Origin of the sequence: Pseudomonas sp. EL_65y_Pfl1_R83 (genome assembly GCF_963970695.1) — a bacterium.
Taxonomy (GTDB): Bacteria; Pseudomonadota; Gammaproteobacteria; order Pseudomonadales; family Pseudomonadaceae; genus Aquipseudomonas; species Aquipseudomonas tritici.
In genome coordinates this window covers 1-108,695 of record NZ_CAXAQI010000006.1, presented here as the reverse complement: position 1 = coordinate 108,695, position 108,695 = coordinate 1, and the positions used below count along the sequence as shown (strand labels likewise).

Here is a 108,695-nt window from a genome sequence, read left to right as displayed (position 1 = left end):
TCTAATCGAAGGCGATTGCAGCCACCCGGACATCGAGGTGCAAACCTGGGTGGAAGATGAGCTGGTGGTGTTTTGTGCGCCGCAGCATCACCTGGCCACGCGTGGCGTGGCGACCATGGCAGAGTTGACTCATGAAGCCTGGATTTTGCGCGAACAAGGCTCTGGCACGCGCTTGACGTTTGACCAGGCCATGCGCCATCACCGCAGCGCGCTGAATATCCGCCTGGAGCTGGAACACACTGAGGCCATCAAACGGGCGGTGGAGTCAGGGTTGGGGATTGGCTGTATTTCGCGGCTGGCGCTGCGCGACGCGTTCCGACGTGGCAGTTTGGTACCGGTGGAAACCCCGGACCTGGACCTGGCCCGGCAGTTCTACTTCATCTGGCATAAACAGAAGTACCAGACCTCAGCGATGCGCGAGTTCCTGGAACTTTGCCGGGCCTTTACCGCTGGAGTCCAGCGCAGCGACGAGATCGTGCTGCCGAGCATTGCCTAAGCCTTAGATCAGGATCACAGCCCACACCAGCGTGATCATGGTCAGCGCGACAAACTGCGCAGCGCTGCCCATGTCCTTGGCGTTTTTCGACAGCGGGTGGCGATCCAGGGAGATGCGGTCGATGGCGGCTTCAACCGCCGAGTTGAGCAGCTCGACGATCAAGGCCAGCAGGCACACGGCGATCAACAACGCGCGTTCGACGCGGCTGACATTCAGGAAAAAGCTCAGCGGGATCAGGATGACGTTCAGCAACACCAACTGGCGGAATGCTGCCTCGCCGGTGAAGGCCGCGCGCAGGCCATCCAGGGAATAGCCCCCTGCATTAAAGATACGCTTGATACCGGTTTGACCCTTAAAAGGCGACATAGACGTAGGCAACTGAACCAAAGAAGTGGGGAAACTAGATCACGCCAAGTCAAAAAAGCGTGAACCGCTGAACGCTTAATGCTGCGAGATTGACTCAAGTTGTTGTAGGAGCAATGCCGCCTGGGTGCGCGTACGCACGCCCAGCTTGCGGAAGATCGCCGTGACATGGGCCTTGATAGTCGCTTCCGATACGCTCAGCTCGTAGGCAATCTGCTTGTTCAACAAACCTTCGCAAACCATGGTCAGCACACGAAACTGCTGCGGCGTCAGGCTGGCCAGTCCATCGCGGGCGGCCTTGGCTTCGTCGGACACGTTAATTTCTTCAAACGCTTGCGGCGGCCAGGACACATCGCCGTCAAGCACGGTGCGCACGGCTTTCTGGATATCTTCCATGGCACTGGACTTGGGGATGAAACCACTGGCGCCAAACTCCTTGGAGCGCACCACCACATCGGCGTCTTCCTGGGCCGAAACCATCACCACGGGGATCTGCGGGTATTGCCCGCGCAACAGCACCAGCCCGGAAAAACCATAGGCACCGGGCATATTCAGGTCGAGCAGCACCAAGTCCCAGTCGGACTTTTCGGCAAGGCGGGCTTCCAGCTCGGCAATGCTGGCCACTTCGACCAGCCGCACGTCCGGGCCAAGGCCCAGGGTCACGGCTTGATGCAGCGCACTGCGAAACAGCGGGTGGTCATCGGCTATCAGGATTTCGTATGTGGCCATTGATTAAATGATCCTGTTTTTTATGGGAGCCCTGATGGGTTCAGGGCTCGCCAGTACACAAGGCGGCAGCCAGGCAGCTGTCGCCACAGGGCACGCTCGACGTCAAAAGCACCTGAAACGACGTCGAAAATTCACGGTTGCACCCCAATCGGCGCTCAGCATGCCCAGCGTAGCCTGGGGGGTCAAGCACTACGCCCACGGGCATTTTAGCGGCGTGCGGGTTGAGGGTGCCATCATGCAAACGTCGTCTGGCTATCCCGCGGGTATATAGGGAGCAAGACGAGTATGGACGATGTCCGTCGGGTCCAGGGGTAACTGGAATTTGGCCGCCAGGTAATGCGTGCTGAACACGTCGAGGTAGGCATCGAGTACTTCGCAGGCAGCCTGGTCATCGGCCAGTTCGAGGCACAGGGCGGCGACTTCGGCGGTGCAAAAATGATCATCACGCTTGGACCGGCGCAGTTTGTAGCGCGACAGTTGCTCCGGCGCCAGGCTGAGTACCGGCAAATGCTCAAGGTAGGGGCTTTTACGGAACATCTTGCGCGCTTCACTCCAAGTGCCATCCAGCAAGATGAACAACGGGCGCTTGCCCTCCTCCACCTTTACTTCACTGACAACACGCTCGGGCGTCACAAATTCACCGGGGAACACGATGTAGGGCTGCCACTGCGGATCGGCCAACAAGGTGAGCAAGTCCGGATCGACTTCAGTGCGCGACCAGGCGAATGCGGTGGTGTCGTCAATTACGTCGGCGATCAGCCAGCCGGTGTTGCTGGGCTTCATCGGTTCCACGTCATGCATCAGTAGGCACATGGCAGATCGGGCCTCGACTTTGGGGCGCCAGGCACACAGGCAGTATTGCGGAATAACCCGGCAACCGGGGCAGCGTTCGGCACGCGAACCACGATTGAGGAACGGCCGCACGGCGCGAGCCAGACGCTGGGTACGCAGGCGGGAGACGGCGTGGCTCATCGGATGCGCCGGTGAAACGGGTAAATCGACACGTTGGAAACTCGTGAAAGGCTTAAGTGGCCGCAGTTTACCAGCGATACGCCTGGCTGTAGTGGCAAGGGCTCACCTATAATTGCGCGCCACTGAACGCACAGCACAGTGGCTGGTCTATGCACCAGTAACCGAATCAGGAGAGTTTCATGCTGCGTTCCATGCTGCGTCTTGTCGCCCCATCCGTCGCCCTCGCGCTGGTATTGCCCGTGTGCGCCCAGGCGGCCTCGCTGCTGGAGGCCCAAATGAACAGGAAGCTGCAAAGCGTCGCGGCTGAGAGCAATAAGGACCTGCCCCGGGAAATCGACGAAAAAACCCTGGAAGTGGCCTACACCGTTGAAGGCATGCAACTGATCGATCACCTGAGCGTGATGTCCGACCGCGCCGAACAGATGCGCGCCAACCCCAAGGCTGTGTACTTCCAGCTTGGCCAAAGCGTGTGCCTGAACAAAGGCTACCGCGAGCTGATGGCCAAAGGTGCAGTGATGCGCTACGAAATCACCGAGAACAAGACCAACCGTCCTGTGGCGTCGGTCAAATTCGTTGAAGCAGATTGCCCGGCACCGGCTGCGGCGAAAAAGAAAAAGTAGCCGTTTTACCTCCGCGCGCCGCCGTCCGGCAGCGCGCACTCCCCCCGCGCCAACTCCTTCCAGGCAACTAAGCCCCCCTATTGAGTGACCAATAAGTGGTTGCCAGCCAAGGGTTTTTCGGCCCATGATCAAGTCACTCCAGCCATTTATTCACAGCACTGTTCATGCTGTTCTGTAACATTTTCAGGGCAAAAGAAGGTTGCCCCCTGCGGCAAGCAGCGACACATGCAGTGTCGTAGCCTCCGGCGAACCTCTCGTCGGCCACCCGGGCCCTGCAAGAAGGAGACGTTGAATGCCTTACGAACCGAATGACCGCCTGCTTCGACATTTTGAAGAGAACGGGGCCGACCTCACGCAGCAGGTCGAAGCTCAACTCCAACTGATCGCTCCCAACAGCCCAAATATCCCCCTGTATCGCGACATGATCCTCACCGTGCTGCGAATGGCCCAGGACGACCGCAACCGCTGGAACGCCAAGATCACCCTCCAAGCCATCCGCGAATTGGACCATGCCTTCCGCGCGCTCGAACAGTTCAAGGGTCGCCGCAAAGTGACAGTGTTCGGCTCGGCACGCACCCCAGTGGAAAGCCCGCTGTACGCCCTCGCCCGGGAAGTCGGCGCGGCGCTGGCAAGCTCGGACCTGATGGTGATCACCGGCGGTGGCGGCGGCATCATGGCCGCCGCCCATGAAGGCGCCGGCCTGGAACACAGCCTGGGGTTCAACATCACCCTGCCGTTTGAACAGCATGCCAACCCGACCATTGATGGCACTGAGAACCTGCTGTCCTTCCACTTCTTCTTTACCCGCAAGCTGTTCTTCGTCAAGGAAGCCGACGCATTGGTGTTGTGCCCAGGCGGTTTCGGCACGCTGGATGAAGCGTTGGAAGTGTTGACCCTGATCCAGACCGGCAAGAGCCCGCTGGTACCGGTAGTGCTGTTGGACGCGCCAGGCGGCGGGTTTTGGCAGGGTGCCCTGGATTTTATCCGCAGTCAGTTGGAAGCCAACCGCTATATCCTGCCTACCGACCTCAAGCTGGTACGCCTGGTGTACAGCGCCGAAGAGGCAGTGCAAGAGATCAACCAGTTTTATGCCAACTTCCACTCCACGCGCTGGTTGAAACGTGAGTTTGTAGTACGCATGAATCATCCGCTCAGTGAGCGGGCATTGGCCCATTTGCAGAGCGAGTTTGCCAGCTTGCGGCTGAGTGGGGACTTCCAGCAGCACGGGTATACCGGCGAAGAACATGACGAGCCAAGGTTCAGCCATTTGACGCGACTGGTGTTCAACTTCAACGGGCGCGACCAGGGCCGGCTACGGGAGCTGGTGGATTACATCAATTTACCGGAGAACTGGGCGCAGGCTCAGGGGAAGGCTCAGCAGCGGGTGGCGCCGGAGCCGGCGTGATTTTTTGAGCAAAAAAAAAGGCCCACTATTTTCATAGTGGGCCTTTCTTATGGCGGCTTAGGTATCTACACACTGTTGTAGTCAGCGGGCTTGTCGAATCGTCGCAGCGCCCGTTAACTAGACCAACTGCGTTCAGTCGTCCATATCCCGACCGCTCAACAAGCGACTGATCATCTCCATCGAAAACCCGCGATAACTCAGGAAGCGTCCCTGTTTCGCACGCTCTCTGGCATCAATCGGAAGATGGCCAGAAAACTTGCGCCGCCAGGTGTCTTCCAGCTGCGCCTGCCAGCTGATACCGCACTCACGCAGGGCAAGATCGATATCCGCACGCTGCAAGCCACGTTGGCTCAGTTCTTCGCGAATACGCGCAGGGCCATAGCCGGAGCGGGCTCGATAGGAGACAAAGCTTTCGAGGTAACGGGCTTCCGAAAGCAGTCCCTCTTCCGTCAAACGGTCGAGGGCAGTTTCGATCATCTCGGGTTCCCCGCCGCGCTGACGCAATTTACGCGTCAGCTCGACTCGACCATGCTCGCGTCGAGCGAGCAGGTCCATCGCGGTGCGCCGAACGGCGACGAGTGTATCCAGTACAACTGTCATCGTTTGCTTCAGATATCAGTGTCGGCTTCTTCCACTTCTTCAACCGGCTCACGGTTGGCGGCAGCTTTCACGTCTGGCGCAGGGGTCAGCAGCTTGTCGCGGATCTGCTTCTCAAGCGTGGCCGCGATGTCCGGGTTGTCTGCCAGGAACTTGGCCGAGTTGGCCTTGCCTTGACCGATCTTGCTGCCATTGTAGGCATACCAGGCACCGGATTTTTCGACGAAACCGTGCAGCACGCCTAGGTCGATCATTTCGCCGTTCAGGTAGATACCCTTGCCGTAGAGAATCTGGAATTCGGCCTGACGGAAAGGCGGGGCCACCTTGTTCTTCACGACTTTAACGCGAGTTTCGCTACCCACAACCTCGTCACCTTCTTTCACCGCGCCGGTACGGCGGATATCAAGACGGACCGAAGCGTAGAACTTCAACGCGTTACCACCGGTGGTGGTTTCTGGGCTGCCGAACATCACGCCGATCTTCATACGGATCTGGTTGATGAAGATCACCAGGCAGTTGGCGTTCTTGATGTTACCGGTGATTTTACGCAGCGCCTGGGACATCAGACGGGCCTGCAGGCCCACGTGCATGTCGCCCATTTCGCCTTCGATTTCAGCCTTGGGAACCAGGGCAGCCACGGAGTCGACCACGATCACGTCAATGGCGTTGGAGCGCACCAGCATGTCAGTGATTTCCAGGGCTTGCTCACCTGTGTCCGGCTGGGAAACCAGAAGGTCGTCCACGTTGACGCCCAGTTTGCCGGCGTATTCAGGGTCCAGTGCGTGCTCGGCGTCGACGAACGCACAGGTGGCGCCCATTTTCTGCGCCTGGGCAATCACCGACAGAGTCAGGGTAGTTTTACCGGAAGATTCAGGACCGTAGATTTCAACGATACGGCCTTTTGGCAGGCCGCCAATGCCGAGCGCAATGTCCAGACCCAGAGAGCCAGTGGAAATAGCCGGGATCGCCTGACGGTCGTGATCGCCCATACGCATTACGGCACCCTTGCCGAATTGACGTTCGATCTGACCCAGGGCCGCAGCCAAGGCTTTCTTCTTGTTGTCGTCCATTAAAGTCCTCACGTAATCAATAAGGCCGGGGCGGCCAACACCTGTATAAGTAGACAGTATTGTTCCACAAAGATCGGAGATCGCCTACCCCTGATTTTCTATTTCTGCTGCAGCTCGTCGCAACAAGCCCTCTAGCGCGGCTTTTACCGTTTGTCGGCGGACCTCGTCGCGGTTGCCGGTAAAGTGTTCGAGTTCGGCCGTGACGTCCTCTCCCACGCCAAAGGCCAGCCAGACGGTGCCCACCGGTTTGTCCGGCGAACCGCCATCCGGCCCCGCCACACCGCTGACCGCGACGGCAAATCGCGCCAGGCTCTTTTCCTGCGCGCCACGCACCATTGCTTCCACCACTTCCTGGCTGACGGCGCCAACTTTTGGAAACAACGTTTCCGGCACATTCAATTGCCGCGTCTTCTGCCGATTGGAATAAGTGACATAACCCGCCTCGAACCACGCCGAACTCCCCGGAATACGCGTGATAGCTTCCGCGATACCGCCGCCGGTGCAGGACTCGGCAGTGGTGATATGGGCGTTGAGCACCTGTAGACGGCGACCCAGTTCAGCAGCCAGTTGAGTGATTTCATTCACGGTCGTCTCCAGACGTAGGCGGGGGTTTGCTTACCCTACAGGAGCCAATCGCACGCGCAAGTGACGGACTGTCTCAAGAAGCTAGCGGGCGACGGCGCGCACGTACGCCTGACAGGCGCGCAAGGCGATCAGGGCGTTATCACCGTCGTCGGTGATGCCGATAATTCGCTGAGCATGCGCCGGGTCAAGTCGGGCTCGCGGGGCTGCATGAACCAGGCTGCCGGTGGCGGTGACGGCTGGCACTGAACAGTCACTGGATGCGTCGAGAAGGACTGACAACCGCACATCAGCAGTGGCCAGCCGGTCGCGCAAAACAGCCTGATGATGGTGTGCATCGCTTAACTCCCGAGCATGTTGTGTGTCGCTGGTGCTGAGTTGTTGCTCCAGGGCCAGCCGTCTGGCCTGTTCAGCCCTCTCTTGTTGCAGGGCTGCCTGCGTCTGTGTTGCCGACAAACGTTCAATCTGCGCCCCGTACCGCCAGGACTGCACTTGCCAGATAACGGCCATCAACAGGCACACGCCGATCAGTCGGCACACACTCAGGAAACGCACAAAACCTCCTTCGCCCGCGCCCACAGCCGCAAGCGATCCTCCAGCCCGTTGAGCCCGCCGTTGATACGCCGCGTGATGGTGGTGAACTGGTCCTTGTCGGCCAGTTCGTTCAGGCCATTGCTCTGCCAGAACCAGGCCGCCGACTCGACAGCCCATTGCGGCTGCTCCAGTAACGTCGGGGCCTGTAACAAACGCTCATCGCCGAACAGCGCCCGGCTGCAGGCCAAGTAATTGCGCCGCCCGGTGATCTGGATCAGGCCTCTGCCCCGGTACTTCTGGCCGTCGCCGTCCGCTTCGGGCGTATTGCCCAAACGCGCAGCCAACAGACCCGTGTCGTACTTGCTCAGATACTGCTCGCTGCCCAGTTCGCATACGTAGCGCAACGCCCCGGACTCGTGGCCGACTTGCGCGATAAATGCTGCCGCACGACGAGCGCTGTCAATCTCGTACCGGGCAAATGCAGCATTGAACGCAGGCAGAAAAAGGCTCGCCCCACGGAAGGCTCCAGGCAGGATTTGAATCAGTTGTGGCAGTGTAATCAGCATCCATCTCACCCTGAAGAAACGTCTATTCCGACAAACCGCCCGCGGTGATCGAACTGCGATACCCCGTCACTGGGTCACCCACATTAATCACCTGGGTGATCGACCAACGCCCCTGCATATACCCAGGCCAGGTCTCATCGAGCCGCAACAACCCTTCGGCAGCCAGCAAAGGATTGCCAGGGCAATCGATCACTAACTCCAAGCCCTCACGGCCGACCCGGCGCAATTCAGCCTCGGCGACGGCGCGGGCTTCCGCTTCATTCTGAAAGCGCTGGCGCAAGGTCTTGAAGGGTGCGATCCCGACTTCAACGACGTGTTGCTTGCCTGCGGCTGCATCCCACCACGTCACGCAGCTGCCCTGGTATTTCGACCGCGTTTTATCGTTGAGCGTGGCGGTGATAAAGGCTTGATCACCAGGGTGGTTGTCCCGGGTCACAGACAACTTCACTTCCGGCAATTGCTGAAGGGTCAGTGTCCGGGTTTTTCCGGCCTCGGCGAGCACATACAGTTCGTTGAACGGTTTAGTGATCGCACAGTAGCGCTTGGCCAGACGCGTGATGAATGCCATGTCGCTTTCATTGGATTGGTCGATATGAGGCACCGCAATGCTCTCCAGAGACGGCGCCACACGCGGCGAAAACCCATGCCGGCTGACCAGTTGGCGAAACAGCGCCCCTAGAGTGGTTGGCCCGTAGCTGGCTGATCGGCGCTGGCGGTAGCCGCTTGGGTCACTTTCGCTGAAGGGCGCCGCAGTGGCGATGATCATCAAGCGCATGGGAAACAGCACGGGTGTGCGCTGGCTAATGAGAAACTGGCCTTTTTCCACCAGCCCCGACTCTTTGTAACCGACGCGCAAGCCTATCTTGCCGCTCAAGCTCGGCAAGCCATCGAGCCCTTCGATATTGAGGGTCAGTTCGAGCCGATCAGACTGGATGCCCACCCCGTCGGTGTGGCTCCAACGCATGATGCGTTGGTTGAGCAATGCTGCGTTAGCGCCGTAGAACTCTACGATTGGCGTAAATCCCTGTGCCATAAACCCTCCTCAATCCCACGCCAGAACAGGCCGAACCGCTGCCGGCCGCGCTTGCATTTCCGGCACGATCACCCACACACCCGCTGGCAGTACGGGACCGTGCTCGGTCAGTGTGGGGTTCACGCGCCACAGGGTTTCTTCGGCCGCATCATCGCAACGCCCCAGCTCACGGTAGAGCAGCAGGTTGACCGAATCACCCGCGATACTTCGGACTCTACGCATTGACGAATTCCTCCAGCTCAAGGGTCCAAGTCATCACCATCGCGGTGCCGTCGTCGATCACATTGCTCTGGGTTTCGAGCACCGAATTGATCCGCCACAGGCCCCAGTTACGGCCAATGCCGTCCACCAGCGGCAGCGGCGCTCGCTCATTTTGCAGCGCGCGCAATTCGTCCAACCGCTGCATACCTACGCCGTACATGGCCATACCCTTGAATGTGAGTTTTTCCAGCTTCTGGCCGCTCTGCCGCGACTGCGACTTGCTGGCAATAATCGCCAGGTCGCTCCAGCCGCCGTCGCTGCTACGGCTAAGCGAGGAATAAGCGAAGCCCCGGGACAAACCAAAAATAAAATCGCCTAACACCATTTGTTGTCGCATCAATCACCTCCTGGATCGGCCAGTGCCGCGTTGCGTCGGATGCCCAGAGCGTCCGGAACCATGGGCATGCACTGAAATTGCAAGGCCTGGATCACTTGGTTGACGACCTGTTGGGCGTCGGCGGGGTTTACGCCGGTGATCTGGATACTGGGGGCGATAGTGACTTGGACGTCATCCGTGCGCGCCGAACTGAGTTCCTTGCTCACTGTATTGGGCGCAGGCAGGCGATCACTCTGGCCAAACAGCTTGTCACCCAGCCACGCGCCCGCATCACTGCCCAACAAGCCACCGATTGCACCACCGACAGCCGTACCGACGCCGGGAAAAACCAGCGTGCCGATGGCCGCCCCGGCGGACGCGCCTGCCCAGGCACCGCCGGCGGTACTCAGGCCTGAGCCGATGGCGTTGGCGTCGCCGTTGCGCACGCCCTGGATCACGGTCAGGGTGGCCTCGGCGGTTCTCAGTGGCGCGAGACGCCGAATGCCGACGGATTCGAGTTTGGCGACGGCATCGGTCAAGGCACCCGAGGGTACGTTTGGCTGCGTTGGCGTTGGCGTTGCGACGCTTGCCCCGGCAAAGGATTGAAAGCCTTGCGGGTTCGCCCCCGTTTGGACGCCCATGGACGAGCCGCCCAAAGCCTGGCGGCTTTGTTCGAGCAGGTTAAGTCCCCCAGCACTGCGCCCGCCGTTTTTTTTGCGACCTTTGTATTTCTTGGTAGCCGTGTCCAAGACCAGATCAATCGCTTTTTCTGCAACCTTGCTTGTCAGCGCGTCCCACAATTCGCCGCCGGCCGCCTTGACCGCGCTCATCACCGCACCGTCAGCGGGTTTCTTGGGCTCATCCTTCGGCGCGCTCGTGGCGACATCGGTCGCCTTGGGCACCAGAGCATCGCTGTTGATGAACAACGTACTGTTGAGCGTCTCCAACGTCTCGCGCAACCGCAGTTGTTCCTGGGTCAAGGCGCTGATATCCACACTGAGCGTGACCAACGCAGAGCGCAGCTCCACCTGCGGCTGCGATGCACCCTCCAGGCTTACAGGTGCCGCTGCGCTCGTGGAAAACGGCGCGAGCACATTGCCAAGGTCCGCGTCGCCGATCATCCAGCGGAAGTCCTCCTGGGCGAGCCTGATCCCATACTTAGTTTCTTGCATCCCGCTCTACTCCTGTTTAACGCCAAGGCGAGTGATCGCGATGTCGTAGCGGCGCAATGCTTTGGCGGCATCCCACTCCAGGATCTCCGCCTCATTTACCGAGTAAACCAGCGGCACCACATCGAGGATCACGTCGATGTCGCGTTGCGAAAGAAAGCCGCTGGTTGATTTAAAAAATCGTCGATGCGCTCCTGCAGTTCGGTCCAGTCGGGCACGGTCAGGCCGGCGAGATCGGGGATCATCAGGCCGCTGCAGTGAGCAGTGATGAACTCGGCGCGCTCTTTGTTGGTGGCGAGTTTTTTCATCACCTTGGTGGCGCGCAGGGCGGGCATTTCCAGGGACAGCTCGGTGAAAGTGCGGCCGGCAGCATCGAGGGGCAACAGCAGTTGAACGGGCTGGTCGTGGGGCGATTCAGACTGCTCGCCCAGGAAGAACGACGCAGGACGCGTCGACATCTCGTGGACGTATTGGGCGATGGTCACGTAGTCCGGGCGCTTGAGTTGATCAAGCTCTTTTTCCGACAGGCCGGTGGCGAGTTTCGCCAGTTCGAAGAACTGGTCGTCCTCGTTCTCACCGGCCCGGGCCAGCGCATCTTTTTGCGCGGCGTAGTACAGCGGCTTGAGTTGCACCTGCTCGATCGTCGCGCCGGTGTCGGCGGTGATCGGCGAGAGCAGGCGGTGTAGCGGTGGCATCCAGGCCATGGAGCAATTCCTTGTTCAAACATCGTTGAAAAATGCCGGATATCTCAGAGCGAACACGATCAATGTGGGAGCTGGCTTGCCTGCGATGACGTCAGCTCGGTACAACTGACAAACCGAGTCGCCTGTATCGCGGGCAAGCCCGGCTCCCACATGGCCCGTGCCCACTTCAGATCACGCTCGCGTTTAAGGCATCAGCACCGCGCGGCGGGCATCGCCCAGAATGTCGACGCCGTTGAGCACGAACTTCTGGGTGCGCACGTCGATGTCGATCACCGGGATACCGTTTTCCAGGCGGGTGTAGGTGCGGCAGGACAGCTCCAACGTAGTGGCAGGTTTTTCACCCATCTTCAGCGCAGTTTCGCCCAACGACTTCAACTTGCCGCCGACCGTGTGGTAAGTGAAATAGGTCTTGCCGTCCTGGTCCTGACCGGCTTCGCGCACGTTGAGCAGGATGTCATCACCCAGGCGAACGCCCAGGGCCAGCATGACTTCCGGGCCGGCGCCTTGCAGTTCCAGGGACGCGTTCAGCGCCTTGGCACTCTTGGCCATTTCCTCTGCGATAAAACGTCCGCCGGTCATCGGCTCCATGTCGAAGTCAATCTTCGGCGGAGAGAAAGAGGTGACCGTCGCGGACAACGGCAAACCTTGAAGGGTGGCCGCAATGGCCTGTCTGACTCGATTGGTAAACATTAGAGAACGTCCTCCAGGAACTGCTCGATGATTTCATCGCGGGCGTTGAGTTGATAAATCATGTGTTCGTTTGGCGCGTAGCGGCCGTAGTCGATGACGATGAACCAGGTGCCGTTCTTGTACTTCTCGACACTGTTCAGTTCGGGGTGCAAGTAGACGCTGCCGCCGGGGATGGTTTCATCGGCGACCAGGGTTTGCAGCCAGTCGTTGATGCGCTTGACCTCCTGATCCATGAAGGATTTGGTGAGGTTCTTGGCCATGGCTTTTTGACCAGCCTTGACCAGCTTGCGGCTGATGGCATCTTCCAGGCCGACGTAGCTGATGAACTTGCCGGTGATGGAACGGTTACCCAGCAGCGAGAAGCCGCCGAGAATAGTGCGGGCGTAGTAGCTCACGCCGTAGCGGTTGAGCAGGTCGCCCTCGGTGGAAGTGTCGAGGATGTTGTACTCGACCACGCGGGAAACGTCCTCGGCGAACGTCACCTGATTGCCTGGGCTTTCCCATTGCTTGACCTTGGCCAATGCGGCAATGGCGAGGGTCGATGGTGAGAGAAACACGTTTTTCTTGGCGGCCTTGGAGTACACCGATGGCATGTTGTGCACCAGCAAGCAACGGTCGAAACCCAGGTCGGCACCGCCCAGTTCGCCGCTGTAGGTCACCTGGTCGGCGACGCTTGCGTCCTTACCATCCAGCACCACACGCGCCTTGATGCGCTTGCCGAACGAGGCGAACTCACCGGCCACGGCCTTGACGCCGGTAAAGCCTGGAGCGCCAATGATGGTCAGGTCTTCCGGCACGCTGGCGAGGGCAGCCAGGCCGAGCTTGCGACCACTGACCGGCTCATCGCCGCCAATCACGTTGTTCTGGGTGTCGACCGGTGTGGCGCCCTCTTCCACGATCACCACATAGACCGGCACCTTCACCACTTTGAGGATCTGGTACACCGCGTGGAACAGCGTACCCGACTCGGTACCGGTCGGGTCCAGCAGCGCTTGGGTGGTAAAGCTGTTGATGCGGAACGGGGAATTTTTCGGGATCGACCCATGGGCCTTCGGCGCGGTGCCGACCAAGCCGATCACGTTGTCACCCAGGCCACCCATGGCCTCAGGGGATTCAGTCGCATTGACGGTGATGCCGTTGTGCTCGAAGTTCAAAACCTCAGCCATGATCAGTCAGCCTTCTTGGTGGTGGCCTTTTTGGCCGGGGTGGGGTTGAGGACGCTGGTCAGTTCCAGGCGGCCGGCGGTGCGCAGGGCGGAGGCTTCGACGTCCAGGAGGTCGAGTTCCTGACCGACGGAAGACCAATGGCCGGCGCCGGTGGGGAATGGGATGAGGACGGTGTAGGTTTGGCGGGTGGGCATATGCAGGATCTCCAGGCACAAAAAAGCCGCTCGAAGCGGCGGATATCAAGATCGGGAAAGAAAACGCCCCGTCAGTGCGGGGCGTTTATTCGGTGTGGTCTGCGATCCAGCGCGGTAACATTGGGCGATGTGCACTATCTGGGAAGTCAGACGATTGGGGCCAAGCACGCAATGCCTGCATATAGGCCAACAACTCAACGAACTGCTCACTGGATAATGTCGTATCCACACCCAACTCCTGCTGGTCACGGTGACGCTCGCGCAGCCATGTAACCGACGTCAGCTCAGCGTTCCGCCAAGCTCTTTCGGTGACTCGCTGGTCGTCAGATGAACGAACAGGAACACTCCAGATGCCATCCTCCGAGGCAATATGATCGGGAGAGGGGCGATCACTCTGCATGAGCAACCAGCCTTCCGGGCAAACGCCTCCTACCTGCTGAAAAGCACTCTTCACCTCTGCATAAACGTTCATGCAATCACCCCCTTCAATCGCCATACAAGGACACGGCAAGGCAGCGGCGATACGATAGTGGTTGCCGTTACCAAAAATGGAGCTCCGGATAAGGAGTTCGGATAGATCAGCCCGGTCATTCCGGTTTGAACAACAATCGAATTGCCCATTTGATTGGCCTGCACGCCATGACCGTAACGGTCAGGGCCGCCTATGCCGCTGTAATGATCCCCAAACTCAGGGTTTGCCCACTCTCCGTTGTAGAGAACTTGCGCAGTGCAAAACACGTGATAGCCAGGAAAGGGGTTCGCGGCGATGTAGCGACTATTAACCGCAACGCCTCCCGGGCTCGCCTTGCTGCCACCGCCCGGATAAATAACAGCGAAGTCAGCCATATTTGACAGATTGGATACCTCTAGCGCTAGCGCACTGATGTCTATCTGCCCCTGATTGACGGGAGCGTTCCATGCTTTGATACACCACATGACTGCCAGGTTGCGTGGCCGTGATGTACCCACCATCCAAGTCGGGTCGCTCGGCACGACAGTAGGTGTATCCCCTGTCAGTACAACCTTTACCCCAGGCCATACGCCCATAGTAGTAGGATCAAGCCCATATTCACCGACGCCCTGGGAGGCTGTGGGCGCATGCGAGGTGACCCCCTGACCGCTGGATGGCAGATCAGCGACTACTAGCGTTCCATGTTGATTGCTTCCGAGAGAGCGAGACGGGTCAGTGCCCCGACCGTGATCCCAACCTCGTAGGAACTCGCCACGCGACTCGGGGAGTCGGAAATAGCCGGCTGGCTCAACACCTGTGTTGTAAGCCGCTCCAAGATAAGCAGCCAAATCCGGGAAGGCCGCGATGCTTTGCAAACTACCATCCAGCTCCAAATAACCTGGAGGAACGGCGGCTTTTGGGAATGGAACAATCGAACCCACTGGAACCGCAGACTTCAATGCATCGAGTTCGCTGACAAGTGCTGCAATGTCGATGCTTCCATGATTAATTGGCGCATTCCAGGCTTTGATGCACCACATAACGGCCAAATTACGTGGGCGTGTTTCATCCGAGCCAGTGATGCCCGTCTTCATATCCGTTACTGCGCCGTTAACCCAAGCCGCAGCTGCACCACCTCCAGTTGGATTTGTACTGCCATAGGAGCCACCCGACCACATAGCGTGATCGTGCCTTTGCAAAGAATGAGCCTGGCCGCTACCGATCATACGACCCGTATCAACACCACGCCCATGGTCCCAGCCGCGCAAGAACTCTCCACGCGACTCCGGCAGTCGAAAATTCCCAGCTCCTTCGTCTCCTTTATTGAAAACCGCACCAAGAAACTTCGCCAAGTCCGGATATGCCGAAGCACTCTTCACGCTCCCATCAACTTCCAGGAACCCCGCCGGAACCTTATCAACAGGAAACGCAACCATCGCCCCCACCGGCAACGCCGAAGACTGAGCAATCAACGTCTCAATCTCAGCCTTGGAATACGTCCCCTTCCCCAGATAATCCATCACCCAAGCCCGAGTCGCCTTCACCACCGTGTCATCAATCAACAACGTCACGATCGCCGCATTACTCGTCTCAAAGATCGAGCGAATATAAAACTCTTTCCCCGACCCCGACGTCGCCAGCACCGGTTTATACGACTCCGGATACTTAACCACGGCATACAAAATCCCGGTATCCGTCCACAGCCCGGCTTCGCGCACATACCAGCCGCCCACATCCGACGGGATGGTGACTTCAGCCATCAACCAATTAGCGTTTTTCTCATCTTGAAACAGCGCGCTCAAAGGCCCGCGCCAAACTTCGCGTTTCAGCGCTTTTGCGCTGGCGTCAGGGTTATAGACGGCGCCGTTGCCGTCGCCGACGGAAATGTGCGCCAGTTTGATCGGTACGCCGGCAGCCTTGCAGGCGGTTTCGTAGGCGATCCCCGCGTCGGTGAGCAGGGTGTAATAGTCAGCCATTTAGTGCTCCTGTGGATAAAGGGTGGTGGTTTCGACGGTGTAGAGGCCGACCGCCATAAAGGCGCGCCCGGAGGCTTGTATCCCTGCCAGGACGTTGGGGTAAATCGTGGTGAGTTCGCCGCACAGCGTGGCGGCGCCGATGCTGTGGCGGCCAGAGGCGCTAAGGCCCACGGAGATCGAAAGGATGTCGCGCTCGCTTTTGGCGTCGGCCAGACGGCGGTCGAGCCGGGCGTCGATGGCTTCGCTGTAGGGCTGTTCGGTCCAGGCCCGTACGGCAAAGCTGTAGGGCACGGCTCTGGGGGTTTGCTCGTACCAGGCGCGCACTTCGGGGCTGAGTTGCAGGCCTTTGGCGGCGTTCTCCAGAGCTTGGCGGGTGCCGGCTTGGCGGGCGGTGGGCCAGGCGAGTTTGACGGTCAGGCGCTTCTCGGCTTCGGGGGCCGTGGTGCTCCATTCGTTCACCGCACGGTCCGCGGCCAGGTAGGGCAAGAACGCTGCAGGCGTACGATCCGGGTCCATCAGTTGAGGGAAAGGTGGCGTGACCCGCTCCAGTAAATGGCCAAAACCCAGGTCCAAGGCTTTTTCCAACGGTGAGCTATTGGCCGGCAACAGGCTCGCTTTGGGCTCACTCATAGCGTGCGCACCTCCACCTCGACGCCCGTGCAATACGGGGCCTGGAACGCCGAACTGATGATCGGCTCCAGCGGTTCGAGGATCTGCAGTTGCGCGGCACCTGCGCTGTGGATCGCGTAGTCGATCCAGCTCGGGTCAACCCGCCCTTCAAGGCGATGGCAGGAGTCGGCGTAGGTTTGCAGTAGTTGCTGCGCAGCGACTTGGGTCAACCCCGAATCGGGGCCGGCGTTGATCTTGGCCACGACGCGAATTTTGTAGGGCTGAATCTGCGCACCCTGGACGCTGACGAGGTCAGTCTCCGGGCGTACATCCGGCCGTGCGAAATGGCGACGAACACCGTCAAGCAAACCGGCGGACGGTGTGCCATCTCCGTCTCTTGAAAGCACGGTGACCATCACTTCGCCAGGGGCGGTGCGCCGACCATTGCCGTCCTTGACCTGAGCCGCATAGCCGTCCGGGTCGAAGGTGTAGCTGACGGTCACCACGCCGGGCGTGGCGCTTTGCACCTTGACCGAAGGCCGCTCGCCAAGGGTGAACACCTCACGGCGATACTGCATCCGCGACCCCGCCGCCGGGGCATGCGGTGCCAGGTAGTAACGCAGGCGGGCGTCGTCGTCGCTCTCCAGAATCGGCAGCACCGGCGGGAAAGCCGCTGGGTCGCCGGGGTCGAGTACTTGGCGCTCCAGGCCCATATCGGCCAGGCGCGCATCCAGGTTGCTGCCGGTCGCCCACCACGCCAACATCTGCTTGATGCGGGCGTTGTACTTGCGCTCATGGGTTTGCAGGCGCACGCAAAACGCCTCCAGGGCCAGGGTCAGCAGTTCGCTTTCGTTGTCGAGACTGACCTTGAGTTTGACGGCGCTTTGCGGCGCTCGGGTGGCCACGTAATCGACGACGAAGGCCTTGAATTCAGCCAACAAAGGTTCGAACTCATCGACCGCGATAATCGCCGGTTCCGCCAGTTGGTTCTGGCCAGGGATCAACATGCTCATGTCACGACCTCGAAAGATTGTTGGCGGTTTTTCCAGGTGCCGGCAAAACGCAGCAACAGGCCGGCGCCCTGGCGGGTGGCGACGATGACCTGGGGGTGAAAATCGGCGATGCCGTTCTGGGTGTTGTAGAACGCCTGAGCGGCGTGGCTTTGGGCGAGGATCAGCACGTCGTCGCCAAGGTTCTGGCCAAGCAGTTGTGGGACCAGCGACCCGTACAGCGGACGCTTCTGCCGCGTGCCCACGGGAGTGGTCAGCGCTCGGGTGGCGCGCTGCACGAACTGCAGCCAGTCATCGACGGCTGCCCCGGTGTTCCTATCGATTCCGATCATGGCAAATCCTTATGCGCTACTGATCACGCGGCCTTGGTGATCCACCACCGGGCCGCTCAAATGCACACCGGCAGCATCCAGCAATAAGCCGCAGGCGCCGAGTTGCAGGGTGATGCTCTGGGCATTCATCGTCAGGCTGGCGGCGCCGACCTTGACGTCGACCTGTTCGCGGGAGCCGCTGAACGTGGTTGGGCCGTTAACCCAGTTGAAGACGTGGCTGGCGTCGTCGTAATCGCTTTGGGTGCCGTCCTGATGGCGACGTCGCGTCAATGAGGTAACACCGGAAACAGGCGGAAAGAGACTACTGTTGAGGCCGAACAAGGCTACGGACTGCGCGCCCCCTTCCCCGCCGCCGTAGTTGAGCAGCAAGCATTGTTCACCCACTGACGGGATACGGGTTTCCGTTTGCGCCCCAGCGCTCGGGTTAAAAAACCGGATCGCCGGGCTGAGCAAATCTCCGTGGCTGACCTTGCAGGTATTGCTGGCGGCGTCGACCTCCTGACACACGCCAATGCGGCAGAAACTTTCTGCGCGTCGATACAAGTCTTCGAGCTGGGCTTCCATTTCCGCCAAACGCTCGACAATCGGCCCCAACTGCATGCGTAACAATGCGTCAAACATGGGCTACTCCTGCAGCGGGCGATATTGGTCCGGATCGTCGATGTCGGAGACTTCCCAGGTGCGAGCAAACAGCGGTTTGCCTGTGGGATCTTCGAGCAGCGACGGGCCGAGGTAGATGTTTTGGGTAAAGGACACGGTCCAGGTGTCGTAGTCCGTTTCCGCCCCGTTAAGACCAGAAGGCGCCGCGACAATCGTGGCGGGCAAATCGCACTGATCGGGCGGCAGGCCCCAACGGTTATCCAGGGCCAGGTCCATCAATTGGCTGGCCAGGTCGCAGGCGTCAAAGGGCGCGGACCCGCTGGCGACCATGGCCTTGAGTGAAACCGACAAAGCGTGTGCCTTGCGCCCGGCAAGGGAGCGCCCCCCCGGGCCGTTGCGCTCCACGCTGATCAAAATCCCGGTTCTATCTCCTGTTCCGGAGAAGTCCTGGTGGTTGCCTACTAGCAGTTGTGGGAAAGCGCTTTTCAGCGCGTCCGCAATCGCCACAGGCAGTTGGGAAGGTTTTTCGAGAAGTGTCATCTGCTTGCATCCTTGCAGCGGTTACTGCTGATCCGGGCGAGAGTTCGGGGGCTCGTTGACCCCAATGCGCTTGGCCGCCCAGCGTTCATAGAGCCCGATGGCCACGTCCGCGCCGGCCATGGCGGTCAGGCAACCTATGGCGCCGGCGGTCCAGATCGACATGCCGGCGGCGTAGCACAGCATCAACGCCGATACCCCGCAGACCATGCACGCCCCGGACCGCAGCGCCAGGCGCCGGATCAGCGACCAACCGCGGGCGCCCTCCTTGTCGGCGCGCCACATTTCGCCGGACACCCCACCCACCAGGGCCAGTGCGATCACCAGCCAGATAGGCATTTCCGCTAACACTTGCTGCTCGTTTGTCATGTCACGCCTCCTGGCTGAGCCTGCCGGCAAAGGGCCGGTTTCTGGGTAAATCCATTTACAGGTAGGCATTCCAAAAAGCCCGGTTGCCCGGGCTTTTCAGTAATGCGGTCCCGCTTCGAACTGTCGGCGCTACTGGCGCGGTACGGTTCTTTCATCAATTTTTTCCGACCACGATCCCTGTCTGCCGGATAACTGCTTCTGGTGCTTTACGCTGCACACCCGGGTCAGTTGCCAACCCTCTGAACCGTTGAGGCCGGTTCATCGCTGCCTGTTCTTGTAATGCGGTGAAACTAAAGAGCGTCGGCATCCTTGCCGGTGTTACCTGGCGTCCCTGCCATCGCTCAGATGGCATCCTTGCCGATGTTGCGTGCCGTCCTTGTCTTCCTTGGCAGCATCCTTGCCGCCTCCACCAGGCCTTGTTGGCTGGCTTGAGATGAAGAATATGCATGTATGCATATACAGTCAATGCACAAATGCATTTATTTTTACCATTAAAATGCATTAATGCATTTTCAGCCTTGCACACCGAGGGTTTGGGGATTTTCTACGGGCGAAAAAAAACCCGCGCATTGGCGGGCTTCGTCTTACGTGAGGAGGTTATCGGGCGTACATACCCCACCAGAACACATGACCGAGGATGCTGATCTGCTCATCCTGGATGTCCTGAAAGCTGTAGTCCTCATCCGGATGCTCATCACGGTTGAAACTGCGTAGGCGAATCCCGGAAGGCAGGCGATAGAGCTGTTTCACGCGCAGTTGGCCATTGTGATTGATGGCGTACAGGTCGCCATCGACGATATCACCAATGCCACTCTTGCCCGCATTCACCCCAACCGTCGCGCCATCACGCAACACCGGCAACATACTGTTGCCGCGCACCGTCACACACTTGGCCTGGTCGAACTGCACACCGTTATGCCGCAGGCTGCGCTTGCCAAATCGCAGGCTGGCCTTCTCGCTTTCCTCGATGACGAATCTTCCTGATCCAGCAGCCAATTCAACCTCGCGCAGAAAAGGGATCGACACCTCGTCATCATTAACGGGCGTGTCGTCGTCCCACAGGCTTATGTCCTTGAGTTCCGAATGCATCGGGTCGCGCCCGTCATCGTGCAAAGCCCCCACCGCCGCGCGGCCGCGCAGTTGGTCGGTGCTCACGCGGAAGTACCCGGCGATGCGCGAGATGTGCTTGTCCGACGGATCAACGATCTTGCCGCTGAGGATCCGGGACAACGTGGATTGAGGCACGCCGGTACGCCGGTGAAGCTCCGTGGGGGAGATCCGGTCGCGGTCCAGCAGCTCGCGTAAGACTATAGAAACGTTGCGTTTTTGCATAACGGGCATAGTGACGGGAGTTTTTGGGGCTGGCAAATGCTAATTTGCATTTTTATGCATAAATCATGCATTTACCAGGCCGACCTACCTATCTTGATGTGGACTGCGAACCCCCGACCTCGCGTGTTAATCTTGCGCCCATTGCAAAATCAGCTGGGCCGAGCGCCCCACCTTTGCCCCATCACTTTCAACGAATTTGCCTATAACCTAATGAGTAAAAACAGCTCCGATCTGTCCTCCCACACGCCGATTGTGTAGGGGTATGGGGGCAGTTTTGATGGATACGCCCGTGGTTGCTGGCCCTACCGCCCGCCCGCATCTGATTGCATAAATGCACAATTGGCATTGGATGGCATAGATTGGCGTACGGTTTGCCCCATTTTTGCCCCATGGATACCGCTAGGGTTCAGCCTATCCCTCGATCCGATGATGGATTAGACGTAGGGCGTCTGTACCCTCTGCTCTGCTTGAGCAGAAGGACAAGCGTTTCTCTTGTAGCAATTTCTAAGCATTCACATAGTTCAGGCATACCAAATCACACATCCTCGATTGCTCAGTCAAGGGGCTGCTTCTTGCGATCAACGCCACCAACCTTTTTCCAAGCTTCAAAACGATGGGTTGCCGCGCCGAAGCTAATCGCCATCTCCGCACCAACGGCATTCCTACTTTTACCAGCATCAAACAGCCGATAGCAGACCTCAACACCACGATCAGTTAGCTTGCCGTTTTCGAGCTTGTTCGCTGGCTCGTGATAATCGATCATCAGGTCATCAGATGGGCATGACAGCAGCGCCGAAAGGGGTTTGTGGTTCATAGCCGCTACCGGCACTCGCTCCCAGCGCAGCTTACTGATTGCTTTGAATTGGCTGATAGCGACTGACCCACGCTCGTTCCTAGCTTTAGATCCAGATCTAGTCAGTAGTGCCTCAACAGCCGGCCTAGCCGCTTCATATATTTGGAATGCGTTGTAATCAGCATCGAGCAGCACTAAAAGAACCGTATCAAAGGACTGCTTTAAATCGATCGAACCAACCCGAGCTCCTCGCATTCGAGGATTGGAGAAATACCGACCCTTGATTTGGATCTTGCGAGTCGACCCGTCTCTTGTTTCCGTCGCGTCATACCCCGCTTGCCTAGCTAACTCCAATTTAAGATTGAGGATTCGAGCAGCCTCATACTCCGCAACCTCACCCGTGACACCCAGCGGCTTGCCTGTGAGGTGATAATACCGCCGAGCAAGGACCTTAGCGTCGCTCAGGATCTGGTAAACCTCATCGGTTGCTTCCATGCTTTTTCCTAGGTCCGGACGATAGAAGGCGCAGGCTTCACTGCAAGCCGCGCCTCAGCTAGTCTGCTTATGACTTAGAAAACGACACTGTATACAGCGAGCTTTCGGCTTCAACAGATCGGCCCGCAGTGCCCACCGAGAAGGCCTCTCCCTTTTCGAATTTGGCATCGCCGTTCTTTGCAGCTTCCTGAGGATCAGTAATCAGCCAACCATAAAGGGTATGCGGCGCGGGCGTGTTACCCATGCAGACCTTCAGCGCGGCCTTGGTCCCGCTCGCATCTTTAACATCGGCGCTGACGCAATCACCGTCTGGAACGGTCAACACAAACTCGTGAGGACCAGCAGGGGTTTTAGCCATTACCTGCACTTTCCACAGGGTCGGGGTTTGGTCTGCCTGGGCAGCCAGTGAGACGCTGGCGAGGAGAGTGGCCGCCAAAAAGCTGCTGATGCAAGGGACTTTCATTCTTTCATTTCCTTCTTGGCTTACCGGCCTTCCCGGTGCCTTTACGTCCTCGGCCCCGGCTTTTGAGGACCGAGGCTTGGGGTGTAGCGGGCGACTTTTCCTACTGGTTCACGTTGTCCGCAGCGGTACGCCCCAAATCCGCGCGGGCAAACCATGCTTGGTGCATGGTATTGGTCAACTTCTTGCTATTTCATCCCAACCGCCTAGAACGATAGTTGTAGGCAAATTCGATAATTCCAATGTAACTATTGTTTGAACCACGCCGTTTTTAGCAACCATCTGCATGTTTTGCCCCGTAGGTTGCTTGTTCCACCGTGTATTTTTCTCCAGCACTTGAGGAAAGTTGCTTAATGAGGCCTTTGCACGAGAAGCCCATCATATTGAGATACTGCTTCGCCGACCTAACCGCCTGCTGGTTCCAATCAATGTTCATGCTGTCCACTGCTTTCGTAGCGTCAGAAACGTCGAAACCCTCTCCAGCATCAGATGAAAGCTGATGAATAAGCCCATTCCGTGAGAAGCCCGTCATGCTGAGATACTGCTTCGCTGATCTGACCGCATTATTTTGAGGCCCAGTCAAATCTCCAGCCCATGAGGGCCCAGCGGTAAAAAAAGTGACAGCCAATATTACTTTTAAAAAATTCATCGAAATATCTCCAGAACCTACGCAGCGCCTCTAACGGCCTTAAATTTTTGTCTTACGGTTCAACGTTTCCGTGACTACTGCGTGTCTTTGAGGAAGATGTGAGAGGAGGCCTGGCCGACGATGCTGACAGCGCGAATTCGCGCAAAGGCATCATTCCCGACGTGCAAAAGGCTCGTTCGCGAGCCACCCGTTCAAATTAAACTGTGTCACTCTCCATGTTCAAAACAATCACCTTGATCCAGCTCGTCATCATCATTGTTTCTTTGATAAGCGTCGTTGTTTGGATTGAGTTGGTTGGAGTGATTATCCATGCTTGAGTCATAAGCATCGTTGTTCGGGTTCATGCTGTCACTACGGTCATCATTAGGTGTTCTGCTCATTTTTTTGCTCCATTCGTAATGGCGTTTGCTGTGCGAAAAGCGTCCCTCTTTATGAGCTTAGCCCACACCTGCGGGCTTGTGGATGCAACGGACTTTCCGTTACTGGCTTTCACATATGTGGGGATGTGGATCTGGCGCCCAGGGTCTCGGCGCGCACGACAGCCATGGAGCCAATCAGCAGATTGAACGCACCGCGCTCCTCGACGCTGATCAGCGTCGGGTGCAGCGCCTCTAAGCGGGCATACAAGGCCGCCTGCTGCGCCTGCCCGGCCGCCAGGTCGGTGACCTGGCCCAGCGCTGCAATGGCCTGATGCATGGCGATCAGGTCGGTCAGACGGGAATGCTCGAAGCTGTTTGGCGAAGTCGGGGCGTTGCTCATCGACGGGGTTCCTTTGCAGATACGGAGGGGGTTGGTTCTACTGCCACTGCCAAGCAGATGCTGGGCTTGAGCGGGGTTTTCCATTGTGACTGTGACTGTCGGTAGCCGACTCGCTGAATCGGCTCTCGTCAGGCCCCCTAAGCAAGGCGTGCCGAATCACTCCTTGATCAGAACACCCCAGTTTATGTCGTCACGTTCTTCAACAACGATATTGATGCCGCAGAAAAGTTGTTCTCCAACGCGGGTGTAGCTGAAGAGACGCGTCTTAACGACACCTTTCACGCTGACATGCCCCTCCATGGCAGGGACATGCACGAAATCCCCAACGTTGGGTATGAGAGCGAAACCCGATTCACTTTCAAACTCTACGCCGACGACATCTCCGTCATCCGAAGGGCGCTGATGACCTGCGTGCAGTTGCTGATAGTCGATGCTGTACTTCACATTTCTCTCCTTGAATTGGGGTACACAACGTGCGTCCCTTTTACGGCCCCAGCCCAGCATGGGCTGGGCTTGGGCGGTACCGCGTTTTCCTTCCTATACGCGCTGGACGTCCAACTGTATGGCTAATGCGTTGGCCGCCTGCAATTCACCATGTAGTTTCAGGTTCGTGTTTGCGGTGATTTCAATGCCCTTGTCTCCGACAAAATCGACCCAACCCTCTTGCACAACTCCGTCGATGACCCGCTTAACTTGAAAACCTGGCTCCCCCGATGCATGCAAAGCAGCATCAATCGCGAGTGGGTCTGTACTATCGGTTCGAAATACCTTTTCAACTTCAACAACGGAAACACTGCAACCCGCTGCGACCACGCCTTCGGCCGCTGCGATGGTGATGTGTTTCTCGATGGCTCTGCGAGCTACTAAGTCCATGATCATCTCCTATACCAATGGTTGCCAGGTCTTACCTGGTGCAACTTTCAGAGGTATTAGCTTCTTCCCTTCAAACCAAATAACTCTCGATCTACGGGCCTACTTCGCGCTCGCTGTGCCCAGTAGCCCGCCATCTACCCCACAGGCCATCTCGCGCAAATCTCCAATCACCGACTGCCGGGGGAACGCTCGCCATTGAGCTTTTTCAGGTTTTTTTGTCACCTCGACGCCCAATGCAAAGGGCTCGGAAAAGTAGACACGCTCAATGTCGGTGACTTCATCGCGCTCGCAGTTGATCACCCTTGTCGCCCGGGAACTACTTATGGTGTGTTTGAGCGACTCAATGAACAAGGGCTGTTTGTAGTTATTGATCAGGTAGAACTGACGCAAATGCGGGTTGTTGTCGTACAGGGTGAGTGACTTGGCCGAAAAGTAGGTGATCACATCAGCCGTTTCGACCAGTTTGAACATTTCCGGTGGTTTGGCCGGAACCTGCGGCTGATGTGCACAACCACTCAACGCAACCACGCTTGCCAGTGCCAACAGCAACTTCATTGTGCTCCCCTCCGTGCCAGATCGGGCCGTTCCTGGCGGAGCAGCGCGTCGTCGACGCCCCCCTGAATGGAACACATCAGCAGCGACTTGCCGTCTTCATCACCGAGCATCACCACCTTCTCGGCGCTGCCAGGAGCAGGAGCGATACCCAAGGCAGCCGCTGGGTTCGGCTGCCAAGAGCCCGTAGCAGTCAATTTGATTTGCGGGTTGGAAATATAAAAGTCACCGGCCTTTCGCCAGCCAGCCTGAGGTGTCGCGGCCATTATTTTTTCGCGCGATTCTTCGATCTCAAATCCCCAGAAGTAGTAAGTGCCCTCCTCACCCAGATCGAAGTAATGGTCGTAGAACCCCGTAAGGTGCAAGCCGTTTTCGATCACCGGTTTGGAAAAGGTAATGGTAGCCTTGGCGCGATCGGCGCGATCCGGCACGATAATCCAGGCGAGAGCGTTGGCATCCCGTTCAACTTTGACCACCTTGCCCAACTCCGCACGATGCTCATACAGTGCGTTGAAAAATGAAGAGGTGCACTGCATTAGGCTTTCGGTGAGGGTGGCCGCATTTGCTGTGCTGGTCAGTGCAGTTAGCACAAGCGCGCTTAAAGCGGGGGCAAAATCCATTTTCATAAGAGTTCTCGGTAAAGGTTAAAAGTAGAAGGCATGCCAGACCAATAGTGGCCGAATGTGAGGGAGCCACGCCCCTCACGCGTTTAAATTTTGATGCGACTTTCGTAGTTGCTACCAATAGGTCACGCTGTAACCGATTTCCGTGCTATTCGTCGGTTTGAGGAATGTCGTCAACGCGAACCCAATCGGAGCCGTTCAAAACCCCGCATTTGGACCAAATCGTCCCGTCATCACAAAGAGCAACAAGCTCGGTTTCCTGCGATGGCTCGGAGTCCTCACCTTCGAATCCTGCGAAGCGGAGCGCCTGAATCTGAATTACTTTTCGCATGTCGTTTTCCTAGAATACTGTGCGGGCGTCTGGCACGATCTTGAATGACTGAAATGCCAGCCTTGCCTTGAATACAACGGCGTTTGGGAAATGGGATTTAACGCTTTGTCTGACCGATTCAATAGGCTCCTTGCACAACGGTCCGAGGATCACCTCTGCCAGTTGAACATCGCCACTAATTGGCCAGAAATGAAGCGACCCATCGGTTGAGGCATCTTTCAAATTTACGAAACGACGGTGTTCTTCCTCATACCGCCATCCTCCTGATTTTGTGCACAGCAACTGCTGTTGCAGTTCCTCGCTCAGTTCGTCTGGGATTGTTGTGGGGCCTAGCGCGGCGAGGATTCGTTCGTCCTGGTAACTGACCTGCTGAACCAGGCTGCGGCAAACGTTGAATCCCAGACAAATGCCTGTGTGCTTCTTGCCGTAGTGGCTCCACATTACAGGTTCCGACCAATCGCCAGCGAAGCACAGTAGGCCCATTGCAGAATGGCTTTCTTCTTTCCAGTTCCTGACGACCTTGCGCATTTTATGCTCTTTGAAATTCGCGCCGAGAAGCTCAAAGGGATCATTCAGGTCAGAAAAACGAGAAACTTTGACACGCCGTTTTTCTATGTTGCTGAGAGCGTGCTCAACGCTAGTAAGGTAGTACAAGCGGATCATCGAGTGATCGCTTGGTGGATGGCAGGCTACCGCACTACCCATATCTGATTTGTAGCCTGCGGCGATCCATTCGCCTCTGAACGATTCGTGGGTAGGCATGTTTCATTCCTTCGATTTAGCGGACGCGAAATAGGCGCCCTTCAACTGGCTTAGCCCCGACTGGCGGGCTTGTGGGCGCAGCGATAATTCCTGGGGGGCACGCTACCAGGAAGGGACTATGTAACCGCATTCGCGAAGCTCCTTTACTACCTCCCCTTTCCACCCCCCTGCCGGGTCTAAAGAGACATAGACCACACCACTGATATCATTAGGCGTCTCAATATGTCCCTTTACCAACGCACACACATTCTGTCTCCCGAGCTTGGCCATTAAATAGCCGTGCTCAAAGACCACATTTTGCCGAGCCCGATTGTTCGGTCGTACATTACTTTCGTGAGAGCCTCGACCCAAATCGCAGGGTGTATACAAAACGAGCGCGAAGTCAGCATCACCTGCATAGCGCTCTATCTTTTCTATGATTGTCATCCCTGCACTGGCTTGTTCGTGCAGAATGATCGCCATCAATCCCAAGCTTTCAACAAACCGACTTACTTCCTGCTTCGCCTCGTTGTCCCTGCCGTGAACGATGAAAACGTTTCGTTTATTTCTCTCAACAATTTTGTTCTGAGGAGTCGTGTGAGGCCACGATGAAAGCGGTTCTATCGAAGGAGCCATGACCGGGTTGGAAGCTTCGGACGACGTCAAAGCTTGACCCTGCTCAAGCGCATCCAGGAGAGGGGTAAACTGTTGCGAAAGATAGGTCCTGCGTTCGGCATAAGAAGCGAATTTTGGCTGAATGAAGCCCCAGAACGATTCAAGATCTCTGTGAAGTCTTAACCAAGACGGAAGTCTGCTACTTATCTCGCTATCGCCGAGCAACTTATGGCGAAGCTGTTGATATTCACCCGAATCGGCTGGCTTCCCGGTTGCATGAGCGATCAAGAGATTTTGCAAATAGCTAACCTCATCAAAGCGATTTTCCAAAAACTCTAAACTCATGATGCGCTTCCTTGTGATTCAAAAATTCCGCCGGCGCAGCCCCTCGCTTGATGATTCTTGGTCATCAATCGCGATCCCCCATTAGAGGTTTTGAATTCCGCCGCAGGGCTCATCAAATAATTCTCCTCACGATGTCACCAAGCCGCGCCGGGGCGCCTGCGCACAGCTTCTTCACGGCCTCAAGACTCTCAATCCCCAGTATTTCGCTGATGTGCCGCAAGTCGATGCCCCGACTCTTGAGCTTGACCGCAAGCGTCCGACGACCTGACTGCGCGCTGGCCCCCTCGATCCCTGCAAGACCGAACAACCGCGTATAGAGTCGGCTTAGTTGGTTCGCGCTGTAGTACGTCTTGCCGTCACGCCGCTGAGCGCTGATCTTCAACCCTTCGCCCGTACGCCCGGACACGAACAACGGCGACTCAGGATCAAGGCCACGAAAAGCCATAACCCTAGTTGAAACCCCATGACCGCGTGCAAGGCGTTCGGCAAGGTGCGCGTCTATGGCATTGGTCAACTTCTTGCTGGTCCAGCACAACGGCCTAGAACGATGGTTGTAGGCAATCTCTGCACGCACCTGAGAGTCGATCAGAACAGCGCCTGATTCTGTGAGGTAATCGCTCACGCGCAGGCGGCAAATTTCCGTCACGGTCATGCCGGTACCAAAGCATGTAAGCAGCAGCGCCGCATCGCGACCACCGTTCTCTTGGCTGCTCACTTTGGCGACTCTCACAGCGTGTTCAAGCTGTTCATCTTCGATAACAATCGCCTTGGGCATACTTCACTCTAAGTGCTAATTTAGCATCAATCCTAACATACCTGAAAGTGCGAAAGGCCGGAATTTCTCCCGACCCCTCAGCGTATTTCGTGTTCACGGAAAATGCCAGGGACACTCAGAACAGCCCTCCCAAAGCAGCCGGTTCCCAGTTCAAGATAACCAGCTCCCCGCTCACTTCAGCCCTACCCTGTCTTTGGTTGGCCGTGGTGTAGCGAATGTCCAGGGTCTCGAAGTGAAAGCCATTAAACACGCGTCGGATATCGGGATGGTCGTTGATACTGACCATCACCTTGCCCTTGCAGCGCCGCATGAAGTCGGCCATCCGTTCGTAGTTTTCAAACGGGAAGTCGACACCATAGCCGGCGGTCTGCCAGTAAGGCGGATCCATGTAGTGAAAGGTGTGTGCACGGTCGTAGCGCTCAGCACAGTCCAACCAAGGAAGGTTCTCAACGTAGGTGCCGGACAACCGCTGCCACGCAGCAGACAGGTTCTCCTCGATCCTCAGCAGATTGATGGCCGGGCCAGTAGTCGCGGTACCAAACGTCTGACCCGTCACCTTGCCGGCAAAAGCATGGTGCTGCAGATAGAAGAACCGCGCGGCACGCTGGATATCGGTGAGGGTTTCAGGGCGGGTCATCTTCTGCCATTCGAACACCTGGCGGGAACTGAGCGCCCATTTGAACTGGCGCACGAATTCTTCTAGGTGGTTCTGCACGACGCGGTACAGCGTCACCAGGTCGCCATTGATGTCGTTGAGGACTTCAACCGGAGCGGCCTGGGGACGCATGAAATAAAGCGCGGCGCCGCCGGCAAAAACTTCGACGTAGCATTCGTGGGGTGGGAAGAGCGGGATAAGGCGGTCGGCCAGGCGGCGTTTGCCGCCCATCCAAGGGACGATGGGTGTAGACATAGAAGCAAGACCTTTGCTGTATGAATAAACAGTGCTAGGCTCGCTCCGCTTTGTGCACGAAGCAGGAGCCTTGGCTGGACTTGCAGGGACGTTCTGCGGGAACAGCGTCCATGGCAGATGTTGACGCAGCTGCCATGGACGCTCTTTTGATTGAGTAGATGTATCTGGGCCGAGCGGTGTCAGGACTATCCTGCGGAGCTCTCAGTCGACGTAGCTCAATTCGGGAATTAGCTTTAATCGAGACGAAAAAAAACCTTCGATTAACGAAGGCTTTAGTAATAAGTGGGGGGGACGGGACTCGAACCCGTACGCCTTGCGGCACCGATTTGGTAAAACGGCGTGTCTACCAATTCCACCACCCCATTGACGCGCCCATTAGAGCATGGCAAAAGGCCACTCGTCAACAATATTGAGTTGAGCGCACGTTAATTTGAACGCAGCTCGCTGACGTAGGATTGACATGCCCTCAAGGCGATAAGTCCTTGATCACCCTGGTCGGTGATTCCGATAATTCGTTGAGCATGCGCTGGGTCAAGTTGGGCTCTTGTGGGGCCATGAACCACGCGGCCGGTGGTGGTAGTGGTTGGCACTGAACAGATGCTGTTGGCGTCGGTGGCGGCGAGTACGACTGACAACCGCAGATCAGCAGTAGCCAAGCGATCACGCAGACGAGCTTGCTTCGTTTGCTCATCGGTCAATTCCCTGTGGTGGGTTTCATCTTTGTTCTGCAGACGTTGTTCCAGCGCGAAACGCTTGTCCTGCTCGGTACGCTGCAGGGAGGCAGAGGCTTGGGATATTTCTTTGAGCGTGTCGGCCTGGAGCCTGGCTTGGCGCTCCAGTTGAAGACCGTAGCGCCAGCCTTGAATGGTCCAGGCCAAAGCTGCAGATCCGGCCGCCAATAACACCAACAACAAACCGACTGCAGCGAACCGGTATGGCGCGGGGATCAGGTCGAAGAGACGCATAACACCGCCCTCGCCCTGCCCCACAGCTGCAGCCGATCTTCCAGGCCGTTGAGCCCGCCGTTGATCCGACGGGTGATGGTGGTGAACTGATTTTGATCGGCGAGTGCGTTCAGCCCGTTCACCGACCAGAACCACGCTGCCGACTCAGCAGCCCATTGCGGCAGCTCGAGCAGCTCAGGCGTGCGCAGCAAACGTTCATCACCAAACAGGGCCAGGCTGCAGCGCAAGTAGTTATCGTGACCGGTGATCTGGATCAGCCCGCGTCCGCGATAGCGTTGACCGTCACCGTCAGTTGCAGGCGTGTTCCCAAGCTTTGCGGCCAGCGGACCGGTGTCGTACTTGCTGAGGTATTGATCGCTCCCCAATTCACGCACGTACTGCAGTTGGCCGGACTCATGGCCGACCTGGGCCAGGAATGCCGCCTGGCGTTTCGGCGTGTCGATCTTGCGGTTGGTCATGGCTGCGTTCAGCGCGGAAACAAAAACGCCCGCTTGGCGGCGGGCGTTGGGCATGATGCGTAGTAGTTGTTGCTCGGTAATGGACATCGCTTTTTCCCAGGCAAAAAAAGGCCGCTCGATGGCGGCGGGTGGTGGAGCAGATCAATTAGTTACAGCTCTAGAACCTTCACTTCCTTGGATTTCTTCGTCTTCTTGCTTTTGGCTTTGGCCTTGCCCTTCTTGCCGCCATTGCACTCAACCGTGGTAGACCAGCCCGCCTGGGTGAATACCTGCTCGACCGAGTCGACCAGGTATTCACCATCGATGCCGGCTTTGAAGCCAGTGGCGTTCACCGACCGCTCGGCAAACAGGTCGGTACGACCAGGCATCTCGAGGCGCACCCCCGCCGAGGACCGATTGAAGGCAGTCAGCCGGGCTTTGGCCGCCTGTTCCGCTGCGGTTTTGTTGGGGTAGATATGACGGTCTGTGTGCACCGCAGGCAGCCCGTCGGGCGCATCCGTGTTGTCCAGGCTGATCAGCGTCAGCTCACCGCTTTTCTTGTCCTGATGCCTGGTGGCTACCGCCTTGTGCGTGTTGCGATCGCCTAAGCGGAACTGCCACCGACTGACATCGGCGGGCGTGATGGTGACGGCGCCCAAGGCCTTGCCGCTCGCACTGGTGCCGCCGTCGCGGGTCATGACAATCAACTTCCCATCGGCCACCTTAGCCGTGCAGTCGTGCTGCTTGGCAATGCGGGTGATGAAGTTGAAATCAGACTCGCTGAGCTGGTCAGCCCGGGGCACATTTGTGGAGACGTTGCACACCGGCGTCCAGCCGTTGCGGGCAGCCACGTCGGCTACGATCTTGGACAGTGGCACATCTTCCCAGCTACCGCTGCGCACCGTCTTTCCGGTACCGCGCATGTCGCCGGCCTTGCCGCGCACGACGATGGTGTTAGGCGGGCCGGATATCTCGACCTCATCTACCATGTAGCGGCCCAGCCGCACCATGGACGTTTCGGCATAGCCCAGGTAGATCTCAATGCCGGCGCCGCGCTTGGGCAGCGCCACGGCGCTGTCGCGGTCATCGATGCGCAGCTCGAAGTCGTCCGACTCCATGCCAGGTTTGTCAGTGGTTTTCAGCAGTAACAGGCGGTCATTGATCAGCACAGTAATGTCCTTACCGTCTGCAACGACGCGAAAGCGAGGGGTCATGGTTCACCCAGTTACCCCGCCAACGCGGGGGAATGTTGGCGGCCGTTACGCGTAACGGAAGGAAAGGACAGCCAGGCCTGGCTAATCCCAAAGCATCACAAGTCCTTCGGTGGGTGCCGGCATGTCCGGCAGGACAATCACCACACCCGCTCGGTACGGCTGAACCTCATCGGCCAGCCCTTGATTGGCATCGAGCACTGCCTCCACCGTGCCGCTCAGATGGCCGTAGTAGTTGTGACAGATGGTGTCCAACAGATCCCCGTCAGACGTTCTGCATGTCGTCGCCATAGCGTACAAACTCCAGGGTAAAGCCTTGCTTACGTGGGATGCCGCCGCCCAGCAGCGCGCTTTGTTCTTCCTCGACACTGGTCATGCACCAGGTGCCCAACACGTCGCCGTAGCCGGTGGTCAGCGTCATGGGCTGCAACTTGCCCCCCAGGGTTCGCAGGGTGTCCAGTTGCTTGATGCCGCCCTTGAAGCCCGGGAAGATGGCGCCCTTCAACGTTAGCTTTTCGTCACCCATACCGATAACTTGCTGGGCTGGTCGACGCGTCAGGCGCTCCTGAGAGGCCCAGCGGAAAGCTGTCGAGCGCCGCAATTCATCGAAGGCCGCCGTGTCCAGGTTGAAGAAGTACGGCTGTTGTTTCGGATCACGCGGCTGCATGATCATCAGGTGTGGAAAAGGCTTCACGGCCTCCGGCGCCGGTGTGGCATCCGCAGCAAAGGCCCCAGTCGGAACAATGCCCGAAAGCGAAGGGCTGACCTTGCCGGCGATGTTGTTGATCGCCGTCGCAGCTCGCCCGGCCTGCTCGCTCAGCGCACCCAAGCGCTCATCAATCTGAGACGCCGCCCGAGTGGCTGCGCTGTACACCGAGACCACCTGGCCAACCTTCGCCTGGGCCGCAGTCACCCCACGCATAACGCGCTGAAGCTTTTCGCCAACGGCCGGCCCCACAAACGGAATGCCTTCCAACTCCGAGGCCGCGCCGCTGAGTTCACTGATCGCCCCGTCTACCGGCGCGATCATCCCATCCAGGCTACGGCGACCAGTCTCACCTGCCGCCGCAAGGGACTTAACGCTTGATTGCAGTTGCTCCATGTAGCCCATAAATCCCCCAGGTCAAAGATGCGCGTCGTCGTAGAGCTTGCGGCTTTCCAGCTGCTGAGTGATTTCGCGCTGTTGCTGTGCGATGTAAGGCTGCAATTCACGGGCGAGCTGCGCCGGATCCTTCACATCCCCCTGCACGGTCACCTGGATAGGCGCGCTGATATCAACCTTCTGCTCGATCTTCGGCGCCGGCGGTTTTGACGGTACCGCCATCAGCGAAACCGCAGCGGGTGTGCTCGATGCCGGCGGCGAAGCCAACGAGCGCACCACATCGCCCCCCACCGGCCCTGGCACCTTGACGGCTCCAGGCATCAACAGAGAGCCATCACCTTTAGGCGCGAAAGACGTCGCCATATCGCCGAGCACAGGCGGGATGTCTTTGCCGGCATTGACCATCATCAGCGGACCGGCATCGGGCATTTTCTTCAGCCCATCGTCGCCGCCGAAAAAGGACTTACCCAAATATCCGCCCAGAGCGTCGCCACCCAGGCTGCCCAGGTAGGCACCCAGCAACCCACCGACAACCGTGCCGATTATCGGTACCGCTGAGCCAATCGCCGCACCGGCCGCAGCGCCGGCCAGTGTGCCTGCCAAGCCCCCTGCCGCTTCGCCATAGCCTTCGGCCTTTTCATCACGGGTCGTGGCGTTGTCGTAGGTATCTTTGACCTTGTAACCAGCCTCAATGACAGCCAGGGCCGCAGGCAGCTTGGCGCCTTTGGGTAAGCCCAAACCGCGACCACCCGCCTTGCCACCCCTCCTACCTTTGCCGCTGCCATCTACACCACCATCCAGACCGCCCAAACCACCTGCAGGCAGATTGGTGACGATTACCTTTTGCGGGATGTTCGAATTGCCCATCAGCGAACCACGGCCGACGTTCAGCAGGCCCTTGCCGATCTTGAGCGCACTCAGCGCGGCGCCCAACGTGACTGCGCCTGCAGCAACCGCAGCAATCACCGCCGTCACCGGTTGATACTTATTGGCTAGGTCGGCCAGCGCATAGCCAACCTTCCCCAGGCCATCGGCGACCTTATCGGTCAAAGGCCGCAAACCATCTCCGAGGCTGATCATGGAGGCTTCCATGCCCGCAGTGGCCTCTGCCCATCTGCGGTTGGACGTTTCGCGGGCCTTGGCGGCGTCCGTCTCGATCTTGGTCTTGCCGTCGGTTTTCTCGATCGTGACCATGTCGGCCTTGATCTTGTCGCCGTATTTGATCTGCGCGAGCAAACCCGCACTGGCGCTCTGATCGCTGACGATGTTGGCCAGGCCCGCGGCTTCAGTCAGGGCCACCATTGCCTGCTGTTCCTCGGCGCTGCCGTCCGCCGCCGCCTTGATTTTGGCCTTGAGGGCCTCGATTTTCTTGGCCTTCGCCGGATCCTGACGTTTGATCATTTCCTGACTGAGCATGATGAAGGCGTCAACCGGGTTGGCAGCTTTGCCGCTTTTCGTCGCAGCCAGGATCGAGGCGGCCAGGTCATAACCTTCCTTGGCAAAGCGCTCCTGGCTGGTACTGCTGATCACCGCGTTCAACAGATTGTTCATGTTGGTTGCAGCGGCCGCAGCATCCTGAGTTTGCGAGTATTGCGACTGCAAACTGGCCCCCAGAAAGCGCACCGCCTCCGGGCCTTCCATGCCCAGGCGCTTGATGTTACCGAGCATGGACGGCAGATACCGAGCCATGTCCTTGGGACCGAAGGCGCCGATGTCCCCCGCTGCAGCGACCTGGCCCAGCATGCCGGCCATGTCCTCTTTCTTAACCCCGGCCTCCTTGAACGAGTTGATCAAGGTGGCAATGGTTTCGGCTTCCATGCCCTGCCCATCGATCAGATCGGCAATCTGGCCGGCATAGGCACTGGCTTCCTGCCAATCAACACCCTTTTCGATCAGGCCACCCACCGCCTTGGCGAGCAGTTGACGGCTCATGCCCTTGTCGTCCGCAATGGTCGAGACCATCGCAGTCATCTTGCCTTCGTTATCGGTGCCGGCTGTGTGCGCCCACAGCGACATCTGACGCATCTGCGCCTGGTAGTCGCCGGATATCTTGGTGGGAATAGCGACCGCCGCTGACAGCGCCGTGGCCTGACCGAGCGAACTTTTTAGCCCGTCCTTACCCTGCTTGATTTGAGTGTGACCGAGCGCCTTAAGCTCAGCCCCACGGGCTACTTGGCCCAGCTTCTGGTACTCGTTACGCAACTTTCCGACCTCGACGCCCTGATCTTTGAGGGTTCTGAGGTTGGTCTCCAACTTTTTCAGCAGGCCATCTGCAGAGGCAGAGCCGGTGTCATGGGCTTTTTTCCACTCATCACGCAGGCGGATGGTGTCGCCAATGGTGCTTTGAAGTACCCGGGCCTTGGTGCCCTGGTCACTGAGTTTCTTGATGCGCCCTTCAACATCCTTGAAGGCAGCGCCGACGGTCGAACTGATAGCACCGCCGATGACGACGCCAAGCGCCAGGTTGTTCGCCATGGGTCACTCCGAAAAGGTCCAGGCGGCTCACTCCTTGAGCCACCAGATCATCGTTGAGAAAGACATAGACTCGATCTCGCTGGCCGAGAAAGACATTTCCCGGGCCAGCCGCTGAGCCAGCTTCCTCTGTATTTCTTCGTTAAACCCGGTCTTCGCGCACCAGGCGAAAATAGGCGGCCTGCAGGCGCTTGTAATCACGCACGCTCAGTTCCCCCAGATCGTTTTGGCCTGCATCCGTCAGGCTAGCGAACAGGATCATTTCGCTTTGCTCCTCATCGTCCGGGGCGGCTTTGGTCGCGGCACGAACCTCGCGAACGGTTGGGGAACGCATGGTCAGCTGATCAGTTTGGATCTGATTGACCTTGACGACTTTGGACAGTTTGATGGTTGCCGAGTCAGCGGTGATCGTCAGCCATTCCGGGATTTTGTTGATGTCTTGAGGCATGGGTATTTTCCTTAAAGGCCGAGGTCGCGGCGAACAGCTGCCAGTTGGTCAACGCCGTTGATAACGCGAACCGCGTTAACAGGATCGATTTCAAACATACGCACGCCAGCAACTTCCAGCTTGTAGTAACTGACGCTGACGGCGTACTTGAATTCAGCGTCGCCGCCTGGCTTCCACTCGCCCGGGTCCAACTCCGAGACCATGCCGCGAATGGTAGCAACCACCGCCGTGGTGGCCCCCTTCTGTCCCTTGAAGGAGCCACGGAATACGGCGTTGAACGCCGTCTGATCCGCCAGGCCGAAAAACTTCATCGACTCACGGCGCACGCCCTTGGTGCTGAAAGACGCCTCGAGCTTTTCCATGCCCTGGTCCATATCGATGGGGGCATCCATGCCACCGCCCTGGTACTCGCCGGTTTTGATCTTCAGCTTGGGCAAGCTCAAAGTGGGCACGTCACCGGCGAAGCTCATACCGTCGACAAACATGTTCATCATGAACAGCGTTTGGGGAATCATGGACATTGCGAAGCCTCCTTAGGCTTTGGTTTCGATGACTTCGGTGATCCACTGATTCGTGACTTCAACGAGGAAAGTGGGGTTCTCAGCCGGCGGCACGTCCGTGAAACGGATGCGCCAGTAGACTTTGCCCTGCTCCAGCTGACTGGCAGTGTTCAGCTCGTCGTCCGGGAACACTTCGAAGTTGATCACCGCGCCCTGCTTTTTCAGGTCGCGCATGAAGTTCTCCAGGCCTTCGGTCACATCGCTGACGTAGGTCTTGGTGATCGAGCGGTCAACCGCCCACTTGTGCCCGTAAAGGATCGCGTCCATGACGATGTCCTGGGTGCGCACACGCGTCACGAAGGCCCACTTTGGATCGCTGGAACAGGTGCGGTTGCCCCACAGGCGGTATCCATCGTCGCGGATGATCGTGGTGATGTTTGCGTTGTTGAGCAGATTGGCCCGACACGTTGCGTCACCGTCCAAAAACTCAATCGGGCGCGTGGTACCGGTGATGCCGACAAACTCCTTGTTCGACGGCGAGGCCCAGAAGCCGTATTCGTTATCGGTCCAGGCAAACAGACCCGCCACCCAGGCCGAGGCCGGCGCATCAACGGTTTCGCTTAGGACGGTGTCCCAGGTCTGGACACCCGGATCGACCAGAAAAACGCGCTTACTGCCGAAGTTTTCAGCGTAGGCAATGGCCGCCTCATCGGTAGTATTTGGGCCGTCGACGATGGTGATACCACGCAACTTGCCAGCGAGTGCATCGAGCGACGTGGCCACGGCTTGGGTCGCGCTATGGCCTGGGGCAATCAACAAACGTGGCTGAGCATTGAAACGGCTCTTTCCGTCCAACAGCGCCTGCATGCCGGTGCGTTGGCCGTCCGCCAGAACACCGCCGATGATGGCCGAGGTCTGCAAGGCTGGGGTCGCCAGCTTCTCGACGCCGCACGCCACGATCACCGCCTTGGCACGCATGTAGATCGCCTTGATGGATTTGGTGATCGCCGCGTCTTCGCCCCAGGCCGCCACCGCTTCGCTTTCGCGAGTAATCAGCAGTACCTGGTTAGGCTTGGCTGTCACCTTCGGCCCAGGGGTGAAGGTGTCGCACAGACCGATAATCGAGGACGACGGCAGCGAGATAGTACGGGCGCCGGTGTCCACGTTGGTGACGGTCACACCGTGAAAGAAACTCATAGGGCAATCTCCAGAAACGAAAAAGCCCCGCATAAGCGAGGCTGTGGGATGTTCGTGTTACGTGTAACGGAAAAGAAAACGCCCCGTCAGTGCGGGGCGTTATTGCGGCTCAACCATATCAGGATCAGGCGGCGCCCAGGGATAGAGGTATTGAATAGCCTCGAAACGAGCGACGCCAGCAGCGCGCACCCCCTCCCATCCATCTTCCCCCATCACCTGCATACGCTGTGCCTCAGCGAAGTAACGATCAGATCCGGTCAGAGGATCAGCGTAAGCGCGTAGCCTCAGCGCTTCGACCTGCTCGCGAGTAACTGGCAGAGGCTCAGGTGCTGCCGATGAAACTTTGCCCTTTTCGTCAATTCGCCAAATCAAATCAGGCCCCTGAAGAATCCCGTTTGCCACAGCATCGTTAAGTTTGACGGCGCTCGGCGGGATCGAGTGAACCCCAGAAATAAGCAGCCGCTGAAATAGGCCGTCACCATCAAAAACCCCAAACATTCCAGACATATCAGCGCCCCAATGCAAACCAGAAAAAGTTATAAGTCCCGCCGGCAGTCCAGCTAAGAATCATTGCGTTGGTGGTCAAAGACTGGACGTTGGCAGCAACAGTGCTTGGGCTACCACCCACGATTGAGTTGGGGACCGCCCACGCAATAAGCGCCTCAACCGGGAAAGGCATGGCGAAAGGCGACGACGCGCCAGACGTAAACGCCTTGTTCCCCCACTGCCAGACCAAACCGCCCATCCAGCTCGGGAAACAGATGTACCCATTGACCCCCAGCGAAACACGGAAGCCCGCACGGAGCTTTTTCGGGGTGACAATCGTTGCATCGTCAACGCCCAAATCAACCTGGGATTGCGTGGCCACCTTCGCGGTGCCCTGGTTATTTTCGGTCGCCTGCGCTGCCAACGCAGCGAGCGCGGCAATATCAATGTTTCCCTGATTAATCGGTGCGTTCCACGCCTTGATGCACCACATTACGGCCAAGCTACGCGAGCGGGTCTCCGAGCCAATACGAGGCACGCCGTTCACGCCATCACTTACGAAAGCGCCCGTTAAGTTACGGGGTCTTGTGCTCGGAGTGACTGAGCCCATCGGCGGGCCCCACGCTGGATCACCAGCGCCGCCATCATCGTTACCCCAGGATGTGCTGGCCTTACCCCGCATCGACTCCATGCGGAAGCCTTGCAGGCTATCGAGCTGCATGGAGCCAATTGCGCGCCCGGCATCCACCCCGCGACCATGGTCCCAGCCCCGAAGGAACTCACCTCGCGACTCTGGCAGGCGGAAGTTACCGGCGCCCTCATCCCCCTTGTTGAACACACCGCCCAGGAACGTGGCCAGGTCAGGATAAGCCGCTGCACTCTTAACGCTGCCGTCCAGCTCCAGAAAGCCCGGGGCGACCTTGTTCACGGGAAACCCGATCATCGAGCCGACCGGAAGCGCCGAAGCCTGGGCGATCATCGCGGTGATTTGATCCTTGGTGTATGTGTCCGTGATCCCATAACCCGCCAGTGTGGTCGGGTTCGAACCCGACACGAACACGCCACGATCATTGACCGTGACCTTTGTGTAGGTGCCAGCTGGCTTGTTCGTCGGCAGAAGCCCGTTAACCGCTTCATCGACATACTGCCGCGTTGCCAGGACTACCGAGGGGTCGATTTTCAACTGAATGTTCGAGGTGCCGCTGGTGATGATGTGCATCCGCACCACCTGGTTACGCCCCGAGCCTTGGGCGAGTAGCGGCTTGTAGCTCGGCGGCACATTGGCGACCGCACTAAACACGCCGTCCTTGTCTTCCAGGGCCAACTCGCGAATATGCCAGCCGCCCACGTCAGGCGGTAACACTACCTCAGCAATCAGAACATTGGCGTCAGTGGGTGAAACCCGCAGCTGATTGAGCTGCGCCCGGTAGACCTGATTGATCAGCTTGGTTTGCGTCGGGCTGGGCACGGGATCGGCGCCGTTCGCGTCACCGATCAACATGTAGCGCGGCTCCCACGGAACGCCGAGGGCATCGCAGTTGGTTTTCTTGGCGGCCCCCAGCGTGGTGATCATGCCGCCGAAAATAGAGTTCTTATCAACCATGTGGGTACACATCCAGTTCGTCTAGGGTGTATTCGCTAACGCCCGTATAGCCCTGAATCACTACGTCGATATCGGGGTTAGTCCAGGGGTAAACGTCGATCTCGTCGCCGTCATAAACAGCGAAGCCGGTATAGACGTCCAAGCGCGTTTCAAGCGTAATGTCGAGCCCGGTCATATGCCGGCTCACGGGCTTGGCGTCGTCAATCAGGCGCTCAAGCTCGCTAAACATTTCTTCGGTGATACCCGTGTCTAGTACGCCGACCCTTAGGGCGAAGGTCGCCGGCGGGCCTTCGGGCACCGTCTGCCACCACTCGATCACCTCCAGCAGGTAGCCAAGCGGCTCCACCACGCGGCGCAGTGCGCCAATGGTTCCTTTGCGAGAGTGGATGTAAAACGATGCCCGTATGGCGTTTCGCTTGGCCGCCTCCGTCCAGCGGTCGTCCCAGCGATCGACAGACCAGGCCCACGCAAGGTGGGGGAGCAAATGAACGGGGCACGTCGTAGGGTTATAGAGAGAGCGCAGCGGGATCACGGTTCGATCCGCGCTCGCCGCCTCAATCGCACGCTCCAACTGGGTGCTATTGATCGGCAGTAGGCTTTTCATGTCACTCCCCCAGCTTGACGCTGTAGTCAGTGCAGAACGCCGCCTGCGCCTCTGTAGGGGCCAGGTCCTTCCACCCGGTCAACTCGACGCGCGAAACCCCTGGTACGTGCAGTTGCGCATCCACAGCGGAACGCGCCACCTCAACCCCCAGGCGTCTGCGCGGGTTGATCCAGGCAGCGAGACGCCTTTCCGCTTCGGCCAGCGCGACAGCGCTTTCAGGGCCCGGGCCTTTCATGTGCAGCACCGCGTCAATGCGATATGGCAGCACCTGGGCGCTTTGCACCGTCACCCGGTCGCCCAAGGGTCGAACGTTTTCGTCATTGAGCGCACGGGCTACCACGGCCAATAACTCAGGGCCTACCGCTCCATCCCCCTCCAGCCCCAGCACCGTTACCGTAACGCACGCCGGCGACGGGCTTTCCGCCGACGCATCCGCCACCAGGGCAGACGCATTGCGGGCATGCAGTTTGTAGCTGTTGCGCGGCCCCGCCGTGGTCAGACCTTCATAGGCCAGCTGGATCCGCTCGCGGTAGGCATCGTCGCCTTCCGTAATCCGCTCCACCGGCGGCACTGCGCGAAGGTCTTCTGCTTGAATCACCAGGCGCGGCGTGTTGACGTTCGCCCCCAACTGATCGAGGTCGCCACGAATCGCATGGGCCAGCATCAATGCCTTGGCGGCGTCGTTTACCCGAGCGCGATCACCGATACGCGCATAAGCAGCGGCCTCCAGCAGCTTGACCACAGGATCACTCTCAAGCGGCGCACTCCAGTTGTCGCCCATGAAGTCACGAAAGACACCGAGCGATTCCGTGTAGACCTCTTCAAAATCCAGGGGCTCAAGCACGTCCGGTGCCGGTAACTCCGACAGGTCAACGATACTCATACACTTACCTCCAGAAATACGCTTTCGCCCAGGTAAACACCGGTGACTTGGATCTTGATCAGGCCGCCCAGGACAGAAACGGCCTGCACGCGCTCCAGCTTCAGACGGGGTTCCCAGCGGCTTAACGCCCTGCTCGCCTCGGCTTGAACAGCCCCTTTCCAGCCCTCGTTAACCGGCAAGTCCACGTAGCGACGCAACTTGCTGCCGTACTCCGGCCGCTGCCGGCGACTGCCCAGCGGAGTGGTCAAAATGTCCCCGATGCATTGCCGCAAATGCGCAAGGCCCGAAATGGGCTGGCCGGTGTGGCGGTCCATTCCGATCATCTAGGTCACTCCTGCAGCAGCTCGAATTCCTCATTGGATTTGAGGTAATCCAGCGCTTCCGCGTCAGTTCCCGGCACCGACACACGCTGCTTGAGGACCGCCAGAGCGCGGCCACTGTCGGGCAGAATCAGGGTGCGCGAGGTGTAGAGCTTGTCGCGAAACGTTGAGCCAGACCCAGCGCCGGCAACGGGTGTTTCAAAAGTCTTGGCCATGGTTTCCCCCGGGCACAAAAAAGCCCGCACGCGGCGGGTCTGTGAAATTGAACGACTAGTGTTTGTGATTCGCGCTGTTGCCGCCGGCGTCGATGATCTTGCCGGCACTGGTGATGTCTTTCACCGCATGCAAGGCGCCCTGGACCGCTACGTTTTTCGTGACGGACAAAGAACCTTCAATGGCAACGTCTGCAATCAACTTGACGTTGGCCGTCGTGACCGTCACCGCGTTATCCGTAACAACCGCCTCGGTCGCACCTACTTTGATGGTCACCGTGCCCGTGGGCAACGTGATGGTGTAGCTCCTGGCCTTCCAGTCGTAGACCAGTGAGCCGCCATCATCGAACCGCCACACCTCGACATGATCACGATTATCCGGTGGGGCACCGGCGCCGCCATACAGCCCAGGTACAAACGTGCCCATTCCTGCCTGGCCGCTGGGGTTGATCAAAACCCCCTGCTCGCCCAGGCTCGGCGCACGCCAGTGTCGAGCCTTCCCTGCCGCCTGGCTGTGCCAGCGCACCCAGGCACTCACCCACTCACCCGACTTGACCCGCACGGCCGGGGCCATCAAATCTACCCCGACCACCACACACGGCATCAACATGGCCGCGATCATCCGGTCATGCTCGCCCGTCTGATAACTCATGGCGCGCCCCCTGGACTGTCAATGTCCGGGTACGCTTCAAGGTTCAGTCTAAGCATGCTGGGCTTCTCTTCAGGGAAAGGCCAAACCTCAACCCCCAAATAGACCTGCTGAGTCCACTCGACGACCCACACGACATACCCATCCAGCTCAGGCTTGGTCCAATCCTGGGTGGCACGCTCAAACTGGGCAACGTTGACGTCAAGCCCCCAGCTTTGCTGTCGGAGCAGCACCGCCAGCTGCGACGCCAGGTGCACCGCTTGCTCGTGGTGATTGGCCTTGATCGGATCAACAATGATCCGGGCTTCAAACTTACAGACCAGGCTGGTCTCGCCGGTACCGACATCGATGCCCGGCTCGAATTCGGCCATTTCGAGGAACACAGACGGCAGTGGGATGCCTTGGTTTTCCGGAATATCAGGCCAAAACACTACCGCCTGAATACCGGACAAGTGCTCCATCAGGTGCTGCTCGATAGCCTGGTACAGCTGGCTCAGGCTAAACGGCTCATCGGACATTGGCGCTCCCCTTCAGATACTTCTGCAGTTCGTAATTCAGCTCTTGCTCGAGGACCACCAGCAACTGCTCATCAGCGCGCTTGATCCAGGCATCGAAGTGCGGACGCGCCTGCTCCAGCGATACCTTGGCTTTCGCCAGCGGAAAGCGGTTATCGCTTTCCTCAACAAAACCACTGCGCCGCCGCCCTTGAGTTGCCTCGGGATAGTCATCGCTATTGAAGTGCTTGCTGGCAGTACGAATCCAGATATCGGCGCTGTTGCCGTACACCTGTTTGTAAAATGCGCCCTGATAGCGACGCCCCGCCACCGAAACACCTTTGCCGGTCTGACGTGCCCGACCGATGCGGCTGGCCTCGATCGCATTGAGGCCGAACCACAGCTTGCCGCGCATGGCGCCACCACTGGTGGGATACGCGCGCAAACGCTGCCGGACGGCACCAATGGCTATGCGCTCTTGTTTACCCACCGCTCTGGCGATGTGCGTTCGCAGCCACCCCAGGGTTTTGTTGATCGCTCGCCGTTGTGCCGCCGCCGCAGCTTTTGGCACAAGTCGGGCGAAGTTCTGAAAGATCTTTAGATCCGCCAGTGGTGGCTGGATGTTGATCAAGCCACCGTCGTGTTTCTGCTGGGCGTAGCTGCCTAAACTCATGCGCGTTTCCTCAAGATCAAGGCCACCAGACCGTCGCCGCTGGGCTCCAGCTGCAGCAGGTCGTATTCGCCGCCGCCATCCAATGCCGGCACATCGACGGTGACCCGCAGTCCCTTGCTCAGGCCATCAGAATCACGCACGCGAATTTCAAAGCGAGGCTCGCGGATGGCGGTTTGGGTCTTGCCAAACTGCGGCGCCTTCCATGGCGCCATGAACATGCCCAGCACCGGCTCGGCGCGACCTTCGATCTGGGCAGAATCGCCCAGCGTTTCGAACACCACGTCGTCGATGTCGTCGATCAGATCGCGGAAGGCCACGGTCACATTTCCAGCAGGATCTGCGCCAGAGGCCGCGTGCACATGTGCAGCGGGTTGGACTGGGCTTCACCGGCCATGCCTTTGTTGAAGGGCAGCGGTTCGATCTTGCTGTAGTACGGAACACCTTCGGTGTTGACCGTCTCCATGTAGTCGGCCGGTGCAAATACCGAGATGTACAAGTCCGGCACGCCTTCAGGGATCAACAGCGCTTTGTCATCATGCACAAACGTCATACCGGCGATCTTGCCGCGATAGCGCTCCCAGGTGATGCCGCCGTAGTCGAAGCTTTCACGAGCGTCACCGCGAAGAGCAGCTGCTTGCTGGGTATTGAGGTAAGTTTTTTTCACCTCCTCAATTTCCAGAAGGGCGTTCCAGAAGTTCTTGCCGCAGAAAGCACGTGACCCACTGCGGGTCACGCTGCCCAATGCTTCCTCCTGCATATCCAGTGCCTCACCACACTGCACACGGAACGACTTCGTTTCGCCGGCCAGGCCCATCGACAACGACTTTCGCTTCACGCCAAAACGGTCATACAAATCGAGCAGCACCGTCTTGCCATCGGCATCGTAGATTTTGCCGTTCAGCGCGCCGAGGCGCTGGAATTCGTGAGTAACGTCCAACTGCCGGCGTGCCTTGGCCAGTCGCTTGTTGACCACGTCCTGCACCGACTGAAGCTCGGAACGCGTACCGAAGGCACGAATGCCTTGGATCTCATCGGCTTTGATGGTGAAGCGTTGTGGCAGATGCACGGTGTTGAACGGGATCAGTTGACGCTTGGTACCGCCGACCACCAGGCCAGACGTGCCCCGTTCACCCGCCGGCACCAAGGCCAAAGTGTCACCGTCCTTTTCGATCTGTACCGTGAGGGTTGTAATCCCCTCCTCTTGGAACAAACCCAGGCTGCCGATGCGCCCGGGCACGTATTCCTGTTCGTTGATTGCGGCGGTCAACGAAGACACCGAAAAAGCATCGTCGTTGAAGATTTGAATGTCAGCCATGAACCGGTCTCCAGAAAACAAAAAACCCGCAAAGTGCGGGCTGAAAGATTTAGGCAAATCGCCTTAGCGGATGATCACGTCTCGAGCGTTCAGCGCCTTCTCAGCAGCCGGATCCAGGCCGGTCAAATGCGCTTCGCTGACCTCAGCCAGACGCACCACCGCACGCCCACGGCGGACTACATCCGACATGCTCAGTGGTCCAAAGAGGATCGCCTGGGCGTTCTCGCTTCCGTCTTCAGCTGTCGGGTTATATGGCGCGAACTCACCAGTGGCGGTGACCAAACCGAGGATCTGTCCAGGTTCTAACGCAGGGCCAGCAGCGACGTTGATCGCTTCGCGGGAAATGGTGCCAGCTCCTTCGGACAGCAAGAATTCACCCGCGTGCATCGATTCAGTTTTCATGGTCTTGCTCCTTTCGAGTTGCCGTTCTGCGCCGCCTGACGGGAAGCCCAGATTGATTGAGGGTCGGCCTGCTTAGCCAGGACCTTGGGGGCCGGGTCGTTGTCCAGCGGCAGACTGTTGTTGATTTCAAATCCGCCGCCACTGCCCACCAGTTTGTCGAACAGTCGCGCCCTGACTGCGGCTTCGTCCAGGCCGGCCGCAATGAATTCACCGGTCAGCTCTGGCAGTCGTGCGGCAACGCACAAACCGTGCAGTGCTTTGGCCTTGGTCAACGCCGCCTGGATCACAGCTTCGCTTTCGAGCTTGGTAGATGCCAGCAGTGGTTCCACGAGGTTGCTGATGCCTGCAGCAGCGCAACCTTGCGTGACCATCAGCGCCAGTTTTGCCGCGTCCACCAAGGGAGCCGGCGCCGGTGGATCGTTTGGCTCTGGCAGTTCCACCTCTGGATCTTCATCGAGCTGGGCGAGCAACTCAGGAGGGGCATGCTGGAAACGCTGCAGCACACTGCCCTGGCCGAGACAGGCACTAACCTTGAGGCCATCGCCTACTTCGTCCGCCAGACCCAGTGCCACTGCTTCGTTGGCCGTGAGCCAGGTCTCAGCATTAACCATGCGCCGCAGCTCGGCCTCGTCGATGTCCGGTGCCTTGGCTTTGTAAGCCGCGATGATCGCTTCCAGGGTCTGGTCCAGCACATCGGCAACGCGCCGGAAGTCCTCCGCATCGCCACCGGTGAAGGTGTAGGGGTTGTGGATCATCAACATCGCATTGGAAGCGATCACCACCCGGTGAGCACCGCACACCGCGACACTGGCCGCACTGGCAGCCAGCGCATCAACGCGGCCGGTGCAACGCTCACCCAAGCGCGATAGCGCGTTGTGGATTGCCAGGCCGTCGAACAAATCACCACCGATGCTGTTGAACGCAACAATCACTGGCGAAACGCCGTCATCAATAGCGCGCAGAGCTTGTACGAACTGATTGGCGGTGACGCCCCAGGCGCCGATCTCGCCGTAGACGAAGATCTCGATATTGCGCTGCTCGGCTTCGCCGCTGGCCTGGAGCGTGTACCAGCTTTTGTCCGCGACGGTTACCTGCTTGCCCGCCTTGTCATAAACACGGGGTTTCGTTTTTTTGCTCATGGTTGTTCCTTGTCATCGATCGTCTCGATGGCTTCAAGAGTGCTGTAATTGAGGCCGAGGCCCGCGGCTCTGGCGAGATCGGCGGCGTTTTCCGTGTCGACCGTTTCCGCGTCGTAACCGGTGCGCAATACCATCTCGCTGCGAGAGGCAAAGCCCGCCCGAACCTCCATCTGTCGCGCCTGCACGTCCTGCACCGGCTGGATGTAGGCCCAGCCCTGCGGCACCCAACGCGTGCGCAGGTATTCGCGTCTACGTTGTGCGTAGTCCTCCAGCACCAGGGCACCGGACAGGACCGCCATGTCCATCCAGGCAGCACGCACCGGGCGACACAGTTGATGCACGTAAACGCCAAATTGCAGCTGCTCCAGGCGTCGGCGAAACTCGTTGAGCACCACCCGCAGCGCCCGGTCGTTAACCTCGCGCATGTCGCCGGTGAGGATCTCGTAAGGCGTGCCCGAACCCGCCGCTGCAGCCATCAGTTGCTGACGCATGAAGTCGGGATAGTTGTTGCCGGCATCCGGTGGTTTGGAGAACTCCACCTCTTCACCTGGCCCCAGCTCCTGCATGGTGCCGGGCTCCAAGGCGACCATCGGCGTGAAGCCGTCGCGGTCGGTGGTCAGCAACTGCCCCGTAATCGGATCCCGGGGTTGCGGCCCAGCTTCCGGAGCTGGCCGTTTGATGAAGCCGGCAAACAGGTTCGCCACCTCCTGACGGAACAGCACCGCATCGTCGTAGTTGTCCAGACTGCGCAGCCGTTTCAGCACCGGCGCCAAGCGAGGTACGCCACGCAGTTGCCCCGGCTCCATCGGCTCGAAAATATGCAGCACCTGCGCAGCTGGCACACGCACCAGCTGGTTGTAACCAGCGTTCAACGACGATGAGTCGCGGGGATGCGATAGGTACATCCAATACGCCACGCGCTTGCCGGCCGGGTTGAACTCGATTCCGGCGCGAATCACGTTTCCGTTTTTGGCCATCTCGAATTTATCGTGCGGGACAAATTCAGGTGCCAACGCCTGCAGCTGTAGCGGCACAGCCAAACCTTCACTCGGGCTACGCGGCCGCAGCCGCACAAAGCATTCACCGGCCGTCTCTACAGTGCGGGCCACCAAGGCCTGCATGCCATAGAAGTCCGTCAGCTCATCGGCGTCCGCTTCATCCACCCAGTCATCCCACAGCTGCTGCTTGAGCTTGCGCAGCTCGGCGTCGTCCGTGGTCGGCCTTGGCGTGATGCCGGTGCCGATCAGATTGCTGACGCGTTTATCAATGACGTTGAACGCGTACGGATCATTGCGCACGGCCGCCCGCGAACGCGCGCGCAGGTTGCGCAGGGCCGGGGTATTGATGCTATTGATGCCGTTGTCGGAGGCTTCCCAACTGGCCGAACGTCGGCCCTCTCCGGCGCCTTCGTAACTGGCCTTGATGTTCGACGGCAGCAAGAATCCGTTACGGGTCAGCGTCGGATAGTGTCGAGCCATTAGAGTCCTTTGCCTCCGTGGGTAAGCCGCACCACGCGAGAGCGCGGCCCGGCGGCGTTGGTCAGCGACGTGCGGATCTCGTCGCGGGCCTTGAGCAGTTCGTCGATGGAGCGGTACTCCACCGTGCGGTCGCTGTAGCGCACGGTCTTTTCACCGCGCGCGATGGCGCGCTCGATGGCTTCGAGGTGCTTCGGGGCAAATGACATATCAGCGTCTCTTCAGGTAACCGCTTGTTGAACTGCGGCGTTGAGGGGGTGCAGCGGGTCGGGGTTGGGCGACCGGGGCAACGGGTTGCGGCGCTGGCTGTGGTATCACGGGAGTCTGCTCGGAGACCGTGACACGTTCGGCGGTGACCACCTTTTCATCGAACAAGCCGGCCTGGGCCAGCGAGTTTCGTACCCGATCCCAGTCGTGTTCCTGATACCGGTTGATGCCGAGGTAATGCGCCATTGCCAGGCAATACACCATCAGATCGAGCGCTTCGTTGCGCTCGGCCTTGCCCTTAATCCACTCGATACGCTTGTGACCACGCACGTACTTGGCGACCTTTCGCTCGGCCACGCACTGGGCGAAGAACTCATCCGGCAGGTCATTGGCAAAGTGCACCGCACCAGGGCCAGACTCAAACGGGTAGCGGTTGTAGATCCAGTCCTTTGCAGTGTCTGTACCGACAAACCAAAGCTCGGCGCCACCGCGCTCGGTCTGCCCCTTCCAGGTCACATCAACCATCGAAGGCCGCTGAGCGATCACCGGTTTGCCGGGCTTGCTCGCGCCCTTAATGGCGAAGATGTTGCGCCAGCGCCGCATGCGGCAGAACTGATACACCTCATCCGTGTGGTGACCACCGGAGTCGACAGCAACCGCAAGAATGCCCAGGCCAACGCCGCAAGGGTGTCGATAGCGCTCCTTGAGCAGCTCGTCGAGGACAGCCCAGGTGCGCTCATCTGATGGGTCACCGGCGATTACTCGGTGATCGATGACCCAGCGCTCCATGCCGACACCCCAGCCCATTGCCATGAACTCCAAGCGATCGGCCTGTACGTCGACGGAACCGGTGATCATCATCACGGCGGCTGGCAGCGAGCCGAGGGAGAACCCTTCTTTGCGAGCCCGCTCGATCAGGACAGATGCCTTTGTCTGCTCTTGTGCACTGTCCCAGACCTTTGCCAGACGAGTGTTGTAGAACACCTGCATGGGCTCAAGGTCACCCTTGGCCTGGGCCTTTTTGGCTTTTTCGAACTGCTTAGCCAGCGACCTCCAATCCATCCAACCCGGCGGCGAATAGAGTGCGTTGAGGTGGAAGCCCACAGTCTCCCCATCGCCCGGACTGTGGGAGCGCCATTCACCCTTGGCTAACATCTGCCCCTTGAAGTGCTCTTCGATCAACACATCGCAGTCCAAGCCGGACGCAGCACATTTGTAATGCACCAAGCTAAAGTCGGCTGAGTAGAGAAGGTTCTCCCATTCAAGCACCTGCATGTGGCCACAGTGCGGACATGGCACGTAGTAATAGCGTTGGTCACTGGACTCAAACAGATCAGCGATTCGTGAAGCACCCTTGATCGTTGGCGAGCTCGAAAAGTAGAACTTGGCGTTGCGGCCGAAAGTACTGCCTCGCGTTTCCGCCAGCTCGATAGGGTCGCCCTCATCGCCCACGTCGACTTCCCAGCGATCAACTTCATCGCCGTAGATGTAGCGCGCCGACAACTCGGCCAAGTTGGCCGCAGAGCCCGCAGTGGTGACATACAGCGAGCCGCCCTCGAACTCCTTGGTGTCCATGGTATTGCGCGAGTCCCGCGAGCGACTTGCTGCAACGCGCTCGCGCAATACCGGAGTGGCCTTGATGGTCTTGCCGATCCGAGACGACACCCGCTTGGCAAGCCCCAAGCTGGGCAGCAGAGTGAGAATGTTGGACGGTGCCATATGGATCAACCCACCGATCCAGTTCAACGCAATCTGCGTTTTCATCAACTGCGAGGCCACCATGGTCACGACTCGTTTACACGGGTGTGCCGGTGATAGGCATCGCATCGGCTCACGGGCGTACGGCGTCCGGGAGGTGCGGTACTGACCCGGCTCAGCGGCACCGGTGTCGCGGGGGATGCGCATGTACTCATCTGCCCACTCATCAATCCACACATCTGGATCAGGCTGCATACCTCGAAAGTAAGCCTCGCGGTAGACCTCCGCGCCATCAGATCTAGCCAGGGTCATCAACCACCTCCCAGTTGGTTTCGAGCGTGTGACCGAAGTCCTCTGCGGACATGCGACTGGCCTCTTCGAGTCTTGTCCGTAACGCTGCCGTCAGGCGTCGTTCGATTTCCCAAGGATCGGTCATAGCAGCCAGCTCCGGCGCCAGTTGCGGCGGCATACCCAAGAGGGTGTCGCGCAACATGCGTCCAGCGTTGTAGGCCCCCGACTGAACCGCGACGATCTCGACCATCGAGCCTTGAGCCTTGTGAAACTCCATCTCAGCCAGCTGCGCCAGGTAGTACTCGCGGTGCGCGCGAGCCTTTTGAAAATCGGCAGGTTTCCCGGCGGTAGCCATTGGCTGCGGCGCAGCCGTGGAAGTCGGCTCGGCAAGGGGGCTGAGTTGGCTGTGAACGTCACGCTCGATCCGAGCCTGTTGATGACGAGCCGATACAGCGGCCTTGCTTGGATCGGCTGTTTCAACGATGAGGGCTTCGGTGGCCAGGACATCGACCTTTTTGCCGTCGGGCGATAGCACAAGGCGGTTGTTATCTTTCAACCAGGTGATGTAACTGGGTGACCTGCCAATGCGAGCCGCGAAAGCGCTCTTTGACAGGTAGGTTGGTTCTGTCATGAGCCCTCCTTTTTCAACGGCTTTTCAATGGAGCCTTTCAATTTCAATGGATTGAATTTCAGTAAGCTGGCAGCCCTGCCGCTAACGCTTTCCCGCGGGTTTCATGCCCCGTGTCCCTCGGATGCCCCCAGGGTCCCCGGCGGCTTTTCGGCGCCTTATTTTGGCGCACCTAGCTACAGGCCACGTATTCCGTGGCCTCCAGCGCATCACGCCTGACCACCGCCCGAGGGCGGCACATCGCACACGCCCAACCGCTTGGCGGCCCAGCGTTCGTACAGGCCGATGGCGACATCGGCGCCGGCCATCGCGGTGAGGCAACCGATGCTGCCCGCTGCCAGTACCGACATGCCCGATGCGTGCAGCAACATCATGGTGGATAGCCCGCAGACCACGCAGGCCCCGGACCGCAGCAGCAAGCGGCGGACCAGAGACCAGCCGCTTACCCCCGCCTTGTCGGCCCGCCATGCCTCGCCGGAAATACCGCCGATCAGGGATAGCAGGATCACCATCCAGATCGGCATCTCAATAAGCGCTTGCTGCTCGTTTGTCATCGCCCTACCCCATAAACGCAAAAACCCGGCGCAATGGCCGGGTCTAGTGTGGTGGTGTGTCCCGCTGCTCGCGGTCGCACCTATCGAAGATGACTACTTTTTACAGGTGGATTCCGGTGGCAGCAACCCTGTTTTAATGCCACCCGGTGAATGTCTGGTCTACGCCTAGGCAATGTCGGTGAATATCTTTATTTCGGCTTCCAGCGCCTCCGGCGCTGTCCTACCTGCCCCACTATTCAGAAGGGAGGTAGGACAGCTGGAGCGCGCTGAATTCGGGGCCTTGCCCTACTGCCCTACCTCTTTTAACTTTTTCTCGTGTAAAGAGAGAAAACTAAAAAAACGCATGCGCGCCAGCGGCGCGTGATGCGACGCGCTACGCTCATGTGTGCGTCGTGTGATATTAGGTAGGGAGGTAGGACAGGCCACGGAATGCGCGGCCTCCAGCAGTCCTACCTTGCAAACTTGAAGTAGGGCAAGGCCGGACAGTTGGACAGTTGTAGGTGCAAGTGTGCGAAAGGTCACGCAGCCTTCCCCATCAGCATGCCGGCAATGTGCAGGTGCGCTTCATGCAGGCGCTGATAGTAGGTATCGCGACTACACCCACAGTGGGTGTACTTCTGCGACAGGAAGCTTTCGTGGTTGCAGTAGTGTTCACGCACGACGACCGACAGCTGCGGCGGCAAGTGCTTGTTGACGATGAGCTCGATGTCGGCCGATTCATCTAACAGTACCCGACTGCCACGCGTGCCGCGTATCAACTCCCCTTTGCACTCCATCAGCATGGCAATCATGTTGCCGCCACTTGGCCCACCAGAGCCTTCGGGCACTGGCGAATGCAGATCCTGCGCCCAGAGCTTGAGCATTTCATCGATTCGTTTAATCAAAGCAAGGCTCCTCATCCCGTGCGCTATCAACCTGCAGCGCTGATGTATTGCCCCAATGATCTGGCTTCTTGTAGGCATATGGCCGAATACCACTTTTGGGCAACGGCGGCAGTCGCACCTTTCGCCATCCGAGTCGATGCATGATCGCCCCGACACGCATCTGCTCAGGCTTGCCCCAGTGGCCATAATCGAGCTTCAACGCACCAGCCAAAATATCCTCGCCGCTTGCTGTCGCGCCGATCTGAGATTCTTCCAACCACTTGACGACCGGCCCTTCCCACTCATCCACGACAAAGCGCGATTCCTGCGCTTCGGCGAATAGTGGCGCCTCATCCCGATTGACCCACCAAATGTCACCGGACTGATAACAGAACATAGCTTCGGCCCAGAGCTGGTCGCGGACTTCGCGCAACTGTTCCAAATCGACCTTGGTACACGCGACAGGCCAGTAACGCCGGTTACCCGTGGCGTCTTTGAGATATTCGTCTTGGTTCGTCGTACCCACGAAAACACACTGGCGTGGCACGTCCATCGTTCTGCGGCCATAGCTCTCGCGATAGGTGTCAGTCGACGCAGAGAAGAACTGCTTCGCCTTGGTCGACTCAGCCTTGTTGAAACTGTCCAGCTCCCCCAGCTCAATGATCCACTTACCACGGATCGCCTGGAAGCCATCCTTATCGCCCAAGGCGAAAGGTGTATCCATAAACCAGGCACCGCCAAGCACAGACATTGCTGTTGATTTACCAGCGCCCTGTGCCCCTTCGAGGATCATCACCGAGTCAGCCTTACAACCTGGCTGCATCACGCGCCCGACCGCTGACACCATCCAACGCTTACCAACCTTCGAACTGTAGTCAGTTGCTTCAACGCCCATGATGTCAGTCAACCAGGTAGCCAACCGTGGAACACGGTCCCATTCCAGACCATGGAGGTAATTGCGTACAGGATGAAAGGCATGATCATGAGCAACCACACTAACCGCTTCGATCACGCTGCTGGCCTTGACCCGAAGGTTGTACTGTTGTGCGAGCCACTTCATTACAAGCATGTCGTCGATATCTGCCCAGTCGCCGACACCGCCACCGTATGGGGCAGCACGTAACTTAACGATTTTTGAGCTGAACGCGCTGAAGCCGATAACTCCAGCCCAACGCTCATCGTTGCCAAGAATCAGCTCGACATTCTGCATGTGCGCTATCAAAGATCCGTTTTCGGTTCGGGCCAATTGATCCTTCCAACCACCAGCTGCAGGGGGCCTAACCACTGCTAGGACCTGACGGCGCACAGCCTCTAGGCCCTCTGCAATATGCAGGTCGTTGAAGTCGGTCCACTTGGTCTCGCGCTCACCGGAGAACACCGGAGCAACCACCTGACCACCAACGATCAGAGCGGCGTTGTTGGCCTTTTCTTCGCCAGGGTTCCAGGGATCACCGTTGGGGCGCTTGGTCTTCCAGTCGTCGTCGCGACAGATGATCAGCGGGCAACCGGGGAAACGTTCGCGCATGGCCTTGGAGACCGACAGCAAGTTGCCCGCGTCGAAGGCGACGGCGACAGCGAGCGAAGTCGCCATGTGCAGGCTTGCACCCGTGGCATAACCCTCACACACCAGCACCGGCTCACCCGGTTCAGGGTGCGGGCCAATCAAGTGGAAAGCGCCTTCCTTCGACATGCCGTAGGGCCAATACGCTTTGTCGCGCCCGGTGTCCTCTTGCTTCGCGGGGAAGATCACCTGCAGGCCGACGATCTGGTCGCGCACGTTGCACATGGGCACTAAAAATGCGCCTGTACGTGGCGCATAGCGAACCTTAAAGCCTACGATCTGCTTTCGATCCAGGTAGGCGCTCTTACCCTTTTCTGGCATGCGATGGAACAATGCCGATGCACGATTGGCCGCTCGACGTGACGCGTTGGCCGCGATCTCGGCAGCCTTGCGCTTTGCATCTTCCTGTCGAGCACGCATGACTTCGCGCTCTTCAGGGCTCATACGACCGGCCTTGACCTTGATCTTCTGGGTTTCGCCGGAGCGCCACTCACCGAAGCTGCCGAAGATCAGCGTCTCATTCTTTTCGGTGCGGTGTTCGTGGATGACGTACCAGCCGTTTTTTTCCTTGCCCTTATCCTGGGTGGTTTTGCAGCGGGTGAGCTTTCCGAATACGAGGGGTTGAGCGGGTTCGAGACCGTAGTCTGCGAACTGATTGAGCACGTCATCGAGCATAACGGGAAACCCTCAGATCATCAGCGGTTTTACACCCAATGCAGAGCGTGCAACCGGGCTGTGCCAAACGGCGCGCATCAGGAATAGGTTCGTCGCACTCATCACAGAACATCAGAGAGTGCAGTGCCGTGCTGGACATCAGCGCTAGGCGTGCAGCCACAGCTTGATCGATCCGTTCCTGCACCAGGTCATTTGCCAAGTCAGCGATATCAGCCACGTTCCACCCCGCGAGTCGTCTGGTTGACATAACGGGCGCGGTTGTACATGCCCAACAACCCCTGGATACCTCGAAATACCAACTGGCGAATTTCGGCCAGCTCGCCGTCATCGACCTTGCCGTCGCCAATGTGCTTGGCCCAGGTTTCGGACAAATCCGCAACCTGACGGAAGAACTGCGCGATCCCCGTGGTGAGGGTTTCAGGCATGTCGTTGGTATACGCCTCGGCCAGCTCCTGCCAGATCGTGTCACCGACAAGACCGTGCACAGCATCGAGAATGCGACGGTCCTTGGTCAGTTCGAGGATCTCGCCGAACTCCTGGACATTGACGGTGTGAGAGGGATGGGTAGGAGACAACTTGTGCTGCAACGTGGTGGCATTGCGGCCGGTGGTGGCGGCGATTGCAGCGGCACCGCCGGGATAGTCCCGTGCGGCGTGGTACAGGGCTAATTCGAGCGTCAGGACTTCCCTTTGCGCTCGATCAACACAGCTTAAAGCTACTCGGCTCATGGCATTAATCCTACTAAGTTGCCAGTGCCCCGCGACATGCAGTGGTGTTACATTTGCCGCGTGGCTTGAAAGGGCCCAAACGCCGGCTAGATCTAGGGATCGAAACCGGCACCGTGCCGAGGCGAACAATCCGTTGCTCACCTCTGGCGCAACAGCTGCCTAATCTGTGGTGGAAAAGGCAGCAACCCAAGACATCCGTGTCTTGGCAGCGCGATAAAGGGAGGTGGTTTGCATGTGGTGTGCCCTCCTACCTTCGTCGCGACCCGACAGCACTGTGGTGGTGTGTGCCGGGAGGAACTGGGCGGCCCTTGGGTCGCCTTTTTTCTATGCTGCGTTTGGAATATCGGACTCGGGAGGAAAAACGTCATCAAGCGTGCAGGTAGCGCCTAGTTGATTCAACGCGGCAGTAATTGCACGGCACTCGCTCAAACCTGGCATCCGGTGACCAGACTCGTAGTTGCTCAAGCGTGCCTGGGTCCACCCGAGAACCTCACGTAGATCCCGTTGCTTGATCTGCGCCTCCTTACGGATGCAGCCGATTCGGTTCATGTACTCAGCTCCTTTTGACTTCGCACACTCTAAACACGATTCGTGATTATTTCAACACGATAAGTGAGAAAAAAACATTTCAATACGTGATAAAAAATCCCCATGGATACTTTAGGCTCCCGCATTCAGCGGCTCAGAAAACAGAAACGGCTCAGCCAAAAGAAGCTGGCTCAGGCTTGCGGCTGGGAATCTCAATCTCGGATCGGTAACTATGAGAGTGGTCTCAGAATGCCGAGTATTCCAGACCTTCAATTGCTGGCTCCTGCATTGGGCGTATCACTATCAGATTTGTTGGATGGCATTGAGGGTAGCCAGTTGATGGCATTGCAAGATACGCCGGCTGCCAACACGCCTCAGTTATGGGGCACAGAGAGCACCGCTATCAGGCATGCCGGCTCCATGAAGGAGGGAGTGGTAGCAGTGGTTGGATCCGCGAAACTGGGGGCTGATGGCTACTTTGAGGCTCTGGATTTCCCCACAGGTCATGGCGATGGATACCTTCACATTTACAGTGACGATCCCAATGCCTACGGACTTCGTGTGATGGGCGACAGCATGCATCCGCGTATAAAAAACGGAGAGTATGTACTGATCGAACCCAACAAAAACTACGTCACGGGGGACGAAGTCATGGTGCAAACCTTCGACGGCCGATCAATGATCAAAGAGTTCATCTACCTACGTGACGGTATCTTTCGGTTTGACAGCGTGAACCGTGATCACAGCCCTCTCCACCTTGATCAGAACGAAGTTTCCAAGGTTCATCTAGTAGGCGGGATCCTCAAATCATCACGTTTCACGCATGAGTAAAATAAAATAATCACGATACGTGTTGACACATGAAACACACTGCGTGATATTTGCCTCACTCTTCCACCACAGAGCGAGGCAACACTATGCACACCACAGCCACCCTGCACGTCCACCCGGCCGCTGCTAACCCCTCCCGCATCTTCGAAATACGCCGACTGGCACAAGACTGCGGCTGCGCCTTCATCGCGTTCAAACCCAAACTGAAACAGCGCTCAGCGCCTGCCCCATTTGACCCAAATGGTGGAGGGCATGCGGCATGAGCCGGCTGAAACTCAGCAATCAGTCCAAACAACTTCTGGCGGCCCAAGTCCGCTTGACCGGTACCTTCCATCACGACCTCAAAACTGCAGCAGGGACGAACGTTCAAGCCACTGCGGAGTTCGACCAATGCACTTCGGCGATCCACCTGTCAGTCGCCATTAGCGGCACTCGCAACAGCATTACGCTGGATCGCAAGCACCGCAACAACGGCCGTAGAGCTGCTCGTTTTATCGAAGCGAGCGCGAATGGTGGGGTCGAATCACTTTCGCTGGATGGCGCGGACGAACATGAGCTGGTGACAGATACAGAGATCATGCTTCGCCATGCAGTGCGAACCGGGAAAGGTAGCTATTACCCACGTATCGCCGGGATCGAAGATCTACGACTCATCGTCGCGTCAACGCAACGTGGCGCGATAGTCGCAACCCTCGAAACTGACGACGCAAGCGCTCAGATTCTACTGCCACGCGCCCCTCACGAAGCCTATGCCGTCCTGGTAGAGCATCTTGAGCGCTTCGTAGCTGGTCACCGCTTAGCAATGGCCGCCTAGGAGGACGACATGGAACGTAACCTGGAACAAGCCGCCAAGTACTTCGGACTCACACGCCCCAAGTTGATCGCCATGATGCGCGAAAAGGGCTTGCTCAATGACCGTCGCCTTCCAGCCTTCCCTGTCCGTGATCGAGAGTATCTGCGGGTGAAAGACAGCAACTGGTATCACGAAAAAGCTGGGATGCAGTACAGCCAGTCGACCAAGGTCAGGCAGGCGGGCATGCGCTGGCTTGCCGATCAATTGGGACTCGAAATGCCAGCCATCCCGGAAGACAACCGTGACGTGGCCTAGGGAATACGCCCGCCAGATCGTCGCCATGCGCACACGCGAGGAGCGCAACGCCGCGCTCCTCGAAGTGCCGGAGCATCTGCGGGAGCTGACTAAACGCCATTGCCTGAATGCCTGGAATCATCCTCAACGGAGGAAACCCAATGACTGCACACGCTGACCAGCAGCCACTGCGGCTGCTGCCCGCACCAGATCCGGCGACAGTCGAACTGCTGTACCGGACCTTCGGTGACGTTCTGATTCCTGTGGAAAAGTTGCGCGAACGGTACTTCCGGAACCTCAACGAAGGATCTTTTGCCGACGCAATTGCCACAGGCCGAATTCAACTGCCCGTGACAACGCTGGTCAACAGCCGCAAGGCGCCGAAGTACGCTCATATCAAGCATGTGGCCTCGCTAATCGACATTCGCGCCTACAAGGCGGATGAAGATATGCCGCGACCAGAAGCCGCCGAAGACGAGGTGTGACATGTCACTGCTAGACCAATGCCGACACTGCGATACACCGTTGTCTGCCGAAGAACAGGGCAGCCGACTGTGTGATGAGTGCAGCTACTTTGCCGCCGACTATCAGCGCTACGACGCCCTCCGAGAGGAGGGTTACATGCCCTATCAGGCCAAGCTGATGTGTGGCCTGGCAGATCCACCAGATCCAGACGACGAATAACACACCAATTGGCTGCCACCACCAGCCAACACACCACCAGGAGCACACCACATGACTGCAATTCAAATTTGCGCGTTGATCAGCATCATTTTCGCAGCCGCGATCCTCTATTGGGTCGGCTATCGAGGGGGCTTGATTGATGGTCGCATCGAAGGCATCGATGAAGGCAAGGCTATTCAGCAATCTGATAGCTCGCGCGCCATCCGGGACCTGGAGCTATTGCTTGAGCAAGCCCAGACTCACCACAAGCAACTGTTTGCCCACTACAAGCGGGCACTGGATGCGTCGAAGTTGGGGGAGCCAGCTCGCCAAACTCTATTGGATGTCGCCGAAAAGCTACGTATCGCAGCCGAGACATTCAGCGCGTTTCGCACTGGCAAAAAGCTCGAGCGCGACTCACTTACCCTCCGCGACCAAGCGCTCGCCATGGCAGCTTTGCTGGACCCAGCAGCACCAGAAATGGCCGCGACTGAAGTGAATAATTCGACCACTGAGGCCCAGACTCGCCGACTAGTGATCGGAGAAAGCCCGAAGATAAAAATGTGTCCGAAAGATGCCGAAAAAGCGGCTCTTTATTTTCGATCAACCAACCAGGATGCCGTCGCCCAACAAAACAAAGCTTGTGGCGGTGACGTATGAGCCAGGCCATTCCGATGCTGCGCCTAACGCCCCAGGCCGCCGGCACACTGCAACAGCAAAATGCAAAGGCCACCAAGGATCTTCGCGACCTGACCCGCTACAGCAAAGAGTTCGACCGCCAGTTGAAAGCACTGATCGGCTACGAAGCTCTGCGCCAATTGCACAAGGCAACCGACAACGCCTTGCTGCTGGCCGACCTGGTGAGGGAAGCCGCATGAACTGGATCCTCACCTCCACCGGCAAACGCTTCGACTTGTTCGAGCCTGACGCCGACATGATCGACCCACGGGACATCTCGCACTCGCTCGCACACCTATGCCGCTTCAACGGCCACACCCGCGAGTTCTACAGCGTGGCCCAACACAGCTGCATCGTCGCCGAGCTGGTGCCGGAAGAACACAAGTTGGCGGCCCTGCTCCACGATGCGACCGAGGCGTACCTGGGCGATATGACCCGGCCACTCAAAAAGTGGATGCCCGACTATCGAGGATTTGAGGACGTCGTATGGGGGCGTGTCTGTGAGCGCTTCGACCTGCCCTTCGATCTACCCGCATGCATACACCAGGCTGACCTGATTGCGCTTGCGACGGAACGCCGCGACCTCATGCCAACTGATCCGGCTATCTGGGATTGCTTGGTCGGCATCGAACCCATGGTTGGAACCATTCGCCCATGGCCTGCCACCGAAGCCCGGCTCACCTACCACCGGCGGCTGATGGACCAACTCGCTATCGAACACCGGAGGAAAGCGGCATGAAGAGCCAACAGGATGACTTCCCTTCCCCGTCCGCTTTGCTCTGCGCTGCAGACAGCGTCTACACGCTAGAAACAAACAGTCTCTGCTGCGCAGCAGCAGGCATTATTGCTCGTCTCAGCGCCACTACCGAGGCACTTATACCCCACGAAAAGCTGCGCGGGGCAGCGCTCGCTGATGCAACGCTAAACGCTCAGGTACGCCCGCTCGCGCAGCCTGCCGTGGGGTATACGCGTACTCACCATATTAGCGGGAGCCCTCTATGACCAGACATGTTGGAGTTGATTATTGGTACCTGCGTTATATGGCATCGAGCGTCAGGACGGCAGAAACAAAAGATGAGCTTCTGCGAGCTTCGAATTTTTTCGTCGGATACCTAGCCGCGAGTGCTGATTTTAAAGCCATAAAAAGCGCGGAACGTGACCGTCTTTTCGTACTTTTGAACAACGCCCGAAAGCTGCGAACGAAAGAACTGGATGCCTTCCAAAAGAAACAAAAACCAGCTTGCGTACCTGGACCGTGGACGAAGGTGAGTTCATGAGCGAAATAACCATAGTTCTTTATGCCCCTTCAGATGCATTTCTAGACGCAATCCGAGACAAGGACTACTTCGTCACAATGTCATTTGGGAATTCAATTGAGCAGCGTGATGCCGCGCATCGCCGTGAAATGGCGCTGAGAGATGAGCTTGATCTTCTAAAAGTCAGACATTCCAAATCTTTAGCCCAAGAAGTGGCACTAGAACAAGAAGTTGATGCGTTACGCATTCAGGGACTTTGTAACCAAAGCCCAAGTCTAAACACAGCACAGGATGCCACTCAATGAGTCTTCCTAGATGGGTGATGATCAGCCGCGCTTCTGAACTGACGGGCTACAGCGAAGACGCCATCCGCCACAAAGTGAAAAACGGCACCTGGGCCCAGGGCCGGATCTGGCGCAAGACACCGGATGGGCGCATCGCAATCAACATGACGGAGTATGACAAGTGGGCCGAGAGCGCACCTCAGGAAGCGGCCTAGAAACCGAGCTCGCAAAGCACAAGGGGATTGAGATTCACGGAGGCAACCTACGCGTTGTGTTCATGTGGCGGCGTATACGCTGCCGCGAATCCCTCGGCCTTCCGATCACTAAAGCCAACATCAAACACGCCGCCCTATTAAGGGCGGCAATTCTTCATGAGATCAAAACCGGTCACTTCGAGTATGGGAGGCACTTTCCTAACTCAAAGCACGCTACCAACTACAGCAGTGCCAAGGACGAAAGGCTTGGGGCGTTGCTGGAACGGTACAAGCCGTTGAAGGCTGTCGACATCACGCCAATTACCGAGGAGAAGTACGGTTATGCCTTGGACATCTGCACTGCCTTGGTTGGAATAGATCGTCTCGCCGGAGTTTTATTGCCCGAAGACATTCAGTTGCTGAGAACGTTGCTAATTGCAGATCGAGCGCCGTCGACCGTCAATCACTACCTGGCAACGTTCGCAGGCTTTCTGGGCTGGTGTGAAACCAATGGTTATTGCCGCACTGGATTATCAGAAGCGTGCAATCGGTTCGCAATGCAAGGGCAAGAGCCGGATCCGCTTACTCGTTATGAGTTTCAACTGCTTGTCGATAAAGGATGCCTTCACCCCCAGGACTCTGCTGCGATTACGTTGGCCGTGTATACCGGGCTCCGTCCAGGTGAGCTATGCGCGCTGGCTGTTGAAGACATCGACCTGGACGCAGGAAAGATCCACATCACCCGCGCCATAACCGCCAACGGCACGTTCAAGGTTCCCAAAACGGGAAAGTCGCGCTCAGTATTATTAATGCCGCCAGCGGTCGAAGCCTGCAGGGTGTTGCTTTCTCTCGTTGCCGGTCATCCTGCACGCATCATTGATGTCTTCCAGAACAGGCATGAAAGCCGGAAAGAGAAGGCTACCCCACTGATTTCTCCATCTACCCAGGCGCGCAAGAAGATCATAAACTTCTGGTATGTCCCCACCGCTTGGAATACTAAGTGGGCGGCGATCCAGAAGCGCTCCGGCATACGTCCGCGCCGGCCGTATCAAACTCGACACACATACGCATGCTGGTGTCTGACTGCGCGCGGCAATATTGCATTCATTGCAAAGCAGATGGGTCACAAAGACTTCACCATGCTGGTACAAGTTTATGCAAAGTGGATGGATGATGAGTCTCCCGTGGAGCTTGAAAAAATATGGTTAGCCTTGAACAGACTTTAGCTTTCGTCCTCGAACAGATGGCGTTGGCGCACGAGCAGCTCCCGCATTTGTTTGCGCAACAAAAACATATCATGCTCATACACATCGACAATAACTTTCAGCCTTGAAATCTCACCTTCAATCTCAACAACTTCTTGATCATCAGGAGATACACCGGACCTCAACAAATCCCTCCTAACAGCTTCAACTCTCTCAATCCTACTAGAATGCATATCTAAATTTTGTCGGAGTTGAAGCGCTCTTTCACGCAGAGCTTTGCGCTGCTCCTGCAACATTTCGAACAGGGAGCTATCAGGAAGAATCACATCACCTCCGGTAAGATAATGTTTAGCCCCTCGATCATCCGTAACCGCTAATGAAGGCCAAGAAGAATTTAATGCACGATCCAGAATCGCACTATCTGACTCTCGAACACTATCTGCTTCATCCTTATTGATCTCTCTGATTTCCTCAACAACATTTGCCGATGTATCCTGCTCTAAATATTCATTAGCTTTAAGCAAGAATCTATCTGTCGCATACAGGTAGAAGTCTTGACTAACAGCCTCCATAAATTCTTTACTTAGAGCAGGTAGGGCGCTCACAAGCCCTTTATCAGACTTGAGCCACCAATCATCTTTCTTTTCGCCAGTAACCAAAATCACGGGCTTATCACTAACCGAAGCATGGTCAATTAACTGCTTCCACAGAATTAAATCACCAAACTTTTTAAGCCTAAGTTTATTCGTTGTAGCCTCAGGAATTTTGCCACCGTCTTGAAAGCCAGGAGGAACATTTTCCAAATATCTTTTTTCGCCTTCACTGGCTATTTCCAGCAATCGATCTTCGGAGTATGGATCACCTACGCGTCCATTTAGCAGATCGCCAATACGACCCTTTATCACATCATCATTCACATAAGATAAGTAAATTTTTTGCTTATTTTCAAGCTCTTCAATCATGAGATCGTAGGAAGATATAAATTTATTAAATACATCATCAGAAACAAATGGGTGCCGCGTTCCAGAATTAAACTTATCTTTCGCACTCTTCAGACCCGCTATTGATTTGGCATAAGCTTCAGACTGAGCCTCAATAACATTCAAACGGTTTTCGAAGTACTCAGCAGCTACTTGATAAGGAACCCAAAGACGCTCACCCAAAGACTCCATCACCTTGAAAAGTGCTTCTCTTGCTGAGTCAGAAAACCTGTAGAGATCTAACAAAACATTCGTGTCCAGCACAAAAATACAGTCCGCCCAGAGTTTCTTTTGGCGCTCTGGCTCAGCTACGAAATATTCTGGAAATGCTGCTCTCACTATGATGCCCTGCAGAAATAATCTGCACCTTTAATAGCATAGTGCTACACGTCACGCCAAGGCAGGCCCTGCATCACGAGTGAGCGTGGGACTACCGTGTGTTAGGATTTATCAGACTTACCAAGCTATCGCTAGCGGCTGTATCCGTCGAAATCCCTGAGGATAAAATGCCCCAAATCTGCCCCAAGCCTTTCAACATAAAACTCTAAGCCATTGATGAATAAGCCAATTTCAGATTTATCAACTCATACGCCGATGATGCAGCAGTACTGGCGCTTGAAAAACCAGCACCCTGATCAGTTGATGTTCTATCGCATGGGCGACTTCTACGAGATCTTCTACGAAGACGCGAAAAAGGCCGCCAAATTGCTGGACATCACCCTGACCGCGCGCGGGCAGTCGGCGGGGCAGTCGATTCCAATGTGTGGGATTCCTTACCATTCGTTGGAAGGCTACCTGGTCAAGCTGGTGAAACTGGGCGAGTCGGTGGTGATCTGTGAGCAGATCGGCGATCCGGCGACCAGTAAAGGGCCGGTTGAGCGTCAGGTGGTGCGCATTATTACGCCGGGGACGGTGAGCGATGAAGCGCTGCTGGATGAGCGTCGCGATAACCTGATCGCCGCGGTGCTGGGTGATGAGCGTCTGTTCGGGCTTTCGGTGCTGGATATCACCAGTGGCAACTTCACTGTGCTGGAGATCAAGGGCTGGGAGAATCTGCTGGCGGAGTTGGAGCGCATCAATCCGGTGGAGTTGTTGATTCCGGATGATTGGCCGAAGGACCTGCCAGCGGAAAAACGTCGTGGGACCAAACGTCGTGCCCCGTGGGATTTTGAGCGTGACTCGGCATTGAAAAGTCTGTGCCAGCAATTCTCGGTGCAGGACCTCAAAGGCTTCGGCTGCGAAACCCTGACCCTGGCCATTGGTGCCGCCGGTTGCTTGCTTGGCTATGCCAAGGAAACCCAGCGCACGGCCCTGCCGCATTTGCGTAGCCTGCGCCATGAGCGTCTGGACGACACCGTTGTGCTCGATGGTGCGAGCCGTCGCAACCTGGAGTTGGACACCAACCTGGCCGGCGGGCGCGATAACACCCTGCAATCGGTGGTTGACCGTTGCCAGACCGCCATGGGCAGCCGTTTGCTGACCCGTTGGCTGAACCGTCCGTTGCGGGATTTGAGCGTGCTGCAAGCGCGTCAGTCGTCTATTACCTGTCTGCTGGACGGCTATCGCTTTGAAAAGCTGCAGCCGCAGTTGAAGGAAATCGGCGATATAGAGCGCATTCTGGCGCGGATCGGCCTGCGCAACGCGCGCCCGCGTGACTTGGCGCGTCTGCGCGATGCCCTCGGCGCCTTGCCGCAACTGCAAGTAGCGATGACTGAACTGGATACGCCGCACCTGCAACAGCTTGCGGTAACCGCTGGCACCTACCCGGAACTGGCGACGCTGTTGGAAAAAGCCATCATCGACAACCCGCCCGCGATCATCCGCGACGGTGGCGTATTGAAGACCGGTTACGACAGCGAGCTGGATGAACTGCAATCCCTGAGCGAAAACGCCGGGCAGTTCCTGATTGACCTGGAAGCCCGCGAAAAAGCCCGCACCGGCCTGGCCAACCTGAAAGTCGGCTATAACCGCGTGCATGGCTACTTTATTGAGTTGCCCAGCAAGCAGGCCGAGTCGGCACCTGTCGACTATCAACGTCGCCAGACCCTCAAGGGTGCTGAGCGTTTTATCACGCCGGAGCTGAAAGAATTCGAAGACAAGGCGCTGTCGGCCAAGAGCCGCGCCTTGGCTCGGGAAAAAATGCTCTACGAAGCGTTGCTGGAAGACTTGATCAGCCAACTGGCGCCGCTGCAGGACACCGCCGCCGCCCTGGCCGAACTGGACGTGCTGAGCAACCTGGCCGAACGTGCGCTGAACCTTGACCTGAACTGCCCGCGTTTTGTCAGCGAGCCGTGCATGCGTATCGTGCAAGGTCGCCACCCTGTTGTAGAGCAGGTGCTGACCACCCCGTTCGTCGCCAACGACCTGTCGCTGGACGACGACACCCGCATGCTGGTCATCACCGGTCCGAACATGGGCGGTAAATCCACCTATATGCGTCAGACCGCCTTGATTGTGTTGCTCGCACATATCGGCAGTTTTGTCCCGGCCGCGAGTTGCGAGCTGTCACTGGTTGATCGCATTTTCACCCGGATCGGTTCCAGCGATGACCTGGCCGGTGGCCGTTCGACCTTTATGGTGGAAATGAGCGAAACCGCCAATATTTTGCACAACGCCACCGAACGCAGTCTGGTATTGATGGACGAAGTGGGACGCGGCACCAGCACCTTCGACGGCCTGTCCCTGGCCTGGGCGGCGGCCGAGCGCCTGGCGCATTTGCGCGCCTACACGCTGTTCGCCACCCACTATTTCGAACTGACCGTTCTACCGGAAAGCGAACCACTGGTGGCCAACGTGCACTTGAACGCCACCGAGCACAACGAGCGCATTGTGTTCCTGCACCATGTGTTGCCGGGGCCTGCCAGCCAGAGTTACGGCTTGGCCGTGGCACAACTGGCCGGTGTGCCGAACGATGTGATCACCCGCGCTCGCGAACACCTCAGCCGGCTGGAAACCACGGCGCTGCCCCATGAAACCGTGGTCGCCAGCGCTGCCAAAACCTCCAACAAGCCGGCCGCGCCGCACCAGAGCGATATGTTCGCGAGCCTGCCCCATCCGGTACTGGATGAGCTGGCAAAGCTTGACCTGGACGACTTGACGCCGCGAAAAGCGTTGGAATTGCTCTATGCACTGAAGACACGGGTCTAACGCAGACGCTTGCAAGCTGATATTATCTCGCGCGGTTTGGGATGCTGCGGGCGTTTAGCCTGACCTGCAGATTATCGCTCCCGAACCTCGCGAACCCCGCCATAAGGGGTTTCGCTGCCGCCGCCTGAGGAGAAAATTAGAAATGACCTTCGTCGTCACCGACAACTGCATCAAGTGCAAGTACACCGACTGCGTAGAAGTGTGTCCGGTGGACTGCTTCTACGAAGGCCCGAATTTCCTGGTTATCCACCCGGATGAGTGCATCGATTGCGCCCTGTGTGAGCCTGAATGCCCGGCCGTCGCTATTTTCTCCGAGGATGAAGTCCCGGCAGAGATGCAGCAATTTATTCAGTTGAACGTCGAGCTGGCGGAAATCTGGCCGAACATCACTGAGCGCAAGGACCCGATGCCGGACGCAGCGGAGTGGGATGGCAAAAAAGGTAAGATTGCAGAGCTCGAACGCTAATAGCGTCGCCCCCCTAAAAGGCCCCTTGCGGGCCTTTTTGCGTTTCTGGATGGCGGGTTTCACTTTTCTACAGACAAAAAAAGGGGCGGTATGACCCGCCCACATTTTTTCCCTAGTCCCTTTATTCCTTTTCATCATCCTGATGAGTCGCATCCTGCGACGTTCCTTCAACCATCGTTCCTTGATGGCTGTGCCAATCCGTGGACACAGGGCTGATGTTAGAGAGTTCCAAAGGAAGTTCAACGGCATCCAACCCATTGGCTGGCAGGCTCTCGCGGGCACCATGAAATAATTAATTGTTATATTTCAATTAGATAGAAAAAGCTCTCGAAGAACTGGGCCGCACAAGACGGGTAAAAAAACCAATCGCTTACGAAAAAGTAAGTAAATGCTTACACGACCAATTGCGTAAATGCGTAACCGCCACCGCTTGACCGCCCTCCAGACATGAGAAAGCCCCGACAGGGTCGAGGCCTTTTCCCTGCATCACCCTCAGTCGTCGCTGACGGTAATAGTCGGCATGGCCGGCGCTGCAGCTTCCTGCAGGACGATTCGCGCGCCGACGTGACGTGCGAGCTCCTGATAGATCATGGCGACCGGGCTATCCGGTTCGGCTACTACGGTGGGCTTGCCGCCGTCCGCCTGCTCACGGATCAGCATTGACAGCGGCAACGAGGCCAACAGCTCCACACCGTATTGAGTCGCCAGTTTCTCGCCACCGCCCTCACCAAACAGATGCTCGGCGTGGCCGCAGTTGGAGCAGATATGCACCGCCATGTTCTCAACCACGCCCAGCACCGGGATATTGACCTTGCGGAACATCTCCACGCCTTTTTTCGCGTCGAGCAGCGCTAGGTCCTGGGGGGTGGTGACAATCACCGCGCCGGCCACCGGGACTTTCTGCGCCAGGGTTAGCTGGATATCGCCGGTGCCTGGTGGCATGTCGATCACCAGGTAATCCAGATCACCCCAAGCGGTCTGGGTGACCAGTTGCAGCAACGCGCCGGAAACCATCGGCCCGCGCCAGACCATCGGCGTGTTGTCATCGGTGAGGAAAGCCATGGACATCACTTCCACGCCCAAGGATTCGATAGGCACGAACCACTTCTGGTCCTTGACCTTCGGCCGAGTGCCTTCGGTAATGCCGAACATCACACCTTGGCTCGGGCCATAGATATCGGCGTCGAGAATGCCCACGCGCGCACCTTCACGAGCCAGGGCCAGCGCCAGGTTGGCCGCCGTAGTGGACTTACCCACGCCGCCCTTGCCGGACGCCACGGCGACAACGTTCTTGACGTTGGCCAGACCCGGAATCTGCGCCTGGGCCTTGTGCGCGGCGATCACGCATTGAATGTCGACCTTGGCCGACCGTACGCCGTCCAGGCCTTCGATGGCCATTTGCAGCATCTGCGCCCAACCGCTCTTGAAAAGGCCTGCGGCATAGCCCAATTCCAACTGGACCGACACCTGGTCGCCGCGGACTTCGATGGCGCGCACACAGCCGGAGCTGACCGGGTCCTGGTTCAAATAGGGGTCGGTGTACTGGCGAAGAACGGCTTCCACCGCTGCGCGATTGACGGCGCTCATGGGCTACTCCCGAAAAAAGACTGACTGAAACAGGCGGCTATCCTAACCGTTCCAGCCGCCCAACGGCATGCTTTCGCAGGTTCGGAAGATTCTGAAACGGCGCCACGGGGTGAAATATATTTCCCGGCGCTTTATAGTGGCCGACCTCCGTTTCATCAAGTAGCCGAGCCCCATGTCCGAGCCACGCAAGATTCTCGTCACCAGCGCCCTGCCCTATGCCAATGGTTCGATCCATCTTGGGCATATGCTTGAGTACATCCAGACCGATATGTGGGTGCGCTTCCAGAAGCATCGCGGCAATCAATGCATTTATGTCTGCGCGGACGACGCCCACGGTTCGGCCATCATGTTGCGCGCCGAAAAGGAAGGCATCACCCCGGAACAACTGATCGCCAACGTGCAGGCTGAACACAGCGCCGACTTTGCCGAGTTCCTGGTGGATTTCGACAACTTCCACTCGACCCACTCCGACGAAAACCGCGAACTGTCGAGCCAGATCTACCTGCGCTTGAAAGACGCCGGACACATTGCCAAGCGTTCGATCACGCAGTATTTCGACCCGGAAAAGAAAATGTTCCTGGCCGACCGCTTCATCAAGGGCACCTGCCCGAAATGCGGCACAGAAGACCAGTACGGTGACAACTGCGAAAAATGCGGTGCTACTTATGCACCGACTGACCTGAAGGATCCGAAGTCGGCGATCTCCGGCGCCACGCCGGTGCTCAAGGATTCCCAGCACTTCTTCTTCAAGCTCCCGGATTTCCAGCAGATGCTGCAAACCTGGACGCGCAGCGGCACGCTGCAGGACGCCGTCGCCAACAAGATCGCCGAATGGCTGGATGCCGGCTTGCAGCAGTGGGACATCTCCCGCGACGCGCCGTACTTCGGCTTCGAGATCCCGGGCGAGCCGGGCAAGTACTTCTATGTGTGGCTGGACGCGCCGATCGGCTACATGGCCAGCTTCAAGAACCTGTGTGATCGCACGCCTGAGCTGGACTTCGATGCCTTCTGGGCCAAGGATTCCACCGCCGAGCTGTACCACTTCATCGGCAAGGATATCGTCAACTTCCACGCCCTGTTCTGGCCCGCGATGCTTGAAGGTTCGGGCTACCGCAAGCCAACCGGCATCGCGGTGCACGGCTACCTGACGGTCAATGGCCAGAAGATGTCCAAGTCCCGTGGCACCTTTATCAAGGCGCGCACCTACCTGGACCACCTGTCGCCGGAATACCTGCGCTACTACTACGCCTCCAAGCTGGGCCGTGGCGTCGATGACCTCGACCTGAACCTGGAAGACTTCGTACAGAAGGTCAACTCGGACCTGGTCGGCAAGGTCGTCAACATCGCCAGCCGTTGCGCCGGGTTTATCCACAAGGGTAACGCCGGTGTACTGGTGGCCGAGAACGCCGCGCCGGAACTGACGGAAGCGTTCCTGGCCGCTGCGCCAAGCATCGCCGACGCCTATGAAGCCCGCGACTTTGCCCGCGCGATGCGCGAGATCATGGGCCTGGCCGACCGCGCCAACGCGTGGATCGCCGACAAGGCGCCGTGGTCGCTGAACAAGCAGGAAGGCAAGCAGGCAGAAGTCCAGGCGATCTGTGCAACGGGCATCAACCTGTTCCGCCAACTGGTGATTTTCCTCAAGCCGGTGCTGCCATTGTTGGCCGCGGATGCCGAGGCGTTCCTCAATGTGGCGCCGCTGACCTGGAACGATCACGCCACCTTGCTCAGCAACCATCAGTTGAACGAGTTCAAGCCGCTGATGACCCGTATCGACCCGGTTAAAGTCCAGGCCATGACCGACGCTTCGAAAGAAGACCTGGTCGCCAGCCAGACCGACACTGGCTCGGCTGCGCCAGCCGGCAACGGTGAGCTGGCCAAAGATCCGATCTCGCCGGAAATCGACTTTGATGCCTTCGCTGCCGTGGACCTGCGTGTCGCGCTGATCGTCAAGGCTGAAGCCGTGGAAGGCGCCGACAAGCTGCTGCGCCTGACACTGGACATCGGTGACGAGCAACGCAACGTGTTCTCCGGGATCAAGAGCGCTTACCCAGACCCGTCCAAGCTCGACGGTCGCCTGACCATGATGATCGCCAACCTCAAGCCACGGAAAATGAAGTTCGGTATTTCCGAAGGCATGGTCATGGCGGCCGGCCCTGGTGGTGAAGAGATCTACCTGCTGAGCCCTGACAGCGGCGCCAAGCCGGGTCAACGGATCAAGTAAGCCTATGGGCCTGCTGCAAGCGAATTAGGTCTACTGTAGGAGCCCGGCTTGCCGGGCGCCTACAAATCCACAACACGCCCGTTCGCTCAACGGCATGCCAATGATCACCCCATGACTCTGATTCAACGTATCGACGCGCTGCTGCCGCAAACCCAGTGCGGCAAATGCGGGCATCCCGGCTGCAAACCTTACGCCGAGGGTATTGCTCAAGGCGAGGCGATTAACAAATGCCCGCCTGGCGGACAGGAAACCATTGCTGGCCTTGCGCAACTACTGCGTGTGCCGGTGCTGGAACTGGATACCAGCCGAGGGGAAGCGCCGGCCCAGATCGCCTATATTCGCGAGGCCGAGTGCATCGGCTGTACCAAATGCATCCAGGCCTGCCCGGTGGATGCCATTGTTGGCGCTGCCAAGCTGATGCACACCGTGCTCATTGACGAGTGCACCGGTTGCGACCTCTGCGTTGCACCATGCCCTGTAGACTGCATTGAAATGCGCCCGACAGCCACCGTATTGCCAATTGTCGGCGGCCTGGCCGCCAATGATCAGCAACGCCATGAACGAGGGCTCAAGCGCGATCGCGCAAGGCGGCGTTATGAACAACGCAATGCGCGGCTGCAGCGGGAAGAATCGCAAAAACTCGCCGAACGCCTGGCTCGGGTCAAACGCCCAGTACCGGTTTTACCTGTAGACGTCGGTACCGCGCAGGATGCGGCGATCAAAAAAGCTAAAATCACGGTCGCAATGAGTCGCGCCCAACTGCATAAATCCTTGAAGGCTTTCGGTCACCCGCCAACCTATGAACAACAGTCGCAGTTGATCGTCCTGCAGCAGCAGTACGAAGCGGCAGAACAAGCGCTGGCGACCCTGGAACCGGGCACCGCATCGAAGGCCGTCGGTACGACCATGAATATCGCCGACCTGAAACGCGCCAAAATCCAGCTGGCGATGCGCCGTGCGGAATTGAAGAAAGCCCAGGACCTGAACGCCGACTCGCAGCAAGTGGCCGAGGCACAACACAACCTCGATGAGGCGCAGCGCCAAGTCGATGCCCATGGCAAGATCTGATCCGCAAAAACCTGCTGTGTGTATTGCTACAATGCCGCCGACCGACTCCTAGGAACGCCCCACCCTATGAACGCCGCAAAACGCCTGGAAATTTTCCGCAGGCTTCACGAAGACAATCCGGAACCCAAGACCGAACTGGCTTACACCACGCCGTTCGAGTTGCTGATTGCGGTGATCCTGTCGGCACAATCCACCGACGTCGGCGTCAACAAGGCCACGGCGAAGCTGTATCCCGTGGCGAACACGCCGGAAGCGATGTATGCCCTGGGTGTGGACGGGTTATCGGAGTACATCAAGACCATTGGCCTGTACAACAGCAAAGCCAAGAACGTTATCGAGACATGCCGCCTGCTGGTCGAGCGGCATGGCAGCCAAGTGCCGCAAACCCGTGAGGAACTGGAAGCCCTGCCGGGCGTTGGCCGTAAGACCGCTAACGTGGTGCTCAACACCGCATTCCGGCAACTGGCCATGGCCGTGGACACCCACATATTCCGGGTCAGCAACCGCACCGGTATAGCCCGCGGGAAGAACGTGGTGGAGGTGGAAAAGCAGCTGATGAAGTTCGTGCCCAAGCCCTATCTGTTGGACTCCCACCACTGGCTGATCCTTCACGGGCGCTATGTTTGTCAGGCTCGCAAGCCACGCTGCGGCAGCTGTCGCATCGAAGACTTGTGCGAATACAAGGAAAAGACGTCCGACGATTGAGGGATCATTGGTTTTCTCGATCAGTCGATTGAAAAAATCTTTTTTACCGGATCATGGATTATCGTTATAAGGGGCGCCAACGGCAGTCTTAGCCCGGAGTGAACCTTATGAGCACTGGCAAAGAACAACTGGAAGTGGAAGACGACCTCGTTGAATCGGATGACGATGTGGTCGAGGCACCAGTGGCAGAGGTCGCCAAGACCAATTTGAGCAAACGCCGCACCATCGACAACCTGCTGGAAGAACGACGCTTGCAAAAACAGCTGGCCGATTACGACTTCGATCTCTAATCGAGCGGTCGACGGCCGGAAGCCTCCCTCACGGAGGCTTTTTTCTGCCGTTTATCCAAGCAATACGTGGTGCACTGCCCTCTTCTATACCAAGCCGTTGCGCTGGGCCAGTTCAATCAGGTCTACGAGGGAGCGTGCGTTCAGCTTGAGCAGCAAACGTGTCTTGTAGGTGCTGACGGTCTTGTTGCTGAGGAACATACCGTCGGCGATCTCCTTGTTGGTTCGGCCCCTGGCCAACTGCTGCAATACCATCATTTCCCGTCCCGACAGGCGCTCGACCATATCAGCCTCACTGGCATTACCCATGGTGGAGCGTACCGAGTTGAGCGCCTGATTCGGGAAGTAGCTGTAGCCCGACAAGACCGCCTTGATCGCACTCAGCAGCTCGGTCAGGTCCTGTTGCTTGCACACGTAGCCGGCAGCCCCCGCCTGCATGCAGCGCATGGAGAAATGGCCAGGGGCCTGGGACGTAAGCACCAACACCTTGAACGGCGCGGGCTGTTTGGTAGAGGAAAGCCGGCAAATAACTTCCAGGCCATCAAGTTTGGGTATCCCAATGTCCAGTATGACAATGTCCGGCATATGCTCTCGCGCAAGTTGCAACGCATCGACACCGTTATCGGTCTCGGCAACGACCTCATAACCATGACGTTCCATTAGCATACGCACAGCAAGACGAATGACGGGATGATCATCCACGATCAGCACTTTATTCATGAGAAAGTCCAATTTCGCTGTTCGAATTATTTAGAGCAAGCACAATAGCCTAGTCGTTTACTAGTTGGCATAGCATCCCCCCCCCAAGCATTAGCAAGCAGAGACCCAACTCACAACGATAAAGGAATTGCCCTACAAAAAAACGCCGTCTCAGATGTATCCAGTTTTATGGATCCTTTCAGAACTTTCCGGGGACTTACATACTTTGAGTGAAATATCCATGGCGTATGGGGCGCAGGGTAAACGCGCCGCACGTAACTCTCAGGAAATACCCCTTGCCTCTGGCCCGCTGCCGACAAAGCCGGCACGAAAAAACGGGTCGATTTAGTTCCATTCAACATATCCACTTACTTCCATATTTCCTACAGACCATTCTGCGACTTATACATTCACGGCACTTACATGAGTGAATTTTCTGTAAGACCAGTTCCTACGCAGATGTAAAAAATTCATTCCCCCTACAAACTTTCAACAACAGTTCATTCAAGACCATCACTTGAGAGAGACCTCGGCAAAAAAAACATCAACACATGTTTAAGCGCTATAAACACTCCAAGTGCGGACAAAATCCTAGGCAAAAAAAATGGCCCCTTGTACAAGGGGCCATTTTTCACAGCGCGCGCAAACTTAGAACAACGAGCGACCTTTGTTGGCCGCAATGCGCATGCGCAATGCATTCAACTTGATAAAGCCTGCTGCGTCCGCCTGATTGTAGGCGCCGCCGTCTTCTTCGAAAGTGGCGATATTGGCATCGAACAGCGAGTCATCGGACTTGCGACCGGTCACAATCACGTTGCCCTTGTACAGCTTCAGGCGCACAACGCCGTTTACGTGGGCCTGGGAAGCGTCGATCATTTGTTGCAGCATCAGACGCTCAGGGCTCCACCAGTAGCCGGTGTAGATCAGACTGGCGTACTTGGGCATCAACTCGTCTTTGAGGTGAGCCACTTCGCGGTCCAGGGTGATGGACTCGATAGCGCGGTGGGCACGCAGCATGATGGTGCCACCCGGGGTTTCGTAGCAGCCACGGGACTTCATGCCCACGTAGCGGTTCTCGACGATGTCGAGACGGCCGATGCCGTGTTCGCCACCGATACGGTTCAGGGTCGCCAGTACGGTGGCCGGGGTCATTTCGACGCCGTCCAGCGCGACGATGTCGCCGTTGCGGTAGGTCAGTTCCAGGTATTGGGCTTTGTCAGGAGCGTTCTCTGGGGAGACGGTCCATTTCCACATGTCTTCTTCGTGTTCGGTCCAAGTGTCTTCCAGCACACCGCCTTCATAGGAGATGTGCAGCAAGTTGGCGTCCATCGAGTACGGGGACTTCTTCTTACCATGACGCTCGATCGGGATCGCGTGCTTTTCAGCGTAATCCATCAGCTTTTCACGGGACAGCAGGTCCCATTCACGCCAAGGAGCAATCACTTTCACGCCAGGCTTGAGCGCATAGGCGCCCAGTTCGAAACGCACCTGGTCGTTGCCCTTGCCGGTAGCGCCATGGGAAATGGCGTCGGCGCCGGTTTCGTTGGCGATTTCGATCAGGCGCTTGGCGATCAGCGGACGTGCGATGGAAGTACCCAGCAGGTACTCGCCTTCGTAGACAGTGTTGGCGCGAAACATCGGGAAAACGAAATCGCGGACGAATTCTTCGCGCAGGTCATCAATGTAGATCTCTTTCACGCCCATGGCTTGCGCCTTGGCACGTGCAGGTTCGACCTCTTCGCCCTGACCCAGGTCAGCGGTGAAGGTCACCACTTCACAGTTATAAGTATCCTGCAGCCACTTGAGGATCACCGAAGTGTCCAGGCCGCCGGAATACGCGAGAACGACCTTGTTTACGTCGGCCATGCCATCACTCCACGGGGTTGTACGGAAAGGCATCGATTCTACCGATCAAAACCGTGAATTTACAGGGGCGCGACAGCAAATGAAGATAAAGCGACAGATTATGTCGAGCGAGCGACCGATGGTCGCACCTTATGCCGGCACTTCATGACGTGTGCGCAGGGTTGCTCGGGCCGGTTGCCTGGGGCGACGGTTTCTCGGGGGCTGCCACGCGCTCCAGCTGGATATTGACCCGACGGTTGCGCGCCCGGTTAGCCGCATTGGTATTGGGCGCCAGCGGGTAGCTTTCGCCATGAAAGCGCAGGGTGACCTGAGATTCCTGGATGCCATTGGCCTTGAAGTAGTCCATCACCGCCAAGGCGCGGCGGCGCGAGACATCACGATTGGTCAGGCGGTTGCCACTGTTGTCCGAATGGCCATTGAGCTCGATATGATTGACGGTGGGGTCGGCTTTCATGAACGCGAGAATCACGTCGAGTTTCTTCTTGGCCGCCGCGTCCAGCTCAATGCCGCCACCGGGGAATCCGACTTCGGTCTGTTTGACCTGATCGTAATTCATCGGCAACAGCTTGGTGGTACACACTTGGTAGTCGTTGTAAGCCTTGTTGAATTTGACCGGCAACAGGCGGATTTCCGAGTAGCCGCCTTCACGTCCGTAATGGCGAACGGTCGGGCTACGCCCTTCCAGCAAGCCATTGAACAAGCGCCCAGCCTGGGCCTGGGAGCTGTTGAACAACACGTCGCCACTGCCGGCACGCACGGCGCCGAGGTTGATATCACCTCGCCCCGGCTGCCAAGGGGCGGCGGCGGCCAGCAACGTGGCCGAGCCCCCACCCAGCGAGCCGTTATAGGCTTTGAGACGAAACGTCGCCTGCTCGCCAGCCCGGCGCACGAACTCACCCGAACCGAAGTCGGTGATCGGCTGGGTCAGGCGGCACTCGAACTGGTCCCCTTCTACCTTCCACTCAATATTCTCCAGACGTGTCTGGAACGTGAGGGCCATCGCAGGCAGGCTGGCGAACACACTGAGCAGGGCTAGATAATGCTGGCGCACGGGAGGCTCCACTGGTTTCTACAACACTTCAAAGCGTCATACATCGATAAGGCATACGAAAGGCTATCGGTTGCCTCCTGCAAAACTTGATAGCGAGTGCCTGCAAGAGTCTTTTCCGGTAGCATTCCCACCAGATTGACCCGCCTGGAATCCCCAATGTCCGACCGCCTGACCCTGCTGCGTCCCGACGACTGGCATATTCATCTTCGCGATGGTGCTGCGTTACCCCACACCGTGGCCGATGTAGCGCGTACCTTTGGCCGCGCCATCATCATGCCTAACCTGGTACCTCCGGTGCGTAACGCCGAGCAAGCCGATGCCTATCGACAGCGAATCCTCGCTGCACGGCCGGCCGGCAGCCGCTTCGAACCGTTGATGGTGCTTTATCTCACCGACCGCACCCAGCCCGAAGAAATTCGCGAGGCCAAGGCCAGCGGTTTCGTGCACGCCGCCAAGCTGTACCCGGCGGGCGCGACCACCAACTCCGACTCCGGCGTGACCAGTATCGACAAGATCCTGCCAGCCATCGAAGCCATGGCCGAAGTCGGCATGCCGCTGTTGATCCACGGTGAAGTCACCCGTGGCGACGTGGACGTGTTCGATCGCGAGAAGATCTTCATCGACGAACACATGCGCCGTGTGGTCGAGCTGTTCCCGACCCTGAAGGTCGTGTTCGAGCACATCACCACCGCCGATGCTGTGCAGTTCGTCACCGAGGCCTCGGCCAACGTCGGCGCGACCATCACTGCGCATCACCTGCTGTACAACCGTAACCACATGTTGGTGGGCGGGATTCGGCCGCACTTCTATTGCCTGCCGATCCTCAAGCGCAACACCCACCAGGTGGCCTTGCTGGATGCTGCGACCAGCGGCAACCCGAAGTTCTTCCTCGGCACCGATTCCGCCCCACACGCCCAGCACGCCAAAGAAGCGGCGTGCGGCTGTGCCGGTTGCTACACCGCCTATGCTGCCATCGAGCTGTACGCCGAGGCGTTCGAACAGCGCAACGCGCTGGACAAGCTCGAAGCGTTCGCCAGCCTCAACGGCCCGCGCTTCTACGGCCTGCCGGCAAATACCGACCGCATTACCCTGGTTCGTGAAGACTGGACCGCCCCTGCCAGCCTGCCGTTTGGCGAGCTGACTGTTATCCCGCTGCGCGCCGGTGAAACACTGCGCTGGCGCCTGCTGGAGGAAAACAAGTGAGTGAAGACCATTACGACGACGAACATGAGCACAGTGGTGGCGGTTCCCGTCACCCGATGGCCGAGCGGTTTCGCGGTTATCTGCCAGTAGTCATCGACGTAGAAACCGGTGGTTTCAATTGCGCCACCGACGCGCTGCTGGAAATCGCCGCGACCACCATCGGCATGGATGAACAGGGTTTTGTGTTCGCGGAACACACCCACTTCTTCCGTGTCGAGCCGTTCGAAGGTGCCAACATCGAAGCGGCCGCCCTGGAGTTCACTGGGATCAAGCTCGATCACCCGCTGCGCATGGCGGTGAGTGAAGAAGCGGCGCTGACCGATATCTTCCGCGGCGTACGCAAGGCGTTGAAGGCCAATGGCTGCAAGCGCGCGATTCTGGTCGGCCATAACAGTAGCTTCGACCTGGGCTTCCTGAACGCCGCCGTGACGCGGTTGGACATGAAGCGCAACCCGTTCCACCCGTTCTCCAGCTTTGACACCGCGACCCTCGCCGGCCTGGCTTATGGCCAGACGGTGTTGGCGAAAGCCTGCCAGGCAGCCGGTATCGACTTTGACGGTCGTGAGGCCCATTCGGCCCGCTACGACACCGAGAAAACCGCCGAACTGTTCTGCGGCATCGTCAACCGCTGGAAGCAGATGGGCGGCTGGGAAGACTTCAACGACTGAAATCTCACTACAGCCGTTTCGCGCGTATAAAAAAACCGGCCTTCTCAGGCCGGTTTTTTTTTCACCGTGAAACTGGCTTACAGCTTGCCAGCGTTCTCGGTCAGGTAAGCCGCAACGCCTTCTGGCGAAGCATTCATGCCTTTGTCGCCTTTTTTCCAGTTGGCAGGGCAGACTTCGCCATGCTCTTCGTGGAATTGCAGTGCGTCGACCAGACGGATCAGCTCTTCCATGTTACGGCCTAGTGGCAGGTCGTTGATGATCTGGGAGCGAACAACGCCCTTGTCATCGATCAGGAATGCGCCACGGAACGCTACGCCGCCTTCGGACTCAACGTCGTAGGCCTTGGCGATGTCGTGCTTCATGTCGGCAGCCATGGTGTATTTGACTTTGCCGATGCCGCCATCGTTGATGGCGGTGTTGCGCCAGGCGTTGTGGGTGAAATGGGAGTCGATGGAAACGGCTACCACTTCAACGTTGCGCGCCTTGAAATCGTCCATGCGGTGGTCCAGAGCAATCAGCTCCGAAGGGCAGACGAAGGTGAAGTCCAGCGGGTAGAAGAATACCAGGCCATATTTGCCTTTGATGGCTTCAGACAGCTTGAAGCTGTCAACGATTTCGCCATTGCCGAGAACGGCTGGAACGTCGAAATCCGGGGCTTGTTTGCCGACGAGTACGCTCATTGGATATCTCCTGATGTAAGGGTGACGATTGAAGTAAAAGGACCGGCCCTGAGTCTGCCGTTTATAGGCGACAGCCCTGTGACGCAGTCACGCTTCGTGAAGACCGGCCATCATACACTGAAAAAACCGTTCGTCAGTGCGGGCGCGATGCCAGCAAATAACCGACGAATCTACTTTGACAATCATTCTCGTTAACATTAAGATCCATCGCACTTAAGCCTAACCCGCGATGGTTCTCCCTTATGTATGTGTGCCTCTGTACTGGCGTCACCGACGGAAAAATCCGCGAAGCAATCTACGAAGGTTGCTGCAGCTACAAGGAAGTACGTGAAACCACCGGTGTTGCCAGCCAGTGTGGCAAATGTGCTTGCCTCGCCAAGCAAGTGGTACGGGAAACCCTGACGCAGCTGCAGACAGCCCAGGCCGCGCTCCCCTATTCAGCAGAATTTACACACGCCTGATTTGGCGTGTTTTAAAGAACCGGACTTAGTGTTCGGTTTTTTTATGCCTGCAATTCAATTAGTTAGCGCCAAGACGCGGAACAAAAACATTCTTATTCCGATTAATTTTCATTTATTATTCAATAACTTAGGTTTGACACTAGGGATTGCGCCGCTCAAACTCCGCCCTATATACAGCTATTACAGGGCAGGACCCCAGTCATGAAAGGCGACATCTCAGTCATCCAGCAACTCAACAAAATCCTTGCCAATGAACTGGTCGCGATCAATCAGTATTTTCTGCATGCGCGTATGTACGACGATTGGGGCCTGGAAAAGCTGGGCAAGCGTGAATACAAAGAATCGATCAAGGCCATGAAGGATGCTGACGCGCTGATCAAACGCATCCTGTTCCTGGAAGGCCTGCCGAACGTGCAGGACCTGGGCAAGCTGAACATCGGCGAACACACCCAGGAAATGATCAGCAGCGACCTTGGTTTTGAGCGCAAGAGCCACAGCGACCTCAAGGCCGCTATCGCTCACTGCGAACTGACCGGCGACTACGGTAGCCGTGAATTGCTGGAAGATATCCTGGAAGACCAGGAAGAACATATCGACTGGCTGGAAACCCAACTGGGCCTGATCGACAAAGTCAGCCTGGAAAACTACCTGCAATCGCAGATGGGTGAATAACCCTCAGGTAACAGGTACAAAAAAGCCCCGCTCTCTTACGAGAAGCGGGGCTTTTTATTGAACGGCAGATTGCAGGAGCTGCTTGCCAGCAATAGCGTCCGAAAGTACGACGCCAGGCTGTGGGGCCAATCGCCGGCAAGCCGGCTCCTGCAGATCAGGCGTCAGTCTTGGCCGCGGCGTTTGCCGCTGCCTCTTTGATCAGCGCCTGCAACGAACCGTCTGCGGCCATTTCAGTGATGATATCGCTACCGCCGACCAGCTCACCGGCGACCCACAGTTGTGGGAACGTAGGCCAGTTGGCGTACTTCGGCAGGTTGGCGCGGATTTCAGGGTTTTGCAGGATATCCACGTAAGCGAATTTCTCGCCACACGCCATGATGGCCTGCGACGCCTTCGCGGAGAAACCGCACTGAGGAGCGTTTGGCGCGCCCTTCATGTAAAGCAGAATGGTGTTGGCAGCAATCTGCTCTTTGATCGTTTCGATGATATCCATGGAACACCTCGGCTGGAACTTTGCGACTCACAGGTCGGCACGGTGGCGCATTGTAACGCAAAATTCCAGCGCGGTGCTCAGGCGGCTGCTACCTGGACCGGAACGCCATTGAGCGCCGCATTGCCCGACAACTCGTCCAATTGCCGTTCGTCGGTCAGGTCATTCGCGCTCGCTCCGGGTTGCGCGCTGGCGATGCCCATCTGGACGCCCGGGCGACCATGGCCCCAGCCGTGGGGCAGGCTGACGACACCAGGCATCATGTCCAGGCTGGAGACAACTTCCACCTCGATCATGCCAATCCTAGAACTCACCCGCACCCGCTGGCCATCCAGTAAACGCCGGCTGGCCAGGTCGTCAGGATGCATCAGCAATTGATGACGCGGCTTGCCCTTCACCAGCCGGTGATAGTTATGCATCCAGGAATTATTGCTGCGCACATGGCGACGGCCGATCAGCAACAGTTCGTCGACCACAGGCCCCGGCTGCGCGGCAAACCGCACCAGGTCGGCGAGGATAACTGCCGGCGCCGCCTGCACCTTGCCATCAACGGTTTTCAGACGCGCGGCAAGGTTGGGCTGAAGCGGCCCAAGGTCCACGCCATGGGGATGGTCGGCCAGCATCGCCACCGATAATTTGTGGCTGGAGGCATCACCGTACGCGCCCGCGCGCAGCCCGAAATCGATCATCTGCGCCGGCGGCATCGTCGGCTTGAGTGTGGTACCGGTCTGAGCCGCAAAGGCCTTGGCCAGCCCGACGAAAATTTCCCAGTCATGCAGCGCACCCTCGGGTTTGGGCAAGATCGCCTGGTTGAAACGGGTGACGTTACGCACCGCAAACATATTGAAGGTCGTGTCGTAGTGATCGTTTTCCAACGCTGACGTGGACGGCAGAATCAAATCGGCATACCGCGTGGTCTCGTTGATATAGAGGTCGACGCTGACCATGAACTCCAAGCCATCCAAGGCTTGCTCCAATTGCCGCCCATTAGGGGTCGACAACACCGGATTACCGGCCACTGTCACCAACGCGCGGATTTGTCCTTCGCCTTCAGTGAGCATTTCTTCCGCCAGGGCCGACACCGGCAACTCGCCACCGTACTCCGGACGCCCGGAAACCCGGCTCTGCCAGCGATTGAAATGCCCGCCACCGGTCGACGCCACCAGATCCACTGCGGGCGTCGTGCACAAGGCGCCACCCACACGGTCGAGATTGCCAGTCACCAGGTTGATCAGTTGCACCAGCCAGTGGCACAGCGTGCCGAACGCCTGGGTTGATACGCCCATGCGCCCGTAGCACACCGCTTTATCCGCTGCGGCAAAGTCCCGTGCCAGTTGGCGGATCTGCTCGGCAGGCACCGCACACTGACGACTCATGGCCTCGGCGGTAAACCCGGCGATCACGCGGCGTACATCCTCCAGGCCTTCAACCGGTAAATGGCTGTCGCGGGTCAGGTTCTCGGTAAACAAGGTGTTGAGCACCCCGAACAACAGCGCCGCATCACCGCCTGGGCGCACAAACAGATGCTGATCAGCCATCGCCGCCGTCTCGCTGCGCCGTGGGTCGACCACCACCACTTTACCGCCCCGCGCCTGGATCGCCTTGAGGCGCTTTTCCACGTCGGGCACCGTCATGATGCTGCCATTGGACGCCAGTGGGTTGCCGCCCAGGATCAGCATGAAGTCGGTGTGATCAATGTCCGGGATCGGCAGCAACAGGCCGTGGCCGTACATGAGATAGCTGGTGAGGTGATGGGGCAGTTGGTCGACCGAGGTCGCGGAAAACCGATTACGCGTCTTCAACAGGCCGAGGAAGTAGTTGCTGTGGGTCATCAGCCCATAGTTGTGCACGCTGGGGTTGCCCTGATACACCGCCACCGCATTCTGCCCGTGACGCGCCTGAATGCCCGCCAGCCGTTCGGCTACGAGCGCGAAAGCCTCGTCCCACGCGATCGGCTGCCATTCGCTACCCACTCGTAACATGGGCTGGTGCAGGCGGTCAGGATCATTCTGGATATCCTGCAGCGCTACAGCCTTGGGGCAGATATGCCCACGACTGAAACTGTCCTGGGCATCGCCCTTGATCGAGGTGATCGCCAGGTTGCCGTCGTCGGCTCGGGTAGTTTCCAGCGTTAGGCCGCAGATGGCTTCACACAGATGGCAGGCACGGTGGTGGAGAGTCTTGGTCATCGCCAGTCTCTTATAAGGGCTTTGGTCCAACTATGGGCCGCGACCGGCAAGCGCGCCACCAACGTTCGCCTCGTGAATCGACAAGCATCAGGCCAGGCCATGGCTAAGCATGAGCAAATGTTTCAGAAACCTCACACGCTCGCGCTGAAACCGACGCAGCCTGACCTGCAGCCGCCGCAGCGCATTGCAAAAGGTTGCTACGCCAGTGTACAAATGGTTCGCTGCTGTCTGGAATTCATCTTCAAAAGCGCCTTGGCGCCCTGCTTGAACGCCCTTTAAAACCGTAGCCCTATTGGTAAGACGCGACATTTAATTATAAGATCGCGCCTTCCCCTATTTCGTCGCCCCGTGCGGCTTTCGCCGCAGGTCTCGCCCGTTGTCACAATAAACAAGGCTTTGAGTATCTGCGGTCTGTTGCAAAAAGGTAGTTAATGATGAGCGCAAGGCACTTTCTCTCCCTGATGGATTGCACGCCCGAAGAGCTGGTCAGCGTGATCCGTCGAGGCATTGAGCTTAAAGACCTGCGTAACCGCGGCGTACTGTTCGAGCCTTTGAAAAACCGCGTGCTCGGGATGATTTTCGAGAAGTCATCAACCCGCACCCGCGTGTCTTTCGAAGCCGGCATGATTCAACTGGGTGGCCAGGCCATCTTCTTGTCCTCGCGCGACACCCAGTTAGGGCGTGGCGAGCCGATCGCCGACAGCGCGAAGGTAATGTCGAGCATGCTCGACGCCGTGATGATCCGTACCTTTGCCCACAGTACCGTGACCGAATTTTCCGCCAACTCCCGCGTACCGGTGATCAACGGCCTGTCCGATGACCTGCACCCGTGCCAGTTGCTGGCCGACATGCAAACCTTTCTCGAACACCGTGGCTCGATTCAGGGCAAGACCGTGGCGTGGATCGGCGACGGCAACAACATGTGCAACAGTTATATAGAAGCGGCGATCCAGTTCGACTTCCAATTGCGCGTTGCCTGCCCGGAAGGTTATGAGCCTGATGCGCGCTTCCTGGCGCAGGCCGGTGACCGCGTGACCCTGGTTCGCGACCCGCGTGACGCGGTGATCGGCGCGCACCTGGTGAGCACCGACGTCTGGACCTCCATGGGCCAGGAAGACGAAACCACCAAGCGCCTGGCCCAGTTCGCCCCGTATCAAGTGAACCGCGCCCTGCTCGACCTGGCCGCCCCCGACGTGTTGTTCATGCACTGCCTGCCGGCGCACCGTGGCGAAGAAATCAGCCTTGACCTGCTTGACGATCCGCGCTCGGTCGCCTGGGACCAGGCCGAGAACCGCCTGCATGCGCAAAAAGCCCTGCTCGAGTTCCTCGTCCCGCCGTCGTACCACCACGCATGAGCCAGCCATTACTGCTGAACCTGCGCAATCTGGCATGCGGCTATCAAGATCAACGGGTGGTGCAGAACCTCAACCTGCACCTGAATGCCGGCGATATCGGTTGCCTGTTAGGCTCTTCGGGCTGCGGCAAGACCACGACGTTGCGCGCCATTGCCGGGTTTGAGCCGGTGCACGAGGGTGAAATCAGCCTGGCGGGCGAAGTGATCTCCAGTGCCGGGTTCACTCTGGCGCCGGAGAAACGCCGCATCGGCATGGTGTTCCAGGACTACGCCCTGTTTCCTCACCTCAGCGTGGCTGACAACATCGCCTTCGGCATTCGCAAGCACCCGCAACAAGACCGCGTGGTCGCTGAGTTGTTGGAACTGGTGAACCTGAAAAACCTGGGCAAGCGCTTTCCTCATGAGCTTTCCGGCGGCCAACAACAACGCGTCGCTCTCGCCCGTGCTTTGGCGCCGGAGCCGGCACTGTTATTGCTGGACGAACCCTTCTCCAACCTGGATGGCGAGTTGCGACGCAAGCTCAGCCACGAGGTGCGGGATATCCTCAAGGCACGCGGCACCAGTGCGATTCTGGTGACCCATGATCAGGAGGAAGCCTTCGCGGTCAGCGACCAGGTCGGTGTTTTCAAGGAGGGCCGCCTTGAGCAGTGGGACACGCCCTACAACCTCTATCACGAACCGCAGACGCCATATGTCGCCAGCTTTATCGGCCAGGGTTACTTCATTCGTGGCCAGTTAAGTTCGCCGGAATCGGTGAGCACCGAACTCGGCGAGCTACGCGGCAACCGCGCCTACACCTGGCCTACCGGCGGTGCGGTGGATGTGCTGCTGCGCCCGGATGACATCGTCTACGCGCCAGACAGCGCGCTGAAAGCGCAGATCGTCGGCAAGACGTTCCTGGGGGCGTCTACCTTGTACCGCCTGCAACTTCCGACGGGCGCGCAATTGGAGTCGATTTTCCCCAGCCACGCCGACCATCAGGTGGGGGCGGATGTGGGGATTCGGGTTGCGGCTGAGCATCTGGTGTTATTTCAGGCGTCAGGGAGTACGGCGGCGCAAATCCCTAAAGTCGAATCCGGCGTACGCCGCTACAGCCCTGCGCACTGAATAACTGACGAAACCGGCTTGATTTCAGGCGCTTCAAAATAGATTCAGGCCCGGCCAATCGGCGCGAATTTAGCCTGGGTATGCTCAGCCAGCACCGCCGCTGGCAATTCCACTTCCAGCCCCCTTCTACCCGCGCTCACAAAAATGGTCGCGAACGGCTGCGCCGTCACATCGATAAACGTGCGCAACCGCTTCTTCTGCCCCAACGGGCTGATGCCGCCTAACAAGTAACCCGTAGAGCGCTGCGCCGCTGCCGGGTCGGCCATTTCGACTTTTTTCACCCCGGCAGCGTGCGCCAGCCCTTTCAGGTCGAGACTTCCGACGACCGGCACCACCGCCACCAACAATTCGCCTTTCTCACTGCTCGCCAGCAAGGTCTTGAACACCTGCGCCGGGTCGAGGCCCAACTTCTCCGCGGCCTCCAGCCCATACGAAGCCGCCTTGGGGTCATGTTCGTAACTGTGGATACGATGTTCGGCGCGAACTTTTTTCAACAAATCCAATGCAGGCGTCATGGTGCCTCCGGGCATGGCAAACAGATGGCCGATTCTAGGCCAAGCCCACGCAAAAGGCTCTAGTACGCCGACTCTTAAGGTACACACGCAAGATGACAAGCGTGATCATTCACCAGACCAATAGTTTGAAAGTGACTGACAGTTCACTTTCGACCTTTGACAGCGGTCATTCTTGTCTATATTTTTTCGTTTCCGAATGCTGTAGGAATAGCTCCGCAGTATTCAAGCAGTAAGCCGTGTCCGGGATGGGGATCCTTGCCACGGTGAAAATCGCGCAATAACCCGTTGAGGTTGTGCGCCAGACAAGAACAACAACTGAGGTTTTCCATGACAACTGCTCTTCAACAGCCTTCACTTTCGAGCCAATGTATGGCCGAGTTCCTGGGGACTGCGCTTCTTATCTTCTTCGGTACGGGATGTGTCGCTGCGCTCAAGGTCGCGGGTGCCAGCTTTGGCTTGTGGGAGATCAGTATCATCTGGGGGGTGGGCGTCAGTATGGCGATCTACCTGAGCGCCGGCATTTCCGGGGCGCACCTGAACCCCGCCGTCAGTATTGCACTGTGCATTTTCGCCGACTTCGACAAACGTAAACTGCCCTTCTATATCCTCGCCCAGATCGCCGGCGCCTTCTGCTCGGCCGCCTTGGTGTACACCCTCTACAGCAACCTGTTTTTCGATTACGAACAAACCCACCATATGGTCCGTGGCACGCAAGCCAGCCTGGAACTGGCGTCGGTGTTCTCCACCTACCCCCATGCGCTACTGAGCACCGCCCAGGCCTTCCTGGTGGAAATGGTCATCACCGCGATCCTGATGGGCGTGATCATGGCCCTCACCGATGACAACAACGGCCTGCCACGCGGCCCGCTGGCCCCGCTGCTGATCGGCCTGCTGATCGCCGTGATCGGCAGTGCCATGGGCCCGCTGACCGGCTTCGCGATGAACCCGGCGCGGGATTTCGGGCCCAAGCTGATGACCTTTTTCGCCGGCTGGGGTGAAATGGCCTTTACCGGTGGCCGCGATATTCCTTACTTCCTCGTACCGATTTTCGCGCCGATTGTTGGCGCATGCCTAGGTGCTGCAGCGTATCGCGGGCTGATTGCCCGTCACCTGCCAAGCGCCGCACCTGCTATAGCTGAAGAAACACCTGACACGGCTGTCAACGGCAAAACCCGTATTTCCTGATCACGCCAGCCTGGCCGCTCCTGCCCTTTTGCAGCCAGGCTGACTACCGACTTTCTTATTTCCCAAGGCATTCGACATGACCGATATTCAGAATAAGAACTACATCATCGCCCTTGACCAGGGCACCACCAGCTCCCGCGCGATCATCTTTGATCGTGACGCCAACGTGGTCTGCACCGCCCAGCGTGAGTTCACTCAGCACTACCCACAGCCGGGCTGGGTCGAGCATGACCCGATGGAAATCTTCGCCACCCAGAGCGCGGTGATGGTCGAGGCCCTGGCCCAGGCCGGCCTGCACCATGATCAGGTCGCCGCCATCGGCATCACCAACCAGCGTGAAACCACCGTGGTGTGGGACAAAGTCACCGGTCGCCCGATCTACAACGCCATCGTCTGGCAATGCCGCCGCAGCACCGAGATTTGCCAGCAACTCAAGCGCGACGGCCATGAGCAATACATTAATGACGCCACCGGCCTGGTCACCGACCCGTACTTCTCCGGCACCAAGCTCAAGTGGATCCTCGACAATGTCGAAGGCAGCCGCGAGCGTGCGCGCAACGGCGAGCTGCTGTTCGGTACCATCGACAGCTGGCTGATCTGGAAATTTACCGGCGGCAAAACCCACGTCACCGACTACACCAACGCCTCGCGTACCATGCTTTTCAACATCCACACCCTTGAGTGGGATGCGAAGATGCTGGAGATCCTCGACGTGCCGCGCGAAATGCTGCCGGAAGTGAAGTCGTCGTCGGAAATCTACGGCCGCACCAAAAGCGGCATCGCTATCGGCGGTATCGCCGGCGACCAGCAGGCTGCACTGTTCGGTCAGATGTGCGTTGAAGCAGGCCAGGCCAAGAACACCTACGGCACTGGCTGCTTCCTGCTGATGAACACCGGCGACAAAGCGGTGAAATCCCAGCACGGCATGCTTACCACCATCGCCTGCGGCCCGCGTGGCGAAGTGGCCTACGCCCTGGAAGGTGCCGTGTTCAACGGCGGCTCCACCGTGCAATGGCTGCGTGACGAGCTGAAGATTATTGCCGATGCCACCGACACCGAATACTTCGCCAGCAAGGTCAAGGACAGCAACGGCGTGTACCTGGTCCCGGCGTTCACCGGCCTGGGCGCGCCGTACTGGGACCCGTATGCCCGCGGCGCCCTGTTTGGCCTGACCCGCGGCGTACGCGTGGATCACATCATTCGTGCGGCCCTGGAGTCGATTGCCTACCAGACCCGCGACGTACTTGACGCCATGCAACAAGACTCGGGCGAACGCCTCAAAGCCTTGCGTGTGGACGGCGGCGCGGTCGCCAACAACTTCCTGATGCAGTTCCAGGCCGATATCCTCGGCACCCAGGTCGAGCGCCCGCAGATGCGCGAGACCACCGCATTGGGCGCCGCGTACCTGGCAGGCCTGGCCTGCGGCTTCTGGGGCAGCCTGGATGAATTGCGCGGCAAGGCGGTGATCGAACGCGAATTCGAACCACAGTTGGACGAAGTCGCCAAGGAGAAGCTCTACGCCGGCTGGCAAAAAGCGGTAAGCCGTACCCGCGACTGGGAACCGCACGAAGGCGCTGAATAAGCCAAGCGCCGTATCCATATAGGGTTGTAACTGGCAGGGAGCGGATTCCTGCGTCATCATGGGCCACTTTTGTATGGCAGCCCAAAGGACGCCCCATGAATCTGCCTCCCCGCCAACAACAAATCCTCGAACTGGTCCGCGAACGCGGCTATGTCAGCATCGAGGAAATGGCGCAGCTATTCGTTGTCACCCCGCAAACCATCCGCCGCGATATCAACCAACTGGCGGACGCCAATCTGCTGCGCCGCTACCACGGCGGCGCGGCCTATGATTCCAGTGTCGAAAACACCGCGTACGCCATGCGTGCCGACCAGATGCGCGACGAGAAACAGCGCATCGGCGAAGCCATCGCGGCGCAAATCCCCGATCACGCCTCGCTGTTCATCAATATCGGCACCACTACCGAATCCATCGCCCGTGCGCTGCTCAACCACAACCACCTGAAAATCATCACCAACAACCTCAACGTCGCCACCATGCTCAGCGCCAAGGACGACTTCGACGTGCTGTTGACGGGCGGTAATGTGCGCCGTGACGGCGGTGTGGTGGGCCAGGCGAGTGTCGACTTCATCAACCAGTTCAAGGTCGACTTTGCCTTGGTGGGTATCAGCGGTATCGATGAAGATGGCAGCTTGCTCGACTTTGACTACCAGGAAGTGCGGGTTTCCCAGGCGATTATCGCCAATGCGCGCAAGGTCATCCTGGCGGCCGACTCCAGCAAATTCGGGCGCAACGCCATGATTCGCCTGGGGCCGATCAGTCTGGTGGATTGTCTGGTGACCGATCAGCAGCCGGTGCCGGCGCTGGTGCAGTTGTTGAATGAGCATAAGGTTCAGTTGGAAGTCGTCTAGGTTCTCGTTCCCACGCTCCGCGTGGGAACTATCAGCGGTTATGTTCACAAATTTTCCTTTACCCGCCCTTCGATGAGTTTTTTCAATCGAAGTCAGGTGGCTGTGCGCGCGTTTATCCGCTACTATTTTCGCAAATGAACATTAATGTTCGAATTCCAATACGAAAAGATCGCGAGGCCAGCCGATGAACCCTTCTACCTTGCCTGCTCCACCGCTTGCCGAAGTCTATGACGTTGCCGTTATAGGCGGCGGAATCAATGGCGTCGGCATTGCAGCAGATGCAGCCGGTCGCGGTTTGTCGGTTTTCCTTTGCGAAAAGGATGACCTGGCCAGCCACACCTCTTCCGCTAGCAGCAAGCTGATCCACGGTGGCCTGCGCTACCTTGAACATTACGAGTTCCGCCTGGTGCGCGAAGCGTTGGCCGAACGCGAAGTGCTGCTGGCCAAGGCCCCGCACATCGTCAAGCAGATGCGTTTCGTGTTGCCGCACCGCCCGCACCTGCGTCCGGCATGGATGATCCGCGCCGGCCTGTTCCTGTACGACAATCTCGGCAAGCGCGAAAAGCTCGCCGGCTCGAAAAGCCTCAAGTTCGGCCCGGACAGCCCACTGAAAAGCGAAATTACCAAAGGCTTCGAGTACTCCGATTGCTGGGTCGATGACGCTCGCCTTGTCGTCCTAAACGCCATGGCCGCCCGCGAAAAAGGCGCGCACATCCATACCCAGACCCGTTGCGTCAGCGCCCATCGCAGCAAGGGCCTGTGGGAAATGAACATGGAACGCGCCGATGGCAGCCTGTTCTCGATCCGTGCCCGCGCACTGGTCAACGCCGCTGGCCCATGGGTGGCCAAGTTCATCAAGGATGACTTGAAACTGGATTCGCCCTACGGCATCCGTTTGATCCAGGGCAGCCACCTGATCGTGCCGAAACTCTACGAAGGTGCTCACGCGCACATCCTGCAGAACGAAGACCAGCGCATCGTTTTCACCATTCCGTACCTGAACCACCTGACCATCATCGGCACCACCGACCGCGAATACACAGGCGACCCGGCTGCAGTTGAGATCACCGAAGGTGAAACCGACTACATGCTCCAGGTGGTCAACGCACACTTCAAGAAGCAACTGAGCCGCGACGACATCCTCCATACCTACTCTGGCGTTCGCCCACTGTGCAACGACGAGTCGGACAACCCGTCGGCCATTACCCGCGACTACACGCTGGCGCTGTCCGGCGGCACGGGCGAGGCACCGATCCTGTCGGTGTTTGGCGGCAAGCTGACCACCTATCGCAAGCTCGCCGAATCGGCGATGGCGCAACTGGCACCGTATTTCACCCAGATGCGCCCGAGCTGGAACGCCAAGGCCAGCCTGCCTGGCGGCGAGGACATGACCACGCCAGAAGCCTTGGCCGAAGCCATTCGCAACAAATTCGACTGGGTGCCGAGTGAAATCGCCCGCCGTTGGTCCACTACTTATGGCAGCCGCACATGGCGCTTGCTGGAAGGCGTGCAATCGATGGCTGACCTGGGCGAGCACCTGGGTGGCGGCCTGTATACCCGAGAAGTCGATTACCTGTGTGCTGAAGAATGGGTGACCCAGCCTCAAGACATACTGTGGCGTCGTACCAAGCTGGGCCTGTTCACCACTGCGCAAGAACAGGAGAACGTGCAGCGTTATCTGTCCAAGGTCGAGCAGAACCGCAGCAAGATTGAAGCGGCCTGACTGCCAATAACGAACAAAGCCCCTGCACCGTGAGGTCCAGGGGCTTTGTTTTGCATTCGGTTTTCCGAACGCGACAGCCAACCCTATTCGGTTTGCCGGACCCAGAAGTAAGATTTTTCCCGACACATAAAGTTAATTTCCATACAAATCAAAGCTTTAAGCTTTTAGCGCTGGTCTGGCACGACTCATGCTCTACACTCTTGGACGATTGCCTGAGACGCCTCAGGAGCCGTCACGGGCATTCGCTGTACAAGAGAGCCGTTTAGCCGGCTTCATAAAAAAAACAAATGTCGAGGAAGTATTGATGCGCATCGTTCCCCATATTCTGGGCGCAGCTATCGCTGCTGCTCTGATCAGCACTCCAGTTTTCGCCGCCGAACTCACCGGCACGCTGAAGAAGATCAACGACTCCGGCACCATCACTCTCGCTCACCGCGACAGCTCAATTCCGTTTTCCTACATCGCGGATGGTTCGGGCAAACCAGTGGGCTACTCCCACGACATTCAGCTGGCCGTCGTCGAGCAACTGAAAAAAGACCTGAACAAACCCGACCTGAAGGCCAAGTACAACCTGGTCACTTCGCAAACCCGTATTCCGCTGATCCAGAACGGCACCGCGGACCTCGAGTGCGGCTCCACCACCAACAATGCCGAACGCGCCCAACAAGTTGATTTCACCGTCAACATTTTCGAAATCGGCACCCGTCTGCTGGTCAAGAAAGACAAGGATGGCAAGCCGAGCTACGCCGACTTTGCTGATCTGAAAGGCAAGAACGTCGTGACCACCGCTGGCACCACGTCCGAGCGCATCATCAAATCGATGAACGCTGACAAGCAAATGGGCATGAACATCATCTCCGCCAAAGACCACGGCGAATCCTTCCAGATGCTGGAAAGCGGCCGTGCCGTTGCCTTCATGATGGACGACGCCCTGCTGGCCGGTGAAGAAGCCAAGGCCAAGAAGCCGGACGACTGGGTCATCACCGGTACTCCACAGTCCTTCGAAGCCTATGCCTGCATGGTGCGTAAAGACGACCCGGCCTTCAAAAAGGCTGTCGATGACGCCATCGTCGCCCTGTACAAATCCGGCGAGATCAACAAGATCTACAGCAAGTGGTTCGAGAGCCCGATCCCACCAAAAGGCCTGAACCTGAACTTCCCGATGAGCGACAAGGTTAAGGAGCTGATCGCTAACCCAAGCGACAAGCCAGCGCCTGACGTAAAAATCTAATACCTGACTAAGCTTATGTCCTGAGGGAGCCAACCCTCCCTCAGGCGTCTGTTACTACCTGCTGGCAATACATTGGAACACTCGACCTGGCGGTTTTCGAGCCGATCGTGTGTGCCTGGCGTTCACCGTCAGGCGGGAAAGGATCTTCCCCAAGCGGGTGCTTGTACATCGATCGATTTCGGGGGAGACCCTAATGAATTACAACTGGGACTGGAGCGTGTTCTTCAAGTCCACTGGCGTGGGCAGCGAGACTTATCTCGACTGGTACATCGCCGGCTTGGGCTGGACCATCGCCATCGCTGTCGTGGCATGGATTATCGCCTTACTGCTGGGGTCCATTCTGGGCGTCATGCGCACCGTGCCGAACCGTCTCGTAGCGGGCATTGCGACCTGCTATGTGGAACTGTTCCGTAACGTGCCGCTGCTGGTTCAGCTATTCATCTGGTATTTCCTGATACCCGACCTGCTGCCGCAGAACCTGCAAGACTGGTACAAACAAGACCTCAACCCGACCACTTCGGCTTACCTGAGCGTCGTCGTATGCCTGGGCCTGTTCACCGCCGCCCGAGTGTGTGAGCAAGTACGTACCGGTATTCAGGCACTTCCGCGTGGCCAGGAATCAGCTGCACGTGCCATGGGTTTCAAGCTGCCGCAGATCTACTGGAACGTGCTGCTGCCCCAAGCCTACCGGATCATCATTCCGCCGCTCACCTCGGAATTTCTCAACGTCTTCAAGAACTCCTCCGTGGCGTCCTTGATCGGCCTGATGGAACTGCTGGCACAAACCAAGCAGACCGCCGAGTTCTCGGCCAACCTGTTTGAGGCCTTCACCCTGGCCACGCTGATCTACTTCACCCTGAACATGAGCCTGATGCTGCTGATGCGCATGGTCGAGAAGAAAGTCGCGGTGCCCGGCCTGATCTCCGTGGGGGGTAAATAATGGACTTCGATTTCAGCGGCATCATCCCCGCCATCCCGGGCCTGTGGAACGGCATGGTCATGACCTTGCAGTTGATGGTCATGGGCGTGGTCGGTGGTATCGCACTGGGTACGGTCCTGGCGCTGATGCGCCTGTCGTCCAGCAAACTGCTGTCGCGCCTCGCCGGCGCTTATGTGAACTACTTCCGCTCGATCCCGCTGCTGCTGGTGATCACCTGGTTCTACCTGGCGGTGCCGTTCGTGCTGCGCTGGATCACCGGCGAAGACACCCCGATCGGCGCGTTCGCCTCCTGCGTCGTGGCCTTCATGATGTTCGAAGCCGCGTACTTCTGCGAAATCGTGCGAGCCGGCGTGCAGTCGATCCCCAAGGGCCAGATGGCGGCGGCACAGGCAATGGGCATGAGCTATGGCCAGACCATGCGCCTGATCATCCTGCCCCAGGCGTTCCGCAAGATGACCCCGTTGCTGCTGCAACAGTCGATCATCCTGTTCCAGGACACCTCGCTGGTCTACACCGTGGGCCTGGTGGACTTCCTCAACTCCGCCCGCTCGAACGGCGACATCATCGGCCGCTCCAATGAGTTCCTGATCTTTGCCGGTGTCGTCTACTTCATCATCAGCTTTTCCGCCTCGCTGCTGGTCAAGCGTCTGCAAAAAAGGTTTGCCGTATGATCTCTATCAAGAACATCAACAAGTGGTATGGCGACTTCCAGGTGCTGACCGATTGCAGCACTGATGTCAAAAAAGGCGAAGTGATCGTGGTGTGCGGGCCGTCCGGCTCGGGCAAGTCCACCCTGATCAAGTGCGTCAACGCGCTGGAACCGTTCCAGAAGGGCGACATCGTGGTCGACGGCACCTCCATCGCCGACCCGAAAACCAACCTGCCGAAACTGCGTTCACGCGTGGGCATGGTGTTCCAGCACTTCGAACTGTTCCCGCACCTGACCATCACCGAGAACCTGACCATCGCGCAGATCAAGGTGCTTGGTCGCAGCAAGGAAGAAGCCACCAAGAAGGGCCTGCAATTGCTTGAGCGTGTGGGCCTGTCGGCGCACGCCCACAAGCACCCCGGTCAGCTTTCCGGCGGCCAGCAACAACGTGTGGCCATTGCCCGCGCCTTGGCCATGGACCCGATCGTCATGCTGTTCGACGAACCCACCTCAGCCCTCGACCCGGAAATGGTCAACGAAGTACTGGACGTGATGGTGCAACTGGCCCACGAAGGCATGACCATGATGTGCGTGACCCACGAAATGGGCTTCGCCCGCAAAGTGGCCGACCGCGTAATCTTCATGGACGCCGGCAAGATCATCGAAGACTGCCCGAAAGAAGAATTCTTCGGCGACATCAGCGCCCGCTCCGAACGCGCGCAGCACTTCCTTGAGAAAATCCTACAGCACTAAGCATTACAGCGCTTTCACTGTAGAAACCGGATCCATTGTTGGAGCAAGCCCGCTCCCACAATGGACCGTACAGGCAGGCAAGCGCTGGTTGACCCAAGGCATCTGTGATGAAATGCGACCCCAACCAATTTCGCGCCGCACCGCCATCACTTGCCGTGAAACCTCGCCTGATCCGTCAACTGTTCCTGCCGCCGCTGATCATCGCCCTGATGATCGGACTGGGTTATATCGGTTTCTGGATCAGTGAGTACTACGGCATCCGCACCCTCAGCGATACCGGCGAACGCCAACTGGAACTGCATGCCCGCACCGTCGAAAGCGAACTAAGCAAATACACTTACCTGCCCAGCCTTCTGGAACTGGAGTCCAGCGTCTCCAAACTGCTGGCCGACCCAACCCAGGAAACCCGCAAGACCGTCAACGACTACCTCGAAGGCCTGAACCGACGCAGTCGCAGTCGGGCCATCTACGTGATGGACACCACCGGCCGCGTGCTGGCCACCAGTAACTGGCGCGATGCCGACAGTTACCAGGGTGAAGACCTGTCCTTTCGTGCCTACTTCCAGAACGCCGTGCGTGGTCAGCCCGGGCGGTTCTATGGCATCGGCAGCACCAACGGCGAACCCGGCTACTACCTGGCCCACGGCCTGGAAGAACACGGCAAAATCATCGGCGTCGCCGTGGTCAAAGTGCGCCTCGAAGCACTGGAGGAACGCTGGCAACGCGCGCGCCTCGAGGCCTTCGTCAGCGATGAGAACGGCATCATTATCCTTTCCAGCGACCCGGCCCGCCGCCTCAAGGCCGTGCGCCCGCTGAGCGATGACACCAAGGAGCGCCTGGCCCACAGCTTGCAATATTACTGGGCGACGTTGAACGAGCTGGAACCCCTGGCCCGCGAGCGCCTCAATGAAGGCACCGAGAAACTCACGTTCCCAGCCAACAGCGAAGTGGTGAACGACCAGCGCGAAGTCAGCTACCTGGCGCAAACCCGTCCGCTTAATGACACACCCTGGAATTTCACCCTGCTTACCCCACTCAACGACCTGCGTCGCGCCGCCATCAACCAGGGCATCCTGGTGGCGGTCGCGTTTGGCCTGGTGGCGTTTTTGCTGATTGCCTGGAATGAGCGGCGCAAAGTCATCGCCACCCGCCTCGCCGCGCGGGAAGCCCTGCAGGAAGCCAACAGCCAGCTGGAGCGTCGGATTGCCGAACGCACCGCCGACCTGCGCGCCAGCAACGAACGGCTCAAGGGCCAGATCCGCGAACGCCGCCAGGCCGAAGAAACCCTGCGCCGCGCCCAGGATGAACTGGTGCAGGCCGGCAAACTGGCGGCTATCGGCCAGATGTCCACCAGCATCGCCCACGAACTGAACCAGCCCCTGGCCGCCTTGCGCACCTTGTCCGGCAACACCGTGCGTTTCCTCGAGCGCGGCGCCCTGGACACCGCCAGCGCCAACCTCAAGACCATTAATGAACTGATCGACCGCATGGGCCGCATCACCGCCAGCCTGCGCTCCTTCGCCCGGCGCGGTGATGACCAGGGCGAAGCCAACCTCGCCAAAGCCGTGGACGCCGCGTTCCAGGTACTCGGCGCGCGCCTGGACGACCTGTCGCTGAGCGTGCACTGTGACTTTGTCCCCGCCCAACTGCAAATCGACCAGACGCGCCTGGAGCAGATCCTGGTCAACCTGATCGGCAATGCCCTCGACGCCATGCAGGCCCAACCTGCCCCCGAGCTGTGGCTGGACGGCAGCAGCAGCGAGGGCAAATATCGCCTGCACGTACGCGACAACGGCCACGGCATCGACGCCGAAGCGCGCAAACATTTGTTCGAACCGTTCTTCACCACCAAACCCGGCGAGCAAGGCCTGGGCTTGGGCCTGACGCTTTCCGCCAGCCTCGCGGCGGCCACCGGCGGCAACCTTGCCGTGGAGCATCCGGCCAGTGGTGGAACGGCCTTTGTCCTGAGCCTGCCGCTGGCGGGTGCTCAAAAAGCTGAGTCGACATGAATACAGACGCTACAGCCCCTAAAGACGACCTCACCGTGCTGATCGTCGAAGACGACCCCCATGTACTGCTCGGCTGCCAGCAAGCCCTGGCACTGGAAGACATCCACAGCGTCGGCGTGGGCAGTGCCGAAGAAGCCTTGAAGCGCATCGGCGAGAATTTCGCGGGCATTGTGATCAGCGACATCCGCTTGCCGGGCATTGATGGCCTGGAGCTGCTCACCCGCCTCAAGGCCCTGGATAAAAGCCTGCCGGTGGTGCTGATTACCGGGCATGGCGATATCTCCATGGCGGTCGGCGCGATGCGCAACGGCGCCTACGATTTCATGGAAAAACCCTTCTCCCCCGAACGCCTGGTGGACGTCGCCCGTCGCGCCCTGGAGCAGCGCGGGCTGGCGCGGGAAGTCTGGTCGTTGCGCCGTCAGCTGGCCGAGCGCGACGCCCTCGAGGGGCGCATCATTGGCCGCTCGCCCGCCATGCAGAACCTGCGCGAACTGATCGCCAACGTCGCCGACACCTCGGCCAACGTGCTGATCGAAGGCGAGACCGGCACCGGCAAGGAATTGGTCGCGCGCTGCCTGCACGATTTCAGCCGGCGCCATTCGCACCAGTTCGTCGCGTTGAACTGCGGCGGCTTGCCGGAGAACCTCTTCGAAAGCGAGATTTTCGGCCACGAAGCCAACGCCTTTACCGGCGCCGGCAAGCGCCGCATCGGCAAGATCGAGCACGCCCACGAAGGCACGTTGTTCCTTGATGAAGTGGAAAGCATGCCGATCAACCTGCAGATCAAACTGCTACGGGTGCTACAGGAACGCACCCTGGAACGCTTGGGTTCGAACCAGAGCGTGGCAGTGGATTGCCGGGTGATCGCCGCCACCAAGTCCGACCTCGACGAATTGAGCCGCGCCAGTCAGTTCCGCAGCGACCTGTACTACCGCCTCAACGTGGTGACCCTTGAACTGCCGCCGCTGCGCGAACGCCGCGAAGACATCCTGCAGCTGTTCGAACATTTCCTGCAGCAATCATCCTTGCGCTTCGACCGTGCCGTGCCGGAGTTGGACAACCAGACCCTGTCGAACCTGATGAGCCACGACTGGCCCGGCAACGTGCGCGAACTGCGCAACGTCGCCGAACGCTTCGCCCTGGGCCTGCCCGCCTTCAAGAAAAGCGGCGCCAGCAGCGGTAACCATGGCCTGGCCTTTACCGAGGCGGTGGAGGCCTTCGAACGCAACCTGCTCAACGATGCCTTGCAACGCAGTGGCGGCAACCTGACCCAGGCCAGCCAGGAATTGGGGATGGCCAAGACCACCTTGTTCGATAAAGTTAAAAAGTACGGGTTGAGCCACTGATGGATCTATTCTTGAAAGCCGCTTTGGGCGCGGCAGTGGTGCTGATCCTGGCGGCGCTGGCCAAGACCAAGAACTATTACATCGCAGGGTTGGTACCGCTGTTTCCGACCTTTGCGTTGATCGCGCATTACATCGTCGGCAAGGGCCGCTCGGTGGACGATTTGAAGACCACCATCCTGTTCGGAATGTGGTCGATCATTCCGTATTTTGTGTATTTGGCGACGTTGTATGTGGTGGTGGATCGGATGCGGTTGGAGGCCTCTTTAGCCGTAGCGGCGGTAGCGTGGTTGATGGCCGCAACCGTCCTGGTCAGCATCTGGGTACGCGTCCATTCCTGACAAAACACGGTCGAAATGTAGCTAACAGGGGATCAGCGTACGATCTTGTCGACTTGAATCCCCAGCTTCTTCAGGCGGTACCAAAAGCTCCTCTCGGATATTCCGATCTTCGCCGCCGCAGCAGCCTGCACACCACTACTCTCCTGCAATGCCGCCAGAATATAAGCTTTCTCCACCTCCGCCAGCGCCGCATCCAGGTCCTGGGGAATGCCCGGCCCCTCGCTGAGGATCGCCGCTACGCCGCCCTCGCTCGGCTTCGAGGCGAACAAATAACCCGGCAGGTCGATATCTTCGATCACGGGTGAGGCGGCCACGATGGTCGCGCGCTCCACGCAGTTCTGCAGCTCACGAATATTGCCCGGCCAGTGATACGCCGCCATGGCCTGCAACGCTTCGGCGCTGAAACAGGTAATGCGCTTGCCGGCCGTGGCGCTGAGGGTGTGGGCGAAGTGGCGAGCCAGGGGCGCGATGTCCTCCACACGCTCGCGCAAGGCCGGCAAAGGAATCGGGAACACGTTGAGGCGGTAATAAAGGTCTTCACGAAACTCTTTGTTAGCCACCGCCTCCAGCAGGTTCTTATTGGTGGCGGCGATCACCCGCACATCCACCTTGCGCTCGCGGGGGTCGCCCACCGGTTCGATCACCCGTTCCTGCAAGGCGCGCAGGATCTTGGCCTGTAACGCCAGGGGCATATCGCCCACTTCATCCAGAAACAATGTGCCTTTGTCGGCCTGCTGGAAGCGCCCTACCCGATCAGCCACGGCGCCGGTAAACGCGCCCTTGCGATGGCCGAACATTTCGCTTTCCAGCAAGCCTTCCGGGATCGCCGCGCAATTGACCGCCACGAACGGTTTGTCGGCCCGGCAGCCGTGTTTGTGGATGGCGCGGGCGACCATTTCCTTGCCGGTGCCGCTTTCACCCGTCAATAGGATGGTGGCGCTGCTGTCACGCACCGAGTCCACCGCTTGCAGCACCTTGCGAAACGCCGGGCTGTCGCCCACCAGGCTGTCGAACTGCGCGTGCTCATCCAGCTCGGCACGCAGGCGTGCGTTGTCGCGCATGATGTCGCGAAATTGCAGGGCCTTGGCCACGGTGATGTCCAGCTCGTCGATATCGAACGGCTTGGCGATGTAGTCGTAGGCGCCGTTGCGCATCGACTGCACGGCGTTTTTCACCGTGCTGTAGGCAGTCATCACAATCACCGGCACGTGCGGGTAGCGCACCTTGATCTCGGCCAGCAGCGCCGGCCCGTCCATGCCGGGCATGCGCCAATCGCTGATCACCAAGTCGATGTCTTCCTGCTCCAGCACCTTGAGCGCGTGCAGGCCGTTGCCGGCGACAAACACCTGCACCTCGTTCTGGCCCAGGGCCGAGGCAAGCAGGTCGCAGAGCTTGGGTTCGTCGTCGACTACCAGAATGTTATGCGTCATGACTGTCCTCGTCGTCTTCGCCCATTGCCGGAATGTACAGGCTGAACGTGGCGCCGGCATCTTTCTCGCTGGCACATTCGATGCTGCCGTCGTGACTTTCCATAATCGAATAGACTTTAGCCAGGCCCAGGCCGGTGCCGGAAGCCTTGGTGGTGACGAATGGCGTGAAGATACGCTCGACCATTTCCGCCGGGATACCCTGGCCGGTGTCGGCGATGCTGATCACCGTATTTTCGCCCACGGCGCGAATGCCCAGGGTCAGGCGTCCGCCTTCGGGCATTGCGTCGATGGCGTTGAGAATCAGGTTGAGGCACGCCTGCTTGAGCTGCTTGGCATCCGCGTAGATCGTCGCCCCCGGCGCCTGGTCGTCGATGTGTGCATCGATGTTATGGGTGGCCAATTCCGGGCCGCAGAAGCCGAGGATTTCCTCCACCAAGGGTCGCGTTGGCTGCAGCACGCGCAACGGTGGGTTGGGCTTGGCAAAGTCGAGAAACTCGGTGATCAGGTCGTTGATGCGGCTGACTTCACTGATCACGTATTCCAGGTGACGCTTGTCGGTTTCCGCCAGGTCAGCGCGACGGTGCAGCAGTTGCGTCGCCGTCTTGATGATCCCCAGCGGGTTGCGGATCTCGTGAGCCAGGCCCATGGCGACTTCACCCAAGGCATGCAGGCGATCACGCCGACGCAACTGGGCTTCAAGGTGATGCAACTCGCCCAGACGCTCGGTCATGTGGTTGAAGGTGCTGCTCAACTGCGCCAGCTCGTCGCCGCCGCTGACCTCCACGCGGTGCGCGTAGTCGCCGGAAATCACCGCGTTAACACCTTGGGACAGGTCGCGCAAAGGCTTGGTCAGGCGTCGCGACACCAACACCCCGGCCGCCAACGACAGCGCCGAACTGAGCAGGAAGATCAGCACGAACAGATTACTCTGGTTCACCAGCCCGACCAGGCTGGTGTGGCGCAGCAGGCCGCTGAAAATCACGCCTTGCAAGTCACCGGCATCATTGAAGATCGGCCAGTACAAACCGCTGTAGTTATTGGTGAACTGCTCGCTGGGCTGCCGGGTGGCGCGCATCGCGGTTTCAACGCTCTTGGGGATGCGCGAAGGGTGATCCTCAAACCGTTGGGTCGAGAAAATCTCGGAGAAACCGTCCGGGTTGGCCAGGTACAGGCGCAGGTCGAGGGAATGCACATCGGCCACGCTGGTGAGGAAACTGCTGTCCAGGTAAGTCCCGACCAGCAGCTCGTAATCAACGCCGTCCTGGGAGGTATCGAACGTCGAGACCACGATGCCGGTGGACACGCCCTCCACCTGCACAGTCTGCAACACCGTATTTTTGGCCAGGCTGATCTGCTTGACGATGTCGGATGCGGCGGTACTGAACACGACTTTTTGGTCACTGGTGCGAATCAACGCTACCACGTCGATATCAGTGGCATCGGCAATGTCGGCGGTCAGCCGGTCGTGTTTGGCGGCTTGCTTGTTCTCAGGCGGGCTGGTGTAGCGCAGGAACAATTTGGCCATGCGCGCGTTGTCATGAAGGATATCGCCGATCTCATCCTTGACGATCTTGGTGGATTCCTGCAGCCAGATGCGCACGTTGCTGTCGAAGATCTGCGACAACGTAGTGGCGGCCAACTCCGCCGCGATCATGGTCGGGATCACACTGACCAACCAGAACGCCAGCACCAGCTTGCGCTGGACGCTCCAGCGCGAAATGGCAAAGGGGCGGGCTTTCTGGCGGGTCTTGGTGATCATCAGGTTTCGCTTATCGCAGCAGCCATGGCGGGGTCGGAACGGTCCGGTCGAATAAACACTTTTACAAGCTTGAGCAGGCCATTGACCAGCCGGTTGCGGTGGCGGAAAAACACACGGTTACCCTGGAACTCACAGCCCAGGCGCAGCTTGCTGGCATACCCGGCCTGCCCACACTCATACAACGCAATATTATTCTGAATACAGTAGTCGATGTTGGTCAGCCAACTACGGAAGTACAGGTTGTAGTCGCGGGTGAACTCGACGTCATGCCCGAAAAACTTGTCCACCAGCCGTTGTTCGTCCACCAGCATCAGGTTGAACGCCACCAGTCGCTCGTCTACCCAGTAAAGAACACAGACCGCGCGCTGATCAAGCCGTTCGAGCACGCCGGTGAAGTAGCCGGCAGGCAGCCGTTCGAACTGCAACTCGGCGCGTGTCAGCGTGGCTTCGTACAGGCGCATGACTTCGGGCAGCACGTCGTCGATATTGCGCCGCCACTCCACCCGCGGCCCCGGCGCGCGCAGTTTGCGGCGCAGGTCCTTGCGGGTGGATTTGCCCAGCGAGCCGAGGTAAGCATCTACCGATCCATAAGGCAGCGGCAACACGCCGGTGGGCAGGCTCGGCATGCTTTGAAAGCCTGCCGCCCGGCAAGTCTCAAGCCAATAGGGGTCTCTGCTCGGCGCGTCCTTGACCGCCACCAGGCCGATACCAACGTCATCGGCATCCCGGCGCGCGGCTTCCAGCAGGTGCTTGAGCATCATCGGGCGGCGCGCATCCGCCACGCCACTGGCGAAACCCACGTCGCAACGTTCGGCCACCGGAGAGCCGAGGGCATACAACCCCAACTGCAAAAGCCCGGGCCACAGCCGTTCTACACGCTCGGTCAGGCGCTTGCCGGCGCCCGATACCGTGGTGTCGAGGCGATAATGAGTAATGAACGCGGCGGCCACTGCCACCAGCGTGCCATTTTCGTAGACCGCCAGGTAACGCCACTGAAAATCATCGATAGCGGCGTTTTCCACAGCGACGTAATAGTCCCAGTCTTCCAGTGCTCCCGGGAAACAGTCGTTCCAGGCACTGCGCTGGATGGCCCGGATGGTTGGAAAGGCTTGGGTGGTAATCACGTATTCCCCTTATTTCTTTGGCGAACGCCGATCCAAGGTGGGAGCTGTCGAGCCCCAGCGAGGCTGCGATAGCATCACCTCGGTTTCACTGATAGACCGAGGCGCCTGCATCGCAGCCTCGCTTAAGCTCGACAGCTCCCACAACGACCCGATTTGGCAGAACATAATGCGTGTGCTGTTCGATGAACTCGGCACTCAACTCGATCACCCGGCGGTATTGCAGGTCGACGGTGATCATGTGGTAGCAGTTGTCCAACAGAATCTTGGTCACCGGCCCGCCCAAGTGGCGCTCCACGTAATCGGCGTTCCAGCGGCTGGTGATGTCGTCCTCAATAGAATGCAACACCAGCGCGGGTACGTTGATCGATGGCATGCGTTTTTTGACCACGGCGTTCATCCAGTGCAATTCACGCACGGTCACGCCCTCCATCGTCAACAAACCCGCTTCGCTGCTTTCGCCCTCTTTCATCTGCCGTTCAACGATGGCCCGCAGGCGTTCGTTCTTGATGCCGTAGGGCGGTTTCTCGGTAAAGCGGAACAGGCGCACGCCGAATGGAATACGGATCAGCAACGGCGTGATGAACGCCATTTTGCTGATGCTCCAGCCGTCGTACTTGAGCGTGGTGGAGTACATCAGCAAGCCGGCGACCTGGCCTGGATGCTCCGACGCCAGGTACATCGACATCACCGCGCCCATCGACAAACCACCGACAAACACCTGCTCGTGCCGCTGTTTCACACCGACGAAGGTCTTGCGCACCCCTTCGTACCAGTCGCGCCAGCCAGTGGCTTGCAGGTCGCTGTTGTCACCGCAATGCCCGGCCAGGGTGGGCACATACACCGTGCAATTGCCCGCCTTGGCGAGGCCCTTGGCGACCTGGCGCAACTCCGCCGGGGTGCCGGTCAGGCCGTGGATCAACAGGACCCCGACCGGACCTTCACCGAGAACGAAACCGGCAGAACCTTCACCGAGGTCGATCTCTGCCTGGCTCACCGGTTGGTCGCCCGCACCAGCAATTGTTCAAGCAACTTCAGGCCCAGTTCGATTTCCGGGTAGCTGATTTCCAGGGACGGTGCCAGGGTGATCACGTTTTTGTAGTAACCGCCTACGTCGAGGATCAGGCCGAGTTTCTGGCCATCTACGACCATGTCGCCTTTCATGCCTTCTTCGACCATGTAGTCCAGGGTCGCCTTGTCTGGCGTGAAACCGTCCGGGCCGCAGATTTCGCAGCGCAGGGCCAAGCCCAGGCCGTCGACGTCGCCGATGATCGGGAAACGTTTCTGCAGGTCTTGCAGGCCTTCGAGGAAAAACTTGCCCTTGGCCATGACCATCGCGCCGTAGTCGACTTCGTTGGTCATCTTGAACATTTCCAGACCTACCGCCGTGCCCAACGGGTTGGAGGCAAAGGTGGAGTGGGTCGAGCCTGGTGGGAAGATCTTCGGGTTGATCAATTCTTCACGGGCCCAGATGCCACCCAGCGGGTTGAGGCCGTTGGTCAGCGCCTTGCCAAAGACGATCACGTCCGGCTGCACGTCGAAGTGCTCGATCGACCACAGTTTGCCGGTGCGATAGAAACCCATCTGGATTTCGTCGGAGACCATCAAAATGCCGTGCTGATCCAGCACATGCTTAAGTTCGCGGTAAAAGTTCATCGGCGGGATCACGTAGCCGCCGGTGCCCTGGATCGGCTCGACGTAGAACGCTGCGTATTCACACTGATTGGTTTTTGGGTCCCAGACGCCGTTGTATTCGGTCTCGAACAAGCGCGCGAATTGCTGCACGCATTGGCTGCCGTATTCTTCCTTGGTCATGCCTTTAGGGCCGCGGAAGTGGTACGGGAACGGAATGAAGTTGGCGCGTTCACCAAAGTGGCCGTAGCGGCGACGGTAGCGGAAGCTCGAGGTAATCGACGACGCGCCGAGCGTACGGCCGTGGTAGCCGCCTTCGAAGGCGAACATCAGGCTCTTGCCGTTGGACGCGTTACGCACCACCTTCAGGGAGTCTTCGATGGACTGCGAACCGCCCACGTTGAAGTGCACGCGACCGTCGAGGCCGAACTTCTTCTTGGCGTCCACCGCGATCATTTCCGACAGCTCGATCTTGCCCTTGTGCAGGTACTGGCTGGCGATTTGCGGCAGGGTGTCGATCTGCTGTTTCAGCGCATTGTTCAGGCGCGGGTTGGCATAACCGAAGTTGACAGCCGAGTACCACATTTGCAGGTCGAGGTAGGCCTGGTCTTCGGTGTCCCACACGTAGGAGCCTTCGCAACGGCTGAAAATACGCGGCGGCTCGATGTAGTGAACGGTGTCGCCGTAGGAGCAGTATTTGGCTTCTTTATCCAGAAGGATCTGGTCTTCGGCGGTAGCAATACGGATATCAGACATGGTGGAAGAGTTCCTGATTGTCGGAAGAGGTGTTGAAGGTGGTGGCGTTGGCGGCGATGCCTTGTGGCAGCAGCGCCAGCAATGCAGGCACTTCGGCAAAGCTGTCGAAGCGCGCGTGAGGGATGTTGTTGGACACGCAGTAGTCGGCAAGGCTGCCCTTGGCGAAGACAAAGTCGGCGGTGGAGGCCACGCACATGTCGGACTTGCCGTCGCCGATCACCAGCACGCGCTTGTGGCGTGGGGTGGATTTGCACTTGCAGTTGCCGGACGCGGCACGGCAGGCGTCGCTGGCGTACGGGAAGTCGATGCGCCAGCTGTTCTGGTCGACCTGGCGCAGGCGGTTGGCGAGGATCGGCAGCAAGCTCACGTAGTTGCGCGAGAGGATCCGCGCGATGCCCTGCTCGATGCCGTCGCTGACCACTTCGATGGACGCGCCCAGGCCGATCACGTGATCGACGAAGTCCGGGAAGTCCGGGTCAATCTCCACGCTGTCGAAATACGCCAGCAGTTCGGAGGGCGTCGCCTTGATCAGCGCCAGTTGGCGGCTCAGGCATTCGCGTGAACCGATGTGCCCATCCAGCCATTCCTGTTCGATGGTTTCCCACTCGGGGCCGGCGAAGCGTTGGAGGACGTTGTCGATGACATCGGTGGGAGTAATGGTCCCGTCGAAGTCACACACGATATGCCAGTGGATCATCTACGTTTACCTTGTAAGGGCGCGCTCAGTGCGCTTGCACAAGGGGTAGAGCAGAGAGTGTGCCAACTGGCCGGCGCCGAGCAGGGCCGGGGCTTTGCCTGATGTTCCAAGGCAATATGTGTCGTGCAAGCTACAATTTTTGTAGCTTGCTACAAACAAGATGAGTGCTTGCGTACAGGTGGCCCTTCGCGCGTTCATGCGTGCCTGTCCAGACGAGGAAACGGCTCCATGCTCAAGGCTACTTCTGCTGTATTCGCCGGTTTACTGGGGCTGTGTGGCTTCTCCAGCACGGTCCGGGCCGATGCAGTCACCGGCGAAGTGGGCGCGGGCTTCAGCTACCAGCCCCACGACCCCACCGGCAGCCGCTATGAAACACGGCCCGTGCCGTACCTGGATCTGGACTGGGGCAGTGTCAGCCTGAGCACCGATGACGGCTTGACCTGGAGCGCGCTGAACACCAACGGTCTCACTGCCGGCCCCTATATCAATTACCTGCAAGGACGCACCTCCAATGGCTCGCTGCAAGGTTTGCGCAATGTATCGGACATGGCTGAGGTAGGCGGCTTCATCCAGTACGCGCCCGCCGACTTCTGGCGCATTTATGCCCGGCTGGGCCAGGCCGTGGGCGGCGGGCATTCGCAAAGCGGCGCGCTGGGCAAGCTCGGTGGCGAACTCGGGTACCCACTGGGCGGCGGGATCATCGGCAGCACCGGCCTGGCGGCGAACTTCGCCGACGCGCGCCAGACCCAGACGTATTTTGGGGTAGATGCCAATGAATCCGCGGCCTCCGGGATTCGCCCGTACAACGCCAGTGGTGGTTTCCAGAACGTCACGCTGACCCAGAGTTTCGAGTTCCCGCTGGACGCAAAATGGTCGCTGCTGACCAGTGCCAGTTGGGTGCATTTGGTGGGCTCAGCGGCGGACAGCAGCATCGTCAAGCAAACCGGCGACGTGAACCAGGGCCAGGTGCAGACGGCGATCAGTTACAAATTCGATTAGTTCGGTAGCAACTGTCGAGAGAGTGAGAGAAACCTCAGTTCTCTTCGCCTTCGGCCAACAGCGCAATCCCGCCAATTATCACCGCCACCCCTACCCAGTGCAGCGGGCTGATATGTTCCCCCAGCCCCAGCCACGAACCGAGCAACACCACCACAAATACCAGTGAACTCAGCGGGAACGCCAGGGACAGACTGCTGCGCCGCAGGATCAGCATCCACACGAAGAACGCGCCGATGTAGCAGGCTATGGCCGCCAGAATGCCTGGGTTGCGGGCCACCTCACTCAGCCACTGCCAGTTGAAATCCATCTGCCCCAATTGATTACCGGCCACTTTGGTAAACAACTGGCCAGCGCTTTCGGTACAGATCAGCAAGGCCCACAACACCACGGTGCCGAAGCGCCCGTGCAGCCATCCGGTATTCATCGTTTGCGTACTCATGCCTGACTCCCTGCAATGGCCACCAACATCACACCCAGCGTAATCACCAGCGTGCCCATCCAACGGCGGCGGCTGACGGTTTCGCCCAGCACCACCTTGCCCGCCAGTACCACCCCGCAATAAGCCAGCGCCGCCGCTGGAAACAACAGGCTCAAAGGCGCACGCGACAGGGCTTCAAGCCAGACGAAAAACTCGACGACATAGGCGCCGATCCCGGCCCACAGCAACGGCGCATTAAACACCTGGCCCCAGAACGCGTTCAGGCGGAAACCGCCGTCCAGCTCGGGTAAACGGTCCAGGCCGAGCTTGAAACACAGTTGGCCGATCACATCGAGCACGATGGAAAACGCCACCAGCAACACCACAGTCAACGTCACGCAAACAGCTCCTCAAACAGGTCGATCAGGGCTTCATTGGTCGCCGCATTGCGCTGCAGATCCTCTGCGCTCCAGCGCTCGGGCGGTGGCTGGTCGGACTTGGCCTCCCAGCGCTTGAACGCATTGCTGAACGCCGGTGTGGCGAACTCGCCGCACACGTCGATACCGATGATGCGTTTGCGCGCCGCCAACGCCCGCAGGGCTTGCAGCAGGTGGGTCAAGCGCATGCCGCCCTGGTCCCAGTTGGTGGCCGCGTCTTCGCTGGCCAGCACATCCTTGTCGAGGGTGATCCAGATCGCTTCGGTGGGCAGGCTGCTGATCATCTGATCGAGGAAAGCGGCCCAGTCCAGCTCAGCCAGGTTGCGCCAATGCAGGTGGTCTTCGCGCTGCTGATGGCCGGCGCCATCCCCCACCCGGCCCCAGACTTTCGACGGCGGATGCTGCCAGGGAAACAGCTGCAAGTGCCCGCGCTTGAGCGCCCCGAGGTTGCCGCCACGCAGTTGTGGGTTATGCAGGTCATCGCTGCACGGGCCTAGGGTGACGATGCGTTTGATCGCCGGCATTTTCAGCGCACGGTTGACCCAGGAGCCACAGTGACGCTTGGGCGCAAAGCGTACCCAGTCGGGGTGGTTATCGAAGTGGATGAGGCTGATGGGTTCTTTCAAGTCGGCGAGAAACGCCGGCGTCAGGTGGTGATAATCGCCGGAGCCGACAAACAGGATTTCCGGCCGCGCATCCTTAGGCCGAGGCCGCAGGGCCAGGCGTTCAGCGAAGCGCTTCCAGGTTTTTTCGGTAGACCACAGGCGCAGCTTCGGGCCCAGGTCCAGCAGGTCGATACGCGTAGCACGGCCGCTGGCCAAACGCCGGGCAATCGGCGCCTGGCCGGTGAGGCTGTGGTCGAGGTCAAGAATGTTCAAGGCAGTGTTCCCCTAGGGCTTTAGGGGGTCAATGCAAGGGACGGGCCAGCGTTTATCTCAAGAACGACGCAGATCAAAATGTGGGAGCTGGCTTGCCTGCGATGGCGGCCTCTGGGCTGACCATGCGGTGTGGTTGGAATGAGTACATATCCATTTCTGCGGTAACGGCTACTTAGGGTTTCGCCCTTACGGCGAGTCACTTTTGGAAGAGCGCCAAAAGTAACCCAAAACGCTTCGCCCCACCACTCGGCACCTCGCTCCGGCTTGAATCCGTGGGCCGCCGCAATGGGCCATCCTTGGCCCAGTGCGGCTAACCCGGCGTCCTGCCGGGTTACCCACGGATTCAAGCCTGCGTTCGGCCAGCGTGGTTGATGGGGCGCCTGAGATCAAAATCAAAAACAGATCAAAAGCCAGAGCAAC

The 108,695-nt window shown here is 58.5% G+C and carries 128 protein-coding genes and 1 tRNA gene (1 of these 129 running past the window's edge); 39 read left to right on the top strand and 90 right to left on the bottom strand.

The annotated features are described in order from the left end of the window. Window positions 1-496: the 3' portion of a LysR family transcriptional regulator gene (locus tag AACY08_RS10795; RefSeq protein WP_339469419.1), read on the top strand. Its footprint begins 431 nt before the window's first position; only the last 496 of its 927 coding nucleotides appear in the window; its start codon lies off the left edge, out of view; it ends in the stop codon at window positions 494-496. 3 nt (window positions 497-499) lie between these two features. Here AACY08_RS10795 and AACY08_RS10790 read toward each other — a convergent pair whose 3' ends face one another. The 3 genes from AACY08_RS10790 to AACY08_RS10780 all read right to left on the bottom strand — a co-directional run bounded on the left by AACY08_RS10790 (window position 500) and on the right by AACY08_RS10780 (window position 2,560). Continuing rightward, on the bottom strand, window positions 500-862 hold the full coding sequence (locus tag AACY08_RS10790; protein WP_003172176.1) for a diacylglycerol kinase: 363 nt from the start codon (window positions 860-862) through the stop codon (window positions 500-502). Window positions 863-937: 75 nt separating this feature from the next. Continuing rightward, the gene (erdR, locus tag AACY08_RS10785; protein WP_065872500.1) at window positions 938-1,588 is read right to left on the bottom strand and encodes a response regulator transcription factor ErdR; all 651 of its coding nucleotides are present in this window, start codon (window positions 1,586-1,588) and stop codon (window positions 938-940) included. 252 nt (window positions 1,589-1,840) lie between these two features. Continuing rightward, window positions 1,841-2,560 (bottom strand): tRNA-uridine aminocarboxypropyltransferase, encoded by a 720-nt coding sequence (locus AACY08_RS10780; protein WP_339469418.1) that lies wholly within the window; start codon window positions 2,558-2,560, stop codon window positions 1,841-1,843. A gap of 179 nt (window positions 2,561-2,739) precedes the next feature. Here AACY08_RS10780 and AACY08_RS10775 point away from each other — a divergent pair, with 179 nt between their 5' ends. Together AACY08_RS10775 and AACY08_RS10770 are read left to right on the top strand one after the other, a co-directional pair. Continuing rightward, entirely contained in the window at window positions 2,740-3,180 is a 441-nt protein-coding gene (locus AACY08_RS10775) for a PA3611 family quorum-sensing-regulated virulence factor (protein WP_049709734.1), read from the top strand. Window positions 3,181-3,472: 292 nt separating this feature from the next. Next, window positions 3,473-4,585 carry an LOG family protein gene (locus AACY08_RS10770; RefSeq protein ID WP_339469416.1) on the top strand — a complete coding sequence of 371 codons (1,113 nt, stop codon included), beginning with the start codon at window positions 3,473-3,475 and terminating at the stop codon, window positions 4,583-4,585. A 132-nt stretch (window positions 4,586-4,717) separates the two neighbouring features. On the opposite strand, the gene recX is transcribed toward AACY08_RS10770, so the two are convergent. The 69 genes from recX to AACY08_RS10425 form a co-directional block, all read right to left on the bottom strand. Then, window positions 4,718-5,185 (bottom strand): recombination regulator RecX, encoded by a 468-nt coding sequence (gene recX / locus AACY08_RS10765; RefSeq protein ID WP_339418233.1) that lies wholly within the window; start codon window positions 5,183-5,185, stop codon window positions 4,718-4,720. A gap of 8 nt (window positions 5,186-5,193) precedes the next feature. Continuing rightward, complete coding sequence (gene recA, locus AACY08_RS10760; protein WP_048720087.1) at window positions 5,194-6,252, bottom strand: recombinase RecA; 1,059 nt, start codon at window positions 6,250-6,252, stop codon at window positions 5,194-5,196. An 84-nt stretch (window positions 6,253-6,336) separates the two neighbouring features. Beyond that, entirely contained in the window at window positions 6,337-6,837 is a 501-nt protein-coding gene (locus tag AACY08_RS10755) for a CinA family protein (RefSeq protein ID WP_339469415.1), read from the bottom strand. An 81-nt stretch (window positions 6,838-6,918) separates the two neighbouring features. After that, the gene (locus AACY08_RS10750; RefSeq protein ID WP_339469414.1) at window positions 6,919-7,389 is read right to left on the bottom strand and encodes a lysis system i-spanin subunit Rz; all 471 of its coding nucleotides are present in this window, start codon (window positions 7,387-7,389) and stop codon (window positions 6,919-6,921) included. Beyond that, window positions 7,377-7,934 carry a glycoside hydrolase family 19 protein gene (locus tag AACY08_RS10745; RefSeq protein WP_339469413.1) on the bottom strand — a complete coding sequence of 186 codons (558 nt, stop codon included), beginning with the start codon at window positions 7,932-7,934 and terminating at the stop codon, window positions 7,377-7,379. The genes AACY08_RS10750 and AACY08_RS10745 overlap by 13 nt, the downstream gene beginning before the upstream one ends. Window positions 7,935-7,956: 22 nt before the next feature. Next, window positions 7,957-8,967 (bottom strand): phage late control D family protein, encoded by a 1,011-nt coding sequence (locus tag AACY08_RS10740; protein ID WP_339469412.1) that lies wholly within the window; start codon window positions 8,965-8,967, stop codon window positions 7,957-7,959. 9 nt (window positions 8,968-8,976) lie between these two features. Beyond that, the gene (locus tag AACY08_RS10735; RefSeq protein ID WP_339469411.1) at window positions 8,977-9,189 is read right to left on the bottom strand and encodes a tail protein X; all 213 of its coding nucleotides are present in this window, start codon (window positions 9,187-9,189) and stop codon (window positions 8,977-8,979) included. Next, complete coding sequence (locus tag AACY08_RS10730; protein WP_339469410.1) at window positions 9,182-9,565, bottom strand: phage tail protein; 384 nt, start codon at window positions 9,563-9,565, stop codon at window positions 9,182-9,184. Before AACY08_RS10730 ends, AACY08_RS10735 begins: the two co-directional genes overlap by 8 nt. Then, window positions 9,565-10,716: a hypothetical protein gene (locus tag AACY08_RS10725; RefSeq protein WP_339469409.1), complete on the bottom strand. Its 1,152-nt coding sequence runs from the start codon at window positions 10,714-10,716 to the stop codon at window positions 9,565-9,567. Before AACY08_RS10725 ends, AACY08_RS10730 begins: the two co-directional genes overlap by 1 nt. Before the next feature lie 6 nt (window positions 10,717-10,722). After that, window positions 10,723-10,848 (bottom strand): hypothetical protein, encoded by a 126-nt coding sequence (locus AACY08_RS10720; protein WP_024073744.1) that lies wholly within the window; start codon window positions 10,846-10,848, stop codon window positions 10,723-10,725. Continuing rightward, window positions 10,845-11,417 carry a phage tail assembly protein gene (locus tag AACY08_RS10715; RefSeq protein ID WP_339469408.1) on the bottom strand — a complete coding sequence of 191 codons (573 nt, stop codon included), beginning with the start codon at window positions 11,415-11,417 and terminating at the stop codon, window positions 10,845-10,847. The genes AACY08_RS10720 and AACY08_RS10715 overlap by 4 nt, the downstream gene beginning before the upstream one ends. A 183-nt stretch (window positions 11,418-11,600) precedes the next feature. Continuing rightward, window positions 11,601-12,107: a phage major tail tube protein gene (locus AACY08_RS10710; RefSeq protein WP_339418254.1), complete on the bottom strand. Its 507-nt coding sequence runs from the start codon at window positions 12,105-12,107 to the stop codon at window positions 11,601-11,603. After that, a complete protein-coding gene (locus AACY08_RS10705) occupies window positions 12,107-13,273 on the bottom strand; it encodes a phage tail protein (RefSeq protein WP_339469406.1) in 1,167 nt (388 codons plus the stop codon). Before AACY08_RS10705 ends, AACY08_RS10710 begins: the two co-directional genes overlap by 1 nt. Window positions 13,274-13,275: 2 nt before the next feature. Continuing rightward, on the bottom strand, window positions 13,276-13,467 hold the full coding sequence (locus tag AACY08_RS10700) for a hypothetical protein (protein WP_339469405.1): 192 nt from the start codon (window positions 13,465-13,467) through the stop codon (window positions 13,276-13,278). Window positions 13,468-13,552: 85 nt separating this feature from the next. Next, entirely contained in the window at window positions 13,553-13,939 is a 387-nt protein-coding gene (locus tag AACY08_RS10695) for a phage tail assembly chaperone (RefSeq protein WP_339469404.1), read from the bottom strand. Continuing rightward, window positions 13,936-15,894 (bottom strand): phage tail-collar fiber domain-containing protein, encoded by a 1,959-nt coding sequence (locus tag AACY08_RS10690; RefSeq protein ID WP_339469402.1) that lies wholly within the window; start codon window positions 15,892-15,894, stop codon window positions 13,936-13,938. The genes AACY08_RS10695 and AACY08_RS10690 overlap by 4 nt, the downstream gene beginning before the upstream one ends. Further along, complete coding sequence (locus AACY08_RS10685; protein WP_339469401.1) at window positions 15,895-16,524, bottom strand: phage tail protein I; 630 nt, start codon at window positions 16,522-16,524, stop codon at window positions 15,895-15,897. Then, a complete protein-coding gene (locus AACY08_RS10680; protein WP_339469400.1) occupies window positions 16,521-17,516 on the bottom strand; it encodes a baseplate J/gp47 family protein in 996 nt (331 codons plus the stop codon). The genes AACY08_RS10685 and AACY08_RS10680 overlap by 4 nt, the downstream gene beginning before the upstream one ends. Then, window positions 17,513-17,845, bottom strand: coding sequence for a phage baseplate protein (locus AACY08_RS10675; RefSeq protein WP_339469398.1), 333 nt, complete (start codon window positions 17,843-17,845; stop codon window positions 17,513-17,515). Before AACY08_RS10675 ends, AACY08_RS10680 begins: the two co-directional genes overlap by 4 nt. 9 nt (window positions 17,846-17,854) lie before the next feature. Continuing rightward, on the bottom strand, window positions 17,855-18,466 hold the full coding sequence (locus AACY08_RS10670; protein WP_339418269.1) for a phage baseplate assembly protein V: 612 nt from the start codon (window positions 18,464-18,466) through the stop codon (window positions 17,855-17,857). A gap of 3 nt (window positions 18,467-18,469) precedes the next feature. Continuing rightward, window positions 18,470-18,985, bottom strand: coding sequence for a hypothetical protein (locus AACY08_RS10665; RefSeq protein ID WP_339469396.1), 516 nt, complete (start codon window positions 18,983-18,985; stop codon window positions 18,470-18,472). 21 nt (window positions 18,986-19,006) lie between these two features. Further along, window positions 19,007-19,351: a phage holin family protein gene (locus tag AACY08_RS10660; protein ID WP_339418273.1), complete on the bottom strand. Its 345-nt coding sequence runs from the start codon at window positions 19,349-19,351 to the stop codon at window positions 19,007-19,009. A gap of 597 nt (window positions 19,352-19,948) precedes the next feature. Next, entirely contained in the window at window positions 19,949-20,692 is a 744-nt protein-coding gene (locus tag AACY08_RS10655) for a LexA family transcriptional regulator (RefSeq protein ID WP_339469394.1), read from the bottom strand. A gap of 544 nt (window positions 20,693-21,236) precedes the next feature. After that, a complete protein-coding gene (locus AACY08_RS10650) occupies window positions 21,237-21,971 on the bottom strand; it encodes a DUF6998 domain-containing protein (protein ID WP_339469392.1) in 735 nt (244 codons plus the stop codon). Between the two features lie 67 nt (window positions 21,972-22,038). Continuing rightward, window positions 22,039-22,434: a hypothetical protein gene (locus AACY08_RS10645; RefSeq protein WP_339469391.1), complete on the bottom strand. Its 396-nt coding sequence runs from the start codon at window positions 22,432-22,434 to the stop codon at window positions 22,039-22,041. Window positions 22,435-22,702: 268 nt separating this feature from the next. Then, window positions 22,703-23,080, bottom strand: a complete 378-nt coding sequence (locus tag AACY08_RS10640; RefSeq protein ID WP_339469390.1) for an Ltp family lipoprotein — start codon at window positions 23,078-23,080, stop codon at window positions 22,703-22,705. Window positions 23,081-23,286: 206 nt separating this feature from the next. After that, window positions 23,287-23,460: a hypothetical protein gene (locus AACY08_RS10635; protein WP_162844267.1), complete on the bottom strand. Its 174-nt coding sequence runs from the start codon at window positions 23,458-23,460 to the stop codon at window positions 23,287-23,289. Window positions 23,461-23,569: 109 nt separating this feature from the next. Beyond that, complete coding sequence (locus tag AACY08_RS10630; RefSeq protein ID WP_339469388.1) at window positions 23,570-23,839, bottom strand: hypothetical protein; 270 nt, start codon at window positions 23,837-23,839, stop codon at window positions 23,570-23,572. Window positions 23,840-23,995: 156 nt separating this feature from the next. Continuing rightward, window positions 23,996-24,283, bottom strand: coding sequence for a hypothetical protein (locus tag AACY08_RS10625; protein ID WP_047229944.1), 288 nt, complete (start codon window positions 24,281-24,283; stop codon window positions 23,996-23,998). 93 nt (window positions 24,284-24,376) lie between these two features. Then, window positions 24,377-24,712 (bottom strand): hypothetical protein, encoded by a 336-nt coding sequence (locus tag AACY08_RS10620; protein WP_339469387.1) that lies wholly within the window; start codon window positions 24,710-24,712, stop codon window positions 24,377-24,379. A gap of 99 nt (window positions 24,713-24,811) precedes the next feature. Then, a complete protein-coding gene (locus AACY08_RS10615) occupies window positions 24,812-25,267 on the bottom strand; it encodes a surface-adhesin E family protein (RefSeq protein WP_339469386.1) in 456 nt (151 codons plus the stop codon). After that, on the bottom strand, window positions 25,264-25,890 hold the full coding sequence (locus tag AACY08_RS10610; protein WP_339469385.1) for a hypothetical protein: 627 nt from the start codon (window positions 25,888-25,890) through the stop codon (window positions 25,264-25,266). The genes AACY08_RS10615 and AACY08_RS10610 overlap by 4 nt, the downstream gene beginning before the upstream one ends. Before the next feature lie 337 nt (window positions 25,891-26,227). Further along, window positions 26,228-26,980 carry a DUF2971 domain-containing protein gene (locus tag AACY08_RS10605; RefSeq protein ID WP_339469383.1) on the bottom strand — a complete coding sequence of 251 codons (753 nt, stop codon included), beginning with the start codon at window positions 26,978-26,980 and terminating at the stop codon, window positions 26,228-26,230. Between the two features lie 102 nt (window positions 26,981-27,082). Continuing rightward, entirely contained in the window at window positions 27,083-27,919 is an 837-nt protein-coding gene (locus AACY08_RS10600; RefSeq protein ID WP_339469382.1) for a nucleotide-binding protein, read from the bottom strand. Window positions 27,920-28,031: 112 nt separating this feature from the next. Further along, a complete protein-coding gene (locus AACY08_RS10595; RefSeq protein ID WP_339469381.1) occupies window positions 28,032-28,694 on the bottom strand; it encodes a site-specific integrase in 663 nt (220 codons plus the stop codon). A 115-nt stretch (window positions 28,695-28,809) separates the two neighbouring features. Further along, on the bottom strand, window positions 28,810-29,604 hold the full coding sequence (locus tag AACY08_RS10590; protein ID WP_339469380.1) for a DNA adenine methylase: 795 nt from the start codon (window positions 29,602-29,604) through the stop codon (window positions 28,810-28,812). Window positions 29,605-29,887: 283 nt separating this feature from the next. After that, window positions 29,888-29,966, bottom strand: a tRNA-Gly gene (locus tag AACY08_RS10585). Window positions 29,967-30,029: 63 nt separating this feature from the next. Then, entirely contained in the window at window positions 30,030-30,569 is a 540-nt protein-coding gene (locus AACY08_RS10580; protein ID WP_339469378.1) for a lysis system i-spanin subunit Rz, read from the bottom strand. Then, complete coding sequence (locus AACY08_RS10575; protein ID WP_339469377.1) at window positions 30,551-31,114, bottom strand: glycoside hydrolase family 19 protein; 564 nt, start codon at window positions 31,112-31,114, stop codon at window positions 30,551-30,553. Before AACY08_RS10575 ends, AACY08_RS10580 begins: the two co-directional genes overlap by 19 nt. Before the next feature lie 62 nt (window positions 31,115-31,176). Next, on the bottom strand, window positions 31,177-32,220 hold the full coding sequence (locus tag AACY08_RS10570) for a phage late control D family protein (protein WP_339469376.1): 1,044 nt from the start codon (window positions 32,218-32,220) through the stop codon (window positions 31,177-31,179). Window positions 32,221-32,301: 81 nt separating this feature from the next. Then, a complete protein-coding gene (locus tag AACY08_RS10565; protein WP_339469375.1) occupies window positions 32,302-32,508 on the bottom strand; it encodes a tail protein X in 207 nt (68 codons plus the stop codon). Further along, entirely contained in the window at window positions 32,483-33,328 is an 846-nt protein-coding gene (locus AACY08_RS10560) for a phage tail protein (protein WP_339469374.1), read from the bottom strand. The genes AACY08_RS10565 and AACY08_RS10560 overlap by 26 nt, the downstream gene beginning before the upstream one ends. Before the next feature lie 12 nt (window positions 33,329-33,340). After that, window positions 33,341-35,794, bottom strand: a complete 2,454-nt coding sequence (locus AACY08_RS10555) for a phage tail tape measure protein (protein ID WP_339469372.1) — start codon at window positions 35,792-35,794, stop codon at window positions 33,341-33,343. A 139-nt stretch (window positions 35,795-35,933) separates the two neighbouring features. Further along, the gene (locus tag AACY08_RS10550; protein WP_339469370.1) at window positions 35,934-36,239 is read right to left on the bottom strand and encodes a phage tail assembly protein; all 306 of its coding nucleotides are present in this window, start codon (window positions 36,237-36,239) and stop codon (window positions 35,934-35,936) included. An 11-nt stretch (window positions 36,240-36,250) separates the two neighbouring features. Then, window positions 36,251-36,754: a phage major tail tube protein gene (locus AACY08_RS10545; protein ID WP_339469590.1), complete on the bottom strand. Its 504-nt coding sequence runs from the start codon at window positions 36,752-36,754 to the stop codon at window positions 36,251-36,253. A gap of 18 nt (window positions 36,755-36,772) precedes the next feature. Further along, a complete protein-coding gene (locus tag AACY08_RS10540) occupies window positions 36,773-37,936 on the bottom strand; it encodes a phage tail sheath family protein (RefSeq protein WP_339469368.1) in 1,164 nt (387 codons plus the stop codon). Between the two features lie 99 nt (window positions 37,937-38,035). Next, on the bottom strand, window positions 38,036-38,443 hold the full coding sequence (locus AACY08_RS10535) for a hypothetical protein (protein ID WP_339469366.1): 408 nt from the start codon (window positions 38,441-38,443) through the stop codon (window positions 38,036-38,038). Window position 38,444: 1 nt separating this feature from the next. After that, entirely contained in the window at window positions 38,445-40,025 is a 1,581-nt protein-coding gene (locus AACY08_RS10530) for a phage tail protein (protein WP_339469365.1), read from the bottom strand. Then, window positions 40,018-40,629, bottom strand: a complete 612-nt coding sequence (locus AACY08_RS10525) for a phage tail protein I (RefSeq protein ID WP_339469363.1) — start codon at window positions 40,627-40,629, stop codon at window positions 40,018-40,020. The genes AACY08_RS10530 and AACY08_RS10525 overlap by 8 nt, the downstream gene beginning before the upstream one ends. 1 nt (window position 40,630) lies before the next feature. Beyond that, the gene (locus AACY08_RS10520; RefSeq protein ID WP_339469361.1) at window positions 40,631-41,512 is read right to left on the bottom strand and encodes a baseplate assembly protein; all 882 of its coding nucleotides are present in this window, start codon (window positions 41,510-41,512) and stop codon (window positions 40,631-40,633) included. Next, complete coding sequence (locus tag AACY08_RS10515) at window positions 41,509-41,835, bottom strand: GPW/gp25 family protein (protein WP_339469360.1); 327 nt, start codon at window positions 41,833-41,835, stop codon at window positions 41,509-41,511. Before AACY08_RS10515 ends, AACY08_RS10520 begins: the two co-directional genes overlap by 4 nt. A 5-nt stretch (window positions 41,836-41,840) precedes the next feature. Further along, window positions 41,841-42,047: a hypothetical protein gene (locus AACY08_RS10510; protein WP_339469359.1), complete on the bottom strand. Its 207-nt coding sequence runs from the start codon at window positions 42,045-42,047 to the stop codon at window positions 41,841-41,843. Between the two features lie 55 nt (window positions 42,048-42,102). After that, window positions 42,103-42,696, bottom strand: coding sequence for a phage baseplate assembly protein V (locus AACY08_RS10505; RefSeq protein ID WP_122748453.1), 594 nt, complete (start codon window positions 42,694-42,696; stop codon window positions 42,103-42,105). Then, window positions 42,693-43,211, bottom strand: a complete 519-nt coding sequence (locus AACY08_RS10500) for a hypothetical protein (protein WP_339469356.1) — start codon at window positions 43,209-43,211, stop codon at window positions 42,693-42,695. Before AACY08_RS10500 ends, AACY08_RS10505 begins: the two co-directional genes overlap by 4 nt. Continuing rightward, a complete protein-coding gene (locus AACY08_RS10495; protein ID WP_339469355.1) occupies window positions 43,201-43,860 on the bottom strand; it encodes a hypothetical protein in 660 nt (219 codons plus the stop codon). Before AACY08_RS10495 ends, AACY08_RS10500 begins: the two co-directional genes overlap by 11 nt. Beyond that, window positions 43,857-44,177, bottom strand: coding sequence for a head-tail joining protein (locus AACY08_RS10490; protein ID WP_339469353.1), 321 nt, complete (start codon window positions 44,175-44,177; stop codon window positions 43,857-43,859). The genes AACY08_RS10495 and AACY08_RS10490 overlap by 4 nt, the downstream gene beginning before the upstream one ends. 2 nt (window positions 44,178-44,179) lie before the next feature. Further along, the gene (locus tag AACY08_RS10485) at window positions 44,180-45,175 is read right to left on the bottom strand and encodes a major capsid protein (RefSeq protein ID WP_339469352.1); all 996 of its coding nucleotides are present in this window, start codon (window positions 45,173-45,175) and stop codon (window positions 44,180-44,182) included. A 63-nt stretch (window positions 45,176-45,238) separates the two neighbouring features. Next, window positions 45,239-45,577 carry a head decoration protein gene (locus tag AACY08_RS10480; protein ID WP_099492165.1) on the bottom strand — a complete coding sequence of 113 codons (339 nt, stop codon included), beginning with the start codon at window positions 45,575-45,577 and terminating at the stop codon, window positions 45,239-45,241. Continuing rightward, window positions 45,574-46,716, bottom strand: coding sequence for a head maturation protease, ClpP-related (locus AACY08_RS10475; RefSeq protein WP_099492166.1), 1,143 nt, complete (start codon window positions 46,714-46,716; stop codon window positions 45,574-45,576). Before AACY08_RS10475 ends, AACY08_RS10480 begins: the two co-directional genes overlap by 4 nt. Next, on the bottom strand, window positions 46,713-48,194 hold the full coding sequence (locus AACY08_RS10470) for a phage portal protein (RefSeq protein ID WP_099492167.1): 1,482 nt from the start codon (window positions 48,192-48,194) through the stop codon (window positions 46,713-46,715). The genes AACY08_RS10475 and AACY08_RS10470 overlap by 4 nt, the downstream gene beginning before the upstream one ends. Further along, entirely contained in the window at window positions 48,194-48,400 is a 207-nt protein-coding gene (locus AACY08_RS10465) for a phage head-tail joining protein (protein ID WP_099492168.1), read from the bottom strand. The genes AACY08_RS10470 and AACY08_RS10465 overlap by 1 nt, the downstream gene beginning before the upstream one ends. 1 nt (window position 48,401) lies before the next feature. Continuing rightward, entirely contained in the window at window positions 48,402-50,408 is a 2,007-nt protein-coding gene (locus AACY08_RS10460; RefSeq protein WP_099492169.1) for a phage terminase large subunit family protein, read from the bottom strand. Then, on the bottom strand, window positions 50,395-51,018 hold the full coding sequence (locus AACY08_RS10455) for a terminase small subunit (protein WP_339469351.1): 624 nt from the start codon (window positions 51,016-51,018) through the stop codon (window positions 50,395-50,397). The genes AACY08_RS10460 and AACY08_RS10455 overlap by 14 nt, the downstream gene beginning before the upstream one ends. 206 nt (window positions 51,019-51,224) lie before the next feature. Then, window positions 51,225-51,569, bottom strand: a complete 345-nt coding sequence (locus tag AACY08_RS10450; protein ID WP_115487740.1) for a phage holin family protein — start codon at window positions 51,567-51,569, stop codon at window positions 51,225-51,227. Between the two features lie 518 nt (window positions 51,570-52,087). After that, window positions 52,088-52,453: a PA0613 family protein gene (locus AACY08_RS10445; RefSeq protein WP_069672305.1), complete on the bottom strand. Its 366-nt coding sequence runs from the start codon at window positions 52,451-52,453 to the stop codon at window positions 52,088-52,090. Continuing rightward, window positions 52,446-54,668 carry a VapE domain-containing protein gene (locus tag AACY08_RS10440; RefSeq protein ID WP_339469348.1) on the bottom strand — a complete coding sequence of 741 codons (2,223 nt, stop codon included), beginning with the start codon at window positions 54,666-54,668 and terminating at the stop codon, window positions 52,446-52,448. The genes AACY08_RS10445 and AACY08_RS10440 overlap by 8 nt, the downstream gene beginning before the upstream one ends. Then, the gene (locus tag AACY08_RS30445) at window positions 54,658-54,780 is read right to left on the bottom strand and encodes a TraR/DksA C4-type zinc finger protein (RefSeq protein WP_445262026.1); all 123 of its coding nucleotides are present in this window, start codon (window positions 54,778-54,780) and stop codon (window positions 54,658-54,660) included. Before AACY08_RS30445 ends, AACY08_RS10440 begins: the two co-directional genes overlap by 11 nt. Before the next feature lie 97 nt (window positions 54,781-54,877). Continuing rightward, entirely contained in the window at window positions 54,878-55,396 is a 519-nt protein-coding gene (locus AACY08_RS10430) for a phage regulatory CII family protein (protein WP_069672307.1), read from the bottom strand. Between the two features lie 324 nt (window positions 55,397-55,720). Then, window positions 55,721-55,945, bottom strand: a complete 225-nt coding sequence (locus AACY08_RS10425; RefSeq protein WP_090407663.1) for a helix-turn-helix transcriptional regulator — start codon at window positions 55,943-55,945, stop codon at window positions 55,721-55,723. A 102-nt stretch (window positions 55,946-56,047) separates the two neighbouring features. Between AACY08_RS10425 and AACY08_RS10420 the strand changes: the two genes are divergently transcribed. The 12 genes from AACY08_RS10420 (at window position 56,048) to AACY08_RS10365 (ending at window position 62,143) form a co-directional block, all read left to right on the top strand. Next, on the top strand, window positions 56,048-56,755 hold the full coding sequence (locus AACY08_RS10420) for an XRE family transcriptional regulator (protein ID WP_090407666.1): 708 nt from the start codon (window positions 56,048-56,050) through the stop codon (window positions 56,753-56,755). Window positions 56,756-57,014: 259 nt separating this feature from the next. Then, a complete protein-coding gene (locus tag AACY08_RS10415; RefSeq protein WP_339469346.1) occupies window positions 57,015-57,569 on the top strand; it encodes a hypothetical protein in 555 nt (184 codons plus the stop codon). A gap of 9 nt (window positions 57,570-57,578) precedes the next feature. Beyond that, complete coding sequence (locus AACY08_RS10410) at window positions 57,579-57,863, top strand: phage antirepressor KilAC domain-containing protein (protein WP_185709343.1); 285 nt, start codon at window positions 57,579-57,581, stop codon at window positions 57,861-57,863. A 140-nt stretch (window positions 57,864-58,003) separates the two neighbouring features. After that, on the top strand, window positions 58,004-58,327 hold the full coding sequence (locus AACY08_RS10405; RefSeq protein WP_339469345.1) for a pyocin activator PrtN family protein: 324 nt from the start codon (window positions 58,004-58,006) through the stop codon (window positions 58,325-58,327). A gap of 1 nt (window position 58,328) precedes the next feature. Next, window positions 58,329-58,526: a hypothetical protein gene (locus tag AACY08_RS10400; protein ID WP_143505337.1), complete on the top strand. Its 198-nt coding sequence runs from the start codon at window positions 58,329-58,331 to the stop codon at window positions 58,524-58,526. Window positions 58,527-58,577: 51 nt separating this feature from the next. Beyond that, window positions 58,578-59,165, top strand: a complete 588-nt coding sequence (locus tag AACY08_RS10395) for a hypothetical protein (RefSeq protein ID WP_339469344.1) — start codon at window positions 58,578-58,580, stop codon at window positions 59,163-59,165. Continuing rightward, on the top strand, window positions 59,162-59,383 hold the full coding sequence (locus AACY08_RS10390; protein WP_339469343.1) for a hypothetical protein: 222 nt from the start codon (window positions 59,162-59,164) through the stop codon (window positions 59,381-59,383). The genes AACY08_RS10395 and AACY08_RS10390 overlap by 4 nt, the downstream gene beginning before the upstream one ends. Beyond that, window positions 59,380-59,922 (top strand): phosphohydrolase, encoded by a 543-nt coding sequence (locus AACY08_RS10385; RefSeq protein ID WP_339469342.1) that lies wholly within the window; start codon window positions 59,380-59,382, stop codon window positions 59,920-59,922. Before AACY08_RS10390 ends, AACY08_RS10385 begins: the two co-directional genes overlap by 4 nt. Before the next feature lie 259 nt (window positions 59,923-60,181). Next, window positions 60,182-60,460: a hypothetical protein gene (locus AACY08_RS10380; protein WP_339469340.1), complete on the top strand. Its 279-nt coding sequence runs from the start codon at window positions 60,182-60,184 to the stop codon at window positions 60,458-60,460. Beyond that, window positions 60,457-60,744, top strand: coding sequence for a hypothetical protein (locus AACY08_RS10375; RefSeq protein WP_339469338.1), 288 nt, complete (start codon window positions 60,457-60,459; stop codon window positions 60,742-60,744). Before AACY08_RS10380 ends, AACY08_RS10375 begins: the two co-directional genes overlap by 4 nt. Further along, on the top strand, window positions 60,741-60,938 hold the full coding sequence (locus AACY08_RS10370; protein ID WP_042944248.1) for a hypothetical protein: 198 nt from the start codon (window positions 60,741-60,743) through the stop codon (window positions 60,936-60,938). Before AACY08_RS10375 ends, AACY08_RS10370 begins: the two co-directional genes overlap by 4 nt. Continuing rightward, the gene (locus AACY08_RS10365; RefSeq protein WP_339469337.1) at window positions 60,905-62,143 is read left to right on the top strand and encodes a site-specific integrase; all 1,239 of its coding nucleotides are present in this window, start codon (window positions 60,905-60,907) and stop codon (window positions 62,141-62,143) included. The genes AACY08_RS10370 and AACY08_RS10365 overlap by 34 nt, the downstream gene beginning before the upstream one ends. Here AACY08_RS10365 and AACY08_RS10360 read toward each other — a convergent pair. Further along, the gene (locus tag AACY08_RS10360) at window positions 62,140-63,441 is read right to left on the bottom strand and encodes a PIN-like domain-containing protein (protein ID WP_339469335.1); all 1,302 of its coding nucleotides are present in this window, start codon (window positions 63,439-63,441) and stop codon (window positions 62,140-62,142) included. The two genes, AACY08_RS10365 and AACY08_RS10360, sit on opposite strands and share 4 nt — an antisense overlap. A 228-nt stretch (window positions 63,442-63,669) precedes the next feature. On the opposite strand from AACY08_RS10360, the gene mutS reads away from it, so the two are divergent. Together mutS and fdxA are read left to right on the top strand one after the other, a co-directional pair. Next, the gene (gene mutS, locus AACY08_RS10355) at window positions 63,670-66,249 is read left to right on the top strand and encodes a DNA mismatch repair protein MutS (RefSeq protein WP_339469589.1); all 2,580 of its coding nucleotides are present in this window, start codon (window positions 63,670-63,672) and stop codon (window positions 66,247-66,249) included. Between the two features lie 142 nt (window positions 66,250-66,391). Further along, the gene (gene fdxA / locus AACY08_RS10350) at window positions 66,392-66,715 is read left to right on the top strand and encodes a ferredoxin FdxA (protein ID WP_065872510.1); all 324 of its coding nucleotides are present in this window, start codon (window positions 66,392-66,394) and stop codon (window positions 66,713-66,715) included. Window positions 66,716-67,207: 492 nt separating this feature from the next. On the opposite strand, the gene apbC is transcribed toward fdxA, so the two are convergent. Further along, window positions 67,208-68,302, bottom strand: coding sequence for an iron-sulfur cluster carrier protein ApbC (gene apbC, locus AACY08_RS10345; protein ID WP_339469333.1), 1,095 nt, complete (start codon window positions 68,300-68,302; stop codon window positions 67,208-67,210). Between the two features lie 172 nt (window positions 68,303-68,474). Here apbC and metG point away from each other — a divergent pair, with 172 nt between their 5' ends. The 4 genes from metG (at window position 68,475) to AACY08_RS10325 (ending at window position 72,589) form a co-directional block, all read left to right on the top strand. Continuing rightward, window positions 68,475-70,526: a methionine--tRNA ligase gene (metG, locus tag AACY08_RS10340; protein WP_339469332.1), complete on the top strand. Its 2,052-nt coding sequence runs from the start codon at window positions 68,475-68,477 to the stop codon at window positions 70,524-70,526. 48 nt (window positions 70,527-70,574) lie between these two features. Then, window positions 70,575-71,594 carry an electron transport complex subunit RsxB gene (gene rsxB, locus AACY08_RS10335; RefSeq protein ID WP_339469331.1) on the top strand — a complete coding sequence of 340 codons (1,020 nt, stop codon included), beginning with the start codon at window positions 70,575-70,577 and terminating at the stop codon, window positions 71,592-71,594. 66 nt (window positions 71,595-71,660) lie between these two features. Further along, window positions 71,661-72,299, top strand: coding sequence for an endonuclease III (nth, locus tag AACY08_RS10330; protein ID WP_339455564.1), 639 nt, complete (start codon window positions 71,661-71,663; stop codon window positions 72,297-72,299). Window positions 72,300-72,406: 107 nt separating this feature from the next. After that, a complete protein-coding gene (locus AACY08_RS10325; protein ID WP_049709748.1) occupies window positions 72,407-72,589 on the top strand; it encodes a PA3496 family putative envelope integrity protein in 183 nt (60 codons plus the stop codon). 84 nt (window positions 72,590-72,673) lie between these two features. On the opposite strand, the gene AACY08_RS10320 is transcribed toward AACY08_RS10325, so the two are convergent. From AACY08_RS10320 to AACY08_RS10310, 3 genes are all read right to left on the bottom strand, one after another. After that, on the bottom strand, window positions 72,674-73,306 hold the full coding sequence (locus tag AACY08_RS10320; protein WP_010212736.1) for a response regulator transcription factor: 633 nt from the start codon (window positions 73,304-73,306) through the stop codon (window positions 72,674-72,676). A 627-nt stretch (window positions 73,307-73,933) separates the two neighbouring features. Continuing rightward, window positions 73,934-75,151, bottom strand: a complete 1,218-nt coding sequence (locus tag AACY08_RS10315) for an argininosuccinate synthase (protein WP_049709749.1) — start codon at window positions 75,149-75,151, stop codon at window positions 73,934-73,936. A gap of 142 nt (window positions 75,152-75,293) precedes the next feature. Continuing rightward, window positions 75,294-76,202 carry a flagellar protein MotY gene (locus AACY08_RS10310; RefSeq protein WP_339469329.1) on the bottom strand — a complete coding sequence of 303 codons (909 nt, stop codon included), beginning with the start codon at window positions 76,200-76,202 and terminating at the stop codon, window positions 75,294-75,296. Window positions 76,203-76,358: 156 nt separating this feature from the next. On the opposite strand from AACY08_RS10310, the gene pyrC reads away from it, so the two are divergent. Both pyrC and rnt read left to right on the top strand, forming a co-directional pair. Then, on the top strand, window positions 76,359-77,405 hold the full coding sequence (gene pyrC, locus AACY08_RS10305; protein WP_339469328.1) for a dihydroorotase: 1,047 nt from the start codon (window positions 76,359-76,361) through the stop codon (window positions 77,403-77,405). Further along, entirely contained in the window at window positions 77,402-78,073 is a 672-nt protein-coding gene (rnt, locus tag AACY08_RS10300; protein WP_339418291.1) for a ribonuclease T, read from the top strand. The genes pyrC and rnt overlap by 4 nt, the downstream gene beginning before the upstream one ends. Window positions 78,074-78,150: 77 nt before the next feature. Here the strand turns inward: rnt and AACY08_RS10295 are convergent, their stop codons facing one another. Further along, window positions 78,151-78,753: a peroxiredoxin gene (locus AACY08_RS10295; RefSeq protein WP_003172097.1), complete on the bottom strand. Its 603-nt coding sequence runs from the start codon at window positions 78,751-78,753 to the stop codon at window positions 78,151-78,153. Window positions 78,754-78,995: 242 nt separating this feature from the next. Between AACY08_RS10295 and AACY08_RS10290 the strand changes: the two genes are divergently transcribed. Further along, window positions 78,996-79,214: a bacterioferritin-associated ferredoxin gene (locus tag AACY08_RS10290; protein WP_339418292.1), complete on the top strand. Its 219-nt coding sequence runs from the start codon at window positions 78,996-78,998 to the stop codon at window positions 79,212-79,214. Between the two features lie 201 nt (window positions 79,215-79,415). Further along, the gene (gene bfr / locus AACY08_RS10285; protein WP_065872518.1) at window positions 79,416-79,886 is read left to right on the top strand and encodes a bacterioferritin; all 471 of its coding nucleotides are present in this window, start codon (window positions 79,416-79,418) and stop codon (window positions 79,884-79,886) included. 154 nt (window positions 79,887-80,040) lie between these two features. Here the strand turns inward: bfr and grxD are convergent, their stop codons facing one another. Continuing rightward, on the bottom strand, window positions 80,041-80,379 hold the full coding sequence (gene grxD, locus AACY08_RS10280; RefSeq protein ID WP_339469327.1) for a Grx4 family monothiol glutaredoxin: 339 nt from the start codon (window positions 80,377-80,379) through the stop codon (window positions 80,041-80,043). Window positions 80,380-80,456: 77 nt separating this feature from the next. Next, window positions 80,457-82,565, bottom strand: coding sequence for a molybdopterin oxidoreductase family protein (locus tag AACY08_RS10275; protein ID WP_339469326.1), 2,109 nt, complete (start codon window positions 82,563-82,565; stop codon window positions 80,457-80,459). 434 nt (window positions 82,566-82,999) lie between these two features. On the opposite strand from AACY08_RS10275, the gene argF reads away from it, so the two are divergent. Next, complete coding sequence (gene argF, locus AACY08_RS10270) at window positions 83,000-83,920, top strand: ornithine carbamoyltransferase (protein ID WP_065872520.1); 921 nt, start codon at window positions 83,000-83,002, stop codon at window positions 83,918-83,920. Then, entirely contained in the window at window positions 83,917-85,026 is a 1,110-nt protein-coding gene (locus AACY08_RS10265; protein ID WP_339417848.1) for an ABC transporter ATP-binding protein, read from the top strand. The genes argF and AACY08_RS10265 overlap by 4 nt, the downstream gene beginning before the upstream one ends. Before the next feature lie 44 nt (window positions 85,027-85,070). Here the strand turns inward: AACY08_RS10265 and ybaK are convergent, their stop codons facing one another. After that, window positions 85,071-85,541: a Cys-tRNA(Pro) deacylase gene (ybaK, locus tag AACY08_RS10260; RefSeq protein ID WP_049709756.1), complete on the bottom strand. Its 471-nt coding sequence runs from the start codon at window positions 85,539-85,541 to the stop codon at window positions 85,071-85,073. Window positions 85,542-85,868: 327 nt separating this feature from the next. Here ybaK and AACY08_RS10255 point away from each other — a divergent pair, with 327 nt between their 5' ends. The 11 genes from AACY08_RS10255 (at window position 85,869) to AACY08_RS10205 (ending at window position 98,148) form a co-directional block, all read left to right on the top strand. Then, on the top strand, window positions 85,869-86,726 hold the full coding sequence (locus tag AACY08_RS10255; RefSeq protein ID WP_049709757.1) for an MIP/aquaporin family protein: 858 nt from the start codon (window positions 85,869-85,871) through the stop codon (window positions 86,724-86,726). A 76-nt stretch (window positions 86,727-86,802) separates the two neighbouring features. After that, on the top strand, window positions 86,803-88,308 hold the full coding sequence (glpK, locus tag AACY08_RS10250; RefSeq protein ID WP_339417846.1) for a glycerol kinase GlpK: 1,506 nt from the start codon (window positions 86,803-86,805) through the stop codon (window positions 88,306-88,308). Between the two features lie 95 nt (window positions 88,309-88,403). Further along, window positions 88,404-89,159, top strand: coding sequence for a DeoR/GlpR family transcriptional regulator (locus AACY08_RS10245; protein ID WP_339417845.1), 756 nt, complete (start codon window positions 88,404-88,406; stop codon window positions 89,157-89,159). Between the two features lie 184 nt (window positions 89,160-89,343). Beyond that, complete coding sequence (glpD, locus tag AACY08_RS10240) at window positions 89,344-90,882, top strand: glycerol-3-phosphate dehydrogenase (protein ID WP_339469324.1); 1,539 nt, start codon at window positions 89,344-89,346, stop codon at window positions 90,880-90,882. Window positions 90,883-91,186: 304 nt separating this feature from the next. Continuing rightward, window positions 91,187-92,113, top strand: coding sequence for a glutamate/aspartate ABC transporter substrate-binding protein (locus AACY08_RS10235; RefSeq protein ID WP_339417842.1), 927 nt, complete (start codon window positions 91,187-91,189; stop codon window positions 92,111-92,113). Window positions 92,114-92,306: 193 nt separating this feature from the next. Further along, window positions 92,307-93,053 (top strand): amino acid ABC transporter permease, encoded by a 747-nt coding sequence (locus AACY08_RS10230; RefSeq protein WP_065872525.1) that lies wholly within the window; start codon window positions 92,307-92,309, stop codon window positions 93,051-93,053. Next, window positions 93,053-93,724 (top strand): amino acid ABC transporter permease, encoded by a 672-nt coding sequence (locus AACY08_RS10225; protein WP_339417840.1) that lies wholly within the window; start codon window positions 93,053-93,055, stop codon window positions 93,722-93,724. Before AACY08_RS10230 ends, AACY08_RS10225 begins: the two co-directional genes overlap by 1 nt. Then, window positions 93,721-94,455, top strand: a complete 735-nt coding sequence (locus tag AACY08_RS10220; RefSeq protein WP_049709764.1) for an amino acid ABC transporter ATP-binding protein — start codon at window positions 93,721-93,723, stop codon at window positions 94,453-94,455. The genes AACY08_RS10225 and AACY08_RS10220 overlap by 4 nt, the downstream gene beginning before the upstream one ends. 107 nt (window positions 94,456-94,562) lie before the next feature. Beyond that, window positions 94,563-96,464 (top strand): sensor histidine kinase, encoded by a 1,902-nt coding sequence (locus AACY08_RS10215; protein ID WP_339469323.1) that lies wholly within the window; start codon window positions 94,563-94,565, stop codon window positions 96,462-96,464. Next, window positions 96,461-97,810, top strand: a complete 1,350-nt coding sequence (locus AACY08_RS10210; RefSeq protein ID WP_339469322.1) for a sigma-54-dependent transcriptional regulator — start codon at window positions 96,461-96,463, stop codon at window positions 97,808-97,810. The genes AACY08_RS10215 and AACY08_RS10210 overlap by 4 nt, the downstream gene beginning before the upstream one ends. Beyond that, window positions 97,810-98,148, top strand: a complete 339-nt coding sequence (locus AACY08_RS10205) for a GlpM family protein (protein ID WP_339417835.1) — start codon at window positions 97,810-97,812, stop codon at window positions 98,146-98,148. The genes AACY08_RS10210 and AACY08_RS10205 overlap by 1 nt, the downstream gene beginning before the upstream one ends. Window positions 98,149-98,180: 32 nt before the next feature. Here AACY08_RS10205 and AACY08_RS10200 read toward each other — a convergent pair whose 3' ends face one another. The 6 genes from AACY08_RS10200 to AACY08_RS10175 form a co-directional block, all read right to left on the bottom strand. Beyond that, entirely contained in the window at window positions 98,181-99,578 is a 1,398-nt protein-coding gene (locus tag AACY08_RS10200) for a sigma-54-dependent transcriptional regulator (RefSeq protein ID WP_339469320.1), read from the bottom strand. After that, entirely contained in the window at window positions 99,568-101,337 is a 1,770-nt protein-coding gene (locus tag AACY08_RS10195) for a sensor histidine kinase (RefSeq protein ID WP_339455556.1), read from the bottom strand. Before AACY08_RS10195 ends, AACY08_RS10200 begins: the two co-directional genes overlap by 11 nt. After that, the gene (locus AACY08_RS10190; protein WP_339469319.1) at window positions 101,337-102,461 is read right to left on the bottom strand and encodes a GNAT family N-acetyltransferase; all 1,125 of its coding nucleotides are present in this window, start codon (window positions 102,459-102,461) and stop codon (window positions 101,337-101,339) included. Before AACY08_RS10190 ends, AACY08_RS10195 begins: the two co-directional genes overlap by 1 nt. 85 nt (window positions 102,462-102,546) lie before the next feature. After that, a complete protein-coding gene (locus AACY08_RS10185; RefSeq protein WP_339469318.1) occupies window positions 102,547-103,455 on the bottom strand; it encodes an alpha/beta hydrolase in 909 nt (302 codons plus the stop codon). Then, a complete protein-coding gene (locus AACY08_RS10180) occupies window positions 103,452-104,846 on the bottom strand; it encodes an aspartate aminotransferase family protein (protein ID WP_049709772.1) in 1,395 nt (464 codons plus the stop codon). Before AACY08_RS10180 ends, AACY08_RS10185 begins: the two co-directional genes overlap by 4 nt. Next, window positions 104,839-105,543 (bottom strand): MtnX-like HAD-IB family phosphatase, encoded by a 705-nt coding sequence (locus AACY08_RS10175; RefSeq protein WP_339469317.1) that lies wholly within the window; start codon window positions 105,541-105,543, stop codon window positions 104,839-104,841. Before AACY08_RS10175 ends, AACY08_RS10180 begins: the two co-directional genes overlap by 8 nt. Window positions 105,544-105,771: 228 nt before the next feature. Between AACY08_RS10175 and AACY08_RS10170 the strand changes: the two genes are divergently transcribed. Then, window positions 105,772-106,542: a MipA/OmpV family protein gene (locus AACY08_RS10170; protein WP_339469316.1), complete on the top strand. Its 771-nt coding sequence runs from the start codon at window positions 105,772-105,774 to the stop codon at window positions 106,540-106,542. Window positions 106,543-106,576: 34 nt separating this feature from the next. Here AACY08_RS10170 and AACY08_RS10165 read toward each other — a convergent pair whose 3' ends face one another. From AACY08_RS10165 to AACY08_RS10155, 3 genes are read right to left on the bottom strand one after another with little or no spacing between them, the layout of a single operon-like run. Then, window positions 106,577-106,981, bottom strand: coding sequence for an EamA family transporter (locus AACY08_RS10165; RefSeq protein ID WP_339469315.1), 405 nt, complete (start codon window positions 106,979-106,981; stop codon window positions 106,577-106,579). Beyond that, window positions 106,978-107,358 carry a transporter gene (locus tag AACY08_RS10160; RefSeq protein WP_065872537.1) on the bottom strand — a complete coding sequence of 127 codons (381 nt, stop codon included), beginning with the start codon at window positions 107,356-107,358 and terminating at the stop codon, window positions 106,978-106,980. Before AACY08_RS10160 ends, AACY08_RS10165 begins: the two co-directional genes overlap by 4 nt. Further along, complete coding sequence (locus AACY08_RS10155) at window positions 107,355-108,275, bottom strand: arginase (protein WP_339469313.1); 921 nt, start codon at window positions 108,273-108,275, stop codon at window positions 107,355-107,357. Before AACY08_RS10155 ends, AACY08_RS10160 begins: the two co-directional genes overlap by 4 nt. Between the last annotated feature and the right edge of the window lie 420 nt (window positions 108,276-108,695).

What these genes read in the sequence shown, in the direction of transcription:
- AACY08_RS10790 (WP_003172176.1), bottom strand. Translation starts at nt 862, where the DNA reads ATGTCGCCTTTTAAGGGTCAAACCGGTATCAAGCGTATCTTTAATGCA.
- erdR (WP_065872500.1), bottom strand. Translation starts at nt 1,588, where the DNA reads ATGGCCACATACGAAATCCTGATAGCCGATGACCACCCGCTGTTTCGC.
- AACY08_RS10780 (WP_339469418.1), bottom strand. Translation starts at nt 2,560, where the DNA reads ATGAGCCACGCCGTCTCCCGCCTGCGTACCCAGCGTCTGGCTCGCGCC.
- AACY08_RS10775 (WP_049709734.1), top strand. Translation starts at nt 2,740, where the DNA reads ATGCTGCGTTCCATGCTGCGTCTTGTCGCCCCATCCGTCGCCCTCGCG.
- AACY08_RS10770 (WP_339469416.1), top strand. Translation starts at nt 3,473, where the DNA reads ATGCCTTACGAACCGAATGACCGCCTGCTTCGACATTTTGAAGAGAAC.
- recX (WP_339418233.1), bottom strand. Translation starts at nt 5,185, where the DNA reads ATGACAGTTGTACTGGATACACTCGTCGCCGTTCGGCGCACCGCGATG.
- recA (WP_048720087.1), bottom strand. Translation starts at nt 6,252, where the DNA reads ATGGACGACAACAAGAAGAAAGCCTTGGCTGCGGCCCTGGGTCAGATC.
- AACY08_RS10745 (WP_339469413.1), bottom strand. Translation starts at nt 7,934, where the DNA reads ATGCTGATTACACTGCCACAACTGATTCAAATCCTGCCTGGAGCCTTC.
- AACY08_RS10740 (WP_339469412.1), bottom strand. Translation starts at nt 8,967, where the DNA reads ATGGCACAGGGATTTACGCCAATCGTAGAGTTCTACGGCGCTAACGCA.
- AACY08_RS10735 (WP_339469411.1), bottom strand. Translation starts at nt 9,189, where the DNA reads ATGCGTAGAGTCCGAAGTATCGCGGGTGATTCGGTCAACCTGCTGCTC.
- AACY08_RS10730 (WP_339469410.1), bottom strand. Translation starts at nt 9,565, where the DNA reads ATGCGACAACAAATGGTGTTAGGCGATTTTATTTTTGGTTTGTCCCGG.
- AACY08_RS10725 (WP_339469409.1), bottom strand. Translation starts at nt 10,716, where the DNA reads ATGCAAGAAACTAAGTATGGGATCAGGCTCGCCCAGGAGGACTTCCGC.
- AACY08_RS10715 (WP_339469408.1), bottom strand. Translation starts at nt 11,417, where the DNA reads ATGGCCTGGATGCCACCGCTACACCGCCTGCTCTCGCCGATCACCGCC.
- AACY08_RS10710 (WP_339418254.1), bottom strand. Translation starts at nt 12,107, where the DNA reads ATGTTTACCAATCGAGTCAGACAGGCCATTGCGGCCACCCTTCAAGGT.
- AACY08_RS10705 (WP_339469406.1), bottom strand. Translation starts at nt 13,273, where the DNA reads ATGGCTGAGGTTTTGAACTTCGAGCACAACGGCATCACCGTCAATGCG.
- AACY08_RS10700 (WP_339469405.1), bottom strand. Translation starts at nt 13,467, where the DNA reads ATGCCCACCCGCCAAACCTACACCGTCCTCATCCCATTCCCCACCGGC.
- AACY08_RS10695 (WP_339469404.1), bottom strand. Translation starts at nt 13,939, where the DNA reads ATGAACGTTTATGCAGAGGTGAAGAGTGCTTTTCAGCAGGTAGGAGGC.
- AACY08_RS10690 (WP_339469402.1), bottom strand. Translation starts at nt 15,894, where the DNA reads ATGGCTGACTATTACACCCTGCTCACCGACGCGGGGATCGCCTACGAA.
- AACY08_RS10685 (WP_339469401.1), bottom strand. Translation starts at nt 16,524, where the DNA reads ATGAGTGAGCCCAAAGCGAGCCTGTTGCCGGCCAATAGCTCACCGTTG.
- AACY08_RS10680 (WP_339469400.1), bottom strand. Translation starts at nt 17,516, where the DNA reads ATGAGCATGTTGATCCCTGGCCAGAACCAACTGGCGGAACCGGCGATT.
- AACY08_RS10675 (WP_339469398.1), bottom strand. Translation starts at nt 17,845, where the DNA reads ATGATCGGAATCGATAGGAACACCGGGGCAGCCGTCGATGACTGGCTG.
- AACY08_RS10670 (WP_339418269.1), bottom strand. Translation starts at nt 18,466, where the DNA reads ATGTTTGACGCATTGTTACGCATGCAGTTGGGGCCGATTGTCGAGCGT.
- AACY08_RS10665 (WP_339469396.1), bottom strand. Translation starts at nt 18,985, where the DNA reads ATGACACTTCTCGAAAAACCTTCCCAACTGCCTGTGGCGATTGCGGAC.
- AACY08_RS10660 (WP_339418273.1), bottom strand. Translation starts at nt 19,351, where the DNA reads ATGACAAACGAGCAGCAAGTGTTAGCGGAAATGCCTATCTGGCTGGTG.
- AACY08_RS10655 (WP_339469394.1), bottom strand. Translation starts at nt 20,692, where the DNA reads ATGCCCGTTATGCAAAAACGCAACGTTTCTATAGTCTTACGCGAGCTG.
- AACY08_RS10650 (WP_339469392.1), bottom strand. Translation starts at nt 21,971, where the DNA reads ATGGAAGCAACCGATGAGGTTTACCAGATCCTGAGCGACGCTAAGGTC.
- AACY08_RS10645 (WP_339469391.1), bottom strand. Translation starts at nt 22,434, where the DNA reads ATGAAAGTCCCTTGCATCAGCAGCTTTTTGGCGGCCACTCTCCTCGCC.
- AACY08_RS10640 (WP_339469390.1), bottom strand. Translation starts at nt 23,080, where the DNA reads ATGAATTTTTTAAAAGTAATATTGGCTGTCACTTTTTTTACCGCTGGG.
- AACY08_RS10635 (WP_162844267.1), bottom strand. Translation starts at nt 23,460, where the DNA reads ATGAGCAGAACACCTAATGATGACCGTAGTGACAGCATGAACCCGAAC.
- AACY08_RS10630 (WP_339469388.1), bottom strand. Translation starts at nt 23,839, where the DNA reads ATGAGCAACGCCCCGACTTCGCCAAACAGCTTCGAGCATTCCCGTCTG.
- AACY08_RS10620 (WP_339469387.1), bottom strand. Translation starts at nt 24,712, where the DNA reads ATGGACTTAGTAGCTCGCAGAGCCATCGAGAAACACATCACCATCGCA.
- AACY08_RS10615 (WP_339469386.1), bottom strand. Translation starts at nt 25,267, where the DNA reads ATGAAGTTGCTGTTGGCACTGGCAAGCGTGGTTGCGTTGAGTGGTTGT.
- AACY08_RS10610 (WP_339469385.1), bottom strand. Translation starts at nt 25,890, where the DNA reads ATGAAAATGGATTTTGCCCCCGCTTTAAGCGCGCTTGTGCTAACTGCA.
- AACY08_RS10605 (WP_339469383.1), bottom strand. Translation starts at nt 26,980, where the DNA reads ATGCCTACCCACGAATCGTTCAGAGGCGAATGGATCGCCGCAGGCTAC.
- AACY08_RS10600 (WP_339469382.1), bottom strand. Translation starts at nt 27,919, where the DNA reads ATGAGTTTAGAGTTTTTGGAAAATCGCTTTGATGAGGTTAGCTATTTG.
- AACY08_RS10595 (WP_339469381.1), bottom strand. Translation starts at nt 28,694, where the DNA reads ATGCCCAAGGCGATTGTTATCGAAGATGAACAGCTTGAACACGCTGTG.
- AACY08_RS10590 (WP_339469380.1), bottom strand. Translation starts at nt 29,604, where the DNA reads ATGTCTACACCCATCGTCCCTTGGATGGGCGGCAAACGCCGCCTGGCC.
- AACY08_RS10580 (WP_339469378.1), bottom strand. Translation starts at nt 30,569, where the DNA reads ATGCGTCTCTTCGACCTGATCCCCGCGCCATACCGGTTCGCTGCAGTC.
- AACY08_RS10575 (WP_339469377.1), bottom strand. Translation starts at nt 31,114, where the DNA reads ATGTCCATTACCGAGCAACAACTACTACGCATCATGCCCAACGCCCGC.
- AACY08_RS10570 (WP_339469376.1), bottom strand. Translation starts at nt 32,220, where the DNA reads ATGACCCCTCGCTTTCGCGTCGTTGCAGACGGTAAGGACATTACTGTG.
- AACY08_RS10565 (WP_339469375.1), bottom strand. Translation starts at nt 32,508, where the DNA reads ATGGCGACGACATGCAGAACGTCTGACGGGGATCTGTTGGACACCATC.
- AACY08_RS10560 (WP_339469374.1), bottom strand. Translation starts at nt 33,328, where the DNA reads ATGGGCTACATGGAGCAACTGCAATCAAGCGTTAAGTCCCTTGCGGCG.
- AACY08_RS10555 (WP_339469372.1), bottom strand. Translation starts at nt 35,794, where the DNA reads ATGGCGAACAACCTGGCGCTTGGCGTCGTCATCGGCGGTGCTATCAGT.
- AACY08_RS10550 (WP_339469370.1), bottom strand. Translation starts at nt 36,239, where the DNA reads ATGCCTCAAGACATCAACAAAATCCCGGAATGGCTGACGATCACCGCT.
- AACY08_RS10545 (WP_339469590.1), bottom strand. Translation starts at nt 36,754, where the DNA reads ATGATTCCCCAAACGCTGTTCATGATGAACATGTTTGTCGACGGTATG.
- AACY08_RS10540 (WP_339469368.1), bottom strand. Translation starts at nt 37,936, where the DNA reads ATGAGTTTCTTTCACGGTGTGACCGTCACCAACGTGGACACCGGCGCC.
- AACY08_RS10535 (WP_339469366.1), bottom strand. Translation starts at nt 38,443, where the DNA reads ATGTCTGGAATGTTTGGGGTTTTTGATGGTGACGGCCTATTTCAGCGG.
- AACY08_RS10530 (WP_339469365.1), bottom strand. Translation starts at nt 40,025, where the DNA reads ATGGTTGATAAGAACTCTATTTTCGGCGGCATGATCACCACGCTGGGG.
- AACY08_RS10525 (WP_339469363.1), bottom strand. Translation starts at nt 40,629, where the DNA reads ATGAAAAGCCTACTGCCGATCAATAGCACCCAGTTGGAGCGTGCGATT.
- AACY08_RS10520 (WP_339469361.1), bottom strand. Translation starts at nt 41,512, where the DNA reads ATGAGTATCGTTGACCTGTCGGAGTTACCGGCACCGGACGTGCTTGAG.
- AACY08_RS10515 (WP_339469360.1), bottom strand. Translation starts at nt 41,835, where the DNA reads ATGATCGGAATGGACCGCCACACCGGCCAGCCCATTTCGGGCCTTGCG.
- AACY08_RS10510 (WP_339469359.1), bottom strand. Translation starts at nt 42,047, where the DNA reads ATGGCCAAGACTTTTGAAACACCCGTTGCCGGCGCTGGGTCTGGCTCA.
- AACY08_RS10505 (WP_122748453.1), bottom strand. Translation starts at nt 42,696, where the DNA reads ATGAGTTATCAGACGGGCGAGCATGACCGGATGATCGCGGCCATGTTG.
- AACY08_RS10500 (WP_339469356.1), bottom strand. Translation starts at nt 43,211, where the DNA reads ATGTCCGATGAGCCGTTTAGCCTGAGCCAGCTGTACCAGGCTATCGAG.
- AACY08_RS10495 (WP_339469355.1), bottom strand. Translation starts at nt 43,860, where the DNA reads ATGAGTTTAGGCAGCTACGCCCAGCAGAAACACGACGGTGGCTTGATC.
- AACY08_RS10485 (WP_339469352.1), bottom strand. Translation starts at nt 45,175, where the DNA reads ATGGCTGACATTCAAATCTTCAACGACGATGCTTTTTCGGTGTCTTCG.
- AACY08_RS10480 (WP_099492165.1), bottom strand. Translation starts at nt 45,577, where the DNA reads ATGAAAACTGAATCGATGCACGCGGGTGAATTCTTGCTGTCCGAAGGA.
- AACY08_RS10475 (WP_099492166.1), bottom strand. Translation starts at nt 46,716, where the DNA reads ATGAGCAAAAAAACGAAACCCCGTGTTTATGACAAGGCGGGCAAGCAG.
- AACY08_RS10470 (WP_099492167.1), bottom strand. Translation starts at nt 48,194, where the DNA reads ATGGCTCGACACTATCCGACGCTGACCCGTAACGGATTCTTGCTGCCG.
- AACY08_RS10465 (WP_099492168.1), bottom strand. Translation starts at nt 48,400, where the DNA reads ATGTCATTTGCCCCGAAGCACCTCGAAGCCATCGAGCGCGCCATCGCG.
- AACY08_RS10460 (WP_099492169.1), bottom strand. Translation starts at nt 50,408, where the DNA reads ATGACCCTGGCTAGATCTGATGGCGCGGAGGTCTACCGCGAGGCTTAC.
- AACY08_RS10455 (WP_339469351.1), bottom strand. Translation starts at nt 51,018, where the DNA reads ATGACAGAACCAACCTACCTGTCAAAGAGCGCTTTCGCGGCTCGCATT.
- AACY08_RS10450 (WP_115487740.1), bottom strand. Translation starts at nt 51,569, where the DNA reads ATGACAAACGAGCAGCAAGCGCTTATTGAGATGCCGATCTGGATGGTG.
- AACY08_RS10440 (WP_339469348.1), bottom strand. Translation starts at nt 54,668, where the DNA reads ATGCTCGATGACGTGCTCAATCAGTTCGCAGACTACGGTCTCGAACCC.
- AACY08_RS30445 (WP_445262026.1), bottom strand. Translation starts at nt 54,780, where the DNA reads ATGTTCTGTGATGAGTGCGACGAACCTATTCCTGATGCGCGCCGTTTG.
- AACY08_RS10430 (WP_069672307.1), bottom strand. Translation starts at nt 55,396, where the DNA reads ATGAGCCGAGTAGCTTTAAGCTGTGTTGATCGAGCGCAAAGGGAAGTC.
- AACY08_RS10425 (WP_090407663.1), bottom strand. Translation starts at nt 55,945, where the DNA reads ATGAACCGAATCGGCTGCATCCGTAAGGAGGCGCAGATCAAGCAACGG.
- AACY08_RS10420 (WP_090407666.1), top strand. Translation starts at nt 56,048, where the DNA reads ATGGATACTTTAGGCTCCCGCATTCAGCGGCTCAGAAAACAGAAACGG.
- AACY08_RS10415 (WP_339469346.1), top strand. Translation starts at nt 57,015, where the DNA reads ATGAGCCGGCTGAAACTCAGCAATCAGTCCAAACAACTTCTGGCGGCC.
- AACY08_RS10410 (WP_185709343.1), top strand. Translation starts at nt 57,579, where the DNA reads ATGGAACGTAACCTGGAACAAGCCGCCAAGTACTTCGGACTCACACGC.
- AACY08_RS10405 (WP_339469345.1), top strand. Translation starts at nt 58,004, where the DNA reads ATGACTGCACACGCTGACCAGCAGCCACTGCGGCTGCTGCCCGCACCA.
- AACY08_RS10400 (WP_143505337.1), top strand. Translation starts at nt 58,329, where the DNA reads ATGTCACTGCTAGACCAATGCCGACACTGCGATACACCGTTGTCTGCC.
- AACY08_RS10395 (WP_339469344.1), top strand. Translation starts at nt 58,578, where the DNA reads ATGACTGCAATTCAAATTTGCGCGTTGATCAGCATCATTTTCGCAGCC.
- AACY08_RS10390 (WP_339469343.1), top strand. Translation starts at nt 59,162, where the DNA reads ATGAGCCAGGCCATTCCGATGCTGCGCCTAACGCCCCAGGCCGCCGGC.
- AACY08_RS10385 (WP_339469342.1), top strand. Translation starts at nt 59,380, where the DNA reads ATGAACTGGATCCTCACCTCCACCGGCAAACGCTTCGACTTGTTCGAG.
- AACY08_RS10380 (WP_339469340.1), top strand. Translation starts at nt 60,182, where the DNA reads ATGACCAGACATGTTGGAGTTGATTATTGGTACCTGCGTTATATGGCA.
- AACY08_RS10375 (WP_339469338.1), top strand. Translation starts at nt 60,457, where the DNA reads ATGAGCGAAATAACCATAGTTCTTTATGCCCCTTCAGATGCATTTCTA.
- AACY08_RS10370 (WP_042944248.1), top strand. Translation starts at nt 60,741, where the DNA reads ATGAGTCTTCCTAGATGGGTGATGATCAGCCGCGCTTCTGAACTGACG.
- fdxA (WP_065872510.1), top strand. Translation starts at nt 66,392, where the DNA reads ATGACCTTCGTCGTCACCGACAACTGCATCAAGTGCAAGTACACCGAC.
- apbC (WP_339469333.1), bottom strand. Translation starts at nt 68,302, where the DNA reads ATGAGCGCCGTCAATCGCGCAGCGGTGGAAGCCGTTCTTCGCCAGTAC.
- metG (WP_339469332.1), top strand. Translation starts at nt 68,475, where the DNA reads ATGTCCGAGCCACGCAAGATTCTCGTCACCAGCGCCCTGCCCTATGCC.
- nth (WP_339455564.1), top strand. Translation starts at nt 71,661, where the DNA reads ATGAACGCCGCAAAACGCCTGGAAATTTTCCGCAGGCTTCACGAAGAC.
- AACY08_RS10325 (WP_049709748.1), top strand. Translation starts at nt 72,407, where the DNA reads ATGAGCACTGGCAAAGAACAACTGGAAGTGGAAGACGACCTCGTTGAA.
- AACY08_RS10320 (WP_010212736.1), bottom strand. Translation starts at nt 73,306, where the DNA reads ATGAATAAAGTGCTGATCGTGGATGATCATCCCGTCATTCGTCTTGCT.
- AACY08_RS10315 (WP_049709749.1), bottom strand. Translation starts at nt 75,151, where the DNA reads ATGGCCGACGTAAACAAGGTCGTTCTCGCGTATTCCGGCGGCCTGGAC.
- pyrC (WP_339469328.1), top strand. Translation starts at nt 76,359, where the DNA reads ATGTCCGACCGCCTGACCCTGCTGCGTCCCGACGACTGGCATATTCAT.
- AACY08_RS10295 (WP_003172097.1), bottom strand. Translation starts at nt 78,753, where the DNA reads ATGAGCGTACTCGTCGGCAAACAAGCCCCGGATTTCGACGTTCCAGCC.
- AACY08_RS10290 (WP_339418292.1), top strand. Translation starts at nt 78,996, where the DNA reads ATGTATGTGTGCCTCTGTACTGGCGTCACCGACGGAAAAATCCGCGAA.
- bfr (WP_065872518.1), top strand. Translation starts at nt 79,416, where the DNA reads ATGAAAGGCGACATCTCAGTCATCCAGCAACTCAACAAAATCCTTGCC.
- grxD (WP_339469327.1), bottom strand. Translation starts at nt 80,379, where the DNA reads ATGGATATCATCGAAACGATCAAAGAGCAGATTGCTGCCAACACCATT.
- AACY08_RS10275 (WP_339469326.1), bottom strand. Translation starts at nt 82,565, where the DNA reads ATGACCAAGACTCTCCACCACCGTGCCTGCCATCTGTGTGAAGCCATC.
- argF (WP_065872520.1), top strand. Translation starts at nt 83,000, where the DNA reads ATGAGCGCAAGGCACTTTCTCTCCCTGATGGATTGCACGCCCGAAGAG.
- AACY08_RS10265 (WP_339417848.1), top strand. Translation starts at nt 83,917, where the DNA reads ATGAGCCAGCCATTACTGCTGAACCTGCGCAATCTGGCATGCGGCTAT.
- ybaK (WP_049709756.1), bottom strand. Translation starts at nt 85,541, where the DNA reads ATGACGCCTGCATTGGATTTGTTGAAAAAAGTTCGCGCCGAACATCGT.
- AACY08_RS10255 (WP_049709757.1), top strand. Translation starts at nt 85,869, where the DNA reads ATGACAACTGCTCTTCAACAGCCTTCACTTTCGAGCCAATGTATGGCC.
- glpK (WP_339417846.1), top strand. Translation starts at nt 86,803, where the DNA reads ATGACCGATATTCAGAATAAGAACTACATCATCGCCCTTGACCAGGGC.
- AACY08_RS10245 (WP_339417845.1), top strand. Translation starts at nt 88,404, where the DNA reads ATGAATCTGCCTCCCCGCCAACAACAAATCCTCGAACTGGTCCGCGAA.
- glpD (WP_339469324.1), top strand. Translation starts at nt 89,344, where the DNA reads ATGAACCCTTCTACCTTGCCTGCTCCACCGCTTGCCGAAGTCTATGAC.
- AACY08_RS10235 (WP_339417842.1), top strand. Translation starts at nt 91,187, where the DNA reads ATGCGCATCGTTCCCCATATTCTGGGCGCAGCTATCGCTGCTGCTCTG.
- AACY08_RS10230 (WP_065872525.1), top strand. Translation starts at nt 92,307, where the DNA reads ATGAATTACAACTGGGACTGGAGCGTGTTCTTCAAGTCCACTGGCGTG.
- AACY08_RS10225 (WP_339417840.1), top strand. Translation starts at nt 93,053, where the DNA reads ATGGACTTCGATTTCAGCGGCATCATCCCCGCCATCCCGGGCCTGTGG.
- AACY08_RS10220 (WP_049709764.1), top strand. Translation starts at nt 93,721, where the DNA reads ATGATCTCTATCAAGAACATCAACAAGTGGTATGGCGACTTCCAGGTG.
- AACY08_RS10215 (WP_339469323.1), top strand. Translation starts at nt 94,563, where the DNA reads ATGAAATGCGACCCCAACCAATTTCGCGCCGCACCGCCATCACTTGCC.
- AACY08_RS10210 (WP_339469322.1), top strand. Translation starts at nt 96,461, where the DNA reads ATGAATACAGACGCTACAGCCCCTAAAGACGACCTCACCGTGCTGATC.
- AACY08_RS10205 (WP_339417835.1), top strand. Translation starts at nt 97,810, where the DNA reads ATGGATCTATTCTTGAAAGCCGCTTTGGGCGCGGCAGTGGTGCTGATC.
- AACY08_RS10200 (WP_339469320.1), bottom strand. Translation starts at nt 99,578, where the DNA reads ATGACGCATAACATTCTGGTAGTCGACGACGAACCCAAGCTCTGCGAC.
- AACY08_RS10195 (WP_339455556.1), bottom strand. Translation starts at nt 101,337, where the DNA reads ATGATCACCAAGACCCGCCAGAAAGCCCGCCCCTTTGCCATTTCGCGC.
- AACY08_RS10180 (WP_049709772.1), bottom strand. Translation starts at nt 104,846, where the DNA reads ATGTCTGATATCCGTATTGCTACCGCCGAAGACCAGATCCTTCTGGAT.
- AACY08_RS10175 (WP_339469317.1), bottom strand. Translation starts at nt 105,543, where the DNA reads ATGATCCACTGGCATATCGTGTGTGACTTCGACGGGACCATTACTCCC.
- AACY08_RS10170 (WP_339469316.1), top strand. Translation starts at nt 105,772, where the DNA reads ATGCTCAAGGCTACTTCTGCTGTATTCGCCGGTTTACTGGGGCTGTGT.
- AACY08_RS10165 (WP_339469315.1), bottom strand. Translation starts at nt 106,981, where the DNA reads ATGAGTACGCAAACGATGAATACCGGATGGCTGCACGGGCGCTTCGGC.